Source organism: Actinophytocola algeriensis, from assembly GCF_014203735.1.
GTDB classification, from domain to species: domain Bacteria; phylum Actinomycetota; class Actinomycetes; order Mycobacteriales; family Pseudonocardiaceae; genus Actinophytocola; species Actinophytocola algeriensis.
On the sequence record NZ_JACHJQ010000001.1, the window covers coordinates 545,269 to 660,017 of the forward strand.

At 70.7% G+C, this 114,749-nt stretch carries 100 protein-coding genes and 2 pseudogenes (1 of these 102 running past the window's edge); 53 read left to right on the forward strand and 49 right to left on the reverse strand.

Annotated elements, in window-relative coordinates:
- The 4 genes and pseudogenes from FHR82_RS02565 to FHR82_RS02580 form a co-directional block, all read left to right on the forward strand.
- Window positions 1–1,318 (forward strand): annotated as a pseudogene (locus FHR82_RS02565) (hypothetical protein); the annotation flags it as partial.
- Between the two features lie 96 nt (window positions 1,319–1,414).
- Window positions 1,415–3,256 (forward strand): dynamin family protein, encoded by a 1,842-nt coding sequence (locus tag FHR82_RS02570; RefSeq protein ID WP_221463267.1) that lies wholly within the window; start codon window positions 1,415–1,417, stop codon window positions 3,254–3,256.
- Window positions 3,257–3,299: 43 nt separating this feature from the next.
- Window positions 3,300–4,733 (forward strand): P-loop NTPase family protein, encoded by a 1,434-nt coding sequence (locus FHR82_RS02575; protein ID WP_184808576.1) that lies wholly within the window; start codon window positions 3,300–3,302, stop codon window positions 4,731–4,733.
- Window positions 4,734–4,829: 96 nt separating this feature from the next.
- Window positions 4,830–5,051 (forward strand): DUF3618 domain-containing protein, encoded by a 222-nt coding sequence (locus FHR82_RS02580; protein ID WP_184808577.1) that lies wholly within the window; start codon window positions 4,830–4,832, stop codon window positions 5,049–5,051.
- A gap of 66 nt (window positions 5,052–5,117) precedes the next feature.
- On the opposite strand, the gene FHR82_RS02585 is transcribed toward FHR82_RS02580, so the two are convergent.
- Window positions 5,118–5,588 (reverse strand): hypothetical protein, encoded by a 471-nt coding sequence (locus FHR82_RS02585; RefSeq protein WP_184808578.1) that lies wholly within the window; start codon window positions 5,586–5,588, stop codon window positions 5,118–5,120.
- 91 nt (window positions 5,589–5,679) lie between these two features.
- Window positions 5,680–6,279, reverse strand: coding sequence for a TetR/AcrR family transcriptional regulator (locus FHR82_RS02590; protein ID WP_376706381.1), 600 nt, complete (start codon window positions 6,277–6,279; stop codon window positions 5,680–5,682).
- 47 nt (window positions 6,280–6,326) lie between these two features.
- Between FHR82_RS02590 and FHR82_RS02595 the strand changes: the two genes are divergently transcribed.
- The 9 genes from FHR82_RS02595 (at window position 6,327) to mbp1 (ending at window position 18,042) form a co-directional block, all read left to right on the forward strand.
- Complete coding sequence (locus FHR82_RS02595; protein ID WP_184808579.1) at window positions 6,327–7,793, forward strand: flavin-containing monooxygenase; 1,467 nt, start codon at window positions 6,327–6,329, stop codon at window positions 7,791–7,793.
- Between the two features lie 194 nt (window positions 7,794–7,987).
- Window positions 7,988–8,740 carry a transglycosylase SLT domain-containing protein gene (locus FHR82_RS02600; RefSeq protein ID WP_184808580.1) on the forward strand — a complete coding sequence of 251 codons (753 nt, stop codon included), beginning with the start codon at window positions 7,988–7,990 and terminating at the stop codon, window positions 8,738–8,740.
- A gap of 339 nt (window positions 8,741–9,079) precedes the next feature.
- A complete protein-coding gene (locus tag FHR82_RS02605; RefSeq protein ID WP_184808581.1) occupies window positions 9,080–10,330 on the forward strand; it encodes an MFS transporter in 1,251 nt (416 codons plus the stop codon).
- 373 nt (window positions 10,331–10,703) lie between these two features.
- Window positions 10,704–11,990, forward strand: coding sequence for a GGDEF domain-containing protein (locus tag FHR82_RS02610; RefSeq protein ID WP_311770835.1), 1,287 nt, complete (start codon window positions 10,704–10,706; stop codon window positions 11,988–11,990).
- A 208-nt stretch (window positions 11,991–12,198) separates the two neighbouring features.
- Window positions 12,199–14,316, forward strand: coding sequence for a phospholipase A2 (locus FHR82_RS02615; protein ID WP_184808582.1), 2,118 nt, complete (start codon window positions 12,199–12,201; stop codon window positions 14,314–14,316).
- 131 nt (window positions 14,317–14,447) lie between these two features.
- Complete coding sequence (locus FHR82_RS02620; protein WP_311770836.1) at window positions 14,448–16,217, forward strand: LCP family protein; 1,770 nt, start codon at window positions 14,448–14,450, stop codon at window positions 16,215–16,217.
- Between the two features lie 158 nt (window positions 16,218–16,375).
- Window positions 16,376–16,867 carry a helix-turn-helix domain-containing protein gene (locus tag FHR82_RS02625; protein ID WP_184808584.1) on the forward strand — a complete coding sequence of 164 codons (492 nt, stop codon included), beginning with the start codon at window positions 16,376–16,378 and terminating at the stop codon, window positions 16,865–16,867.
- 395 nt (window positions 16,868–17,262) lie between these two features.
- A complete protein-coding gene (locus tag FHR82_RS02630; protein WP_184808585.1) occupies window positions 17,263–17,745 on the forward strand; it encodes a DinB family protein in 483 nt (160 codons plus the stop codon).
- A 57-nt stretch (window positions 17,746–17,802) separates the two neighbouring features.
- The gene (gene mbp1 / locus FHR82_RS02635; RefSeq protein WP_184808586.1) at window positions 17,803–18,042 is read left to right on the forward strand and encodes a microaggregate-binding protein 1; all 240 of its coding nucleotides are present in this window, start codon (window positions 17,803–17,805) and stop codon (window positions 18,040–18,042) included.
- A 64-nt stretch (window positions 18,043–18,106) separates the two neighbouring features.
- Here mbp1 and FHR82_RS02640 read toward each other — a convergent pair whose 3' ends face one another.
- Window positions 18,107–19,321, reverse strand: coding sequence for a cysteine desulfurase-like protein (locus FHR82_RS02640; protein ID WP_184808587.1), 1,215 nt, complete (start codon window positions 19,319–19,321; stop codon window positions 18,107–18,109).
- A 51-nt stretch (window positions 19,322–19,372) separates the two neighbouring features.
- On the opposite strand from FHR82_RS02640, the gene FHR82_RS02645 reads away from it, so the two are divergent.
- The 5 genes from FHR82_RS02645 (at window position 19,373) to FHR82_RS02665 (ending at window position 24,406) form a co-directional block, all read left to right on the forward strand.
- Complete coding sequence (locus tag FHR82_RS02645; protein ID WP_184808588.1) at window positions 19,373–20,113, forward strand: IclR family transcriptional regulator; 741 nt, start codon at window positions 19,373–19,375, stop codon at window positions 20,111–20,113.
- A gap of 86 nt (window positions 20,114–20,199) precedes the next feature.
- Window positions 20,200–21,201 carry an Ldh family oxidoreductase gene (locus tag FHR82_RS02650; protein WP_184808589.1) on the forward strand — a complete coding sequence of 334 codons (1,002 nt, stop codon included), beginning with the start codon at window positions 20,200–20,202 and terminating at the stop codon, window positions 21,199–21,201.
- Window positions 21,202–21,203: 2 nt separating this feature from the next.
- Window positions 21,204–22,520: an MFS transporter gene (locus tag FHR82_RS02655; RefSeq protein ID WP_184808590.1), complete on the forward strand. Its 1,317-nt coding sequence runs from the start codon at window positions 21,204–21,206 to the stop codon at window positions 22,518–22,520.
- Entirely contained in the window at window positions 22,517–23,650 is a 1,134-nt protein-coding gene (locus tag FHR82_RS02660; protein WP_184808591.1) for a mannitol dehydrogenase family protein, read from the forward strand. Before FHR82_RS02655 ends, FHR82_RS02660 begins: the two co-directional genes overlap by 4 nt.
- On the forward strand, window positions 23,651–24,406 hold the full coding sequence (locus FHR82_RS02665) for an SDR family NAD(P)-dependent oxidoreductase (protein ID WP_184808592.1): 756 nt from the start codon (window positions 23,651–23,653) through the stop codon (window positions 24,404–24,406).
- A 160-nt stretch (window positions 24,407–24,566) separates the two neighbouring features.
- Here the strand turns inward: FHR82_RS02665 and FHR82_RS02670 are convergent, their stop codons facing one another.
- From FHR82_RS02670 to FHR82_RS02695, 6 genes are all read right to left on the reverse strand, one after another.
- Window positions 24,567–25,712: an endonuclease/exonuclease/phosphatase family protein gene (locus FHR82_RS02670; protein ID WP_184808593.1), complete on the reverse strand. Its 1,146-nt coding sequence runs from the start codon at window positions 25,710–25,712 to the stop codon at window positions 24,567–24,569.
- Window positions 25,713–25,736: 24 nt separating this feature from the next.
- Window positions 25,737–26,324, reverse strand: coding sequence for a TIGR03086 family metal-binding protein (locus FHR82_RS02675; RefSeq protein ID WP_184808594.1), 588 nt, complete (start codon window positions 26,322–26,324; stop codon window positions 25,737–25,739).
- Entirely contained in the window at window positions 26,321–27,286 is a 966-nt protein-coding gene (locus tag FHR82_RS02680; RefSeq protein WP_184808595.1) for a sigma-70 family RNA polymerase sigma factor, read from the reverse strand. Before FHR82_RS02680 ends, FHR82_RS02675 begins: the two co-directional genes overlap by 4 nt.
- Before the next feature lie 99 nt (window positions 27,287–27,385).
- The gene (locus FHR82_RS02685) at window positions 27,386–27,961 is read right to left on the reverse strand and encodes a dihydrofolate reductase family protein (protein ID WP_184808596.1); all 576 of its coding nucleotides are present in this window, start codon (window positions 27,959–27,961) and stop codon (window positions 27,386–27,388) included.
- A 13-nt stretch (window positions 27,962–27,974) separates the two neighbouring features.
- Window positions 27,975–28,334, reverse strand: a complete 360-nt coding sequence (locus tag FHR82_RS02690) for a hypothetical protein (protein ID WP_184808597.1) — start codon at window positions 28,332–28,334, stop codon at window positions 27,975–27,977.
- 81 nt (window positions 28,335–28,415) lie between these two features.
- Complete coding sequence (locus tag FHR82_RS02695; protein WP_311770837.1) at window positions 28,416–29,531, reverse strand: ROK family protein; 1,116 nt, start codon at window positions 29,529–29,531, stop codon at window positions 28,416–28,418.
- Between the two features lie 143 nt (window positions 29,532–29,674).
- Between FHR82_RS02695 and ggh the strand changes: the two genes are divergently transcribed.
- The gene (gene ggh, locus FHR82_RS02700; RefSeq protein WP_184808599.1) at window positions 29,675–31,009 is read left to right on the forward strand and encodes a glucosylglycerate hydrolase; all 1,335 of its coding nucleotides are present in this window, start codon (window positions 29,675–29,677) and stop codon (window positions 31,007–31,009) included.
- Window positions 31,006–31,893: a PHP domain-containing protein gene (locus FHR82_RS02705; protein WP_184808600.1), complete on the forward strand. Its 888-nt coding sequence runs from the start codon at window positions 31,006–31,008 to the stop codon at window positions 31,891–31,893. Before ggh ends, FHR82_RS02705 begins: the two co-directional genes overlap by 4 nt.
- Before the next feature lie 72 nt (window positions 31,894–31,965).
- On the opposite strand, the gene FHR82_RS02710 is transcribed toward FHR82_RS02705, so the two are convergent.
- The 9 genes from FHR82_RS02710 to FHR82_RS02750 form a co-directional block, all read right to left on the reverse strand.
- Window positions 31,966–32,457: a hypothetical protein gene (locus FHR82_RS02710; RefSeq protein WP_184808601.1), complete on the reverse strand. Its 492-nt coding sequence runs from the start codon at window positions 32,455–32,457 to the stop codon at window positions 31,966–31,968.
- Entirely contained in the window at window positions 32,454–33,209 is a 756-nt protein-coding gene (locus tag FHR82_RS02715) for a bestrophin-like domain (RefSeq protein ID WP_184808602.1), read from the reverse strand. Before FHR82_RS02715 ends, FHR82_RS02710 begins: the two co-directional genes overlap by 4 nt.
- Window positions 33,206–34,303 carry a flavodoxin-dependent (E)-4-hydroxy-3-methylbut-2-enyl-diphosphate synthase gene (ispG, locus tag FHR82_RS02720; protein ID WP_184808603.1) on the reverse strand — a complete coding sequence of 366 codons (1,098 nt, stop codon included), beginning with the start codon at window positions 34,301–34,303 and terminating at the stop codon, window positions 33,206–33,208. Before ispG ends, FHR82_RS02715 begins: the two co-directional genes overlap by 4 nt.
- Window positions 34,300–36,027: a 1-deoxy-D-xylulose-5-phosphate synthase gene (locus FHR82_RS02725; protein ID WP_184808604.1), complete on the reverse strand. Its 1,728-nt coding sequence runs from the start codon at window positions 36,025–36,027 to the stop codon at window positions 34,300–34,302. Before FHR82_RS02725 ends, ispG begins: the two co-directional genes overlap by 4 nt.
- Window positions 36,024–36,959, reverse strand: coding sequence for a 4-hydroxy-3-methylbut-2-enyl diphosphate reductase (gene ispH / locus FHR82_RS02730; protein WP_184808605.1), 936 nt, complete (start codon window positions 36,957–36,959; stop codon window positions 36,024–36,026). Before ispH ends, FHR82_RS02725 begins: the two co-directional genes overlap by 4 nt.
- A gap of 66 nt (window positions 36,960–37,025) precedes the next feature.
- Window positions 37,026–38,051, reverse strand: coding sequence for a family 2 encapsulin nanocompartment cargo protein polyprenyl transferase (locus FHR82_RS02735; RefSeq protein ID WP_184808606.1), 1,026 nt, complete (start codon window positions 38,049–38,051; stop codon window positions 37,026–37,028).
- Between the two features lies 1 nt (window position 38,052).
- Entirely contained in the window at window positions 38,053–39,453 is a 1,401-nt protein-coding gene (locus FHR82_RS02740; RefSeq protein ID WP_376706382.1) for a family 2B encapsulin nanocompartment shell protein, read from the reverse strand.
- A 3-nt stretch (window positions 39,454–39,456) separates the two neighbouring features.
- A complete protein-coding gene (locus FHR82_RS02745) occupies window positions 39,457–40,878 on the reverse strand; it encodes a family 2B encapsulin nanocompartment shell protein (protein ID WP_184808607.1) in 1,422 nt (473 codons plus the stop codon).
- 406 nt (window positions 40,879–41,284) lie between these two features.
- Window positions 41,285–42,268, reverse strand: a complete 984-nt coding sequence (locus tag FHR82_RS02750; protein ID WP_311770838.1) for an aldo/keto reductase — start codon at window positions 42,266–42,268, stop codon at window positions 41,285–41,287.
- A gap of 71 nt (window positions 42,269–42,339) precedes the next feature.
- Between FHR82_RS02750 and FHR82_RS02755 the strand changes: the two genes are divergently transcribed.
- The gene (locus FHR82_RS02755; protein WP_184808609.1) at window positions 42,340–43,203 is read left to right on the forward strand and encodes a LysR family transcriptional regulator; all 864 of its coding nucleotides are present in this window, start codon (window positions 42,340–42,342) and stop codon (window positions 43,201–43,203) included.
- Window positions 43,204–43,251: 48 nt separating this feature from the next.
- Here the strand turns inward: FHR82_RS02755 and FHR82_RS02760 are convergent, their stop codons facing one another.
- Window positions 43,252–43,803 carry a winged helix-turn-helix domain-containing protein gene (locus FHR82_RS02760; RefSeq protein ID WP_184808610.1) on the reverse strand — a complete coding sequence of 184 codons (552 nt, stop codon included), beginning with the start codon at window positions 43,801–43,803 and terminating at the stop codon, window positions 43,252–43,254.
- A gap of 65 nt (window positions 43,804–43,868) precedes the next feature.
- Here FHR82_RS02760 and FHR82_RS02765 point away from each other — a divergent pair, with 65 nt between their 5' ends.
- The 3 genes from FHR82_RS02765 to FHR82_RS02775 all read left to right on the forward strand — a co-directional run bounded on the left by FHR82_RS02765 (window position 43,869) and on the right by FHR82_RS02775 (window position 47,974).
- The gene (locus FHR82_RS02765; protein ID WP_184808611.1) at window positions 43,869–44,738 is read left to right on the forward strand and encodes an NAD-dependent epimerase/dehydratase family protein; all 870 of its coding nucleotides are present in this window, start codon (window positions 43,869–43,871) and stop codon (window positions 44,736–44,738) included.
- The gene (locus FHR82_RS47225; protein ID WP_311770839.1) at window positions 44,735–47,452 is read left to right on the forward strand and encodes a glycoside hydrolase family 2 TIM barrel-domain containing protein; all 2,718 of its coding nucleotides are present in this window, start codon (window positions 44,735–44,737) and stop codon (window positions 47,450–47,452) included. The genes FHR82_RS02765 and FHR82_RS47225 overlap by 4 nt, the downstream gene beginning before the upstream one ends.
- A 114-nt stretch (window positions 47,453–47,566) precedes the next feature.
- Complete coding sequence (locus FHR82_RS02775; protein ID WP_184808612.1) at window positions 47,567–47,974, forward strand: VOC family protein; 408 nt, start codon at window positions 47,567–47,569, stop codon at window positions 47,972–47,974.
- Between the two features lie 46 nt (window positions 47,975–48,020).
- On the opposite strand, the gene FHR82_RS02780 is transcribed toward FHR82_RS02775, so the two are convergent.
- From FHR82_RS02780 to FHR82_RS02790, 3 genes are all read right to left on the reverse strand, one after another.
- Window positions 48,021–49,271, reverse strand: coding sequence for an enolase C-terminal domain-like protein (locus FHR82_RS02780; protein ID WP_184809269.1), 1,251 nt, complete (start codon window positions 49,269–49,271; stop codon window positions 48,021–48,023).
- Window positions 49,272–49,362: 91 nt separating this feature from the next.
- Window positions 49,363–50,631: a glycoside hydrolase family 16 protein gene (locus FHR82_RS02785; protein ID WP_184808613.1), complete on the reverse strand. Its 1,269-nt coding sequence runs from the start codon at window positions 50,629–50,631 to the stop codon at window positions 49,363–49,365.
- A 300-nt stretch (window positions 50,632–50,931) separates the two neighbouring features.
- A complete protein-coding gene (locus FHR82_RS02790; RefSeq protein ID WP_311770840.1) occupies window positions 50,932–51,363 on the reverse strand; it encodes a winged helix-turn-helix transcriptional regulator in 432 nt (143 codons plus the stop codon).
- Between the two features lie 76 nt (window positions 51,364–51,439).
- Between FHR82_RS02790 and FHR82_RS02795 the strand changes: the two genes are divergently transcribed.
- A complete protein-coding gene (locus tag FHR82_RS02795) occupies window positions 51,440–52,609 on the forward strand; it encodes a thiolase family protein (protein WP_184808615.1) in 1,170 nt (389 codons plus the stop codon).
- A gap of 238 nt (window positions 52,610–52,847) precedes the next feature.
- Here FHR82_RS02795 and FHR82_RS02800 read toward each other — a convergent pair whose 3' ends face one another.
- The 4 genes and pseudogenes from FHR82_RS02800 to FHR82_RS02815 all read right to left on the reverse strand — a co-directional run bounded on the left by FHR82_RS02800 (window position 52,848) and on the right by FHR82_RS02815 (window position 57,491).
- Window positions 52,848–55,160: an alkaline phosphatase D family protein gene (locus tag FHR82_RS02800; protein ID WP_221463269.1), complete on the reverse strand. Its 2,313-nt coding sequence runs from the start codon at window positions 55,158–55,160 to the stop codon at window positions 52,848–52,850.
- 145 nt (window positions 55,161–55,305) lie between these two features.
- Window positions 55,306–55,788, reverse strand: a complete 483-nt coding sequence (locus FHR82_RS02805; RefSeq protein ID WP_184808617.1) for a general stress protein — start codon at window positions 55,786–55,788, stop codon at window positions 55,306–55,308.
- A gap of 314 nt (window positions 55,789–56,102) precedes the next feature.
- Window positions 56,103–56,315, reverse strand: a complete 213-nt coding sequence (locus FHR82_RS02810) for a ferredoxin (protein ID WP_184808618.1) — start codon at window positions 56,313–56,315, stop codon at window positions 56,103–56,105.
- Window positions 56,316–56,319: 4 nt separating this feature from the next.
- Window positions 56,320–57,491, reverse strand: a pseudogene (locus FHR82_RS02815) (cytochrome P450).
- 102 nt (window positions 57,492–57,593) lie between these two features.
- On the opposite strand from FHR82_RS02815, the gene FHR82_RS02820 reads away from it, so the two are divergent.
- The 4 genes from FHR82_RS02820 to FHR82_RS02835 all read left to right on the forward strand — a co-directional run bounded on the left by FHR82_RS02820 (window position 57,594) and on the right by FHR82_RS02835 (window position 61,503).
- Complete coding sequence (locus FHR82_RS02820) at window positions 57,594–58,151, forward strand: TetR/AcrR family transcriptional regulator (protein ID WP_184808619.1); 558 nt, start codon at window positions 57,594–57,596, stop codon at window positions 58,149–58,151.
- Window positions 58,152–58,381: 230 nt separating this feature from the next.
- Entirely contained in the window at window positions 58,382–60,172 is a 1,791-nt protein-coding gene (locus tag FHR82_RS02825) for a glycoside hydrolase family 2 protein (protein WP_184808620.1), read from the forward strand.
- 111 nt (window positions 60,173–60,283) lie between these two features.
- Entirely contained in the window at window positions 60,284–60,571 is a 288-nt protein-coding gene (locus FHR82_RS02830; protein ID WP_184808621.1) for a GNAT family N-acetyltransferase, read from the forward strand.
- The gene (locus FHR82_RS02835; protein WP_184808622.1) at window positions 60,568–61,503 is read left to right on the forward strand and encodes a pirin family protein; all 936 of its coding nucleotides are present in this window, start codon (window positions 60,568–60,570) and stop codon (window positions 61,501–61,503) included. Before FHR82_RS02830 ends, FHR82_RS02835 begins: the two co-directional genes overlap by 4 nt.
- An 8-nt stretch (window positions 61,504–61,511) precedes the next feature.
- Here FHR82_RS02835 and FHR82_RS02840 read toward each other — a convergent pair whose 3' ends face one another.
- From FHR82_RS02840 to FHR82_RS02860, 5 genes are all read right to left on the reverse strand, one after another.
- Window positions 61,512–61,907 carry a hypothetical protein gene (locus tag FHR82_RS02840; RefSeq protein WP_184808623.1) on the reverse strand — a complete coding sequence of 132 codons (396 nt, stop codon included), beginning with the start codon at window positions 61,905–61,907 and terminating at the stop codon, window positions 61,512–61,514.
- Complete coding sequence (locus FHR82_RS02845) at window positions 61,900–62,280, reverse strand: hypothetical protein (RefSeq protein ID WP_184808624.1); 381 nt, start codon at window positions 62,278–62,280, stop codon at window positions 61,900–61,902. The genes FHR82_RS02840 and FHR82_RS02845 overlap by 8 nt, the downstream gene beginning before the upstream one ends.
- Window positions 62,281–62,398: 118 nt before the next feature.
- Window positions 62,399–63,385: a LacI family DNA-binding transcriptional regulator gene (locus FHR82_RS02850; protein ID WP_184808625.1), complete on the reverse strand. Its 987-nt coding sequence runs from the start codon at window positions 63,383–63,385 to the stop codon at window positions 62,399–62,401.
- A 37-nt stretch (window positions 63,386–63,422) separates the two neighbouring features.
- Window positions 63,423–64,004, reverse strand: coding sequence for a DUF305 domain-containing protein (locus FHR82_RS02855; RefSeq protein WP_184808626.1), 582 nt, complete (start codon window positions 64,002–64,004; stop codon window positions 63,423–63,425).
- The gene (locus FHR82_RS02860) at window positions 64,001–64,864 is read right to left on the reverse strand and encodes a DUF1996 domain-containing protein (protein ID WP_184808627.1); all 864 of its coding nucleotides are present in this window, start codon (window positions 64,862–64,864) and stop codon (window positions 64,001–64,003) included. Before FHR82_RS02860 ends, FHR82_RS02855 begins: the two co-directional genes overlap by 4 nt.
- A 286-nt stretch (window positions 64,865–65,150) precedes the next feature.
- Here FHR82_RS02860 and FHR82_RS02865 point away from each other — a divergent pair, with 286 nt between their 5' ends.
- Window positions 65,151–66,863, forward strand: a complete 1,713-nt coding sequence (locus FHR82_RS02865) for a discoidin domain-containing protein (RefSeq protein ID WP_184808628.1) — start codon at window positions 65,151–65,153, stop codon at window positions 66,861–66,863.
- Window positions 66,864–66,995: 132 nt separating this feature from the next.
- The gene (locus FHR82_RS02870) at window positions 66,996–68,333 is read left to right on the forward strand and encodes a hypothetical protein (RefSeq protein ID WP_225943967.1); all 1,338 of its coding nucleotides are present in this window, start codon (window positions 66,996–66,998) and stop codon (window positions 68,331–68,333) included.
- Here the strand turns inward: FHR82_RS02870 and FHR82_RS02875 are convergent.
- Window positions 68,314–69,420: a PucR family transcriptional regulator gene (locus FHR82_RS02875; RefSeq protein WP_184808630.1), complete on the reverse strand. Its 1,107-nt coding sequence runs from the start codon at window positions 69,418–69,420 to the stop codon at window positions 68,314–68,316. The genes FHR82_RS02870 and FHR82_RS02875 overlap by 20 nt on opposite strands.
- Window positions 69,421–69,517: 97 nt before the next feature.
- On the opposite strand from FHR82_RS02875, the gene FHR82_RS02880 reads away from it, so the two are divergent.
- The 5 genes from FHR82_RS02880 (at window position 69,518) to FHR82_RS02900 (ending at window position 77,034) form a co-directional block, all read left to right on the forward strand.
- A complete protein-coding gene (locus FHR82_RS02880) occupies window positions 69,518–71,620 on the forward strand; it encodes a M6 family metalloprotease domain-containing protein (protein WP_376706383.1) in 2,103 nt (700 codons plus the stop codon).
- On the forward strand, window positions 71,617–73,848 hold the full coding sequence (locus FHR82_RS02885) for a M64 family metallopeptidase (protein ID WP_184808631.1): 2,232 nt from the start codon (window positions 71,617–71,619) through the stop codon (window positions 73,846–73,848). The genes FHR82_RS02880 and FHR82_RS02885 overlap by 4 nt, the downstream gene beginning before the upstream one ends.
- Window positions 73,849–74,013: 165 nt before the next feature.
- Window positions 74,014–74,976, forward strand: coding sequence for an efflux RND transporter periplasmic adaptor subunit (locus tag FHR82_RS02890; protein ID WP_311770841.1), 963 nt, complete (start codon window positions 74,014–74,016; stop codon window positions 74,974–74,976).
- A complete protein-coding gene (locus tag FHR82_RS02895) occupies window positions 74,973–75,674 on the forward strand; it encodes an ABC transporter ATP-binding protein (RefSeq protein ID WP_184808633.1) in 702 nt (233 codons plus the stop codon). Before FHR82_RS02890 ends, FHR82_RS02895 begins: the two co-directional genes overlap by 4 nt.
- A gap of 61 nt (window positions 75,675–75,735) precedes the next feature.
- Complete coding sequence (locus tag FHR82_RS02900; RefSeq protein ID WP_184808634.1) at window positions 75,736–77,034, forward strand: ABC transporter permease; 1,299 nt, start codon at window positions 75,736–75,738, stop codon at window positions 77,032–77,034.
- Here the strand turns inward: FHR82_RS02900 and FHR82_RS02905 are convergent.
- The 4 genes from FHR82_RS02905 to FHR82_RS02920 form a co-directional block, all read right to left on the reverse strand.
- Entirely contained in the window at window positions 77,021–77,368 is a 348-nt protein-coding gene (locus tag FHR82_RS02905) for an MmcQ/YjbR family DNA-binding protein (RefSeq protein WP_184808635.1), read from the reverse strand. The genes FHR82_RS02900 and FHR82_RS02905 overlap by 14 nt on opposite strands.
- Window positions 77,369–77,618: 250 nt before the next feature.
- Window positions 77,619–79,667 carry a M14 family zinc carboxypeptidase gene (locus FHR82_RS02910; protein WP_184808636.1) on the reverse strand — a complete coding sequence of 683 codons (2,049 nt, stop codon included), beginning with the start codon at window positions 79,665–79,667 and terminating at the stop codon, window positions 77,619–77,621.
- A gap of 70 nt (window positions 79,668–79,737) precedes the next feature.
- On the reverse strand, window positions 79,738–81,402 hold the full coding sequence (locus FHR82_RS02915) for an AfsR/SARP family transcriptional regulator (protein ID WP_184808637.1): 1,665 nt from the start codon (window positions 81,400–81,402) through the stop codon (window positions 79,738–79,740).
- Window positions 81,392–84,412 (reverse strand): AfsR/SARP family transcriptional regulator, encoded by a 3,021-nt coding sequence (locus FHR82_RS02920; protein ID WP_184808638.1) that lies wholly within the window; start codon window positions 84,410–84,412, stop codon window positions 81,392–81,394. Before FHR82_RS02920 ends, FHR82_RS02915 begins: the two co-directional genes overlap by 11 nt.
- A gap of 54 nt (window positions 84,413–84,466) precedes the next feature.
- Between FHR82_RS02920 and FHR82_RS02925 the strand changes: the two genes are divergently transcribed.
- Window positions 84,467–85,243, forward strand: coding sequence for a methyltransferase domain-containing protein (locus tag FHR82_RS02925; RefSeq protein WP_225943966.1), 777 nt, complete (start codon window positions 84,467–84,469; stop codon window positions 85,241–85,243).
- Between the two features lie 193 nt (window positions 85,244–85,436).
- Here the strand turns inward: FHR82_RS02925 and FHR82_RS02930 are convergent, their stop codons facing one another.
- Window positions 85,437–86,465: an aldo/keto reductase gene (locus FHR82_RS02930; protein WP_184808640.1), complete on the reverse strand. Its 1,029-nt coding sequence runs from the start codon at window positions 86,463–86,465 to the stop codon at window positions 85,437–85,439.
- A 108-nt stretch (window positions 86,466–86,573) separates the two neighbouring features.
- Here FHR82_RS02930 and FHR82_RS02935 point away from each other — a divergent pair, with 108 nt between their 5' ends.
- From FHR82_RS02935 to FHR82_RS02945, 3 genes are read left to right on the forward strand one after another with little or no spacing between them, the layout of a single operon-like run.
- Entirely contained in the window at window positions 86,574–87,431 is an 858-nt protein-coding gene (locus FHR82_RS02935; protein ID WP_184808641.1) for a helix-turn-helix domain-containing protein, read from the forward strand.
- A 39-nt stretch (window positions 87,432–87,470) separates the two neighbouring features.
- Window positions 87,471–88,730 carry a multidrug effflux MFS transporter gene (locus FHR82_RS02940; protein WP_184808642.1) on the forward strand — a complete coding sequence of 420 codons (1,260 nt, stop codon included), beginning with the start codon at window positions 87,471–87,473 and terminating at the stop codon, window positions 88,728–88,730.
- 9 nt (window positions 88,731–88,739) lie between these two features.
- Window positions 88,740–89,519, forward strand: a complete 780-nt coding sequence (locus FHR82_RS02945; RefSeq protein WP_184808643.1) for a DNA-formamidopyrimidine glycosylase family protein — start codon at window positions 88,740–88,742, stop codon at window positions 89,517–89,519.
- Here FHR82_RS02945 and FHR82_RS02950 read toward each other — a convergent pair.
- A complete protein-coding gene (locus FHR82_RS02950) occupies window positions 89,473–90,111 on the reverse strand; it encodes a class I SAM-dependent methyltransferase (protein WP_184808644.1) in 639 nt (212 codons plus the stop codon). The two genes, FHR82_RS02945 and FHR82_RS02950, sit on opposite strands and share 47 nt — an antisense overlap.
- Before the next feature lies 1 nt (window position 90,112).
- Window positions 90,113–90,790, reverse strand: a complete 678-nt coding sequence (locus tag FHR82_RS45605) for a DUF742 domain-containing protein (protein ID WP_225943965.1) — start codon at window positions 90,788–90,790, stop codon at window positions 90,113–90,115.
- A gap of 187 nt (window positions 90,791–90,977) precedes the next feature.
- Here FHR82_RS45605 and FHR82_RS02960 point away from each other — a divergent pair, with 187 nt between their 5' ends.
- Genes FHR82_RS02960 through ptsP form a run of 7 tightly spaced genes read left to right on the forward strand, consistent with a single transcriptional unit; the run spans window position 90,978 to window position 97,644 of the window.
- Window positions 90,978–91,739: a DeoR/GlpR family DNA-binding transcription regulator gene (locus FHR82_RS02960; RefSeq protein ID WP_184808645.1), complete on the forward strand. Its 762-nt coding sequence runs from the start codon at window positions 90,978–90,980 to the stop codon at window positions 91,737–91,739.
- A gap of 43 nt (window positions 91,740–91,782) precedes the next feature.
- Entirely contained in the window at window positions 91,783–92,760 is a 978-nt protein-coding gene (gene pfkB, locus FHR82_RS02965) for a 1-phosphofructokinase (protein ID WP_184808646.1), read from the forward strand.
- A complete protein-coding gene (locus FHR82_RS02970) occupies window positions 92,757–94,235 on the forward strand; it encodes a PTS mannitol transporter subunit IIBC (protein WP_184808647.1) in 1,479 nt (492 codons plus the stop codon). The genes pfkB and FHR82_RS02970 overlap by 4 nt, the downstream gene beginning before the upstream one ends.
- Window positions 94,228–94,674 (forward strand): PTS mannitol transporter subunit IIA, encoded by a 447-nt coding sequence (locus FHR82_RS45610; protein WP_184808648.1) that lies wholly within the window; start codon window positions 94,228–94,230, stop codon window positions 94,672–94,674. The genes FHR82_RS02970 and FHR82_RS45610 overlap by 8 nt, the downstream gene beginning before the upstream one ends.
- 3 nt (window positions 94,675–94,677) lie before the next feature.
- Window positions 94,678–95,733, forward strand: coding sequence for a zinc-dependent dehydrogenase (locus FHR82_RS02980; protein WP_184808649.1), 1,056 nt, complete (start codon window positions 94,678–94,680; stop codon window positions 95,731–95,733).
- Window positions 95,734–95,762: 29 nt separating this feature from the next.
- Window positions 95,763–96,029, forward strand: coding sequence for an HPr family phosphocarrier protein (locus FHR82_RS02985; RefSeq protein WP_184808650.1), 267 nt, complete (start codon window positions 95,763–95,765; stop codon window positions 96,027–96,029).
- Window positions 96,022–97,644 carry a phosphoenolpyruvate--protein phosphotransferase gene (ptsP, locus tag FHR82_RS02990; RefSeq protein ID WP_184808651.1) on the forward strand — a complete coding sequence of 541 codons (1,623 nt, stop codon included), beginning with the start codon at window positions 96,022–96,024 and terminating at the stop codon, window positions 97,642–97,644. Before FHR82_RS02985 ends, ptsP begins: the two co-directional genes overlap by 8 nt.
- Window positions 97,645–97,680: 36 nt before the next feature.
- Here ptsP and FHR82_RS02995 read toward each other — a convergent pair whose 3' ends face one another.
- On the reverse strand, window positions 97,681–98,532 hold the full coding sequence (locus FHR82_RS02995) for an LLM class flavin-dependent oxidoreductase (protein ID WP_184808652.1): 852 nt from the start codon (window positions 98,530–98,532) through the stop codon (window positions 97,681–97,683).
- 85 nt (window positions 98,533–98,617) lie between these two features.
- Between FHR82_RS02995 and FHR82_RS03000 the strand changes: the two genes are divergently transcribed.
- From FHR82_RS03000 to FHR82_RS03015, 4 genes are all read left to right on the forward strand, one after another.
- Entirely contained in the window at window positions 98,618–99,160 is a 543-nt protein-coding gene (locus FHR82_RS03000; RefSeq protein ID WP_184808653.1) for a TetR/AcrR family transcriptional regulator, read from the forward strand.
- 340 nt (window positions 99,161–99,500) lie between these two features.
- Entirely contained in the window at window positions 99,501–100,661 is a 1,161-nt protein-coding gene (locus FHR82_RS03005) for a multicopper oxidase domain-containing protein (RefSeq protein ID WP_184808654.1), read from the forward strand.
- Between the two features lie 24 nt (window positions 100,662–100,685).
- Complete coding sequence (locus tag FHR82_RS03010; protein WP_184808655.1) at window positions 100,686–104,678, forward strand: ThuA domain-containing protein; 3,993 nt, start codon at window positions 100,686–100,688, stop codon at window positions 104,676–104,678.
- Between the two features lie 66 nt (window positions 104,679–104,744).
- Window positions 104,745–106,886 carry an OmpL47-type beta-barrel domain-containing protein gene (locus FHR82_RS03015; RefSeq protein WP_184808656.1) on the forward strand — a complete coding sequence of 714 codons (2,142 nt, stop codon included), beginning with the start codon at window positions 104,745–104,747 and terminating at the stop codon, window positions 106,884–106,886.
- A gap of 78 nt (window positions 106,887–106,964) precedes the next feature.
- Here the strand turns inward: FHR82_RS03015 and FHR82_RS03020 are convergent, their stop codons facing one another.
- The 3 genes from FHR82_RS03020 to FHR82_RS03030 are packed head-to-tail and all read right to left on the reverse strand — an operon-like array spanning window position 106,965 to window position 108,760.
- The gene (locus FHR82_RS03020) at window positions 106,965–107,969 is read right to left on the reverse strand and encodes a hypothetical protein (RefSeq protein ID WP_184808657.1); all 1,005 of its coding nucleotides are present in this window, start codon (window positions 107,967–107,969) and stop codon (window positions 106,965–106,967) included.
- Window positions 107,966–108,583, reverse strand: coding sequence for an RNA polymerase sigma factor (locus tag FHR82_RS03025; RefSeq protein WP_184808658.1), 618 nt, complete (start codon window positions 108,581–108,583; stop codon window positions 107,966–107,968). Before FHR82_RS03025 ends, FHR82_RS03020 begins: the two co-directional genes overlap by 4 nt.
- Window positions 108,584–108,613: 30 nt before the next feature.
- Complete coding sequence (locus tag FHR82_RS03030; RefSeq protein WP_192772866.1) at window positions 108,614–108,760, reverse strand: hypothetical protein; 147 nt, start codon at window positions 108,758–108,760, stop codon at window positions 108,614–108,616.
- Between the two features lie 34 nt (window positions 108,761–108,794).
- Here FHR82_RS03030 and FHR82_RS03035 point away from each other — a divergent pair, with 34 nt between their 5' ends.
- Together FHR82_RS03035 and FHR82_RS03040 are read left to right on the forward strand one after the other, a co-directional pair.
- Window positions 108,795–109,646, forward strand: coding sequence for a helix-turn-helix domain-containing protein (locus FHR82_RS03035; protein WP_184808660.1), 852 nt, complete (start codon window positions 108,795–108,797; stop codon window positions 109,644–109,646).
- 26 nt (window positions 109,647–109,672) lie between these two features.
- Window positions 109,673–109,837: a DUF397 domain-containing protein gene (locus FHR82_RS03040; protein ID WP_184808661.1), complete on the forward strand. Its 165-nt coding sequence runs from the start codon at window positions 109,673–109,675 to the stop codon at window positions 109,835–109,837.
- Between the two features lie 190 nt (window positions 109,838–110,027).
- On the opposite strand, the gene FHR82_RS03045 is transcribed toward FHR82_RS03040, so the two are convergent.
- The 6 genes in view from FHR82_RS03045 to FHR82_RS03070 are tightly spaced (at most 41 nt apart) and all read right to left on the reverse strand, a layout consistent with a single transcriptional unit that may run on beyond the window.
- Entirely contained in the window at window positions 110,028–111,266 is a 1,239-nt protein-coding gene (locus tag FHR82_RS03045) for a cytochrome P450 family protein (RefSeq protein WP_184808662.1), read from the reverse strand.
- Between the two features lie 17 nt (window positions 111,267–111,283).
- Entirely contained in the window at window positions 111,284–112,489 is a 1,206-nt protein-coding gene (locus FHR82_RS03050) for a cytochrome P450 (protein WP_184808663.1), read from the reverse strand.
- Window positions 112,490–112,530: 41 nt separating this feature from the next.
- Window positions 112,531–113,157, reverse strand: a complete 627-nt coding sequence (locus tag FHR82_RS03055; protein WP_184808664.1) for a GTP-binding protein — start codon at window positions 113,155–113,157, stop codon at window positions 112,531–112,533.
- Window positions 113,138–113,482: a DUF742 domain-containing protein gene (locus FHR82_RS03060; RefSeq protein WP_184808665.1), complete on the reverse strand. Its 345-nt coding sequence runs from the start codon at window positions 113,480–113,482 to the stop codon at window positions 113,138–113,140. Before FHR82_RS03060 ends, FHR82_RS03055 begins: the two co-directional genes overlap by 20 nt.
- A 13-nt stretch (window positions 113,483–113,495) precedes the next feature.
- Window positions 113,496–113,894 carry a roadblock/LC7 domain-containing protein gene (locus FHR82_RS03065; RefSeq protein WP_225943964.1) on the reverse strand — a complete coding sequence of 133 codons (399 nt, stop codon included), beginning with the start codon at window positions 113,892–113,894 and terminating at the stop codon, window positions 113,496–113,498.
- On the reverse strand, window positions 113,891–114,749 hold the 3' portion of the coding sequence (locus FHR82_RS03070; RefSeq protein ID WP_184808666.1) for an ATP-binding protein. It continues 695 nt past the right edge of the window; only the last 859 of its 1,554 coding nucleotides appear in the window; its start codon lies off the right edge, out of view; it ends in the stop codon at window positions 113,891–113,893. Before FHR82_RS03070 ends, FHR82_RS03065 begins: the two co-directional genes overlap by 4 nt.

Sequence of the window (114,749 nt, forward strand, 5' to 3'; positions counted from 1 at the left end):
CGGTCTGCCCGCGCTGCCCGCGCTGCCGGGCCTGGGTGACGGCTCGTGTGATGACGGGTCCGACGGTGACCCGTCCGGCCTCCCGGGGCTGGGCACTCTGCCCGCGGTCGGTCTGCCCGCGCTGCCGGCGCTGCCGGGTTTGGGTGACCTGCCCGGCGCTGGTGTGCCCGAGCTGCCGGCTCTGGGTGACCTGCCCGCGGTCGGTCTGCCCGCGCTGCCCGCGCTGCCGGGCCTGGGTGACGGCTCGTGTGATGACGGGTCCGACGGTGACCCGTCCGGCCTCCCGGGGCTGGGCACCCTGCCCGCCGTTGGTCTGCCCGCGCTGCCGAGCCTCGGCGACCTGGAGACCCCGCTCGGTGACCTCACCGCGGGTGTCGACACGGCCACCACCGGCCTCGGCGTCGACCTGGACGGCGACGTGCTCGACACGGCCGCCTCCGGCTACCTGGCCAACCCGGACGACTCGGACGCCCCGACCCTTTCGAGCTACACCGACACCGCGCTGGGTGACCTCGCGGCCGGTGCGAAGCTCGACCCGCAGGAGTTCGGCGGCTCGCTCGCCGGCAGCTCCGAGCTCGCGGACGCGGGCCTCGGCCTGGTCGGCCACGCCGGTGGCGACGTCGCCGCGTGGGGTGCCCTCGACACGGTGGCAGGCGACCTGGCCGGTGGCCTGCTCGCGGGCCCCGACGGTTTCGCGGTCGCCGCGGAGTCCCCGCTGGGCTCCTTCTCGGCCAACTCGGACGGTGACTTCTCCATCGAGCCGGGCGACCCGTCCGACCTGCTGGACGTCGACCACCTCGGGGACACCGGCGACGCGGTCGCCGGGACCGTCGCGCACTACGCCACGACCGGCGCAGGCGCTCTCACCGACGGCATCGAGTCCGGCAGTGACAACCTCGAGGGCCTGCTCACCGGTCCGGCCGCGCCGGTCGCCGGTGTCCTCGACACCACGACCGACACCGTCACCGACGGCATCGAGCAGGGTGGCGACCAGGTCTCCGAGCACCTGTCGAACCTCCCGACGGTGGACGACCTGCCGCTGCCGCAGCTGCCCGAGCTCCCCCAGCTGCCGGACCTGCCGACCGTCGACTCCGCCGCGCTGCCCGCGGTGGGCGACGTCACCGGCACGGTGTCCGACACCGTCTCGGGTGTCACGGGCAACCTGCCGGTCGACACGAGCGCCGTCACCGACCTCGTGTCCACCAACCCGGTGACCGATGCCGTTCACGACAGCCCTGTGGGTGGGCTCGTTTCGGGCGTCACCGATCACCTCCCCCAGGACGCCCCGTTGCTGGGCGGCCTGGACCTGGGTCTGTAACGCGCCTTTTCAGCCCAGTGGGAAACAGGGGTTAGCCCCAACCCCTTGGAGCCGGGGTCCGTACGCAGTACGGGCCCCGGCCCCCCTTTCACCCAGATGGGGGAGCACGGCACACTCGTCCGGGTGAGGACTCAGCCCTGGCTCAGCGTTCTCGACGACACCATCGCGGCGTGCATCACGCACCACCGCACTGACCTGGCCGGAAGGCTGGAGACGCGGCGTTCGCTGCTCCTCGAGCCGAAGCTGCGGGTCCCCGTGATCGGAGAGCTGAACCAGGGCAAAAGCCAGTTGGTCAACGCCCTCGTGAACGCCAATGTGTGTGCTGTGGGCGATGATGTGACCACAATCACGCCGACGACCGTAACGCATTCGCAGAAGCCCGTCGCGGCTCTCGTCGCGGACGTTCCGACGTCCGGGAGGCGGGCGATCGGGCCGTCGAACGAGCCGACAAGGATCCCGGTCCCCGTGGACGAGGTCGCCAGGCGGGCGCTGGTCAGCACCCCCGACGTGCACGCCGAGGTCGGCCTGCCGCGGGAGCTCCTGGCCGCCGGGCTGGTGCTGATCGACACCCCGGCCCTCAACTCGACCGGTGCGCTGCGCACCGCGTCCACGTTCGCCGCGCTCGCCACCGCCGACGCGGTGCTCATGATCACCGACGCCACCGGCGAGCTGTGCGCCTCCGAGCTGGATCTGCTCAAGGAGGTCACCTCGCTCTGCCCCGTGGTGACGGTCGTGCTCACGAAGATCGACATCGTGCCGCGCTGGCGCAAGGTGGCCGAGCGCAACCGCGCCCGCCTCGCCGCGGCCGGTCTGCGCGTGAAGGTCGTGCCGGTGTCGGCGTCGGTCCGCCTCGCCGCCGCGCAGACCGGGGACAAGCAGCTCAACGAGGAGTCCGGGTTCGGGGACCTGGTCCGGACCCTGTCGCAGGACGTGCTGAAGAATGGCGACGCGATCGCCCGCGGCGCCACCGCCGTCCTCGCCGCGCAGGCGACCAAGGAGCTGATCGGCCCGCTGACCACCGCGCTGACCGAGGCCCGCACCGGGGAGCAGGGCCGCGCGCAGACGCTGTACCGCGCCGCGCAGCACCGGCTCGACGAGCTGCGCAGACGCACCACCCGCTGGCAGACCATGCTGTCCGACGAGGTCGCCGACCTGATCTCGGACGTCGAGTACGACCTGCGCGACCGCACCCGCAAGATCATCCGGTCCGCCGACGAGTTCTTCGACTCCGCCGACCCGGCCAAGACCTGGGACGACTTCGGGGAATGGCTCCGCGAGGCGCTCGCCGACACCGCGGAGGTCAACTTCGCGTGGCTCGTCGAGCGGTTCCAGTGGGTGGCCGAGAAGATCGCGCGGCAGGTGGCGCTCGAGGAGGCCATCCCGGAGGACGTCGCGGCCGAGGGCATGCTCGACCACGTCGGCGGGCTGGAACCGCCGAGGATCGAGAAGTTCACCATCGGCCAGCAGGTGTTCGTCGGCCTCCGCGGCTCCTACGGCGGCCTGCTGATGTTCGGTCTCGCGACCACGATCGCCGGCATGCCGCTGATCAACCCGATCTCGCTGTCCGCGGGTGCCGCGTTCGGCGCGAAGAGCATCTGGGACGAGCGCAGCGGCAGGCTCAAGCGGCGGCAGGCGCTCGCCAAGCAGACCGCTCAGCGCCATGTCGACGACTTCTTCCTGTCCTACGGCAAGGCCAGCAAGGACACCGCCCGCCAGGTGCAGCGGAAGCTGCGCGACCACTTCCAGGCGGTCGTGGAGCGGCTGCAGTCCGGCATCGCCGAGCAGGCGACCGTCGCCAAGCGCGCCGCGGAGGCGGAGCTGGCCGAGCGGCGGCGCCGCAGCCAGGAGATCGCCGCCGAGGTGGACCGGCTCGCCGTGCTGCACAAGCGGATCCAGGCGCTGGTCGCTCCGGCCGCGCCGCGGGAGCTGACCGCATGAGCGGAGCTCGCGGAACCGTGAGCGGAGCTCGCGAGGGGGCGTCATGACTCTCGCCGACCGCGCGCATGCCATGCTGCGCGAGGCGCTCGACCTGTACCGGGACAGTCCCCGGGCCACCAACTGGCTGCGCCACCACGTCGACCGGCTCGCCGAGCCGCTGCGGGTCGCGGTGGCCGGGCAGCCGGAGGCCGGCAAGTCGACACTCGTGAACTCGCTGGTGGGCGAGGAGATCGCGCCGCTGTCGGTGGAGGGCGGCCGCCAGATCCTCACCTGGTACCGCGGCGGGATGAACCCGAGAGCGCAGGTGTACCCGGTGCAGGCACCGCCCCGGGACGTCCCCGCGGCGCGGATGGGCGGGCGGCTGCACATCGACCTGGAGGGCTGGCGGTCCGACCAACTCGATCGGGTGATCGTCGACTGGCCCGCGCGCACGCTGCGTGGCCTCACGTTGATCGACACCCCGGGCATCGACTCGTCGGAGGTCGGCTCCCGCATCTCGCTCGACGCGGACGCCGTCCTGTACCTCATGCGCCAGCCGCACTCGACGGACGTCGGGTTCCTGCAGTCGCTGCAGGACCACCCGATCGCCCGCGAGGCCCCGGTGAACTCGATCGTCGTGCTGTCCCGTGCCGACGAGGTCGGCGGTGGTCGCATCGACGCGCTGACCTCGGCGAAACAGCTCGCGCGCCGGTACCGGACCGATGTCGGGCTGACCGGGCTGTGCCAGAACGCGATCGCGGTGTCGGGCCTGCTCGCCCACGCCGGGCGCACCCTCACCGAGGAGGAGATGGTGTCCCTCGGTGTGCTGGCGCAGGCCCCGCGGCGGCAGCTGGAGACGGCGATGGTGTCGGCGGACCGGTTCGTCGGCGACGGCGTGCCGCTGCGGCTCGACAGCCGTGTCCGGCTGGCGCTGCTGGAGCGGTTCGGGATGTTCGGCATCCGGCTCGTGACCACGTTGATCCGCCAGGGTTTCACCACCGTGGACGCGCTGTCGGCGGAGCTCGTGACCCGCAGCGGGCTGGCCGAGCTGCGGGAGTCGATCCGGCAGTGCTTCACCGACCGGCACGACGTGCTGAAGGCCAGGTCGGCGTTGCTGGCGCTGGAAGTGGTGCTGCGCATGGAACCCCGGCCCGCGGCGCGCCGGCTGGTGTCGGCGCTGGAGGCGCTGGTGGTGAGCGCGCACGACTTCCGTGAGCTGCGACTCCTGGCGGCGTTGCACGGTGGGCGGACCACGCTGCCGGACCCGCTCGCCGACGAGGCGCGGCGGCTGGTGGGCGGCGTCGGCACGGCACTGCCCGCGCGGCTGGGTTTCGAGCGCGAGGCGTCCGGGCACGAGCTGCACGACGCGGTGTCCGACGCGCTGCGGCGGTGGCAGGAGCAGGCGGAGAACCACGCGCTGGGAACGGGCCAGCGCCGTGCGGCGCGCGTGGTGGTGCGCAGCTGTGAAGGAATGGTCGCGCAACTGACGAGGATCTGAGCGGAGCTTGCGGAGCTGGGCATCGGCGGGTCGGCCGGTTGTGGGGTGCCGTGGTGCTCTAGGTTTGTTGCCTACACCGTTTCGAGGAGGAATCTCGTGGCGCGCGACCCCGACACCATCCAGCGGGAGATCGAGCAGGCGCGGGACGCGCTCGCGTCCACGCTGGACCAGCTCGGTACGAAGGCGAACCCGAAGAAGCTGGTGACCGAGGCCAAGGCGGGCGCGGCGAGCACGCTGAACTCACCGAAGGTCAAGTACCCGCTGATCGGCGTTGGCGCCCTGATCCTGCTGCTCCTGATCCGCAAACTCTTCCGCTGACCCGAGTCGGCACAGAACGACCCGCGAGTTCGACGATGACGAGCTCGCGGGTCGTTCTCGTGTGGGTCAGGTGCCGGAGTTGGCTGGGGCTTCCTGTGGATCTGCCGCCTTGGGGTCGGGCTGCGCGGCGGCGGAGCCCGCGCGCGGGGTCGGGGTCGGCTTCGGGGCCTTCTCCGGTTTCGGCGCCTCGGCCTTCTCCACCGTTTGTTGTGGAGCCTGCTGTGCGGCCCGCTCGGTCGCCTTCTCCGCTGTCCTCTCCGCGGGAGTGGGCACCTCGGCCGGCTTGTCGGGCTGGGTCTTCGCGAGGCGGGCCGTCAGGTACGCCGTCGTGAACTCGACCGCGTCGCCGCCCAGCAGGTGCACCACCGTCCGGTGGCCGGGCTCGTCCGACGTCAGCTTCTCCACCAGCTGGTCCGCGCGGTCCCGGGCGGCGATGAGTCCCGGGGCGTTGCCTGTGAGGGTCTGACCTCGTCCCTTGACCGTCACCGTCCAGTCGTCGCCGTCCGGCGTGTAATGCACTTCGATCGGGTCAGCCATCTTCTTCTCCCACCCTCCTCGGTCCTCCCCGCCCCCCGGTGAGAAAGACACGTTCCGCTGACCATAAACGATCGGCGGTGACCGTGCGTGGTTAATCCGGGCGCAGCCCGAACCACACCAGCCGCATGACGTGTTCGGCGGCTTCCCCCGCCGACACGTCACGGTGGACATACCACGTGGCCAGGCGCTCACACGCCCCGACGACGATCTCGGCGTACGCCTCCAGCTCGCTCACCGGCACGTCCGGCAGGAACGACGAGAACAGCGTGACGTTGATGGCGGTCTGCTGCTGGCGGCCCGCCTCGATCTCGTCCACCGCCTGCTGACCGGCCACTGTCGCCTCGGCCTGGATCAGCTTCCACGACCGCCGGTGCGAGTCGATGAACTCGAAGAACGCCGTGAGCCCGCGCCGCAGCGCCTCCTCGGCCGACTCCACGCCCTCGACCGACGCGATGGTCGCGGCCAGCAGCTCGGCCCGCGCCGCCCGGATGCAGGCGACGAGCAGGCCCTCCTTGGACCCGAAGTACTCGTAGATCATCGGTTTGGAGACGCCGACGCGTTCGGCGATCTCGTCCATCGACGTGTCCCGGTAACCGCGCTCGGCGAAGATCTCCTCCGCCACCGTGAGCATCTGCCGCTCACGCTCCGCGCGCGGCATCCGCTTCCTCGGCTGTTCCTTCGTGGGCGCCACGACGCTACTCTACCGGAAGTAACCTACTCCGAGTAAGGTAGGGCGGCATGGAGTTCCACACCGTGGTGATCGGCACCGGCTTCTCCGGTCTCGGCATGGCCATCCAGCTCAAGAAGGACGGCCGCGAGGACTTCGTCGTCCTCGAGAAGGCCGCCGACGTCGGCGGCACGTGGCGCGACAACACCTATCCCGGCTGCGCCTGCGACATCCAGTCGCACATGTACTCGTTCTCCTTCGAGCAGAACCCGCGCTGGTCGCGGTCGTTCTCGCCGCAGCCGGAGATCTGGCGGTACCTGCGCGACGTCACCGACCGGTACGGGCTGCGCCGCCACATCCGGTTCGGCGTCGAGGTCACCAGCGCCCGGTGGGACCCCGACGAGCACCGCTGGCACATCGGCACCAGCAGTGCAGACGGGACCGGCGACTACACCGCGAAGTTCCTGGTCTCCGGCATCGGCGGGCTGCACATCCCGAACGTCCCGAAGCTGCCCGGCGTCGAACGCTTCCGCGGCAAGGCCTTCCACTCCGCGCAGTGGGACCACGACTACGACCTCACCGGCAAGCGCGTCGCGGTCGTCGGCACTGGCGCGAGCGCGATCCAGTTCGTCCCGCGCATCCAGCCGGACGTCGAGCGGCTGACGATCTTCCAGCGCACGCCGCCGTGGATCATGCCCAAGCCCGACCACGCGATGCCGGGCTGGGTGAAGACCCTGTTCCGCCGGGTTCCCGGCGCGCAGCGGCTCTACCGCGACGTCATCTACTGGCTGCTCGAAGCCCGCGCGATCGGCTTCAACGGCAAGCCCGGCCTGATGAAGGTCGCGTCGCGGATCGCGAAGGCCCACATGCACAAGGCCGTCAAGGACCCGGACCTGCGCCGCAAGCTCACGCCCGACTACGTGATGGGCTGCAAGAGGGTGCTCATCGCCAACGACTACTACCCGGCGCTCACGCAGGACAACGTCGAGGTCAACACCGACGGCATCCGCGAGGTCACCGAGCACGGCATCATCGACGAGCGCGGCGTGGCGCACGAGGTCGACGCGATCATCTACGGCACCGGCTTCCACGTCACCGACGCGTTCGACTACCTCGACATCACCGGCCTCGGCGGCAGGGACCTGTCGAAGGACTGGCGGGACAACGGCATCCAGACCCACCTCGGCATCACCGTCGCGGGTTACCCCAACCTCTTCTTCCTGCTCGGTCCGAACACCGCCCTCGGCCACAACTCGGTCGTCTTCATGATCGAGTCGCAGATCAGGTACGTCTCGCAGGCGATGGCACTGGTCGAGCAGCGCGGTGCACAGGCGCTGGACACGCGGGAGAGCGCCCAGGCGCGGTTCCAGTCGGACATGCAGCGCAAACTGGTGAGCGGCGTGTGGACCCAGGGCGGCTGCAAGAGCTGGTACCTGGACTCGCGGGGCGTGAACCGCACCATCTGGCCGGGTTTCACCTGGCGCTACTGGCTGCGCACCCGCAAGCTCGAAACGCAGGACTTCGACGTGGTCGGCTGATGCTGTCGTCGCGCTCGGTGTTGCGAAGGACCCCTTCTTGTGCTCAGCGTGCTGAAGGGGTCCTTCATCGCCGAGCCGGCCTTCGGGTTGCTCCAGGCGTGCACCGCGCCTGCACGGTTGTGCACCGCCGGTGGCGGCGCGGCCACCGGACCGGCGACGCTTCGACCCGAACAGACACGTGAGGGGAGAAGCCCGTGGCCAAGCTGTCGCCGGCGCAGATCGCCGAGTACGCGCACGACGCCGGATTCCGCGGCCAGGACCTGACGGTGGCGGTGGCGGTCGCGCTCGCCGAGTCCGGTGGGGACCCCAAGGCGCACAACCCGGTGCCGCCGGACAACTCGTACGGGCTGTGGCAGATCAACATGATCGGCTCCCTCGGCCCGGCCCGGCGGGACCAGTTCGACCTGGACGGCAACCGCGAGCTGTTCGACCCGGAGGAGAACGCGAAGGCCGCGTGGGCGATCTCCGGGAAGGGGGACTCGTTCCAGCCGTGGACGACCTACACCAGCGGCGCGTACAAGCAGTACCTCGACGACGCGCGCCGCGGCATCCGGAACATGGACAAGAAGGACGGAAAGGACAAGAAGGGCGACCGTCCGAAGGGGAACGGCGGCGGTTCGGGCCAGGACGGCTTCCTCGTCGACCCGGACGCGCTGTCCGGCTATGCCCGCACCACCCGCGACATCGCCGACGACCTGCGTTCGCTCTCGACCCACCAGCTCAGGAACGTGCGCGGTCTCGCCGAGGACAGCTTCGGCAAAATAGGAAAGGAAACCGGTTTCGCCGCCGCACTCGACCATTTCGGCGCCGCTCTGCAGCGACAGGTCAAGGGTGTCGGCACCAGAGCGGACGACCTCGCGGGCTCCGTGTCCAAGACGGCCCGTGACTACCGCGACGAGGAGCAGGACATCGAACAGGTGCTCCTCGGTCTGCTCCGCGACCGGTAGATCTGCCGTGACCGAGAATTCGCCCGGTTCTGGGTCGATCGGCTTTGTGCGACGCCGTTCGCCGGAGGCCGCCCTCTCACCTGCGTGAACCGCAGCCAGGGCCGCCAGTCGGCGGTAAACTGGCATCTGGCAACATGGCCGGACCAACCGCCAGTGCGTACGCGCGCCATCCCTGCCGGTACTCTGAGCTACGTAGTGATGACCGGATGAGCATGATCGCGCAGACAGGATGCGCCTGATCAGGCAAGATGGTGTGTCGAGCGCACGTGAGCTGACGGATGTGGCCGCGATCCCCGCTACCGGATCGGCGTCTGTCAGCATCGACACGGGGGTTGACGTTTGAACCAGCGAGAGCCCGCTTTTTCCGCTGTTCTGGCGGTCAAGGAGTTCCGTGCGCTCTGGTTCAGCGAAGCCCAGTCCATCGGCGGTGACCAGCTCGCCAAGGTCGCACTGATGATCCTGGTGTACCGGGAGACCAACTCGGCCCTGATGGCCGCGCTCATCTACGCGCTCACGTTCCTCTCCGCGCTCGTCGGCGGCCTCGGCCTGTCCCAGCTGGCGGACCGTTTCCCCCGTCGTGACCTGATCGTCGCCTGCTCGGCCGCGCAGGCCGTCCTGGTCGGCCTGATGGCGATCCCCGGCACGTCGATCCCGGTGCTGTGCGTGCTGGTGCTCGGGGTCGGGCTGGTGCAGTCGCCCGCGCTGGCCGCGCAGAACGCGGTGACCAGGGAAATGTTCACCGATGACGCGCTCTACCTGCGAAGCCAGGACCTCCGCGGCATCACCACCAACACGTTGATGTTGCTCGGACTGGCGGGCGGCGGCGTGCTGGTCGTGGGCATCGGCCCGTCGTGGGCACTCGCACTGGACGCGTTGACCTTCGTTGTGAGCACGCTCGTCGTGTGGCGGTGGGTCCACGACCGTCCGGTCGCGGGAACGAAGAAGGACGGCTGGTTCGGCGGTGCGCGGTGGGCGTTCTCGGAACGCAAGGCCAGGGTGCTGATCACGCTGTCCTGGCTGGTCGGCCTGGTGGTCGTCCCGGAGGGGCTCGCGGCGCCCCTCGCACACGCGATAGGCGCGGGTGACGAGGGGGTCGGCCTGTTGCTCGCCGCCGATCCGCTCGGTTTCGTGTTGGGCGCGTTCGTGTTGTCCCGCTTCGTGGGAGCAGAGACGCGGGTTCGGATCATCGGCGTGCTGGCGACGGGTGCGGGGGCGGTGCTGATCCTGTTCGTGCTCCAGCCGAGCCTCGGCTTCGCCCTGGCGCTGCTCGCGCTCGCCGGAGCACTCGGCGCGTACCTGATCACCGTTACCGCGACGTTCAACACCCTGACGCCGAACGAGATCCGCGGAGGTGCCTTCGGTCTTTACCGCACCGGACTACGGGTGTCACAGGGAGTTGGCGTCGTATTGGGCGGAGCGGTGGCCCAGTGGACCGGCTCCGCGACCAACACCGTCGCTCTTGCGGGCGTCCTCGCCGTCGCGATCGCCATCCCTGCGACCGTCGCCTGGGCGCGACTACAGCGAGTAGATCGTCGTACTCCCCTAACCGAGCGGACACGCAGTTACCCGAGTGAAGCACCGAGCACGTAGTGCCCGTCACAACGTCGGGTTTTGTACGTTCTCAACAACAGGGAACTCAGGCGTCACGGTCACGGTCCGACATGTATGTCACCTCCCCGCAGGTCAAGGCCGGGCTATAGTACTTCAGCCGTCTCGCCCCCGACAGGTCGCAGAAGCGAGATAGTAGTGGGTATGTGTTCGTCACGACCGAGTGGTGCCGCGGTCACACCTGCAGTCAGGCTTGCTTATGCCCGACGGGGATGAGGTGCGTCGACCGATGCCGTTCGACACTCGTGACCAATCACGGGAGCCACCTCCTGACGAGACCGTCGTCTCGGACCGCGCGGAGCGGTCGCAGCGTCGGCGACGCTCCGAGCACGTCGCACATTCGCTACCCCATAGTGTGAACGATCAGCGCGAAGAACGGCAGGGGTACCTCCGAATTATCGTGAATCCACGCCGATGGGCTGTTTGGAAGCAGCCTTGGCGAATGACCACGTACGCCATCGCATGGGAGCTCATCGCCGCGGTGGCCGTTGTCGTCGCGGTTACGGGATCCCCGGCGCCGCACGGCCTCGACTGGTTCCGGTTCGCATCGCTGGCGATCTGCGCGACGATCCACATCCAGCTGTCCCGCCGCCAGGAGGAAAGGCGGCGAAGCCGGCAGTCCACCGTGCACATCGACCTCACCGCGATCTGGGTCTTCCCCGCGGTGCTGGTGCTGCCGGTCCAGCTGGCCCTGCTGGTGATCCTCATCGTGCGTGTGCAGCGCTGGTTCACCGCCCGTCGACCGTTGAACCGGTTCATCTTCTCCACCGCGAGCCTGTCCTGCGCCGCGCTGCTCACCCACGCCACGATCGAGGCCTTCGGCGACCTTTCGATGGCCGAGCTCACGGGGCAGGACTCCCTGCGGCAGTTCCTCGTGCTGGCGCTGGGCGGGCTCGTCTACCTCGGCACGCAGGTGGGGATCATCGGCGGGTTCTTCGCCCTGGGCAACCAGTCGCCTACCGCGCGCACGGTGCTGGGCAGCAAGGAGGACAACGAACTCGAAGCCGTGACCGTCGCGCTGGGCATGGTGACCGCGATCCTGCTGGCCAACTTCCCGGCCGCGTTGGTGATCATGGTCGTGGTCAGTGTCGTCGGCAACCGGATCGCGGAAGTCCGCCAGCTGCAAGTGGATGTGCGGACCGATCCCAAGACCGGGTTGCTCAACATGCGAGGCTGGCGCGAGGTCGCGGAGCGCGAGATGAACCGCTCCAGCCGTGACAGCCTGCCGTGCGCGTTGCTGATGGTGGACCTCGACCACTTCAAGTCGATCAACGACACGTGGGGTCACCCGGCGGGTGACGACGTGCTGGAGTACGTGTCGCACGCGTTGCGCAGCGCGACGCGGCCGAGCGACGTGGTCGGCCGGTTCGGCGGCGAGGAGTTCGTGCTCCTCCTGCCGGACGCGGACACCGCGGAGGCGGAGGCGGCCGGTGAGCGGATCAGGCAGACGATTTCGGAACTGCACGTGCCGACCACCGACAAACGCGGCGGGCCGGTGGCGATCTCCAATCGGACGACCTCGATCGGAGTCGCGGTATACCCCGTACACGCCGATGCGCTGGACGCTCTGCTGCAAGCCGCGGATGCCGCCGTATACGAAGCGAAAGAAGGCGGGAGAAACCAGGTGCGGACCGCGGGTTAATCACCAGGAGTCACGATCCCGGCAGTTCTCGCACTTTCCGAGTTGCGATTTCGCGCCGATTTCGGGAACCAGGTTTGGGCCGCGCGAAACGGGGTACCGATCACCGCCCGGAGCTGCCCGCTGCCCCAGAGTAGTACCGGGGTAGGGGGCAGAAGATCAGGGTGAATCCGGATGGGCCCGGTGATCTCGGCCAGTACCCTTCGACCCCATGGGGAAACCAGGACGGTTGCCCCGGTTCAGCGCACTGGTGGCGATCGTGCTGGCGGCGGCCGGCTTCGCGGTGATCGCCTCCCGGCCGGATCCGCCCAGGTACGAGCCGCCGACGGGGGACGTCGCCAAGGCGGAGCGGGTGATCGAGGACCAGCTCGACCCGAAGGCGGGACGGGACCCGATCGCGGAGCTGCCGGCGGACTTCAGCAGGGTCAGTGGACGCGAACCGGTGCACATGACGGCGCCCGACGGCACGACACGTGCCGTCCACCCCGGCGGGGGGTGCTCATCGCCGTGGGGGGCCACGACGTGGGACTACAGCGTGGGCTGCAAGGCCCACGACCTCGGCTACGACCTCCTGCGCTACGCGGAGGCCAAGGGCCAGCCACTCTCGCCTGACCTGAGAGAACGGCTCGACGACCGCCTCTCGCAGGACATGCACGCGCAGTGCCGCTACAACCCGCGCGGCTCGGCGGGCACGTGCGAGGTCGTCGCCTCCATCTACACCGTCGGCCTCGTCGTCAACTCCTGGCACCAGCGCTGGGGGCCGCCCCGCAACGAGCCGGTCGGCGTGTGGTCGATCGCCATGGTCGTGATCATGCTGCTGATCGCGGTGCGCGCGCCGGGCATCGCGCGCAAGGGCGCTCCCCGGGGCAGGCCGACCGCGCACCACCCGGTGCTGGACGAGACCGAGCAGGCGCAGGCGCACAGCATGAGCCTCCTGCGCGTCCTCAGCCTGACGGGCATCGTCCTCGGCGAGTCGCTGCTGGCGTTCGTCATGCGCGGCGACTCGGAACCCCCCTGGGCCTGGCCGTTCACCTGGCTGCTGCAGCTCGTGCCGCTGTTCTTCCTCGCGGGCGGCCACTCGAACCTGCTGGCCTGGCGCGCCATGGAGGGCCACTACGTCACGTACCTGGCGAGCCGGGTCGGCTGGCTGATCCGGCCGGTGCTCGCGTTCGTGATCGCCTGGCTGGTGGTCCCGCTGTCCCTCGAGATGTTGCGGGCGCCGGAGAGCGCGGTCGCCGAGTTCAGCCGCCTGATCGTCCAGCCGCTGTGGCTGCTCGGCCTGTACCTGCTGGTCGTCGCCGCCACCCCGCTCATGCACCGGCTCCACAAGACGCTCCCGGTGGTCACGCCGGTCGTGCTGCTGGCCGGGGTCGTCGGCCTCGGTTTCGTGGGCGGCTCCCTCGCCGCGCACGCGGGTGGCGTGCTCGTCGCGCTGCTGTTCGCCCAGCTGGCCTTCCACTGCGCGGACGGGACGCTGTGGCTGGTCCCGCGCCCGGTGCTGCTCGGGGTGGCCGCGGCCGCGTTCACCGGGCTGGTGCTGCTCACGGTGTTCGGCGCGCAGCCGAAGCTCCAGCTCGCCGAGCCGACCGGGTACGCCGCGTTCGCGCCGTCGCTCGCCGGGGTGCTGCTCATCGGCGTCGTGCAGACCGTGCTCGTGGCGCTGCCCCGCGAACGCGGCCTGCGGGTGCTGTCGACCAGCGCGCCCGCGAGGGTGGCGGCCGTGGTGCGGGCCGCGCCCATGACCGTCTACCTGGTGTACCTGTGCGCGATGCTCGTGCTGGAGGGCCTGATCGGGGTCGCGAGCCAGGCCACGGGCATCGGCTGGCTCACCCAGCCGCGCACGATCTTCGCGGTCGGCCTGATCGCCCTGCCGACGCTGCTCGCGTTCCTGTGGTTCGAGCGCCACCCGCCGGAGCCCGCGGAACCGGCGACCGGCCCGCCGTCGAGGCGGGGCTGGCGGGACACGCTCGCCGCGGTCCTCGGCGTCGCGTACGGCGCGCTGGGGGTCGTCGGGTTCGCGGTGGCCGGTCTGTCCGGTTGGAGCGTCACGGCCGACGTGCTGGGCATGCCCATCGACCCGATGGCGAACCTGATCCACCTGCTCGTCGGCTGGTACCTGGTGCACTGCGTCCACCTGCACACGAGCTCGCGGCCCGGTCCGTGGATCGTGACGGCGGTCGCTTGTGTGCCACCCATGCTGACGACGGTCAGCGGGTCTGGCACCGTGGTACACACCGTGACGATGGTCGGTGCGTTGGCGGTGGCGGTGGCGTGCACACCCGCGCTGACCCGCGCGAGCACGGCGCGGGCGGTGCCGGCCGGGCACTGAGGCGACACGAAATGCCGCGTCGGTGCGATCACCGTGAGCGACGTATGCCACCCTACGGGACAACCTCGCGATATCGGGGAACGTCTTACTCCATGGAGAGCGGGTATCGCGGGAGCGGGAGGGGAGCCGGGGTGAACTACCGGAGGCCTGATGGACCTGTGTCGGGGCGGGGCAGGCAGCAGCCGCCGCCGTCACGTGACGACAGGCGCACGCCCCCGCCCGCGAACTCGGGACGGGTGGTCGGCGGCCGCACCGGTGGCCGCCGGGACCGGCACGAACCCGAGACCGAGCGGGTGCCCCGCCGCGACGACCCGAAGCCCCGCCCGGCGCCGCGCACCTCGGACGCCCGCTGGCAGCCCCGGCCAGAACCCGCGCCGAGGCCGCGGCCCCGCCGGACGTCCCGCCCGGGCCTGACCGGCGCCAAGACCGTCGTCGCGTTCCTGTCGGTGCTGGTGCTGGTCGGCACCGGCTACTACTGGAACCGGATCGACTCGTTCACCGACGACCTGATCACCGCGGACGTCATCGACGCCCCGCCGGTCGAGAAGCCGGCCGACGGCGCGATCGACATCCTGATGGTCGGCATGGACAGCCGCACCGACGCGCAGGGCCACCCGCTGTCCGACGAGCAGCTCGCGATGCTGAGCGCCGGCGTGGCCGACGGCGAGCAGAACACCGACACGCTGATCATGATCCGGATCCCGAACGACGGTGGTCCGGCGGTCGGCGTGTCCATGCCGCGCGACTCCTACGTGGACATCCCCGGCTACGGCCAGCACAAGATCAACTCCGCCTACGCGCGGGCCAAGAACGACGCGCTGGCCAGGTTCCGCGAGGAGGGCGTCTCCGACGAGGCCAAGCTCCAGGTGGATTCCAACCAGGAGGGTGCGAAGAAGCTCATCGAGACCGTCCAGGAGCTGACCGGCGCGGGTATCGACCACTACGCCGAGGTCAACCTGCTCGGCTTCTACGACATCACGAACGCCATCGGCGGCATCGACGTGTGTCTCAACGCGCCCGTCGACGACGAGTACTCCGGCGCGCGCTTCCCCGCTGGGCCGCAGAACCTGGCCGGTGTGCAGGCGCTCGCGTTCGTCCGGCAGCGCCACGGGCTGCCCAACGGCGACCTGGACCGCATCGTGCGCCAGCAGGTGTTCATGTCCGGCATGGCGAAGAAGGTGTTCTCGGGGGACATGCTGACGCCGGGGTCGGAGACGCTGGACAAGCTGCAGGCGGCGATCCAGAAGTCGGTCGTGCTGGACCAGGACTGGAACATCATGCAGTTCGCCCAGCAGATGATCGGCATCACCGGCGGCAAGGTCGAGTTCAAGACGATCCCGCACGGCACCATCGACCTGCAGACCGAGAGCGACGGTTCCGCGGTCGAGATCGACCCCACCGAGGTCAAGGACTTCGTCAGCGGCCTGATCGCCAAGAAGGACGACGACAAGGGCGCCGGCGAACCGCAGCCCGGTGGCGACGACAGCTCGGTCGACAACTCGAAGACGACCGTCAACGTGCGTAACGCCACGGACCGAGGTGGCCTCGCCGGTTCCGTGGCCGACGTGCTGGGCGCCGAGGGCTTCGTCAAGGGCGAGGTCGACAACGCCGACCCGCGCGATTCGACTGTGGTCCGGCACGCGGCGGGCGAGAAGGACGCCGGCGACCGCGTTGCCGCGGCCCTGGGCGGGAACGTGCAGGTGGAGGAGGACGCGAACCTCCCGGTCGGCAGCGTCACCGTCCTACTGGGAGCCGACTACGAAGGCCCCGGCGCGTCCGGTTCGGACAGTGCGGCAGGCAGTGGTGACGGGCTGTCCGGCAAGCGCCTGGTGGACCTGTCCGGCGGCGGTCCCGCCCGGACTCAGGCCCAGCAACCCAACCAAGGCGGCTGCGTCAACTGATGTAGCGCGGAACGGCCGAACAGACCTTCTGGTTCACCCGTTCGGGTTACTCGCAAAAGCAAATTCTGAAAAGCCGCGTAATCGCACGCGGGTTGGTTGCTTCCTCATATGTCGGCACCCCGGTCGGGGATTGGAGTGCCACTGAGAGAGGGGCGATCGTGCAGCTGGACACAGCGACCTACCAGCGGGTTCTCGGTGACGAGCTGCGCCGCCTGCGCAAGCAGCGCGGGTGGACGCGGCGAGATCTGAACCGTCGGCTGCAGAGCGACATCTCCCTCCAGACCCTGGCCACCTACGAGCTCGGCACCAGGCAGTGTTCGGTCGTGCGGCTCGTCGAGATCTGCATCGCGCTCGACGAGGTGCCCCACGAGTTGATGGCGCGCGTGCACCAGCGGGTCTTCAGCGATTCCCCGGTCGGTCGCATCCGCCTGGACCTGCGCAAGATCGTCCGCGACGGGCAGCCGGAACTGCTGCCGCTGCGCCGGTGGGCCAAGGGGCGGCTCGCGGAGCTCAACGGCACGCACGGGCCGGCGGACGTGAACCTGGACATCTCCGCGCTGGAGCGCATGGCCGAGTTGTGCGGCCTGGAGACGGTGGAGCTGATCAGCAGGCTCCGCGCCATCGCCGGGACAGCCGAACCGGCCGAGTAGACCCCGCCGTTTGTCGGCGAGCGCGGCTAGTGCTGTGTCCACCGACGTTTGCCGGGTCCTGCGGCGGGTCCCGGCCAAAGCTGACGCTGATCGTCGTACCGGGGTGGGGCTGGCATGGTCAACGCCGTGAAAGCGCCTTTCACGGCACAACGGACGTCGTGAGGGCGCCGGGGGCGCAAGCCCCAGACCGACCCTCGCCAAGCCACCGAAGATGCCAACCCAGGGAGGCCATCCCGGAGACCTGCCCCTCCGGCGAGGAGCCGCCGGAGGCAAAGCCCGTCCGGAGGCAACCCGTCCGGAGGCAAACCCCGTCCGGCGACGACGCGCGTCCGGCGAGGACAAACCACGAACCCACCCCGGCCAACGTAAGTGGACACAGCGCTAGCCTCTTCTCCATGCCCGAACCAGAAGAGGCGGTGGCGACCGCGGCCGAACGCCCGATGCTGGAGGTGTGGCTGGACACCTTCCGCGACACCGTCGTCGACAAGATCACCGGACTGTCCGAAGTAGACATCCGACGCAGGCTGGTGCCGTCGCTCACCACGGTCGGCGGCGTGGTGAAACACCTGCGGTGGGTGGAGACCGGCTGGTTCGAGTACTTACTGGGCGCGCGTTCCGGCGACACCCGGCGCGCACACCCTCGGGACTGGGAGTTCACCGTCCAGCCCGATGACACCGCCGCCTCGCTGGTCGCGGAGTACCGGGCCGCGTGTGCCCGCTCGCGCGAGGTGGCGAAGGACTTCGCACTCGACGACGTCGTGCCGCACCACGAGTTCGGTTCCGTTTCCGTGCGGTGGATCCACGTGCACCTCATCGAGGAGACCGCCCGTCACGCAGGGCACCTCGACATCCTGCGCGAGCAGATCGAGGTTTTGTAGCCCCCTGGTCGGGTATTCGAAGCGGGTACCAGAACTCCAGTCGGGAGGTGCTTAAGGATGCCGGACAGGAGTGGCCCGTCCGAGGGCGTCAAGGGCGTCGTCGAAGACATCAAGGGCAGGTTCAAGGAAGCGGCCGGCGCGATCACGGGGGACGACTCCAAGGTCCGTGAAGGCCAGGCCCAGCAGGACAAGGCCGGGGCGCAGCGCGAAGTGGCGGACAAGGAAGCCGCCGCCGAACGAGCAAGGGCCGAAGCGGATGTGCATGAGGCGCGCGAAAGGTCCCACCAGGACAAGTAGCGCACCATGCCCGCGGCGCCGGAGACGACAGTCCCGGCGCCGCGGATTATGTCCCCACCCCTCGTCACCGGCGGGTCGCGGCGACCGCCTCGAGTAGACGGTCCACATCGGACTTGTTGGTGTACGGCGCGATTCCGGCGCGGACCGCGCCGTGGTCCTCGATGCCGAGGACCTTCGCGCACTCGTAGGCGTAGAACGTGCCCGCGGGTGCGTTCACGCCGCGGTCGGCCAGGGCGCGGTACACCTCGGCCGGTGCCACGCCGGTCACCGTGAACAGGGTCGTCGGGGTGCGGCGGCGGTCGGGGTCGCCGTAGCACTCGACGCCGGTCAGTTCCGCCAGTCCGCTGTCCAGTTGGGACAGGAGGACCTGCTCGTGCTGTTCGAGCGCCTCCAGTGACGTGGCCAGGCGGTCGCGCCGGGAGCCGGTGCCGGGGACGAGGTCGGCCAGGAAGTCGATCGCGGCCGTCGTGCCAGCCAGCGACTCGTACGGCAACGTGCCGAACTCGAAGCGCTCCGGGACGATGTCGGACGAGGGCAGCAGCTTGTCCGGGCGCAACTCCTCCAGCAACGCGGGCGCGGCCGCCAGCATGCCGAGGTGCGGGCCGAGGAACTTGTACGGCGAGCACGCGTAGAAGTCCGTGCCCAGCGCCGTGACGTCCACGAACGCGTGCGGGGTGTAGTGCACGCCGTCGACGTAGACCAGCGCGCCCAGCTCGTGTGCGGCCGCGGCGATCGCCGGGACGTCCGGGCGGCTGCCCAGGAGGTTGGACGCGGCCGTCAGCGCCACCAGCCTGGTGCGGGCGGACAGCACCTTCGCGACGTCGTCCACCGTCAGCACGCCGGTCGCCGGGTCGAACTCCGCCCAGCGGATGGTCGCGCCCGCGGCCGCGGCGGCCTGGACCCACGGGCGGACGTTCGCGTCGTGGTCGAGGCGGGTCACCACCACCTCATCGCCGGGGCCCCAGGTCTTCGCGAGCGTGCGGGCGAAGTCGTAGGTCAGCTGGGTCATGCTGCGGCCGAACACGATGCCTGCCGGGTCGCCGCCGACGAGGTCGGCACCCGCGGTCCGGGCGGCGTCGACGATCTCGGTGGCCCTGCGCTCTGCCGCGGTCACCGTGCCCTTGTTCGCCACCGCCGACCGCAGTACGCCTGCCACCGCGTCGGCGACCTGGACCGGGGACTGGGAGCCGCCAGGGCCGTCGAAGTGCGCCGACCCCGGCTCGTCAGCGGTGCCCAGTGCGGGGAAGTGTCTCCGCACCGCGGTCACGTCGTAGGACATGCAGGACCTCCGGCCAGCCGTCGAAGTGGTACCCCACCTACATTAGGCAGCATGGCGGGTGAGCGATCAGCGGCGGACAAGACCCTGGAGGTCCTGGAGGCACTGGCTGACCACTCGCGCGTCGCGGACATCGCGAAGGGCACCGGGCTGCCGAAGCCGACCGTGCACCGCATCCTGCAGACGCTCGTCCGGCATGGCTTCGCGCGCTCCGACGGGCAGGGCGAGTACGTCGGCGGGCCGCGCATCCTCGGTCTCGCCGGCCGGTTCCTGCAGCGGCTCGACATCGCGGAGCAGGTCCGGCCGATCCTGCGTGACCTGCAGGAACGCAGCGGGTGGACGGTGCACCTCGCACTGCTGTCCGGTGACGAGGCGGTGTACGCGGCGAAGCTGGAGGGCGCGAAGCCGTACACGCTGGCGTCGCGGGTGGGCATGAGCCTGCGGCTGCACTGCACGTCGATCGGCAAGGCCATCCTCGCGACGATGCCCGACGCGGAGGTGCGCGCGCTGCTGGCCCGCACCGGCATGCCGGCGCGCACCGAGCACACCCTCGTCGACGAGGAGTCGCTGCTGGCCGACCTCGCCGAGGTGCGCCGCCGCGGCTACGCGGAGGACCACGAGGAGAACGAGGCGGGTGTGCGTGCGGTCGGCGCGGCCGTCTTCGACCACACGGGCGCGGTCTTCGGCGCGGTCTCGGCCGCCGCCCTGATCTACCAGGACGACCCCCTCTCCGAACGCGGTGACCTGGTGATATCGGCCGCGAAGAAGGTCTCCCAGGCGCTGGGCGCCCACTGAAGAACGCGTGACCTGCTTCACATCGTGGGGCAGGTGTGCCACGATGGGCTCGTCAATCTGGAACGACGTTTCGTCAGGTGGAACGCATGCGGATGGTGTCGGGGGACGAGCTGCTCGGGGTGGCGGTCGCCGCGCTCCGGGCGGTCGGGGTGCCGGAGGCGTCGGCGACCGCGGTGGCCGGGTCGCTCGTGCGGTCTAACCTGGTCGGGCACGACTCGCACGGGGTGCGGCGGCTGGTCCAGTACGCCGGGGACGTGCGCGGCGGGAAGGTCGATCCCCTGGCGGTGCCCGAGGCCGAGCGGACCCGGCCGGGGACCGTCGTCGTGCACGGCCGGCGGGCGTTCGGGCAGCTGGCCGCCGGGCGGGCCGTCACGGAACTGCTCGACGCGCGGCACGGCAGCGGGGTCGCCGTCATCCGGGACTGCAACCACGTCGGGCGCCTCGGCGAGTACGTCGCCGAGCTGGCCGGGCACGACCTCGTCGCCATGGCGTTCGGCAACGCGGACCCCACCGTCGCGCCGTTCGGTGGCCGCGAACGCAGGCTCGGCACCAACCCGCTCGCCTGGGCCGTGCCGCGCGCGAAGGGCAAACCGCCCGTCGTCATGGACTGGGCGACCTCCGTCGTCGCGGAGGGGAAGCTCGCCGTCGCGCGGGACCGGCGCGAACCCGTGGCGGAAGGGCTCGTGCTCGACGCCGACGGCCGCGCGACCACCGACCCCGGCGACTTCTACCGGGGTGGCGTGCTGCTGCCGTTCGGCGGGCACAAGGGGTACGGCCTGTCCGTGTTGATCGAGATCGTCGGCGGTCTCCTGACCGGCACCGGGATCGGCAGCATGCCCGGGTACACGGGCGACTTCGGCACGGTGCTCGTCGCGTTCGCGATCGACGCGTTCCAGCCGGCCGACGAGTTCCGGGCGCACACCGAGGAGTTCTGCCGCGCCCTCAACGAAACCCCGCCCGCACAGGGCCACCACGAGGTGCTGGTGCCGGGCGAACCAGAGGAGCGCACCCGCGTCCAGCGCGAGCGCGACGGCATCCCCATCCCCGACTCCACCTGGCAGGAGCTGCACGCCTTACACGAGGAGTAGCCATGTCCCAGCAGGCCGTCAACGCCGACGGCACCACCACCAACGAACTGCGCAGGGTCGTCGCCGCGTCGGTGGTCGGCACCGCGCTCGAGTGGTACGACTTCTTCATCTACGGCTTCGCCGTCACGCTCGTGTTCAACGAGCTGTTCTTCGTCACCGGCGACCCCGCGACCGGCGCGATCGTCGGGTTCGCGACGTTCGGCGTCGGGTTCGCGGTCCGCCCGCTCGGCGGGTTCCTCTTCGGGCACCTCGGCGACCGCATCGGCAGGCGCACCACCCTGGTCCTCACGACGCTGGTCATGGGTGTCTCGACCGGACTCATCGGGCTCCTGCCGACCTACGAGTCGATCGGCATCGCCGCGCCGATCCTGTTGACGCTGCTGCGGATGTGCCAGGGGCTCGGCGCCGGCGCGGAGTTCGGCGGCGCGTCCACGCTGCTCGCCGAGCACAGCCCGCCGAAGCGGCGCGGGTTCTTCACCTCGTTCGCGCAGACCGGTGTCCAGATCGGACTGTTGTCGGGCACCGTGGTGTTCCTGCTCGTCGAGTCGCTCGGCGAGGACACCGTGCTGGCGTGGGCGTGGCGGATCCCGTTCTGGTTCAGCTTCCTGCTCATCGCGGTCGCGCTGTACGTGCGGCTGCGGGTCGCCGAGTCGCCGGTGTTCACCCGCATGGCGGCCACGCGGGAGACCGTGCGGCTGCCGGTGTTCGACGCGCTGCGCCGCTACCCGCGCAACTTCCTGATCGGCATCGGCGCGCACATCTGCGACACGGCCGTCATCTACATCTACGCCACCTACAGCCTCACCTACATCACGAAGACCCTCGACCTGGACCGGTGGGTCGGGCTCACCGGCGTGATCCTGTTCTCGGTCGTCGTGATCGCGCTGCAGCCGGTGTACGGCGCGCTGTCCGACCGCATCGGCCGCCGCCCGCTCAACCTGTTCAGCGTCGTGTTCACCGCGGTGTGGGCGTTCCCGTTCTTCCTGCTGCTCGACACGCGTGAGCCGGTACTCATCTGGGTCGCGCTGATCGTCGCCACGTCGATCGGGTTCGCGCCGATGATCGCCGTGCAGCCGTCGTTCTACGCGGAGCTGTTCGGCGCCCGCGTCCGCTACACCGGGTTCGCCGCGTCCCGCGAGATCGGCGCGGCGCTCGGCGGGTTCTCGCCGCTGATCGCGGCCGCGCTGGTCGCGCAGGCGGACGGCGAGGGCTGGCTCGTCGCCGTGTGGATGATCTTCACGGCGGTAGTGTCGTTCGTGGCGTTCTACCTGTCGAAGGAGGGCAAGGACTCGAGCATGGAAGCCGACGTCGGCGCGTGAGGCGGCTCGACCGGACCACGGCACCCGGCCCGCTGCCGGACGGCGACCTCCGCATCGTCCACCTCGGACTCGGTGCGTTCCACCGCGCGCACCAGGCGGTGCTGACCCAGCGGGCGGGGGACGGCTGGGCGATCTGCGCGGTGGCGCAGCGCAGCACGGCGGTCCGGGACGCGCTGCGCGGCCAGGACAACGTGTTCACGGTCGCGGAAGGCGACCGGCTGACGGTCGTCGGCAGCATCCGCGAGGTGCTGCACGCGGGTGAGCGACCAGAGCTGGTGACGGCGCGGTTGTCCGAAGTGGACGTGGTGACGGTGACCGCCACCGAGGCCGGGTACCGGCCGGACGGGCCGGTGGTGGCGCAGCTGGTCCGCGGGCTGCGGGCCCGGGACCGGGGCCTCACCGTGATCTCCTGCGACAACCTGCCCCACAACGGGCGCGTCCTCGAACGGCTGGTGCTCGACGCGTGTGAGCCGGGGCTGCGGGAGTGGGTGGCCGAGCACGTCGCGTTCCCGTCCAGCGTGGTCGACCAGATCGTGCCCGCGGTGACGGAGGAGGACCTGCGTGCGGTGTCGGCGCGGCTCGGGCTGACCGACCGCGCGGCGGTGGTCGCCGAGCCGTACCGGAGCTGGGTGATCGAGGACCGGTTCGCGGGACCTCGACCGAGGTGGGACGCCGTGTTCACCGACGACATCGGCCCGCACCAGAAGGCGAAGCTGCGGCTGGTGAACGGCACGCACTCCGCACTCGCGTACCTGGGACTGCTCGCGGGCCACGAGACGACGGCCCAGGTCGCGGCGGTGCCGGAGTTCGCGGAGTACGTGCGGCGGCTGGTGGCGGAGACCGGCCGAGGGCTCGACCCCGATGCGGACGCGCTGCTGGCCCGGTTCGCGAACCCGGCGATCACGCACCGGCTCGCGCAGATCGCCATGGACGGCGACCACAAGCTGCCGCAACGACTCGTGGCCCCCGCGATGGAACTCCTCGCGAACGACGAGGAACCGAGGATGATCTGCCTGGCACTGGCCGCGTACGACGGCGACGTCGTCCCGGCCGAACTGAAGCCGTTGGTCGCGGCCGCGGCGAGAAGACTCGACCGGGACGGCGTGACGGCGACACTGCGGAGGCTGTAGATGGACCTGAAGGACACCGTTGCCGTGGTCACCGGCGGTGGCACGGGCATCGGGCGGGCCACCGCGCTCGCCCTGGCCGAGGAGGGGGCCGCCGGGATCGTCGTGACCTACTCCCGCTCCTCGGCCGAGGCCGCCGCAGTCGCGGCGGAACTGCCCTGCCGCGCCGTCGCCGTGCGGGCCGACGTGGCTGACGACGGTCAGGTGCGGGACCTGGCCGACCGCGTGCGGGAGGAGTTCGGCCGCGTCGACGTCCTCGTCAACAACGCCGCGACCACCTACCGGGTGCCCCACCACGACCTCGACGGGCTCACCGACGACGCCTTCCACCAGGTGCTCGACGTGAACGTCCTCGGCCCCTACCGCATGGCGCGGGCGTTCGCTCCCGCACTGCGGGAGTCACACGGCGCGGTGGTCAACATCGCGTCCATCTCCGGGTACCGGGCAGGCGGGTCCTCGATCGCCTACGGGGTCAGCAAAGCGGCTCTGTTGCAGCTGACCAGGAACCTCGCCGTCGCGCTCGCGCCGGAGGTGCGGGTCAACGCGGTCGCGCCAGGGACCGTCGCGACCCGGTGGCAGACCGCCCTGCACGGCGAGGAGGCCTTCGCCCGCAAGGCCGCCGCCGAGCGGGAGTCCGTGCCGCTGAAGCAGACCGCCGGTCCCGAGCACGTGGCCCAGGCCGTCCTGGGACTGTTGCGCATGGACCTCGTCACCGGCGAGGCCGTGATCCTCGACGGCGGCAAACACGTCACGTACTAGTGTCCCGCGCCGGAAATGCGGTGATTAAGTCGGTGGATCCAGGTTTCTGCTGGCAAGGCGCCGGTTCGTCCTCGTACTATGTCGTACTTGGGCCGACCGGCAACGCCGCCAGCAGGAAGCTGGGCCGCCGAATCAGTTGCCTGATTTCCGGCGCGGGACACTAGAGGTCCAGCTCGACGACCACCGCCGCGTGGTCGGACGCCTGCTGGTTCCGGTTGGTCATCTCCGGGTACGTCTCCCAGTCGGTCGGGCGCGTGGTCCTCGTGCCCCACAAGCCTTTCCGGAACACGTGCCCCGCCGTGAACCGCCGCTGCAGCGACGAGGACACGAGCACGTAGTCGAGCCGGTTGCGGATGCCGCACGAGTCGAACGTGCCGGGGCGCTTGCCCGTGTCGAAGCCCTTCAGGTCGTAACAGGACCGCAGCGGTCCGTCGAACAGGTCCTTCAGGTTCCTCGCCGGCGTGGTGAGCGACGGCTGGCCCTCGTTCAGGTCGCCGAGCACGATCACGTTCTTGCGTGCCGCGACCAGCTCACCCGCGATCCGGCGAACCTCCCGCGCCTGCCGCAGGCGTTTCTTCCCGCCGCCGCCCGACTGCGACTTGAAGTGGTTCACCAGCACGTGCAGCACCTTGCCCGTCGGCGTCCTGATCTCGTACTGCGCGCAGTCCCTCGAGAACACCGGGTCGTCGCCGTCCTTGATGTCCACGTTGGACCTGATGGACTCGATCGAGAAGCCCTTCTTGGTCATGATGCCCACGTCGATGCCGCGGTCGTCGTTGCCGTCCACCAGCATCACGTGCTCGTACCGGCCACCGAGCAGCTCCTTGTTGAGCCGCACCAGTGACGGCCGGTCCTCCACCTCGACCAGCGCGAGGACGTCCGCGTCCACCTCGGTGATCACGCGGGCCGTGGTGCGGGTGCCGACCTCGTCGACCGACTCCTTGGCGAGCTCCACCCAGCCGATCCAGTCACCCCGGCCGCCCGCGATGATCTCGACGCTCTTGCCGGTGTCCTTCGGCTCGCGGTCGAACGTGCCCCGGTTCTTGCGCAGCCACGCCCACCTCGGGTCGCGGGCCTGGTTGCGGCGCACGACGCCGTCCTTCTCCGTGTACACCTCGAGCGCCACCAGCAGCGCACGCATCCTGGCGCGGATGGCGGGCGTGTACACCTCGGCCGCGGCCAGCGCGTTGAACTCGTGGTAGGCGGCCAGTATCGGCTCGCCCGCCGACCGGTCGGACGTGTCGAACGCCTTCGGCCGCGCGAACAGGTTCTCGACGTTGAAGGACGCCACCACAACTCTCGCCATACCCGAAAGGTCGCGGCGCGGGTCCTACCGATACGTCCACTCGGGATGCCTGCCCAGAAATGCGACCAACCGGTCGCCTGGCACTGCCCCGAAAGGCGGCTCGACGGGCGCCGCGAACCGTGCCGGCCGGTCCTCCGCCGCCACCAGCAGCGGCACGATCTCCAGCATGTCGTCCGCGAGTCCGGCCGGGATGGTCCGGTCCGCACCGCACGCCCGCGCGACGTCCCACCCGTGCACCGCCACCTCCAGCGCACCGGTCGTGGTGACGATCGCGGTCGTGAGCGCCAGCTCACCGAACGCGACCTCCCTGCGCGGCTCCGGCGGTGTCCACGCGCCGACGAGCCGGGTCGCCCGGTCCCGCAGCACCGCGACCGGGTCGACGGCGGGACCCGCCGCGTAGTCGCCGACGTCGGGGTACACCTGGCCGAGCGCGGCGGCCTCGTGCAGCGCGAGCAGCGAGTCGTTGAGGTGGTCGAGCAGCGTCCGCAGGTCCCAGTCCTCGCACGGCGTCGGCACGCCGAGGTCGGCGGCGGACACCTCGTCGAGGCTGCCGAGCGCGTAGTCGACGGCACGCGCCAGCAGGCCGACCCCGTCGAGGAGGGGGGCCGTCACAGCGTTTCCGGCAGGCCGAACGTGTCGAACAGGCGGTGGTCGAAGAACGACACGACGTGCGAGTACCGCTCGCCGCGCACGGTGAACGCCTGCAGCGCGAACGGCCGGAACACGCCGTCCCCGGCACGCAGGTACATGCCGAGCGCAGGCTCGCCGTTGGCCTCGGTGGTGGCGAACCGGAAGTCGCCGGGGCCGCCGGGACACTGACCGGTCAGGTGCCGCGCGACCTGCTCGGGGCCCTGGAACCAGGTCGTGAACGGCGGCATCTCCCACACCGCGTCCTCGGCCAGCAGCGCCACGATCGCGTCGACGTCCTTGCGCTCGAACGCGGCCACGTACCGCGCGAGCAGCCGCTGCTTGTCCTCCGTGGTCGGCTCGACCACGTCGTCCTGCTTCGGCGCGACCTCGTCGAGCTGCGCACGGGCGCGCTGCAGCGCGGAGTTCACGGCCGCGGTCGTGGTGCCGAGCAGCTCGGCCACCTCGGCGGCGCGCCACGCGAGCACGTCACGCAGGATCAGCACGGCCCGCTGCTTGGCGGGCAGGTGCTGCAGCGCGGCCACGAACGCCAGGCGCATGCTCTCCCGGGACGCGACGATCGTCGCCGGGTCCTCGGTGTCACTGTCGGAGTCGCCCGGCATCGGCTCGAGCCACGGTACCTCGTCCCGCTTCTCGAGTGGCAGGCCACCCGTGTCGCTCGGTCCGCCGAGGCCGGTGGGCAGCGGGCGGCGGCCTCGGCTCTCCAGTGCGGTCAGGCACTGGGTGGTGGCGATCCGGTACAGCCAGGTCCGCAGGCTGGAGCGGCCCTCGAACCTGTCGTAGCCGCGCCACGCGCGCAGCATCGTCTCCTGCACCAGGTCCTCGGCGTCGTGCACCGACCCGAGCATGCGGTAGCAGTGGGCGAGCAGCTCCCTGCGGTACGGGTCGGCCTGGCTCAGGAAGTCCGGATCCGCGTCGACGGCCATGTCCGAGTCCTCTCTCTGTGCCAGTGGAGACCCCGATGGGCGGGAAAACTCATCGGTGTTCCGCCGCTGAGTTTTCCACGCACCCGGCCGCACCCGCCGTCAGCGCACCACCCGGAACCGCAGGTGGGTCGCCGTCGGGGAGGTGATGGTGCGGGTCTGCTCCAGCTTGATGGCCGAGGGCAGCGTGTCGAACAGCCGGGTGCCGCCGCCGACCAGCAGCGGGACGACGTGGACGTGGATCTCGTCGACGAGCCCGAGCGGGAGGCCCTGCTGCATCACGGTCGCGCCGTGCAGGCCGACGTGCTTGTCCCCGGCCGCCTCCTTGGCCTGCTCGATGGCGGACTCCACGCCGTCGGTGACGAACCGGTACACGGGCGGGTACTTCTTGGTCGGCGCGTTGTGGGTGACGACGAAGACCGGGATGTCACCCACCGGGCCCCCGTCACCCCAGCCGCCGTCGCCCTCGTTCTTGTCGAAGGACGTGCGGCCCATCACGACGGCGCCGCAGCTGTCGAGCGCCTCCTGCATGAGGGCCTTCTCGTCGTCGGTCGGGTCCTTCCACAGCCAGTCGTGCAGCGAGTCCGCGCCGTCGCCGAACGGGTTCTCGCGGCTGTCGTTGGGGCCGGTGACGTAACCGTCGAGGGACATGGACATGTCGCAGACTACGAGCGCCATTGGTTTTCCTCTTCTAGGCGGCGGTGCGGGTGCGTGCGGTGACGGATGCGGTGAGGCTCGCCTCGCAGGCGGCGACCAGCTGGGCGTCGGCCCTGGTCCGGGCGCCGCGGCCGCACGTGGGGCAGTGCAGCGCGATGGTGCGGGCGACCTCGTCCACCGCGACCTCCAGCGCGCGTCCGCAGGGGCGGCACCAGCGGTGCCCGCTCACGCGGCTGACGTGCAGATCGCTGTGGCAGCACTGGTGGAGCCAGCGCCGGTGCGCCGGGCAGGTCATGCGGTCGAGGGCGTCGAGCCAGCCGTTGTCCTCGGCGTTGTCCTCGGCCAGCAGCGCGTCGGCCAGTGCGGTCCGGGTCATCAGGGTGATGGTTGCCATGACACTGTCCTCCTGCTCCGGTGTGCTGACACCAACGCGTCGGACAGGGTGACCGGCTTTCGACAACCTCCCCGAAGTTTTTCAGGCGCGTGCCGCGAGGCGGTCGATGGCGTCCGGCGCGAACACCGCCTCGGCGGCCAGCCCGGCCATGCCGACCAGCGGCGCCTGCTCGCCGAGCACGGCAGGGCCCACGTCAAGGCCGGTGGCGGCTACCTCGTGGGCCTGCTGGGTGAGTGTCTCGGCGAGGCCGGTGCGGAACGGCGCCAGCCCGCCGATCTCACCGCCCACCCGGACGACGTGCGGGTTGAGGATCGTCACGACCGTCGCCAGCACGGTGCCGACGAGCCTGCCCGCGTCCGTCGCGAGCGCGACCGCGTGCGGGTCGCCGGACTCGACGCGCCGGATCACGTCCGGCAGGGACCGGACGCCGTCGCCGCGCAGCTGCCGGATCAGCGCCTTGCCGCTGGCGAGCGCCGCCACGCAGCCGCGGCGGCCGCAGGTGCACCGCTCGTCGTGGTCCTCGATGCGGATGTGCCCGATCTCGCCCGCGCAGCCGGTCGCGCCGCGGTGCGGCCGGCCGCCGATCACCACACCCGCGCCGATGCCCGTGCCGACGGCCACCCCGAGCACGGTCGACCGCCTGCTGCCCGCCGCGAGGTACTCGCCGTACGCGAGCGCGTTCGCGTCGTTCTCCAGCAGCACGTCGACACCGAGGCCGTCGGCGAGCCCGTCGCGCAGCGGGTGGTCCCGCCACGCGGTCATGGTCGGCGGCGTGATCGAGATGCCGGTCTCCTGGTCGATCTGGCCCGGCACCGCGAGGCCGACGGCGGCCAGGTCACCGCCCCGGCCGGTCCCGGTCAGCTGCCCGCGGGCCGTGTCGACCAGCCACGGCACCACGTCGGCTGGCGTGTGGCCGAGCGGCAGCCGTTCGGTGTGCACGGTCAGCACCGTGCCCGCGAGGTCGGCGACGCCGACGGAGACGTGGCTCGCACCCAGCCACGCGACGACCGCGACCCGGCTGGTCCGGTCCGCCTCCAGCAGGGCCGCCCGCCTGCCGCCGCTGGACGCGTCGTGGCCTGCGGTCCGGACCATGCGCAGCCGGGTGAGCGTGTCCAGCCGCTCCACCAGAGTCGCACGTGAGAGCCCCAGGAACGCCTGGAGCCGCTGGCGGGTGAGCGGGCCGTTCTCCCGTAACACGGCGACAACATTGCCTGGTGATGCCGTCCCGCTCGCAGGGATCGCCCGGTTGACGTCGCCCATGGCTGCCGCCTAAATTTGTAGCCGTTACTTATGTCTAAATATTAGACATAAGTCGTTCGGAGGTACGTGGTGGAGGTCAGGTGAGACCCAACCTGGGGGCCGTGCGGTTGGCCGCGAGCGCGGCATGGACCCTGTCCGGCAACGACATCGGCACCATGATCACCGCCGCGCCCCGGCTCTACCCGCACATGTGGAGCTGGGACACCGCGTTCATCTCGATCGGGCTCGCCCACCTCAACGTCGCGCGGGCGGCCCGCGAGCTGGAGACCCTGCTCGGCGCGCAGTGGCGCAACGGCATGATCCCCCACATCGTCTTCTCCGAGGGCACGGGCTACTTCCCCGGCCCGGAGCGCTGGGGCGCCGCCGAACTGAACACCGACGCGCCCAACGCCCCCCGCACGTCCGGCATCTGCCAGCCCCCGGTGCACGCGATCGCGCTGCGGCGCATCGTGGACATCGCCCGCTCGCAGGGGCAGCGGGACGTGGCGTTCAAGCTGCTGAAGACGGCGTGGCCCAAGCTGTACCGCTGGCACGAGTGGCTGGTCCGCCACCGCGACCCGCTCGGCACCGGCATGCTCGCGATCGTGCACGGCTGGGAGTCCGGCATGGACAACTCGCCGCGCTGGGACCTGCCCTACGCGGAGGTGGTACCTGGCCCGGACCTGCCGCCGTACGTGCGGCTGGACCGCGGCCTCGTCGCCGCCGACGCGGAACGCCCGAGCGACGCCGAGTACGACCGGTACCTGTGGCTGATCGAGGAGATGCGCAAGGTCCGCTACGACGCGGACGCGGTGGTGCGCACGTCGAGCTTCCTCGTCGGCGACGTGTTCGTGACCGCGTTGTTCGCGCTGGCCAGTGAGGTCCTCGCGACGCTCGGTGAGGAGAGCGAGCAGCCGCCGTGGCGGATCCGGCAGCTGCGTGGCTGGGCCCGCCGCTCCCGCGCGGCGGTCGCGGCGGCGTACGACCCCCGCACCGGCCTGGCGCGCGACCGGGACCTGCGCGGCGACCGCTGGCTGTCGACCAGCACCATCGCCGGGTTCGCACCGCTGCTGTGCGGCGGCCTGCCGGTCGACGCCGAGAAGTCGATGCTCGCGACCCTCACCGGCCCGGAATGGGCCGGGCACCCGGCGCTGTTCGCGCGGATCCCACCGTCGGTGTCGCCGAACGACGTCGGGTTCCGGCCGAAGGAGTACTGGCGCGGTCCGATGTGGCCGGTCATCGCGTGGCTGTTCGGGTGGGCGTTCGCGCAGCGCGGCTGGCAGGAGGAGTCGGACCACCTGCGGTCGGAGTGCCTGCGACTGGCCGCGGACGGCTCGTTCGCCGAGTACTACCACCCGGTCACGGGCGAGCCGCTCGGCTCGCGACAGCAGTCGTGGACGGCCACGGTCGTGCTCGACTGGCTGCACACGTCATGATCGCGTTCACCCGGCCCGGCCGGTTCTGGCGGGGCAACCTGCACACGCACACGACGAACTCCGACGGCGCGCTGTCCCCCTCGGCCGCGGCCGCGGTGTACCGGTCGGCAGGCTACGACTTCGTGGCGCTGACCGACCACTTCCGCGCGGAACACGGCTACCCGGTCACCGACACCCGTCCGCTCAGGACGGAGAAGTTCACCACGCTCGTCGGCGCCGAACTGCACGGGCCGCGCACGAGGTTCTCGTCGTCGTGGCACATCCTGGCGGTGGGCCTGCCGCCGGACTTCGGTCCGGTGCCGGGGGAGACGGGCCAGGAGATCGCGCGCCGGGCGCGGCGGGCGGGTGCGTTCATCGGGATGGCACACCCGTCGGCGTCGCTGCTCACGCTCGACGACGCGGAAAGCCTGGACGCCGCGCACGCGGTCGAGGTGTACAACGCGGTCGCGGCGGCGGAGGACCGCGCGGACAGCTGGCACCTGTGCGACGTGCTGCTCGCCCGCGGCCACCGGCTGACCGCGTACGCGGCGGACGACGAGCACTTCCAGCCCCAGGACCCGCCCGGCCGCACGGCGTGGGTGCTGGTGCGGGCGGCGGCGCTGGACCCGGACCTGCTGCTGGCCGCGCTGAAGGACGGCGCGTACTACTCGAGCACCGGCCCGGAGATCCATGACGTGTCCATACAGGACGGCCGGGTGACCGTCGAGTGCTCGCCCGCGAGCCGCGTGGTGGCTTCCGGCGGGTTGCCTGGCAAGGAGGTCGTGGTCGGTGACGGGCTCACCGGGGCCACGCTGCCGCTCGACATGTTCCGCCGGTACTTCCGGATCACCGTGGTCGGTGCCTCTGGTGGGCGCGCGTGGACGAACCCGTTCTGGCTCGATTAGTGGTGTGGCTTCGCTCGTTGGCTGGTCGGGTTCGGTTCTGCACCCACCCGGCCGACGAAAGTGGACACAGCGCTAGCGGTGCCTCGCGGCTCTTGCCGCTGCCGCGCCTGCGGCCATCACGACGATCAGCACTGTCAGGCCCCAGCGGCGTTTCTCCTCCGTCGCCTCCTGCATGGACGGTACGGGGGCTGCCTCGGGATTGTCCTGGATGTACAACGGTTTTCGGGTAGTCGGGGTGACCGACGAGACCGGGGGGATCGGTGGCGGTGGGACGACCGCGACGGTCGTGGTCGTCGTGGGGGCCGGGGTGGCCCGTGGCAGGGGCGGCACGGTGGTCGGGGGCGGTTGTGCCGTCGCGGTGTCCGTGGGCGCCGGGGGTGGTGGCGCGGTCGCGGTTCCCGTGGTCGGTGGGGCTGGTGGGACGGTGGCGGTGTTGGTGCCCGTGACCGTCGGCGGTGGGGCCGGTGGGTGCCACGGCGGTGGGGGTGGCGGCCGGCCGGGTAACAGGCACACGGTGACGGTGATCAGCAGCGAGACGTGGACCTTGATCAGGCAGTTCGTCATCTCAGTCGCTCCAGGGCCGACTCGAACGCCGCCGGGCCCACCTGTGCGCCACCGCCGTACGGGTTCTGCAGCTGCTGTGTCGCGAACAGCAGCAGCGTCATGGTGCCGGCCAGGATCGACACGATGAGGATGTGCGTCGCCGGTTTGGGGCCGCCGAACAGCAGTGGCAGCGCCACGGCCATGATCGCGCCGGCCACCAGTGCGAACCACACCACCGAGTTCACCCCGCCGCCGGTGGCCGCGTTGAGCCGTTCCTGTCGCTGCTGGTAGACGCTCCACAGCTGGTCGGAGGCCTCGTTCTTCTGGTCGACGGTCCACTCGTCGGTCGCGGGCGCGGCGGCCACCTCGGCACGCAGCCGCTCCAGCGTCGACCAGCCCGCGTCGTCGATGTCCCCGCCCTCGCTCATCCTCGGCCACTCGCGTTCGATCACCTCCCGCACGTACGTCCGTGCCTCGGTGGTCACGCCCTCGCTGTCCGGCAGCTCCCGCGCCGCCCACACGGCCGCGACGAGGCTGTCCGCCTCCTTGTACGAGCCGTCCTCCGCGGCGGTCGTGCCGTCGAACAGCGAGATCAGCACGAACGCCAGCAGCACCGCCTGCAGCCCGCCGACCAGCGTGAACACCTGGCCGGCGGCCTCGTTGTTGTCGACGACGCCCTGTGTCTCACCGATCCGCCGCACGAGGTAGGCGAGCCCGCCCGCGACGAGCCCGACCCCCAGTACCCATAACAGCCCGACCACATAAATGCTCACGACCAGTCCCTCTTCATCGCCTCGTCGAGCAGCGCTTCGACGATCTGGCTCTCCGGGACTGTCCGGACCACCTCGCCTCGCACGAAGATCTGCCCCTTGCCGTTCCCCGACGACACCCCGAGGTCCGCCTCCCGCGCCTCACCCGGCCCGTTCACGACGCACCCCATCACCGCCACCCGCAGCGGTGCCTCGAACCCGTCGAACGCGGCGGTCACCTGCTCCGCCAGGCGGTACACGTCCACCTGCGCCCGCCCGCACGACGGGCACGACACGATCTCGAGCCGCCTCGGCCGCAGGCCCAGCGACTCCAGAATGGACAGTCCGACCTTCACCTCTTCCACCGGTGGCGCGGAAAGTGACACCCGGATGGTGTCGCCGATGCCCTCGGCGAGCAGCACCCCGAACGCCACCGCCGACTTCACCGTGCCCTGGAACCGCGGTCCCGCCTCGGTGACGCCGAGGTGCAGCGGGTAGTCGCAGCGCGCGGCGAGCCGCCGGTACGCGGCGATCACGGTCACCGGGTCGTGGTGCTTCACCGACAGCTTGAGGTCGGTGAACCCGTGTTCCTCGAACAGCGAGCACTCCCACAGCGCCGACTCCACCAGCGCTTCCGGGGTCGCCCTGCCGTACTTGGACAGCAGCCGCGCGTCGAGCGAGCCGGCGTTCACCCCGATGCGGATCGAGACCCCCGCAGCGCTTGCCGCGCGGGCGATCTCGGCGACCCGGTCGTCGAACTTCCTGATGTTGCCCGGGTTCACGCGCACGGCCGCGCAGCCCGCGTCGATCGCGGCGAACACGTACCTCGGCTGGAAGTGGATGTCCGCGATGACCGGGATCGGCGACTTCTTCGCGATGGCGGCGAGCGCGTCCGCGTCGTCCTGCGACGGCACCGCGACCCGCACGATCTGGCAGCCCGCCGCGGTCAGCTCCGCGATCTGCCGCAGCGTCGCGTCGACGTCCGCGGTCAGCGTGGTCGTCATCGACTGCACCGACACCGGCGCGTCGCCACCCACGGGCACGTCGCCGACCATGAGCCGCCGGGACCGCCGCCGCCTGCTGCCGACCGTCGGCACGCCCAGGTCCACCGCGGTCACTCCACCACCGCCTTCAGCCGTGCGAGCCGCTTGAGCACGGTCCCGGCGATGCCGTTCCCGTCGAGGCCGTGCGCGCGCAGGATCTCCTCGCGCGACGCGTGGGGCAGGAAGCCGGCGGGCAGCGCGAACGTCGCCACGCAGGTGCGTTCCCCGGTCGCGGCGAGTGCCTGCGCGAGCCGCGCACCCAGTGCGCCGGTGGCCGTGGTGTCCTCGACCGCGAGCACCAGCGGGTACCCGGCCGCGAGCCGCAGCAGCGCCGGGTGCAGTGGCATCGTCCACTGTGGATCGACCACGGTCACGGGCACGTCGTGGCGCGCCAGCTCGTCGGCCGCCGCGAGGCACGCGCCCGCCAGCGGGCCGACCGCGACCAGCAGCACGGCCGCACCGGGCTCTTCTCGCAGCACGTCGTAGCCGTCCGCCCGGCGCACCGCGGGGATGTCCGGTCCGGCACTCGCCTTCGGGTAGCGCAGGACGGTGGGCGCGTCCTGGACGGACACCGCTTCGCGCAGGAGCTCCCGCAGCGACGCCGGGTCGCGGGGTGCGGCGAGGCGCAGGCCGGGGACGACCGGCAGCACCGACGCGTCCCACATGCCGTGGTGGCTCGCGCCGTCCGGTCCGGTCACACCCGCGCGGTCGAGCACGAACGTGACGCCGAGCCGGTGCAGCGCCACGTCCATCAGCACCTGGTCGAACGCGCGGGACAGGAACGTGGCGTAGATGGCGACGACCGGGTGCAGCCCGCCCATCGCGAGCCCGGCCGCGGAGGTGACCGCGTGCTGCTCGGCGATGCCGACGTCGAACGTCCGCGCCGGGAACCGCGCGGCGAACCCGCCGAGCCCGGCGGGCAGCGCCATCGCCGCGGTCAGGCACACCACGTCCGGCCGTTCCTCGCCGATCGCGACGATGCTGTCGGCGAACACCGAGGTCCAGGACCGCCCGCCCGCCGAGGTCGCCGGGCCCACCGCGTGCATGCGGTCCGCCTCGTCCTCCTCGGCGGGTGGGTAGCCCTTCCCCTTCTCGGTGCGGCAGTGCACGACCACCGGCCGCCCCAGCGCGGCCGCGGACCGGAACGCCTGCTCCAGCGCGACGACGTCGTGCCCGTCGACCGGGCCGACGTAGGAGAAACCCAGTGCGGTGAACAGGTTCGCGCCGCTCGACCCGGACCGCAGCGCCGCGAGGTGCTCGGCGAGACCGCCGACGGTCGGCGCGTAGGAGCGGCCGTTGTCGTTGAGCACCACCACGACCGGCCGCGACGGGGCGGCGCCGAGGTTGTTTAGCGCCTCCCACGCCATGCCACCGGTGAGCGCGCCGTCGCCGATGACCGCGACCACGCGCCGGTCGTAGGAGCCCGTGACGGCGAACGACTTCGCGAGTCCGTCCGCATAGGACAGCGCGGTGGAGGCGTGCGAGTTCTCGATCACGTCGTGCGGTGACTCGGTGCGCGACGGGTAGCCCGATGTGCCGCCCGCCTGGCGCAGGTCGTCGAGCCCGCGGCCGGTCAGCAGCTTGTGGACGTAGGCCTGGTGGCCGGTGTCGAACAGGAGCACGTCGGCCGGTGAGCGGAACACGCGGTGCAGCGCGATGGTCAGCTCCACCGCGCCGAGGTTCGGCCCGAGGTGCCCGCCCGCGTGGCGGACCTTGTCGACGAGCTCGGCACGCAGTTCGGCGGCGAGCACCAGCAGGTCCGGGGTGGACATCCGGCGGAGCGTGGCGAGGTCGGTCATGACGGTCGCACCGAGGACGGCAGCGTGAACGTGATGTCCTCGGTGGCCGTGCGGTGCTCCAGCACGCAAACCGGGCCGAGCGCGGCGACGACCTCGTCGACCAGCCCCGGTGGCGCGGAGGCACCCGCGGTGACCCCGACCGTGCGGACGTCGTCGAGCCATTCCGGTCTGATGTCGCCCGCGTCGTCGATGAGGTACGCCGTCGTGCCCGCGCGCTGTGCCAGCTCCACGAGCCGCACCGAGTTCGACGAGTTCGCCGAGCCGACCACCAGCACCAGGTCGGCCCGCTCGGCCACCGTGGACAGTGCCTGCTGGCGGTTGGTGGTGGCGTAGCAGATGTCGTCGGACGCGGGGCCCTTGAGGAACGGGAAGCGGGACCGCAGTACGCCGAGGATCTCCGTGGTCTCGTCGACGGCGAGGGTGGTCTGGGTCAGGTAGGAGACGCGTTCCGGGTCGGGCACGGTGACCGTCCATGCCTGCGCGACGTCCTCGACGAGGATCGTGTCGTCGGGTGCCTCGCCGAGGGTGCCCTCGACCTCCTCGTGGCCCGCGTGCCCGATGAGCAGGATGGTGTCACCGCGGGCGGCGAACCGGCGGGCCTCGGCGTGGACCTTGGTGACCAGCGGGCACGTCGCGTCGAGGACGCGCAGGTGCCGCCGCCCCGCCTCGGTGCGCACGGCAGGGGACACGCCGTGCGCGGAGAACACGACCGTCGCGCCGGGCGGCACCTGCGCGAGCTCGTCGACGAACACCGCGCCCCGCCTCTCGAGATCGGCCACCACGTGCACGTTGTGGACGATCTGCTTGCGCACGTACACGGGCTGCCCGCGCTGTGTGAGCGCGTGCTCGACGATCTCGATGGCCCGCTCGACGCCCGCGCAGAACGACCGCGGCGCGGCGAGCAGAACCGTGTGGGGAGCCGGGGCGGTCATGCGATCTCCTGTTCGTGCTGACAGCGGCGGGGAAACGCGGCGGGGACCGGCCTGTTGGCAGGTGGGTCAGTGGGTCCGGTGGGTCAGCAGGTGGGCCAGGTCGGTCAGTTCCGCCGTCGCCGGGGCCGGTGGCAGGTGTTCCAGCCGGGCCAGTGCCTGCGCCATCAGCCCGTCGGCCTGTGCCTGGCCCCACGCGCGGCCACCGGCACGATCGATCAGCTCCGCCGCCGTGCGCAGCTCCCGGTCGGTCAGCGACTCCGTGCCCGCGTACAGGGCCGCCAGCTCACCGCCCTCCGGGGTGCCCGACGCCAGCGTGTACACCACCGGGAGCGACTTCTTGCGGTTGCGCAGGTCGGAGAACGCCGGCTTGCCCGTGGTCCGCTCGTCGCCCCAGATGCCGAGCAGGTCGTCCACGTGCTGGAACGCCAGCCCGAGCTGCTCACCGAACACCCGCAGGTGGCGGACCTGCTCCGCCGACCCGCCACCGAACGACGCGCCCAGCGCACACGCGGCACCCATCAGCGCCGCCGTCTTGCCACTGGCCATGCGCTCGCACTCCGCGATGTCCACAGTGGAGCGTCGCTCGAACTCCACGTCCGCGCACTGCCCGGCCACCAGCTCCTGCACGGCCGCGCTCAGCGTCCGCATCCCCGGGCCTGCCGCCGGGTGACCGCTCGCCGCCAGCACGTCCAGCGCCAGCGTCAGCAACGCGTCCCCGGCCAGGATGGCCGCGCCGATGCCGAACACGCTCCACACCGTCGGCCGGTGCCGCCTGGTCAGGTCGCCGTCCATCACGTCGTCGTGCAGCAGCGAGAAGTTGTGCACCAGCTCGACCGCCACCCCGGCAGGCACCGCCTCCCTCGGCGACCCGCCGACCAGCGCCGCGGACAGCAGTGTCAGCGTCGGCCGCACCGCCTTGCCGCCCGCTGAGGTCCGCACGCCGTGCTGGTCCCACCACCCGAGGTGGTAACCGGCGATGCGGTGCATCGACGCCGGTAACGTCTCGACCGCCGCCCGCAGCGCCGGGTCGACCAGTTCCCGGCTCCACGCAAGCGTTTGCTCCGTGCTGTGCACACGCTCCGGTGCGACCATGTCAGCGCCCCAGCTCGACGTTCTCCAGCACCCCGAGCGCGTCGGGCACCAGCACCGCCGCCGAGAAGTACACGCTGACCAGGTACGACAGGATCGCCTTGTCGTCGATGCCCATGAACCGCACGTTCATGCTCGGGGCCACCTCGTCGTCGATGTTCACGGTGTGCAGCCCGATGACGCCCTGGTCCTCGACCCCGGTGCGCATCACGATGATCGACGTCACGTCGCCCTCGGTGATCGGGATCTTGTCGCACGGCAGGATCGGCACCCCACGCCACGTCTGCACGGTCGACCCCTCGAACTCCACGTTCGCCGGGTAGATCCCGCGTTTCGTGCACTCGCGGCGGAACGCGGCGATCGCACGCGGGTGCGCGAGGAAGAACTTCGACTTCCTGCGCCGCGAGAGCAGCTCGTCGAGGTCGTCCGGGGTCGGCGGGCCGGACCGGGTGAAGATCCGCTGCGACAGGTCCGCGTTGTGCAGCAGCCCGTACGACGGGTTGTTGACGAGCTCGTGTTCCTGCCGCTCACGCAGCGCCTCGGTGGTCAGCCGCAGCTGCTCCTCGGTCTGGTTCATCGGGTCGTTGTAGAGGTCGGCGACCCTGGTGTGGACCCGCAGCAGCGTCTGCGCGACGTCCAGTTCGTACTCGCGGGGCGTCTGCTCGTAGTCGGCGAACGTGCCGGGCAGCTCGGCCTCGCCGCTGTGCCCGGAGGACAGCTCGATCGCCGCCTCACCGGCCCGGTTCTGCGCCTTCGACGGCCGGGCCAGCGCGGCGCGGATGTGCTCGCGCAGCGCGTCGGACTGGCCGTTCATCTGCTGGAACGACTGCCCAGCCAGGACCAGCACGGTGACCGGGGTGATGGCCTTGACGCTGAACGCCCACTCCCCGCGTTCGCCGCTCAGCAGCTCGCTGCCGAAGTGGTCACCGTCGGCGAGGACGTCCAGCACCTGGTCCTCGTCGTACCTGCCAGGTGTCAGCTTGTTCGCTTTGCCGTGTGCCAGAAGGAAGATCTCGTCACGCGGCTGACCGGCCCGGACGATCAGGTCGCCCGGCCCGTACTCCCGCTGCTCGAACCGGTTCGCGAGCGCGCCGAGCGCCTGCTCGTCGGTGAAGTCACGCAGCAGCGGCAGTTCCCGCAGCTCGGCGGGCACGACGCGGATCGCGGTGCCCTCGCTGACGAACGAGAGCCGCCCGTCGCCGATCGCGTAGGACAGCCTGCGGTTCACGCGGTAGGTGCCGCCCGCGATGTCCACCCACGGCAGCATCTTCAGCAGCCACCGGCTGGTGATGCCGCGCATCTGCGGCTTGGTCTTGGTCGTGGTGGTGAGGTTGCGCGCCGCCTCGGTCGACAGGCTGCGCCGCACCGTGGCCTCGATCCGGACGTCGGTCTCCACTGTGGACACGGCTCAGCCTTCCCGTCCCAGCTCGACGTTCTCGAGGATGCCGAGCGCGTCCGGCACCAGCACCGCGCACGAGTAGTACGCGCTGACCAGGTAGGACATGATCGCCTGCTCGTTGATGTTCATGAACCGCACCGAGAGGCTCGGCTGGTACTCGTCGGGGATGCCGGTCTGGTGCAGGCCGACGACACCCTGCCGTTCCTCGCCGGTGCGCATGAGGAGGACCGAGCTGGTCCGGTGTTCGGAGACGCCGATCTTGTTGCACGGGAAGATCGGCACACCGCGCCATGCCGGCACCCGGTTGCCGTTGACGTCGATCGCGTCCGGGTAGAGGCCGCGGCGGCTGCACTCGCGCCCGAACGCGGCGATCGTGCGCGGGTGTGCGAGGAAGAAGGCGGGGTTCTTCCACACGGTCGCGAGCAGCTCGTCGAAGTCGTCCGGCGTCGGCGGGCCGGACCGGGTGTGGATGCGCTGCGACAGGTCCGCGTTGTGCAGCAGCCCGAAGTCCGGGTTGTTGATCATCTCGTGTTCCTGGCGCTCGCGCAGCGCCTCGATGGTCAGCCGCAGCTGCTGCTCGACCTGGTCCATCGGCTCGTTGTAGAGGTCGGACACGCGGGTGTGGACCCGCAGCACGGTCTGCGCGACCGACAGCTCGTACTCCCTCGGGGCCAGCTCGTAGTCCACGAACGTGCCGGGCAGCGCGGCCTCGCCGACGTGGCCGGACGCCAGCTCGATCGCCGCCTCGCCGTGCGGGTTCTGCGCGGCGGCCTTGCCGCTCTGGAACGCCGCGATCTGCTCCCGCAACGCCGCCGAGCGGCCGAGCAGTTCGTCGAACGCGCGCTGCGGCAGCATCAGCACCGTGCACGAGGTGGCTGCTTTGACGCTGTACTCCCACATGCTCTGCGGGTCCACCAGCGACTCGTCGCCGAAGTGGTCGCCGTTCGCGAGCGTGTCGAGCACCGTTTCGTCGCCGTACCGGCCCGGCCCGACCTTGGTGACCTTGCCGTGCGCGATGAGGAACGCCTCGTTCGACTCGTGCCCGAATTCCACGATGGTGTCGCCCGCGGCGAATTCCCGTTGCTCGAACCCGTTGGCCAGCGCGGCGAGCACGTCGGGGTCGGTGAACCCGCGGAACAACGGCAGCTCGCCGAGTTCGGCCGGGATCACCCGGATTTCCGGTCCGTCGCTCGTGAACGTGACGCGGCCGTCACCGACCGCGTAGGACAGGCGCCGGTTCACCCGGTAGGTGCCGCCGGACACCTGTGTCCACGGCAGCATTCTCAGCAGCCACCGCGACGAGACACCCTGCATCTGGGGGACGGACTTCTTGGTCGTGGCCAGGTTCCGAGCCGCGGCGGTCGCCAGGCTCTGCTGCGGCCGCTCACCGTCCGCGCCGACACCAGGTGCCACCGGTTCCGTCACCGTCACAACGCACACCACCAATCACAGGAATTATTTTGGGCAAGGCAGATCCGGTTGACCGAAATTACGTGAAACAATCTCGACGAATCGAAGCTAGCACCAGTGCCAAAACCAGCACAGTCGCCCAAGTGAGTGAGCCACGGTGGGTCGGGGAAATCGTCGGATAATCACTCTTGTCAGCGGTAACGCCCGGTGGACTTGTTCGCTGAGTAATCCCCGCTGGGCCGAACGGGTTGTGACTCCGGCGAACGTGTCGGAGGTGGACCCGGGGCACCCCCAAGATGCGAGTGTCGCCGCCACCGCAATGGCCTAGTCCAGTGAACCTGCCCTCTACCGTGGGGTTCTTTCCGGACACAGTGAACGGCACGGCCGACGGAACCTGCCGTCAGCCGTGCCGCTTTGTTCCCCCGTGTTATCCGTCGAGGAGCGTCAGGTGTTCGTCGGAGAGCTTGATGTCCAGCGCGCCGAGTGCCGTGTCCAGTTGCTCCGGTGTACGTGGACCGACCAGCGTGATCGGGGTGGGGTCGGTCTGGTGGAGCAGCCACGCCAGCACGAGCTGGTTCGGCGTGACGGCCAGGTCGGCGGCCAGTGCGGTCAGCCGGGCGAGCCGGGCGTCGGCGTCGGGGCCCGCGTAGTCCACCATCGACGGGTGCCCGTCGCGCTTGGCGGGGTCGTCGTAGATCCCCTTGAGGATCGGCGAGTAGGCGACCAGTGAGATGCGGGGGTTCGCCCTGAGGTGGTCGAGCTGCTCGTCGTCCACAATGGACAGGGAGTTGGCGCCGGCGGTGGGCCGCAGGTAGGAGTGCTGCTGCTGCAACGCGACCGGTGCGGGCCAGCCGTGGCGGTCGCACAACCCGAGGATGCGTTCCAGCCGCCAGGTCCGGACGTTCGACCAGCCGATGTGGCGGATCTTGCCTGCCTTGACGAACCCGGCCAGTGCGTCGAGGGTCTCCTCCAGCGGGGTGGCGGTGTCGTCGACGTGCACGTAGTAGAGGTCGATGTGGTCGGTGCCGAGCCGGCGGAGGCTGCCGTCGAGCGCCGCTCGCAGCGTGTCCGCCGCGGCCCCGGCGTACTTCGGCCGCGCGGGCTTCCCCCGGTAGCGGTCCGGCTCGTCCACCCAGGCGCTGCCCTTGGTGGAGAAGAACACCCGGTCGCGGTTGCCCCGGGCGGCGAACCACCGGCCGAGCACGGTCTCACTCTCCCCGCCCGTGTTGCCGGCCGCGGGCCACCATGCGTAGCAGTCCGCGGTGTCCACAAAGGAACCGCCGGTGTCGAGGTAGCGGTCGAGCATGCCGAAGGAGGTCTGTTCGTCGGTGCGGGTGCCCATCAGCATGGCACCGAGCGAGAGCTTGCTGACCTGCTCGCCGGTGCGTCCCAGTTCTGTCGTCGTCTGCACGGTTCCGACAGTAGGTTCGGCCATCGGATACGTCCAATGCAAATGTCTTTGGTTTCTGATACGTGTAACGCATGGAGCTGCGGCAGGTGCGAGCGTTCGTGACGATCGTCGACGAGGGGCACGTCGGCCGGGCGGCGGAGCGGCTGCACGTCACGCAGCCGACGCTGTCGCGGCAGGTGGCGGCACTGGAGCGGGCGGTGGGGGTGCCGCTGTTCGACCGCAGGGGACGGGCGTTGACCCTGACCCCGGCGGGTGCGGTGTTCGAGCCCGGCGCCCGCGACCTGGTCCGGCGGTCGGACGACCTGGTCGTGTCGGCGCGCCGGGCGCACCGCGGTGAGCTGGGCGTGCTGCGGATCGGCTTCGTCCAGTCGGCGACGTTCGCGGCGTTGCCGTCGATGCTCAGGGCTTTCCGGGAGGCGTGGCCGTCGGTGCGGGTGGAGGTGACGGCCATGACGACGTTGCGGCAGGTTTCGGCGCTGGCGGACGACGCGCTGGACGTGGGGTTGCTGCGGCCGCCGGTGCGGGATGATCTGTCGCTGCGGACGTTGTCGCGTGACCCGCTGGTGGTCGCGTTGCCCGGTGGTCACCGGTTGTCCCGCCGGCGGCGGGTGTCGTTGGCTGAGCTGGCTGACGAGCCGTTCGTGCTCTACGGACGGGAGTCGGGGCCTGCTGTGCACGACACGATCGTCGGGTTCTGCCGGGACGCCGGGTTCAGCCCGCGGATCGTGCAGGAGGCGGTCGACGTGCAGACGATCGTCGCGTTGGTGGCGGCGAACCTGGGGGTCTCGTTGCTGATCGCGCCGACGCCGCAGACGGACTCGTCGGTGGTGTTCCGGCCGGTGGCGGAGGACCTGCCGCCGTGGGAGATGGCGCTGGCCTGGTCCCGGGGGAACCAGTCGCCGGTCCTGGCGCGGCTGCTGGAGACGGTGGGGTGAGCAGTCGGGCCGTCCGGCGTCCGCGCGGGTGAGCGGAGACCGGCAGCGTCACTCCTGCTCTTTCGGGTACACCGCGATCGCCAGGGTGAACTGGTCGCCCTCCGCCCCGCCGTACTTCGCGAACAGGTCCTGCAGCGTGCTCCGCAGTTCGTCGAAGAACTCCTTGCGGTGGGCCGGGGGCAGGGCGATGCGACCCGACACGCCCAGCGTGGGCAGCTCGGGACGAGTCCTGTCGATCTTCGCCAGGTCTTGCTGGACGTCCTCGACCAGCTCGATCAGGTAGCCAAGGCTCAGCTCGTCCCGCGCGCGGCGGCCACCGATCGTGCCGATCAGCTGGGGGGACAGCCAGTACGACTTCGCCGTCGCCTGGTAGATGCCCTCCACGATCCCGCGGACCCGGCGCTCCGACACCTGCGTCACCAGGCCCGCGTCCACCAGGCGTTTCACGTGGTAGTACACGCGCTGGGGAGTCTGGTCCAGCCGCACGCCGACCTCTGTGCAGGAGCTGGGCTCGGCCAGGTGCCGCAGCACCTCGACGCGCTGGGGCTTGAGCAGTGCCTCCGCCTGCTCGAAGCCCTCTACGTACAACAAGTCTTTCATAGTGCTTCTGAGTGTTTACATAAAAGAAGTGTTTGTCAATAGGGGTGAACCTATGCTTGGCCCCGATGAGTCACGTACCGAGCCGGGTCCTGGTCACCGGGGCGGCCGGCCGGCTCGGCAGCGCGGTGCTACGCGATCTCGCGGCACACGGCGCTTCCGTCGTCGGCCTCGACCGCGCCGACCCGGGCACCGTTGACACCTTCTTCACCGGCAGTGCCGGGGACGTCGACCTGGTCGCCAAGGCCATGGCCGGCGTCGACGCCGTCATCCACCTCGCCGCCATCCCGGCACCCGACCGGGGCACGCCGGAGGAGGTCTTCGTCGGCAACGCGGCCGCGACGTTCGTCGTGCTCGACCAGGCCGCGCGGGCCGGGGTCACGCGGGCGGTGATCGCGAGCAGCCTGTCGATCACCGGCCTGCCGTTCGCGCCGCACCCCGCCGCGCCGGACTACGTGCCGATCGACGAGGCCATGCCCCTGCAGGCCGCCGACCCGTACGCACTGTCCAAACAGGCCGACGAGGCCACCGCCGCCATGGTCGCGCGCCGGGACGGGATGGGCGTCGTCGCGCTGCGGTTCCCGAAGCTCGGCACGCCGGAGTTCCTCGCCGAGTACGTGGACGAGTACCGCGCCGAGCCCGGCGCGGGTGCGCACGAGGTGTGGAGCTACCTCGACCTGCGGGACGCCGCGATCGCGTGCCGCCTCGGGCTCACCGCGCAGGTCACCGGCGCCCACCCGCTGTACCTGGCCGCGCCGGAGACCCTCTCGCCGTACCCGACCGAGGACCTCCTCGCCCGCTACCTGCCCGGCGTGCCGCGCCGTGCGCCGCTGCCCGGCCGCGCCGTGCCGATCGACACCTCGGCCGCCACCACACTGCTCGGCTTCACGCCGCGGCACCTCATCGCCATCGCGCCCGCCGAATTGGGAGCTTCGTGAGTTACCACAACGACTTCGTCCCGCACCACGGCATCCGCGCACCCCGTGCGTACCTCCACACCGACGCGCCGCGGCTCGCGCTCGACGGTGACTGGCGGTTCCGGCTGTCGCCGGTCGCGGACACGCCGGACGACTTCGCCGCGCCGGACTTCGACGACAGCGGCTGGGACACGCTCGCCGTCCCGTGCCACTGGCCACTGCGCGGGTACGGGAATCCCTGGTACACCAACGTGGTCTACCCGTTCCCGGTCGACCCGCCGCACCCGCCGGAGGAGAACCCGACCGGTGACCACCGCGTCGCGTTCGACGTGCCGGAGGACTGGGCCGGGCGGCGGGTCGTGCTGCGGTTCGAGGGTGTCGAGTCGTGCGCGAAGGTGTGGCTGAACGGCGCGGAGCTGGGGTTCTTCACCGGCTCGCGCCTGCCGGCCGAGTTCGACGTCACGCCGCGGCCGGGGCGCAACGTGCTGGCCGTGCGCGTGCACCAGTGGTCGGCCGCGAGCTACCTCGAGGACCAGGACCAGTGGTGGCTGCCCGGCATCTTCCGCTCCGTGACGCTGGAAGCACGCGGCGACCTGGACGACGTCTTCGTCCACGCCTCCTACCGGGACGGTCAGGGCACGCTGCTGGTCGACGCGCCGGTGCCCGCGACCGTGTCGGTGCCCGCGCTGGGTATCTCGGTCGCGGCAGGCGAGGAGGTCACGGTTCCGGTGGAGCCGTGGAGCGCCGAGCTGCCTCGGCTCTACGACGCGACGGTGGCCACGGACAGCGAGACCGTCCGGCTGCGCATCGGGTTCCGCACGGTGTCCATCGAGGACGGTGTGCTGCTGGTCAACGGGGAGCCGCTGCCGCTGCGTGGCGTGAACCGGCACGAGTTCCACCCCGACCACGGCCGCGCGGTGCCCTACGAGACGATGCGCGAGGACGTGCTGCTCATGAAGCGGCACAACATCAACGCCGTGCGCACCAGCCACTACCCGCCGCACCCCGCGTTCCTCGACCTGTGCGACGAGCTCGGCCTGTGGGTGATCGACGAGTGCGACCTCGAGACGCACGGGTTCGTCTTCACCGGCTGGGAGCGCAACCCGTCCGACGTGCCGGAGTGGCGTGAGTCCTATGTGGACCGCATGCGCCGCACGCTCGAGCGCGACAAGAACCACCCGAGCATCGTGCTGTGGTCGCTGGGCAACGAGAGCCACACCGGCGCGAACCTCGCCGCGATGGCCGACTGGGTGCGGGAGCGCGACCCGTCCCGGCCGGTGCACTACGAGGGTGACGCCGACTGTGCCTATGTGGACGTGTACAGCCGCATGTACGCCACACACGCCGAGGTCGACAAGATCGGGCAGGAGCCCGGGATGCCGTTCCTGCAGTGCGAGTACGCGCACGCGATGGGCAACGGGCCGGGTGGGCTCGCCGAGTACGTGGCGCTGTTCGACAGGTACCCGCGCATCGCGGGCGGGTTCGTGTGGGAGTGGATCGACCACGGCCTGCGGCACCCGGCGCTGGAGTACGCGTACGGCGGCGACTACGGCGAGCCGCTGCACGACGGCAACTTCGTGATCGACGGGCTGCTCCTCCCCGACCGCACACCGTCGCCGGGACTGCTCGACGTCAAGAAGGTCTACGAGCCGATCCGGATTTCCTTCGTGGACGGCCGGGTCACGGTCGAGGAGCTGCGTCCGGTGCCGCCGCTGCGGTTCGAGTGGTCGGCGGGCGCGGAGTCGGGGGAGCTGGACCTGTCGTCGGGTTCGGCGCCGCTGCCGCCGGTCGACGGGCTGCTGACCGTGCGTGCCGTGCTGGCGTCCGACCAGCCCTGGGCCGACGCTGGGCATGAGATCACGTGGGCGCAACACCAGGCGGCGCCGCCGGATCCCTCGGTGGTAACCGGGTCCGACCGTCCACAACGGACCGCTGACGGGTTCTCCTTTGGTGCCGGCGAGTTCGACCGGTTCGGACGGCTGCGTGCGTTCGGCGGCCTTGCTGTCGGTGCGCCGCACCTGGCGCTGTGGCGCGCCCCGACCGACAACGACCGCGGTGAGAACGCGCACCTCGACCAGACCTGGCACGCGCTCGGCCTGCACCGGCTCACGCACCGGCTCGACGGCGTGTCGGCGGGTGAGACGCTGGTCGTGCGGGAACGGACCGCGCCCGCGGCACTGGCGCGTGGCGCTGGTGTGACGTACGAATGGGCGTCTGCCGGGGACGGCCTCGCACTGACGGTGTCGGTCGAGCCGGACGGTGAATGGCCGGAGCCCATCGGCAAGCTGGCGATCACGATGCCGCTGCCCGCGTCGATCGAGCGGGTGACGTGGTTCGGGCGCGGCCCTGGCGAGGCGTACCCGGACACCGGCCACGCCACCCGCACCGGCCGCTGGGAGTCCACAGTGGACGATCTGCAGACGCCCTACATCCGGCCGCAGGAGAACGGCAGGCGCGCGGACGTGCGGTGGGCGGAGCTGACGTCGGCGGACGGCCGGGGCCTGCGCGTCGCGGGTGACTTCGCGTTCACCGCACGCCGCTGGACCGACGCCGACCTGGCCGCCGCGAAACACCGCAACGAACTCACCGCGGGCGACAGCGTGTGGTTGACGATCGACGTCGGCCAGCAGGGGATCGGGACCGCGTCGTGCGGCCCTGGCGCGCTGCCGGAGTACGTGCTCACACTGCGGAAGACGACCTTCACGGTCGTGCTGAGCCCCGTGGTGGACGCGTAACCCCGAACGTCCGCGGTGAACCGGACGAACATTCGGGTGGCACTGTGGCGCCGACGGGTCACCCGCTGCCGTTTCCGTTGTCGGTGTCCCGGGGTTCTGCGAGGATGTGCGGTTATGGCATCGAGACTGAATCCCTACATCAGCTTTGGCGGCAACGCCAAGCAGGCCATGGAGTTCTACGAGCAGGTGTTCGGCGGCACGCTCACGCTGAACACGTACAGTGACGTCGACACCTCCGGTCAGGCGCCGGAGGGCATCATGCACGGCATGCTCGAGTCGACGAGCGGTTACACGATCATGGGGGCCGACACCCCGCCCGGTCAGCCGCACAATCCGGGCAACAACATCGCCATGAGCCTGAGTGGCGACGACGCGGACGAGCTGCGCGGTTACTGGGACAAGCTGTCCGAGGGCGGCAGCATCGCCGTGCCGCTGGAGAAGCAGATGTGGGGCGACGAGTTCGGCATGTGCGTCGACCGCTTCGGCATCGCGTGGATGGTCAACATCGGGACGACGGCGTAGCTTCGCGCCTGCCGTGCACGCACGTCGTGGGTGGCCCCTCGGTCCCCTACGGCGATTCCAGGCCGCCGTCCGGGCGGCGGACCCGTGCTGCCCACCGTTCGTGCAGACCCGTCTCCGGTTCGTACTTCGCCGCCTGGGTCTCGTCCAGGTCCACGCCCCAGCCCGGTTCGTCCGACGGGTACAGGTAGCCGTTCACCGCGACCGGGGTGCCGGGGAAGACCTCCCGGGTCGCGTCGTTGTAGACGTGGCCTTCCTGGATGCCGAACGCGGACGTGGTCACGTCCAGCGCGATGTTCGCCGCCACGCCGACCGGGGACACGTCGCCCGGGCCGTGCCAGGCGGTGCGGACGCCGGTGAACTCGCACAGTGCCACCAGCTTCCGGCACGCGGACAGGCCGCCGACCGTCGACACGTGCACGCGCAGCAGGTCCACCGCGTGGGTCTGCACGAAACGGGCCGCGTCGGTCACCGACGACAGTTGCTCGCCCACCGCGATCGGGACCGGGGACTGTTCGCGGATCGACGGCAGCCGGTCGTAGTGCTCCGGGGCGACCACGTCCTCCAGGAAGAACAGCCGGTACGGCTCCAGTGCCCGAGCCAGCACCACCGCCTGCTTCGGGGTCAGCCGGGAGTGCACGTCGTGCAGCAGCTCCACCTCGTCGCCCAGCACCTCGCGCGCCCGCTCGAACAGCCGGGGAGTGGTCGCCAGGTAGCGGTGCACGTCCCACCCGTCCGGGTACGGCGCGGTCGGGTACCCGCCGGCGGTGCCCGGCGCGCCGTACGTGCCGAGGCCAGGCCCGCCGGTCTGCAGCCGCACGTGCCGCAGACCCGTCGCCAGCAGTCGTTGCGCGTCGTCGAGTGTCTCCGAGACGGTGGCGCCCGCGGCGTGGAGGTACGTGTCGGCGGCCGCGCGCACCCGGCCGCCGAGCAGTTCGTACACCGGCATCCCGGCCCGTTTGCCCGCGATGTCCCACAGCGCCTGGTCCACACCGGACAGTGCGTTGTTCAGCACGGGTCCGTTGCGCCAGTACGAGGACAGGTGGACCAGCCGGTTGATGTCCTCGATGTCCGCGGGGTGCCGCCCGATCAGCATGGGTGCGACGTGCCGGTCCACCGTCGCCGCCACGGCGTGGAAGCGCTGGGTGAACGTGGCGCACCCGAGCCCGTACAGACCCGGCTCCGTCGTGTCGACCCGCACCACGACCAGCGGGATGCCTTCCGGTGCGGTCACGATCGCGCGCACCGACGTGATCGCCAGCTCGTCCCGCCCCGGCCACGGCGCCTGCGTCTGCTCCATCACGACCCGCAGCCTACGGAGATCCGGCGCATGGGACCGGCGAGGGCGCCGCCATTGCCGGAGCGACGCCCTCGCCGGGGTTCGGGGAAGGTCAGCCGACCGTCCACTTCTGGTTGGACCGGCCGGAGCAGGTCCAGATCTGCAGCCGCGTGCCGTTGGCCGAGGAGTTGCCCTCCGCGTCGAGGCACTTGTTCGCGGCGATGTTCACGATGTCGTTCGCACCCGAGACGGTCCAGCGTTGCGCTCCGGTGCCGTTGCAGTCCCAGAGCTGGACCTTCGCACCGTCCGCTGTGGACCCACCCGACACGTCCAGGCACTTGCCCAGCGCGCGGATCGAGCCGTCCGAGTTCACCGTCCACCGCTGTGCCGCCGTGCCGTTGCAGTCGTACAGCTGCACCGGGGTGCCGTTCGCGGTGTTCGCGCCTGCCACGTCGACGCACTTGCCGCCGATGCCGGTGATCTGCCCGCCGGTGCCGCCGCCGCCCGAGTCGTTGGTGACGCGCACGTAGTCGACGACGAGCGTGTTCGGGAACGGCGTGCTGCTGTTCGGGTCACCCGGCCAGTAGCCGCCGACCGCCAGGTTCAGGATCAGGAAGAACGGGTGGTCGAACACCCAGCGGTTGCCGTTCAGGTCCGCGGGCGTGCGGGTCTGGTAGACGTTCCCGTCCACCGACCACACGATGCGGTTCGGTGACCAGTCGACGGCGAAGGTGTGGAAACCGTCGGCGAACGGGCTGCCGATCGAGTACCCGGCGCCGATGCCGCCCGAACCCGAGTAACCGGGGCCGTGGAGCGTGCCGTGCACGGTGTTCGGCTCGAACCCGACGTTCTCCATGATGTCGATCTCGCCCGCGTCGGGCCAGCCGCCGCCGGTGCCGAGCATCCAGAACGCGGGCCACATGCCCTGCCCGCGCGACATCTTCAGCCGCGTCTCGAAGTGGCCGTAGGTCTGGGTGAACTTGCCGGAGGTGTTGAGCCGGGCGGAGGTGTACTCGCACCGCCCGTACCAGCACTGGTAGTTGCCGGGGTTCTCCCGCCGCGCGGTGATGACCAGGTTGCCCTGGCCGTCGTGCACGGCGTTGCTGGTGCTGTTGGTGTAGTACTGCCGCTCGTGGTTGTTGACGTTGTCGCCGGTCTCCATGTTCCACTTGGAACCGTCCACCGGCGTGCCTGCCGGCGCGTTGAACTCGTCGGCGAACGTCGTCGCGGCTATCCCGACGTCGCCTTGTGGTGCAGCCGCGGATGCTGCTTGGTTGGCCGCTGCCGGGCTCGCCACGGCTGCCATCGTGGAGAGCGCGGCCGCGACAACGGTCACGAGGACCGTGCCGAAACGGGGTCGTCGAGAGGGTCGCGTGGACATCTTTGTCACCGCCGACGGTCGTTTGTTTGTTGTCCCTAGCAACAAAGCGTGCCATGGTCCAGACCAGTCCGACAAGAGGTCGGAGGAATTTTCTGTAACCGGTTCCGGGCTGCTCAGCGGCATGGCTGGTCAGACCGGTCGAGCGATCGCGTGCCGTGAAAGGCGCTTTCACGGCGTTGGTCACAACACCGGCGACGTCCTGAACGCGCCTTTCACGGCAAACCAGCCCACCCCGGTACGACGATCACCGTCGGCTTGGCCGGACCCGCCGCAGGACCCGGCACGTCGGTGGACACAGCACTAGCTGATGCCGCCCATGCGGATGGTCTGCAGGTTGGTCTCGTCGGCCGTGGTGCCGCAGGAGGCGCAGACCATCTCCGGGTGGAACTCGGCGCCGCACTCGTGTGCCCACGCGGTCGGCGGCTCACCATCGGTGGCGTAGTTGTCGCCCCACTCCATCAGTGCCATCAGCACCGGGCGCAGGGCACGGCCCGACTCGGTGAGGACGTACTCGTACCGCGGCGGACGGTCGGTGTACTGCTCGCGTCGTAGTACCCCTGCTGCCACCAGTGTCCTGAGGCGCGCGGCGAGGATGTCGCGGCTCGCGCCGGTGTTCTGGGCGAACTGGTCGAAGCGGCGGAAGCCCAGCAGTGCCTCGCGGAGCACCAGCAGGCTCCAGCGTTCCCCGATGATCGCCAGCGCGTTGGCGATCGAGCAGTCGCGACCTGTCACGGTCGTCACGATACTCCGTCTGGAAATCCAACTCACTTGGTGAGAGAGTTGGGTAATCCAACCGAGGAGGTCAGTGATGCGAGACGCGGTCATCGTCGATGCGGTCCGGACGCCCATCGGCAAGGGGAAGCCAGGCGGCGCGCTCCACGGCACACACCCGGTCGAGCTGCTCGCGCACACACTCCGTGCGCTGGTCGACCGCACCGGCGTCGACCCCGCCGCCATCGATGACGTCATCGGCGGTGCCGTCGACCAGGTCGGCGAGCAGGCCATGAACACCACGCGCTGGGCGGCGCTGTCGGCCGGTGTGCCCGAGTCGGTACCCGCGACCACGGTGGACCGGCAGTGCGGGAGCAGCCAGCAGGCCGCGCACTTCGCCGCGCAGGGTGTCATCGCGGGTGCGTACGACCTGGTCATCGCCTGCGGGGTCGAGTCGATGAGCCGCGTGCCGATGTGGTCGAACGTCCCGGCCGGGGCCGACCCGTTCGGTCCGGGGATCGCCGCGCGCTACCCCGATGGCCTGGTGCCACAGGGCATCAGCGCGGAACTGATCGCCGCGAAGTGGGGCATCAGCCGTGGTGCCATGGACGAGTTCGCGGCCGCGTCCCACCGGAAGGCCGCCGCGGCACACGCCGACGGCCGGTTCGCCGGAGTCCTCGTCCCGGTGAACGACGTGACCGTGGACGAGTCGGTCCGGCCGGACACCACGACGGAGGTCCTGGCGGGGCTGCGTCCCGCGTTCGAGGATCCGGGGATGGCGGCGAGGTTCCCGCAGATCGACTGGTCGGTGACCGCGGGCAACTCGAGCCCGATCAACGACGGCGCGTCGGCGGTGATGATCACGTCGAGCGAGACGGCGGCCAGGCTGGGCCTGCGGCCGAAGGCGCGTCTGCACAGCTTCGCGGTGACGGGCGCGGACCCGCTGCTCATGCTGACGGCGATCATCCCGGCGACGGAACGGGTGCTGCGGCGGGCGGGTCTGACGCTGGCGGATATCGACCTGTTCGAGGTGAACGAGGCGTTCGCGAGTGTGGTGCTCGCGTGGCAGCAGGAAACGGGCGCGGACCTGACGAAGGTCAACGTCAACGGCGGCGCGATCGCTCTTGGCCATCCGCTGGGGGCGAGCGGCACCCGTCTGATGGGCACCCTGGTGGAAGCCCTCGCGGACCGCGGCGCCAGGTTCGGCCTGCAGACGATGTGTGAAGCGGGCGGCCAGGCGAACGCGACCATTCTGGAACGCCTCTGACGGGTCTCCTGGTGTGGAACCCCGGTGGCCTCCGGCCCCCGGATTCCACGCTACCGGCGGCCACCGACGGCGAACGTCCGTGGCGTGGTGGGCTGTGGACAACCCGCCTGCCTGTGGACAACTGCCGTCGCGTGGCGGGGGATTGTCGGTGGCGTGCCGTAGCGTGGTTCGAGGGGGCCGGAGGCCACTCTCGTAGGGCACAGGCGTAGGTCACGGGCGTGCTGTGGTCGTGTTGTGGCTAACCGGTCGTTCTCGGTTCCAGGGCTGCCAATGGTGTCCACGGGTCGGCTGTCGTGGTGGGCAGTGCCGCGATTCGGCGGGTCAGTGTCCAGTCGCCGCCCGTTGGGATGGTCACCTCGTGCTGGCTCTGGATCCAGTTGCCGTTGCCGTACGCGGTGAAACCCGTGTGCTCGTAGACCAGCCCGTACGTCTGCGCGTCGCTGCCGGTCGTGCCGATCCACCTGCCCGTCGGCAGGTAGGCGGCCGGGCTGCCGTACGGCGTCGCGATCGTGCCGTGGCCTGCCACGCCACTGCGTTGCCCTGGGCCGTCGTAGTCGATCGCGTCACCCAGCCACCAGGTCCCGGTCGCGCCGTTGTTGGTGAACACGCTTGTCGCGGTGATCCAGGGTTCGCCCGCGGCCACCGTGTACGTCGTCACCACGTCCAGGCCGTTGCCTGCCGCGCGCACCGCCACCGACGTCCCGTCGACGTCCACCGCGGACGCCACGACCAGACCTCGTTGCCACGCCTCGGTTCCCGTCGGCCGCGTCGGTGACACGTACGGCAGGTGCAGCCAGTCCAGCTGGTCCAGCCTGCCGACGGCCGCCAGGTCCACCGGTTTGCCGCGCGTCGCACCCGGCAGCTGGGGGTCCTCGAAACCGTTCGCCACCGCCATCGCGATCAGCTCGTTGCCCAGCACCACGTCCGCCGCGCCCGCCTCCGCGTACGGGCCCGGTACCCGGCGGCCCGTCCCCGCGTACGGTGCCGCGACCCTGCTCAGCACCACGTCCTGCTGCTCGCCGGCCGTGACCTGTCGGCGCACCGACTCGTAGCCGGTCGCGTGCACGTCCAGCGTGTACGTGCCCGGTGGCACGAACGCCAGGTAGGCGCCGGTCGGGTCCGTCCACACGCGAGTGTCGCCGACCACCACCTCCGCGCTGGCCAGCGGACCGTCCGTTGTGGACACGCGGCCGGAGATGCCGTCACCGCCCGCGACCTGCCGGGCGCCCGCGACGCCGTCGCGCACCTCGAACACGGCGAGCGTGCGCACGTCCTGGCCGACCACCACGCGCAGCGTCGACTGCCACCGATCCCTTGTCAGGTCGCACACGACGTACCCGCGGTAGGAACCGTTGTACAGCTTGACGTGCGGGTTGGCAGGCAGGCCCTGGCGCACGGCCGCGTCCCAGCCGATGCCGGACGAGATCGACGTGCCCGCGAACTCCGACGCGATCACCGGCGAGCCGGGGTCGTCGAAGTTCGCGAGGATGTCGTTGACCCAGTGCGAATGCCAGTCGCCTGCCAGGACCACCGGGTTGCGCGGGCGGTAGCGGACGATCGCGTCCAGGATCCGCTGGCGTGCCGCGGGATAGCCGTCCCACTGGTCGAGGTTGTAGGACCGGCCGGGGCCGAGGTCGTAGTCGAAACGGGCGAGGATCGTCTGCTGGGCCAGGACGTTCCACCGCGTCCTGGACCGGCGGAGCCCTTCCAGCAGCCAGGTTTCCTGCTCCGGTCCGGTCATCGTGCGGGCCGGGTCGAACACGTCGTCGCACGGCGGACTGGTCATGCCGTCGCCGCAGGCCTGCGCGTCGCGATACTGACGCGTGTCAAGTACGGAGAACTCGGCGAGTCTGCCCCACCGGAAGCGGCGGAAGATCGGCCAGTCACCGCCGACGGGTGCTGTGCGCATGGGCAGGTGTTCGTAGTACGCCTGGAAGGCGTTGGCCCGGCGCTCGGCGAACGGGCGGCCGTCGGGACTGGGTTTGTGGTCGGCGGCCCAGTTGTTGAGGACCTCGTGGTCGTCCCAGGTGGTGAAGAACGGGAAGCGGGCGTGGGCGTCGCGGAGGTCGGCGGAGGACTTGTAGAGCGCGTGGAGGCGGCGGAACTCGGCGAGCGAACCGTCGGCGGTCTCGTAGATGTAGTCGCCGAGGTGGACAACGAAGTCGAGGTCCTGCCGCGCCATGTCGCGGTACGCGGGGTAGGGCCCGCCCGCCCAGGCCTGGCAGGACGCGAACGCGAACCGCAGGTGCCGTGTGTCGGCGCCGGGCGCGGGCAGCGTGCGGGTGCGGCCGACGCGGCTGGTGACGCCGCCGGTGCTGAAACGGTAGTAGTACCAACGATCCGGTGCGAGCCGGTCGACGGTGACGTGCACCGCGCTGCGGTTCGACGCGACCTCGCCGCGCCGCACGACGCGGTGGAAGGATTCGTCGTGCGCGACTTCCCAGCGCACGGTCGCCGGGCCGGGCACGTGCGTCCAGAGGACGACGCTGTCGTGCGCCGGATCGCCGGAGGCGACGCCGAGGGGGAAGGGATCGGGATCGGCGGAGGCCACACCACTCATTGTGGCGGCTGTCACGCCGGAAAGTACGAGAAAGTGCCGTCGGTCCAGCAAATTCATGCGCGCCGCCTCGCTCGGGATATCCCGAGCGAAGCAGCGCGTCGTGACCGGTCAGCGCACGGAGCGTGAACTCCGGCTGTCAGGTTTGTGGAATGCTCATCAGCAGGGTGCGGCCGAGCTCCGCGTTGCGGGGCTTGGAAAGCACGTCGTAGCGGCGGGCCACCAGTTGGCTCTGCGAGACGAAGTCACGCTGTCCCTTGGTGGCGCCGTACCGGACCGCGGCCGAGGCCAGCCCGAACGCGATGCCGGACACCATGCCGATGAGGATCGGCGCGAGCCCGCCGGTCGTCGTGAAGAGGCTCAGCAACAGGCCGACGAACAGACCGAGCCACGCGCCGGACGCCGCGCCGGCAGACAGGACCCGTCCCCACGTCAGCCGTGCCGAAACACGCTCCACGAGCATCGGCTCGACGCCGACGATCGTGACGTCCTGGACGGGGAACTCGTTGTCTGCCAGGAAATCGACGGCCCGCTGGGCTTTCTTGTAGGTGTCGTACGAGCCGATCGGCCAACCTTCCGGCATGGTCGGCAGACTGTTGGTCGGTGCGAACGCTGCCGTCATGGGGGTCACCTCCAGTGGGTGTGTCTCTCACTGGGGTCAACGTGGTGGCTGGGTGTTCTGTGCCCGGTTGGTCCGAGTTCACAGGGGGTTCTCAGACTGTTCGGCCTCCGGCCCCCGGTCACCACGCTACCGGCGGCCACCGACAGTCCGCGCTGCTCGGCGGTTCGACTGTGGACAACCGGGCGGGCTGTGGACAACCGGGGATCGCGGACCGTGCGTTGTCGGTGGTCGTCGTTACGCTGGATTCCGGGGCCGGAGGCTGCCGCCCTGTGAGCGACCCGGGGCTGCCGGGCACCCCTCCGATCGTTCGTCCCTCAGGGGCGGGGACCGATTTCCTTTCCGTTCTCCAGCACGGTGATGGCCAGGGCCGGGCACTGGTCCGCCGCGTCCAACGCCACCTCGTCCGGTTCGATGGCCGGGTGCACGGCCCGCGCGAAGTCGTCCAGTTCGAAGAGGTCCGGGGCCAGCGCCGCGCACATGCCCGACCCCAGGCACACGGCACGGTCCACGTTCACCTGCCACTCCATCGCGTCACCACCCCACCGGCATCGTCACCGGGCCGCGGACCAGCATCTCCGTCTTCCACTGGATGTCGCCCGCCACGTGGAGGTCCGGCAGCTCCACCAGCAGTGCCCGCAGCGCCTCCTGCAGCTCCATGCGGGCCAGGGCCGCGCCAAGGCAGTGGTGCACCCCGTGCCCGAAACCGAGGTGCTGCGCCGGCGGGCGGTCCACCCGCAACTCGTCGGCGTCGTCGAAGCGGATGGCGTCGCGGTTCGCGGCGCCGATCGCCACCACCACCGGTTCACCCGCGCGCACCAGCACGTCGCCCACCCGCACGTCCTCCACCGCGTAGCGAGGGAAGCCGGCGCCGGCGCCCAGCGGCACGAAACGCATCAGTTCCTCCACCGCGCCCGGGATCAGCGACGGGTCCGATCGCAGCCTGGCCAGCGCCGCCGGGTGGTCGAACAGCGTCACCATGAAGTTCGGGATCTGGCTCGCCGTTGTCTCGTGGCCCGCCACCAGGATGCCCACGCACAGGTCGACCAGCTCCAGCTCCGTCAGCCGGTCCGCCTGGTCGCGGGCCTCGATCAGTGCCGTCATCAGGTCGTCGGCCGGGTCGGCCCGGTGGGCGGCGATCAGACCGCGCATGTAGTCGCGCATCGCCTCGCGGCTCGCCATGAACTCGTCCGACGTCAGCCTGCTCGTCGACAGTGCGTCGTCGCTCCACACGCGGAAGAGCGGGCGGTCGGTCGCCGGTACCCCGAGCAGCTCGCAGATCACCGCCACCGGTAGCGGCAGCGCGAACCCGTCGACCAGGTCCGCGGGGGGCCCGCCGCCTTCATGTCCTCGACCAGGCTCGTCGCGATCGCCCGCGCGCTGGGGCGCAGTTCCTCCACCCGCCGCACCGTGAACGCCTTCGCCACCAGCGTGCGCAGGCGGGTGTGCTCCGGTGGGTCCATCGACAGGATGCCGCCCGTCGCCCGGCCCTCGCGCATCCTCGGTTCGTCGTGGGCGGCGGCCTCGGCCCGGCTGAAGCGCTGGTCGCCCAGTACCAGCCGCGCGTCCGCGTACCGCGTCGCCAGCCATGCGGGTTCGCCGTGCGGCAGCCGCACCCGGAGCATCCCCTCGGCCTTCTGCGCCTTCCGGTACGTGTCGTGCAGGTCCAGGTTGCCGGTCTCGTTGAACGGGTAGGCGACCGTCATCTCCACGCATCTCCCCACTATGTAAGCATCTGCTTACACGCTACGCAGCGTGTCAAGGCGGTTACGCACCTTGACGGCTAGTCTGTCCGCTTTGGAGGTTCCGTGAGCGAAGAGACACGGCGGCGGGATTCGGTCGCCACCCGGCAGGCCCTGCTCGACGCCGCGACCGCCCTGTTCGCCGAGCGCGGGTACGACCGGACGACCGTGCGTGACATCGCCACCCGGGCGGGGGCCAACCAGGCGTTGCTCTTCCGGTACTTCGGTTCCAAGGAGGCGCTGTTCGCGGAGGTCGCGGCCGGGCACCGGCGGGAGGAGACCGAACCGGGCCTGCTCGTCGCGGAGATGCTCGACAACCTGCTCGATCCATCGTCGTCCGCGCGGCGGGACCAGGTGCTGACCGCCCTGTTGCGCACCCTGGGCACCGACGACGAGGCCGCCGCCATCCGGGAGAGGCTGAACGCGAGCTACGCGGAGACGCTCGGCACCCTCACCGACCAGCCCGACGCGGCGCTGCGGGCCGACCTCGTGCTCGCGTGGCTGTTCGGGATCAGCCTCATGCGCGGCGTGGCCGCGACGCAGCCGCTCGCCGATGCCGACCCCGCCGCCGTGCGTGACCTCGTGCTGCCCGCGGCGCGCACGCTGCTGGAGAAGATGTCGTAGCCCGAGGATGGGTCGTACACCGCTCGACGTGTCAGCGATCCTCGTCTGCTCAACGGGAATCGACGACCTGACGGGCGTCCACGGTACGAACACCGCCATCGGCACGGTTGTCCAGGTACTGGGTGTCGCGTCCGCGTTCGCCAGCGGAACCCTTGCCACCACACGGAACTACGGCGCGCGGGTCACCGCCTGCCGCTCGTCAGGCCGGCGTTGCCGGTAGCGTGTCGGGCATGCACCCGCGACCACAGCTGACCCGACCGGAATGGCAGGACCTGTGCGGCGAGTGGGAGTTCGCCCACGACGACGAGAACGCCGGTGTACAGGCGAAGTGGTGGCGTGGCGACCGTTCGTTAGGTCAGACGATCACCGTCCCGTTCCCGCCCGAGTCGGCGGCGAGCGGGGTGCACGACCCGGCGCCGCACCCGGTCGTCTGGTACCGCAGGACGTTCGACGCCCCGGCCGGTGACCGGCTGCTGCTCCACTTCGGCGCCGTCGACTACCGGGCCAGGGTGTGGGTGAACGGCACCGAGGTGTGCTCGCACGTCGGCGGGCACGCGCCGTTCCATGTGGACATCACGCACGCGCTCGTGGCTGACGGCCGTCAGGTTGTGGTCGTGCGGGCCGAGGACAGCGTCGACGACATGACGCAGCCCCGCGGCAAGCAGTACTGGGAGCCGGAACCCGCCGCGATCTGGTACCACCGCACCACCGGCATCTGGCAGCCCGTGTGGCTGGAGGCCGTGCCGTCGGCGTACGTGGCGGGTCTGGAGTGGACGCCGTCGTTCGCGGACCGGTCCGTGCGGGTCCGGGTGTCGGCGGTCGACGCGGCCGGGCTGTCGGTCCGCGTGCGGCTGTCGCTGGGAGAGCGCGTGCTCGCCGACGACCGGTACCTCGTCGACGGTGACGTCGAACGCACGATCTCCCTGCCACGCGGCGACTTCCGGTGGAGCCCCGCCAGTCCGACCCTCATCGACGCGACCGTGTCGCTGCTGCGGGACGACGAGGTGGTCGACACCGTCGAGAGCTACTTCGGGCTGCGGGACGCCGAGGTGCGCGACGGCCGGTTCGTGCTCAACGGCGAACGGCTGTTCCTGCGGATGGTGCTGGCGCAGGGCTACTGGCCGACGTCGCACCTGGCGGCACCGTCGGAGGACGCGCTGCGGCGCGAGGTCGAGCTGATCAAGGAGCTGGGGTTCAACGGGGTCCGCGTGCACCAGAAGGTCGAGGACCCGCGGTTCCTGTACTGGTGCGACCGGCTCGGGCTCGTCGTGTGGGGCGAGATGGCGAACGCGTACGAGTACTCCGTCGACGGCGTCGCCCGGTTCACCGCCGAGTGGCTCGAGGTGGTGCGCCGCGACGTCAGCCACCCGTGCGTCGTCACGTGGGTGCCGGTGAACGAGAGCTGGGGCACGCCCGCGCTGCCGTCCGACCCGCGCCAGCGGCACTTCCTCGAGTCGCTGTACCACCTGACCCACGCCGTCGACGGCACCCGCCCGGTGATCTCCAACGACGGCTGGGAACACACGACGAGCGACATCTGGACCGTGCACGACTACAGCCCGTCCGCCGACGGGCTGACCTCCCGGTACGGCACACCGGAAGCAGCGGGCAGGGCGTTCGGCCGCGACTGGCCGGGCCCGCGCCGCATCATGCTCGGCGACCAGGAGCGGGACGGGCAGCCGCTGATGGTCACCGAGTTCGGCGGCCTCAGCTACACCCCGAACGCGGGCGAACGCTGGTTCGGTTACCGCACGGTCGGGGACGCCGACGCCCTCCTCACCGCCTACGAACGCCTGGTCACCGCGCTGGTCGGGAGCGAGCAGGTGGCCGGCTACTGCTACACGCAGCTGACCGACACCGAGCAGGAGGTGAACGGCCTGCTCACCGAGACCCGCGAGCACAAGGTGGACCCGGCCGCGATCCGGCGGATCAACGCGCTGCCCGCGGCGAGCGTGCCGACGGAGGAACTGCACCAGCTGATCGAGGCCGCGCACCGGGCGTCCCTCGGCGAACCGGAGTAGCGCCGGAGAACCTGACGCCTGGTAGCCGGCCGCTGTGCGGCACATGTTGGAATTGGCGGCAGAGCCCGCTCGTTGAGCTTAGGGTCATGGATGACACACGAAAGGCGGGCCATGGCGGACACCAAGGTCGTGCACAACCGCGAGCAGCTGCGGTACGAGGTGTACTCGGACGACAAGTTCGCAGGTTTCACGCAGTACTACCGGACGGGTGACCGGGTCGTGTTCACGCACACGGAGATCGACAAGGCCTTCGGTGGACAGGGCCTCGGCAAGGTCCTCGCCGCCGAGGCACTCGACGACGTCGTCGCGAACGGCAAGGTGATCGTGCCGATGTGCGAGTTCATCGCCGGGTACCTGAAGAAGACCGACAAGTACGACGGGCACATCCAGGCGCCGTGAGCAACCTGGAAGCTCGCCCGGACGTGACGATCTGCCACACCGAGGCCGACGACCACGCCGTGGCGGAACTGTTCACGCCCAGAGCAGTACCGCTCGGTGGTCTGCGGGCGATGCAGGTCGACCGCGTGATGCCACAGCGCGGTCTGCCGACCGTGGGCGCGTGGTGCTTCCTGGACTCGTTCGGTCCACATGAGGCGGACATGCTTGTCCTGCCGCACCCGCACACCGGGCTGCAGACGGTGACCTGGCCGATGGCGGGGGAGATCCACCACCGCGACAGCCTCGGCTCGGACGTGCTCGTGCGGCCGGGCCAGCTGAACCTGATGACCGCGGGCCGCGGGGTGTCGCACTCGGAGATCTCGGCGTCGTCCGGTGTGCTGCACGGGCTGCAGCTGTGGGTCGCGCTGCCCGCCGACCGGGCGACGATGGCACCGGAGTTCGAGCAGCACGTCGCGTTGCCGGAGTACACCGGGCCGGGCGTGACCGCGACGGTCGTGATGGGTTCGCTTGGCGAGGTCACGTCACCCGCGACCGCCCACACGCCGATCGTGGGCGCCGACCTGCTGCTCCGGGGCGCCGCGGTGCTGCCACTGCGTGCCGATCACGAACACGCCGTGCTGGCGATCGACCCCGTGACGGTCGCGGGTGTCGACGTGCCGCGTGCGCACCTGCTGTACCTGGGCACCGGGCGGACGGAGTTGCCGCTCGCGGGCGAGGGCCGCGCGTTCCTGCTCGGCGGGGAGCCGTTCCCGGACGAGCTGGTCATGTGGTGGAACTTCGTGGGCCGCGGTCACGAGGAGATCGTGACCGCGCGCGAGGAGTGGCAGGCCGGGGACGCCCGCTTCGGCGAGGTCGACGGTCACGACGGCGCCCGCATCCCGGCGCCGGACCTACCGGGTGTCAGGTTGGCGCCCCGCAAACGCCGCCGCTGACACCTCGGTCACCGCGTCGAGCGCAGCCACCACAGGCCCAGCAGCGGCAGCACGGCGGGGATGTACCCGTAGCCCTGCCCGTAGTCCGACCACACCGTCGCGTCCGGGAAGACGTGCGGCACCACCAGGCTCAGCGTGCCCACCACGAGCACCCCGGCCAGCTCGACCAGGATCGAGATCGTCGCGATCCGGCGGGAGGTCCGGTTGCCGCGCGTGAGGCAGACGGTCGCGACGACGTACACGGCCGCGGCGAAAGCTGACAGCAGGTAGGCGAGCGGTGCCCGCGAGAAGTGCGTGCCGAGTTGGACGGCCGACCGCGCGGTCGCGGACAGCGCGAAGATCGCGTACACGGCGATCAGCAACCGCCCAGGGCCGGACCGGGTGCGTGCGGCGAGGTCAGACATGCGCGTCCCAGACCTGCCCGAGCCGGAGGATCAGGACCGGCACCGTCAGGCAGCCGACCACCATCACCGCGGGACCCCAGCGGCTCCGTTCGGCCAGTGCCCAGAACCCGGCGAGCGGCGGTATCAGCAGCGCGGTGATCAGGTAGCCGAGGTAGGCGAGGCTGTCGACCTGCCGGTCGGCGGTCGCGAGGCGCACGATCCCGGCGACCAGCTGCACCAGCAGACCCACCTCGAGCAGCAGCACCACGCCGTACAGCCAGAGCCCGTGCCACTCCCGCAGCTGGATCGGCTTGCCGACCACGACCAGCACGGCCGCCCACACCGCCGCCGCCAGTGCGACGTACGTGAGCACCGCCGCGAGGATCTCGATCACCGCGCTCCCATCGAAAGTGGACGACCACCGGCCCGGCCGTCTCGCCGCCGGACCGCCGGCACCGCGCGCTCCGGCTCGCCGGGGCTGCTGACCATGGGCTGATCGTAGTTGCCGACGATCAGGTGGAATGGCGGACCACCAGCGTCGGCTGGAAGATCACCGCCGCGACGGGCGTCTCCGGGTGTTCGATCTGCCGCACCAGCAACCGCGCCATCTCCGCGGCCATCTCCTCCGTCGGCTGGCGGACGGTCGTCAGCGGCGGGTCGCAGTCCAGGGCGGCACGGGAGTCGTCGAAGCCGACGATCGCCACGTCCTCCGGGACGCGGCGGCCAGCGCGCCGCAGCACCGGCAGCGCGCCGCGGGCCATCAGGTCCGACGCCACGAACACGCCGTCCACGTCCGGGTGCTCGGCCAGCAACCGCGACATGGCGGCCGCACCGCTCGGCAACGTGAAGTCGCCCTCCACCCACGGGACGTCGTCGCCGACGGCGTCCCGGAAACCACGCAGCCGGTCCTGTCCCGCAGGCGAGTCCTGCGGCCCCGCGATCGTGGCCAAGCGGGACCGGCCCGCGTAACGAAGGTGTCGCGCGGCAAGGGAAGCGCCCGCGGTCTGGTGCACGTCGACGTACGTGATCGGCAGCGGCACCGAGGGCCTGGCCGACAGCACCACCGGGAAGTGACCGTCCAGCAACCGGCCGGGCAGCGGGTCCGCCGGGGACGTGTGGATCAGGATCACGCCGTCGAGCCGGCCGCGTTTGAGGTCCGACAGCACCTGGTCGCCCGTGCCGACGCCGGTCGTCGTGAGCACCAGGTGCAGGCCGGCGGGTGCGGTCACCGTCATCACCCCGCGCACGACCCGCCCGAAGAACGGGTCACCGAGCACGCGATCCTCGTCCGGCAGCACCAGTGCCACCGCGTCCGCGCGCCGCGTGACCAGTGACCTGGCCGCCAGGTTGGGCAGGTAGCCGGTGTTCGAGATGGCCTCTTCGACCGCCTGCCGGATGTTCTCGTCCACGCTGGTCACCCCGTTGACGACCCTCGACACCGTCGCGCGGGACACCCCCGCGGCCCTGGCGACCTCCTCGAGGGTGACGCGTCGTGTCATCGGGTGGCGCGGCACGACCTCTTTATAGCTGACCACGTCAGCCGAGTGCGTCGAGTGATCGCAACGCGCTGGACCGCTCCCGCACCATCGCCTCCGCGACCGCTTTCGCCTCCCCGTGCGTGATCGAAGAAGCCCCGGACTTCGCCACCGTCGCCGACTCGGTCAGGTGTGCCCGCGCCAGCCGCGTGAACTCGGCGTCGAAGTCCGGTGCCGACGACAGCGCGAGCAACTCCGCTTCCGTCGGCATGCCCGGCATGTCGTGGCCCGCGTGGTTGTCGACGTACGGGATCGCCGCGGTGTCGAGGATTCCGCGCAGTTCCGACAGTTCCGCGCGCCGCGTGGCCGCCAGCTCACCGGCCAGCGCCCGCAGGCCCGGCGACGTCGCGTGCGCCACGCCAAGGTCGAGCAGCTTCACGGCCTGGTGGTCGGTCGCGATGACCAGTTCGACGAACGCCCTGGCGGTCGCGTCGAGGTCTCCGTCGGCGTCTCCGCCTGCGGCTCTGTTCGACGCGACCGCCTGGGCTCCCGGCGGCGGTGCAGGGTTCGGCGCCGGGGCGGGGCCCTGCAGGCCGCACGCGCTGAGCGCGGCGACCAGCAGGACCACCAGGACTAGCTTCACAGCGGCCTGCCGTCGTGGCCGCACTTGATCACCGGGTTGATGCAGTCCCGCACGCGGCGCTCCATCTCCGCCGCTGGCCAGACGTTGAAGAAGTCGCCGTGCATGGTGCGCCCGTCACCGGACGACAGCCGCAGGCCCGACGGGTCGCCGTTGACCGGGTACCGCAACACCATCCGCAGCTTCGGCACCGGCACCGGGTGTGACGACGGGCAGCCGCCCGCGACCGGGTACGCCATGTGGGACTTGTGGTCCGACGAGTCGAGCGTGGTGCCGTTCCAGCACTGCGGGAAGTCCAGGTAGGTCTCCAGCTGCGTGCCGGACGGGCAGTTCACGAAGTTCTTCGACGGGTTCACGTGGCCGGCGTGCAGGCACGACCAGCGGGCGATCGAGTCGGCGTCGCCGGTGGCCTTGGAGTTGCCCGCGACGATCTTCAACCCGACCGGCGTCGGCCGGATCGCGCCCGGGTTGTTCACGCCTTCGCCCAGGTAGTAGAAGGTGATGCCGGTCGGCACCACCGGCTGGTTGTTCTTGTAGAGGGTCGGCACCCAGTACGACGAGATGTCCACGGCCGGGTTGCAGTTGCCGGTGGCTCCCGCGAGTTGCTGGTGGGTCGTGGTGTTCGCGGTGGTCGCGTGGTTGCCGAAGAAGTCGTGCGAGTGGGACGCGCCGGGCAGGTTCGGCAGCACGATGGGGTCGTCGGGCAGCCGGTGGCTGAGCGCGCAGTCGGCCGGGAACTCCGCGACACGGATGACGGCCTGGGCTTTCTCGGGACTGCCGGTGATGCCGCCGCTCACCACGACGCCCGCCGCCGCGACGGCCGCGAGGGCGAGCGTGAGCCATCTGATTCGGTTCTTCGTCATTGAAGATCAAACTCCCTCGACGTTTCCTGCAGGGGAACGAGAGAGCGCTCTCACGATTGAGGATGACGTGGGTCACACCTACCGGTCAACGGTTTTGTTCTGCACAGGAACAAATGACCCCGTTCGGTCTAGCGGCGCGGACCGAACGGTCGTCAGCCTTGACAGGATCTGTCCGGATCGCCACGCTCTGTCCCGGAGAGAGCGCTCTCACGCCTCCAAGTCCCCTTCCTGTTCCACGCCGACGGTTCGCGACCGGACGCGGCCGGGCGCGTGCGAAGGAGCACGCATGAGATCTCGCCGGTTCCTCTCGTTGGGTGTGGCCGCGACCCTCGCGGTCACCTTGTTCCAAGTCAGCAGTTCGCCCGCCGCGGCGGCGGGCGCCCTCATCTCGCAGGGCAAGCCGGTCACGGCGTCGTCGACCGAGAACGCGGCGGCGTTCCCCGTGACCGCCGCGGTCGACGGCAACACCGGCACCCGCTGGTCGAGCCAGTTCAGCGACCCGCAGTGGCTCCAGGTCGACCTCGGCGCCACCTACGACGTCGACGAGGTCCGCGTCAACTGGGAGGCCGCGTACGCGCGCGGCTTCTCGGTGCAGATCTCGGCGAACGCCTCCTCGTGGTCCACTGTGTACACAACGGCCACGGGAACCGGTGGTGCGCAGGTGCTCCCGGTCACCGGCACCGGCCGGTACGTCCGGCTCAACCTCACCGCGCGCGCCACCCAGTGGGGCTACTCGCTGTGGGAGTTCCAGGTCTTCGGCACGCCGGACGGCGGCAGCGGTCCGGTCGACGGCGGCCTGCTGTCGTACAACAAGCCCGCGACAGCGTCGACGTTCCAGGACGACGGCGCGTGCTCGGGCTGCGTCCCCGCCCGCGTGACCGACTTCGACCCGGCCACCCGCTGGGCGACCAGCTCGACGAACGGCTGGGTCGACCCCGGCTGGATCACGATCGACCTCGGCGCCACCGCGACGATCTCCAAGGTCGTCCTCCAGTGGGACCCGGCCTACGCGACCGCGTACCAGATCCAGGTGTCGAGCAACAACACCTCGTGGACGACGATCTACCAGACGAACGCGGGCCGCGGGTTCAAGGAGACCCTGACCGTCAACGGTTCCGGCCGGTACGTGCGGATGTACGGCACCGCGCGGTCGAACGGCTACGGGTACTCGTTGTGGGAGTTCCAGGTGTACGGGACCGGTGGCAACCCGACGCCGCCGCCTTCGCTGCCCACGCCGGACTTCACGCGGCTCGCGTGGAGTGACGAGTTCAACGGCGCCAACGGTGCCACGCCTGATCCTGCCAAGTGGACGGCGGAGACCGGGCCCGGCGTGAACAACGAGTTGCAGTACTACACGAACAACAACAACGCGCGGATGGACGGCGCGGGCAACCTGGTCATCCAGGCGCGGCGTGAGGTGACCCCCGGGTCGTCGTGCCCGCCGGATCCGTTGTCGGGCGGTTCGACGACGTGCCAGTACACCTCGGGGCGGCTCAACACGGCCGGGAAGTTCGACTTCACCTACGGGCGTGTGGAGGCGCGGATCCGGGTGTCCAGCGGACAGGGGCTGTGGCCCGCGTTCTGGATGCTGGGCAGCAACTTCTTCCAGGGGCGGCCGTGGCCCGCGAGCGGCGAGATCGACATCCTGGAGCACGTCGGCAAGGAGCCGAACAACGTGTACTCGACGTTGCACGCGCCCGCCTACTTCGGTGCGGGCGGGTACGGGTCGCCGTTGAACCTCGGCCAGGCGGCCAACGCCGCGTTCCACGTGTTCGCCGTGGAGTGGGGCCCGACGCAGATGCGGTTCTTCGTGGACGGCAACAACTTCTTCACCGCCAGCAAGGACACCGTCGAGTCGACGCGCGGGCCGTGGGTGTACGACCACCCGTTCTTCCTCATCATGAACAACGCGGTGGGCGGGGACTGGCCAGGGCCGCCCAACGCGAGCACGTCGTTCCCGCAGAACATGATGATCGACTATGTGCGGGTCTATCGGTGAGTGTTCGGGGGCCGTCCGTTCCGCGCGGACGGCCCCCTCATCGTTGATTCTTGGCCTGGAACCGCGTTAAGTGGGTGCCTGGCAACTAGGAGGACGATGATGTCTCTCGACAGGCGCACTGTGTTACGTGGCATGGCTGTGGCTGGGTTGGCGGGGGTGGCACTGCCGGGTGTGGCGGCCGCATCCTCGCTGGAGTTCCACATCCGCCACCAGTTCCGGCCCTTCGACCTGATCGCACCGGGGTTCGTGCAGTACGACGTGCCTGCCCGGCCCGGCCGGGTGGTGACCGGGGAACGGCCCGTGGCGCCGTTCTGCGCGGTGGTGACGCGGGCGCGTGGCGCGGTCGCGGCGGGGCTGGCAGGCGGCGGCACCTCGGTGCTCGGGCGGTACGCGGACGGCACCGCCACCATCGAGGTGACGGTCGGTGGTGCGACGACCGTCGTGGAGTCGGTGGCCGCCGACCTGCCCGGGGAGTTCGGGTTCGCGGTCGTGGTCAACGAGAACGCGGTCACCGTGCTCGCCGACACCGGCGCGGGCTGGCAGCCGCTGCTCACCAACCGGGACGGTGTGCGTGCGCTGATCGACCTGCGGGACCCGAACGTGCTGCGGCGCCTGAGCTACGGGTACGAGGGCGCTGTCGGGCGGGTGCGGGCCGGGTACTTCGGGCAGGCCGGGGTGCGTGACCCGCACGTCGTGCAGCACGCGGACGGCAGGCCGTTCATCCGCGACGGCAAGCTGTACCTCACCCTCACCAACGCCGGTCTCGGGTTCTTCCAGCAGGCGCACTGGGGCGTGTGGACGCTCGACCTGGCCAACCCCACGCGGTTGACGCAGGTCGCGCAGCTGTTCTTCGCCCGCGACGGGGTGGTGCTCGGCGACCACGCCGGCCAGATCGTCGTCGACGGGGACGAGTTCGTGGTGGCCATGTCGTCGTGGGGGGACTTCAACTTCGCCGGGGTGCACATCCGGTACGTCCGGACGCGCGCGAACGTGCTGTCCGGTGTGCACGTCCTGCCCACCAGGAAGATGCCGCTGCCGACGACCGTCAGCTCGTGGGACCCCGCCATGACCAAGATCAACGGTCAGTGGCACGTCGCGTTCGTGGAGAGCCCGGCGCAGTCGCCCGCGTTCGTGTTCCACCCGGCGCTGGCTCGTGGGCGGTCGCTGGAGAGCCTGTCGCTCGTCGGGGCTGACCTCAGCCTCGACCAGACCGAGGGCACGATCATCCAGCGCCTGCAGGGTAAGTGGTACGTGCTCACCAGCGACGGCGATGCGCGCGTCTACCGCAAGTACGACCTGTCCATGCGTCCGCAGGGGACCCTCGACGCCCCCTACGGCACCAACATCCCGCACCCCATGGTGTTCCAGTACCGGAACAAGTACTGGATGGTGACGTTCGACGGCACCCAGTACGCCGAGCCCGTCCTCGGGTACGGCGGCCACGGCGACTTCATCGTGATGACGGAGTGACGAACCGGCCGTGGAGGCGGGCCAGTTTCAGGCTCAGGTGGAGCATCAGCCGGTCGTTGCCGTTCTTCAGGTTGGTGCCCGTCAACGACTCCACGCGCTGCAACCGGTAGTAGAGCGACGTGCGGTGGAGGCGTAACGCGTTCGACGTCTCCACCGCGCTGCCCGCCGAGTCCAGGTACGTCTCCAGTGTCTCCAGCAGCGGCGCGTACTCCGTCGACGCCAGCAACGCCGTCACCCCCGGGTGGATGGCGTGGGCGCCCATCCCGGCCAGCATCCGGTACACGCCAAGGGATGCCCACGTCGCCACCGGAGCGAAGGCCGGGACCCGCGACGCCACCACCGACGCGTGCAGCGCCTCCGCGTAGGACGCCGCCGCCTGGGACAACGACGGGCGGCCATCGCCAGCGCCCACCACCACCGGGGACGGGAACAGGGCAGGCACCTCCGCCAGGGGCACGCGGCCCGCGCACAGCAACACCCCGTGGTCGAGGCGCATCAGGTGGCGGGACGGGAACTTCGCGCGCGCCGCAAGCAGGCCCTGCTCCAGCGCCTCGCGGGACAGCGAACCACGCACCACCAGCACGGTCACCGGCAGCGCGGGGAAACCGCCCTCGTCGACCAGCACCCGCGCACCCGTCGGGTCGTCGCCGAGCAGCACACCCGACACCGCCTCCAGTTCGCGTTGGGCGGTCAGGCCCGCGGCCAGCGCATCGCGCAGCAGGGTCAGCGCCAGCTGGGACGCCGACTCCGTCGCCAGTGTCACCGCCGACTGGAGCAACGGCGGTTCGTCCATCAGCCACAGGAAACCCAGCAACCGCTCGCGGTGTCGCACCGGGACGCACACGCGAGCCAGCACCGGGCCGGACGCCGGGATGCGCAGCGGGCCGCGGGACTCGAAGATGCCCGCCGCGCGGAAGTGGTGGCGCACGTTGTCCGCCGTGTGGCGGCGGAGGATCGAGTCGCGGCGCACGTCGTCCATGGCGCCGTCCTGGGTGCTGTAGGCCAGGACGCTCTGCGCGTGGTCCTCGAGGAGCACCGGGCGGCCGATGCGCAGGGCAAGATCGTCGACGGCTGGTTGCAGGTGCATGCCACCTCCCGTTTTCGACGTTTGTCGGAGCGTGCCCTGGACGTTCCCTACATCGGATCGATGATGTGGGTCAAGAGCCGGGCTAGCGTCCCGGTGTGTGAATCGTCGCCCTGCCCTCGTGGTGACCGCCCTGTTCTCCGCCGCCGCACTCACCGCCGGGATGACCGCCGGGCCCGCGCTCGCCGCGCCGCCCGTGACGCCAGAGCACCCCTGGCAGTTCGACCACTGGCCGCAGCAGCAGCCGTGGCAGCAGACCCAGGCCGGCGGCGCACGTGTCGCCGCCGCCCACGCGGGGTTCCCGGACCCCATCGACCCGCAGAACTGGGTCAACCCCGACCACATGACCTGGGAGAAGGACTACAAGAAGGTGCCCGGCACCAACTGGGCCGACCCGTCGGTCCAGGGGTCCGAGCGGACCTTCAAGGGCGCGCTCGTCCTCCTGGACTACCCGAACCAGCCGTTCGTCGTGACACAGCCGCAGGGTTCGACCGTGTTCGCGAACCCCAGCAGCGAGGCGCACGACGTCCCCGAGGACCAGGTGGCGCAGTTCTACCAGGACTTCCTCAACAAGCCGAACGAACTCAACCGCGGCCACACCATCCACGAGTACTGGATGGAGGACTCCGGCGGCCGCTACGGCGTCGACCTCACCGCGTTCGGCCCGTACACCATGCCGGGCAAGGACCACGAGTACGCCATGGAGTTCCAGGAGGGCGCCGCCTGCCCGGCCGGGGACAGCTGCAACCGCAACATCCGCACCGACGGGCGGGCGGCGTGGGTCGCGGACCAGGGCGCCGAGGTGCCCGCGGGCTTCGACTTCGTGTTCTTCCTCTCCGCGGGCCAGGACGAGTCCTCGACCTGGCAGGAGTTCGGCATGATGAAGTTCGCGACGCCGGACGAGGTGACCGACGAGTTCGGGCCGCCGGACGACGCGCTGCCCAACTGGTCGCCGACCCGGTACGTGGACTGGACCTCATGGGCGTCAGGTTCGACCATCTGGCCCAACGCGGGCGGTGGTTCGTCGACCCAGGCCGAGAGCTCCGGCATGGGCGTGTACGCACACGAGTTCAGCCACATCCTCGGCATCGGCGACAACTACAACAACCCGTACGGCAACCCGCCGCGCCGCGCCTACACCGGCATCTGGGAGATGCTGTCCCGCGGCTCGTTCAACGGCCCCGGCGGCCCGCACAGCCGGTGGCTGATCCCGCCGACCGGCGGTGGCTCGATGGGCGCGCAGCACATGCTGCGGAACAAGATCAAGCTCGAGATGGTCGACGAGCAGAACGTGCTGCGGCTGTCCCGTGACGCGCTCGGCGACTCCGGCATGGTGATCGCGAAGATCACCGCGCGGACCGTCCAACCAGGACCGCAGGGGCTGTCCGGCGTGAACGTCCAGATGGAGGGCGGTGACCTCGCGCCACCGTGCGACACCAGCACCGACCCGTTCTGCGACGGCCGCGGCTACCAGAACTACACGGTCGAGGTCGTGGACCGGATGGGTGCCGACTCGTTCACGCCGGACGCGGGTGTGCTGCTCGCCAAGACGAAGAACGAGGACCGGGCGCCGTTCGAGTGGGTCATCGACGCCAACCCGCAGGACATCGGCATGACCGACTACGTCCTGCCGGACGGCACCGAGGTGCCCATCACGATCGGCGACTACCGGCAGCTGTCCGACGCGTTGTTCCACGCCGGCACGAACTCGGGCAGCGAGTACGAGTACGTCGACGAGGCCAACCGGCTGCACTTCTACGTGCTGGACGTCAAGCGCGACGAGCAGGGTCTGCTGTCCTACACGGTCGCGATCCGCTCGCTCGACGGCGCGGGACCGCAGAAGCGCGGCGTGCGGGTGCTGCCCACGTTCGGGCTCCCGGACCGTGCTGGCCTGGCCACCTGCGAGTTCCCCGTGTTCAACACCGGCAGGGCGGCCGCTCCCTCGGGGACGCACCCGGAGGACGTGTCCAAGTACGCCGGCGGTGACGTCTACCGTGTTTCGGCCACTGTGGACGGTCGCGGGTGGACGGTGTCGGTGCCGAACGCGCTCGCCACGGCGAACTTCGGCGAGTACGTCCAGGTGCCGGTGCACGCGAAGAAGAGCGGCAACGGCCCGGTCGTCACGCAGGTGAAGCTCACGGCGACGTCCGAGAGCAACCCGGCGAAGAAGGCGACGGCGAGCTGCACGGTGATCGGACGATGAGGGCGCGGGCGGCGCTGGCCGCACTTGTGGTGGCAGCCGCGGTCGTGGCCGCTCCGCCCGCCTCCGCGGCTGTGCCCGCTTCGGGGGACGCGACGGTCGTGCCGATCCAGGTGACCGGAGACCCGGCGAAGCGGTTCAACCTCGTCGTGATGGGTGACGGGTACACGGCGGCCGAGCTGCCGGAGTTCCGCGAGCACCTCGACAAGCACCTGAACGTGCTGTGGACCATCGAGCCGTTCAAGTCCTACCGCAGCTACGTCAACGTGTACGCGGTGGAGATCACCTCCGCCGAGTCCGGTGTGGACTGTGACCCGGGGCTGGCCTCCGGGACCGTGGACACGCCGCTGGGCATGGGTTTCTGGGGTGGCTGCAACCCGGGCAGCGTGCAGCGGCTGCTGACCGTCGACGGGACGGCCGCCAACCGGTACGCCGACCTGGTGGCGGGCGCGACCCGCGCCAACCGGCAGCTGCTGGCGCTGGGCAACAGCGACACGTACGGCGGCGCCGGTGGCGCGAACGCCACGGCGTCCGGCGGCAACGCCTTGTCCGCGCTGATCACCCCGCACGAGCTGGGCCACTCGCTCGGCGGACTGCAGGACGAGTACGACTACTACGCGCGCGGTGAGCGCGGCGAGCCGTACGAGGGCGGTGAGCCGTCGTCGTCGCACCACACTTTGCTGACCCCGCAGGACATGCTCGCCCAGCAGCGGAAGTGGTGGCGCTGGCTCGGTGCGGAGAGCGAGTCCGGCGGGCCGATCGGCCGGTACGAGGGCGGGCTGTACTCGGGCACGGGGGTGTGGCGACCTGCCGCGCACTCGATGATGAAGACGCTCGGCTACTACTTCGACCAGATCAGCCGCGAGCAGATGACGCAACGGATCTCGGCGAAGACCAACATCCTCGCGGACGGTGTGCCCACGTCGGCGCCGGTCGGTGCGGACCGCGTGCTGTGGGTCGAGACGATGTACCCGGTCTCGCACCGGCTCGACGTGACGTGGACCGTGGACGGCGCGCCGGTGGCCTCCGGTGCGCGTTCCCTCGACCTGGCCGGTGTGGGTCTGGCGCCAGGCGTGCACACGGTGCGGGTGACGGTCACCGACCCGACCGAGTTCGTGCGGGACCCGGCGATCCGGTCGTCGGCGGCGTTGACGCAGAGTCGCACGTGGACGGTCGACACCGCGCTGACCACCCCGGACGTGCCCGTGCCGGTCGAGTTCACGCAGTCGACGCCGACAACACACCCGGTCGGTGGCACCGATGTCGTGTACGCGGAGACCACGCACCCGACGTCGTCCGTGCCGGAGGTGGTGTGGCGCCTGGACGGTCGGGTGCTCGACACTCGCGACAAGTCGGTCGACCTCGAGCCGCTGGGGCTGGCCGGCACGCACACGCTGACCGCGACGGTCGGCTCCGATGTCCTCTCGTGGACGGTTGACGCGGTGGCGCCGGCTGCGTCCTACACGCTGTCGGAACCGTTGCTGTCCGGCGGTTCCGCGTATGTCTACAACGGACCGTTCACGATGGGTCTCGACGGTGCCGACGACACCCCGGGCTACGTCGTCCGCGAGTTCCGCACCGACGGCGACGGCTGGTTCAACTACTTCGGGTGGCCGACCGACCCGGACGCGCCGTTCCTGTTCACCCCGCAGGGCACGGAGATCGACGACCTGGTGTACGGAAAGCTGGGCACGCCGCGACTTTCCCCGTGGGACCAGGTGCCGACCAGCTATGGGACGCACACCATCGAGTACCGCGCCATCGACCCGAGCGGCAACATCGGCGGCGCGTCGTCCTTCGACGTGACGCTGCTGCCCGAGCCGCCCGCGTGCACGCGGACGATCACGGGACGGCACAACGGCCCGCTCGTGGTCCGCGACGGCGTGACGTGCCTCGACGGTGCGACGGTGGCCGGCCCCGTGACGGTGACGGGCGGCGCCCTGGTGGCGCGGTCCGCGACGGTCAACGGTCCGGTGACCGCGACGCGCGCGACGGCGGTCGCGCTGTTCCGCGGCACGGTGGGCGGGCCACTGACGATCACCGGCGCGACGGGCGTGGTCCAGGTGCTCGGCGGCGCGGTACGTGGTCCGGTGACGTTGACGGGGAACGGTGCGCCCGCTTTCGCCGGGGTGACGGTGTCGGGACCGCTGACCTGCACGGAGAACGCCACCGCACCGGACGACCTGCGCATTCCCAGCACGGTCCGCGGCCCGTCGACCGGCCAGTGCTGAACGACTGCTCTGCTGTCACCAAAACTGGTCCGCGTTCACGCCGCGTTCGTGCGGTAGCGTGCGGCCACCGCCGGGCAACCTTCCCGTTCTTCGGGGCGTCTTAGCGGTCAAGGTCGTTTGATCAGTTTGGGGGCCGCGTTGAAGTCTGTCCATGCTGGGTTACTGGTGGCCGTGCTCGCGGTGTCCGCGTGCAGCACCACGGAAGCGGCCGAGCCGCCGCCCGGGCTTGCCGAGCGGGGGACCGTCATGACGACGGTGTCGCCGACCAGGCAGGACCTCACCAACGCGGTCAGCCTCGGCGGCACCGTCACCATGAATCCCGTCTTCGGGATCGTCGCGCCGGTCGCCGGGCAGATGCGGTACCTCGACCTCGAGCAGCCCAAGACCACGCCGACCAAGCCGACGCGGATCGGGTCCGTCTGGGTGGACGGCGAGCCGCACCGGGTCGAGGTGCCTGCCGGGTCCGTGTTCGCCGGCCGGCTCGTCGACGACCGCGCCTCGGTCACCGTCGGGATGCCCGTCGCGTCCGCGAAGCTCGCCGGGTACGGGATCGTCGCCGAGATCAGCAGTGACAAGGCCTACCAGATCGCCGACGGGCTGACCGGGGTGCAGGCGCAGATCAAGAATGGACCCGGCCCGTTCCCCTGCGCTGTGCTCGGGACCATCGCCGCCCTGCCCGCCGGGACCGTGCCCGCGCCGGAGCCGCCACCCGCGCCGGAACCACCCGCCGAAGGGGAGAGCGCCCCGCCGCCCGCACCCGAGGCGCCGCAGGAGCAAGAAGAACTGCCGTCCGGGTCCGAGGCCTCCGGGTTGCGGCTCGTGTGCACCGCGCCGCCGGACACCAAGCTGATCAACGGTGCGGCCGTGACGTTGAAGATCGTCACGCAGACCGCGGCCAACGCGCTCGTCGTACCGGTCGAGGCCGTCGCGGGCGGGCAGGGCAAGGGACAGGTCGAGGTCGTGAACGGCGACGGGTCCACCAAGGTCGTCGAGATCGTGCTCGGGCTCACCGACGGAAAGGTCGTCGAGGTCAAGTCCGGGTTGACCGGGGAGGAGAAGCTCTCCGTGCCGGGCCCGAACCTGCCGCCCGCGCCGGAGGGTGACAACGGGATGCCGGGTGGCAAGTGAATGAGCCGCTGATCCGGGTCACCGGGCTGACGAAGACGTTGAAGGGGCAGGACGAGCCGCGCACGATCCTCGCCGGTGTCGACCTCACCCTCCACAGTGGAGAGAGCATCGCGGTGCTCGGGCGTTCGGGGTCCGGGAAGAGCACGCTGCTCTCGCTCATCGGGTTGTTCGACCGGCCCGACGGTGGGCAGTACCTGCTGGGAGAACGGGACATCACGCGCATCGCCGAGCGCAAGGCCGCGGCGCTGCGCAGCTCCGAGTTCGGGTTCGTGTTCCAGCGGTTCTTCCTGCTCAAGCATCTGACCGCCGCGCAGAACGTCGCGATGGCGCTCGTCAACGGGCAGGGGTGGCTGCCGCGCCGCAAGCGCAGGGCCAGGGCGATGGACGCGTTGGACCTGATGGGCATCGCGCACCTCGCGAAGCACAAGCCGCCACGGCTGTCCGGTGGTGAGCAGCAGCGGGTCGCGATCGCCCGCGCGCTCGTCCGGGAACCGAAGATCCTGCTCGCCGACGAACCGACCGGTGCGCTCGACACCGACACCGGCAACATCGTGGTGGAGGCGCTCCGCTCGGCGACCGACCGGGGCTGCGGGCTCATCCTCGTCACCCACGACCACGACCACGCCGCGAAGATGCAGCGGATGCTGCACCTCGACCACGGTGTGCTCGCGCCCGCGCCCACGGCGGTGCGGGCATGAACGGAGCTTGCGGAGTGAATCGTCGGGCACCGTGGTTGCTCGGAGCCTGCGAGGAGCAACCATGATGCGACTCTCCGGTCGGTTCCGGGCCGCGCTCATCATCGGCGGGCAGGGGATCCGGGCCCGCAAGCTGCGCACGTTCCTGTCGATGATCAGCCTGTTCCTCGGTGTGCTCGGCGTCGTCGCCGCGCAGGCGGGCCAGGTGATCGCGCACCGCGCGCTGGTCGCGTCGACCGAGCTGCAGATGGGGGTCGACGGCACGCAGCAGATCTACGTGCAGTCGGCCGAGAGCACCGGCTCGATCGTGATGGACACCGTCGCCGGGCGGGACGACGCGGTGGCGCTGCTGTCGACCAACGCGATCATCGGCGAACCTGACGTGCGTCCGGTCAACGAGGGCGGCGCGCCCCTGGACGGCAGCGGTGGCGGGTGGGGGCCCACCATGAACTGCGACCCGCAGGGCAACTGCGTGGATCCCAACGAGGGCAAGCCGTCCGGGCAGGCGATCGAGCTGCGGGTCGTGGCGCTGACCGGTGACGTGCGGCAGTTCCGGCCGTTGCGGCTCGAGTCCGGGCAGTGGCTCGACTTCGGTGGTGCGCCGTCGATGGCGCCGCGGCTCGTGCTGAACGAGGCCGCCGCCAAGGGTTTCGCGATGTACAACGTGCCCGCGGAGATGCGGTTCCAGGGCGCGACGGCCAACTCCACGCCCCGGTTCACCGGCGTGGTCGACGACGGTAACAGCAACCCGCAGGCCTACGTCCGGTCCGACGAGCTGCTGAACTGGATGCCGATCGACGTGCTCACCAACCCGATGTTCGGCACCCCCGAGCTGCTGGCGGCCCCGACCGCGACCGACTTCGTCGAGACGTTGCGCAAGAAGGTCGAGGCCCTCGGCGACGAGAACACGTTGTACATCAACACGATCAGCGCCGAGGACATGATGCCGGGCGAGATCCAGATGATGCGCTGGGTGTTCCTCGGGGTGTCGATCCTGGTGCTGCTGATCGGCGCCGCGGGCATCCTCAACGTGGGGCTGGCGACGGTCGGTGAGCGGATCGAGGAGTTCGCGCTGCGCAGAGCCGTCGGCACCCCGAGATTGCTGCTGGCGGGCATCGTGCTGGCGGAGACCCTGCTGACCGGACTGTTGACCGCGATGGCGGCGATCGGCGCCGGGATCGCCGGGCTCGCGGCCGCGGGCAAGCTGTTCGGCGACCGGCAACCGATGCTGCAGAACGTGACGTTCCCGTGGGAGGCGGGTGTCGCCGGGGTGGCGGCCGGTCTGATCGCGGGGGTGCTGGGCGGTCTGGTCCCGGCGGCGCGTGCGGCCCGGATCCCGATCGCGACCGTCATGCGTGCCTGAGGTCGTACTCCTGCCTGACCTTCTTCGGCACGCACATGCGCCACGCGTCGGTGACCAGCTCCCGCAGCTCCTCGTGGTCGAGCACGGCGAGGTCCACGTGGATCCAGTTGTAGCGCTGGTCGCCGACGCCCGGCAGGGAGAACTTGTCCGGCTCGGCGGCGATCGCGGCGTCCCGCTCCTCCTTGGGGAAACCGCAGCCCATGGTCAGCTCGTCCCGTGACAGCGCCACGTACACGATCTGCCCGACGTTGAACTTCACCCGGTCCCGCACGAGCCGCTCGACGGTCCTCGGCAGCTCCAGCGCGATCGCACGCACGTCGTCCGCGGTCACCATGCCGACCATCATCCACCATGCGATGGCACGACGCGGTCGTCCTGCCCGCCGCACCCGCCGCCCCTTCTGCCGCCAACGCGCCTTTCACAGCAATCACGCACAACCCGGCCCCCGCCAAAGCGGGGGTCAAGCCGCGCGGGCAAAGCGGAAGAGGGCAAAGCCCAAGCACTCAAACGGCGGGGAGAGCCACCACAAGGAGGCCCGGGGAACGCGACGTTCCCCGGGCCACCAGTCCGCAATGGACTCTCTGTCAGCCCTGTTCGTAGTCCCGCGCGACGCGCAGCAGCTCGACCAGGCCCTCGGCGTACTCCTGCGACTCGGCGTGGGCCTCGGCGTACGGCGGCTGGAAGCCGACGCCCTCCCACTGGCCCGTCGAGGCGTTCCAGCGGTCGTTGCCGACTTCGAAGTCCCACGCGAAGATGCCCAGCTCGTAGTACAGCTGGTCGGCCGAGTTGCCCGCGGCCGAGTACAGGACGTCCGCGACCGGACCCGTGCGGGACGGCCAGGTCACCGTGCCGCGGTGCGCCGCGATGGCGCCCACGATCCGCTTCGCCGACGTCTGGAACATCGCCGCTTCCTCCGCGGACGGCCGCGGCAGCGTCACGCGGCCCGGCATGGCGTAGGCACCCGGCGGCCACATGAAGTACCCGCCGTAGCTGTGCACGTTCATCGCGAACCGGATGTTGTCGTGCGCCTTCGCCAGCTCGACGACGTTCGCGGCCTCCGCCTCGGACAGCTCGGCCGTGCCCGCGTACGTCCCGGAGAGACAGTTCGTCGCGGACGCGCCGACGTACCCGTCGAACACGGACCCGACCGTGTAGTTGCGGTTGACGTCGACGCCCCACGAGTCGGCGTTCCTCGGGTCACGCTGTGTTCCGGTGCAGTGGTTGACCATGTTCTTGCGCTGGAAGTTGGCGTCGTTGAACGCGTAGTTCGCGCCGTCCGGGTTGACCACCGGGATCACGAACACCTCGACGTCCGAGAGCAGTTGCCGGGTGGCCGCGTCGGTCGCGTAGTTGGCGAGCAGCCGCTCCGCGAACTCGAGCGTCACCAGCGGCGTCGCCCACTCCCGCGCGTGCTCCTGCGAGTAGGCCAGCACACCGATCCGCGAACCGTCGCGGTGCACGCCGATCCGCAGTGCCTGCACGGTCCACGGCTTGTGCGACACCGAACCGTCGAGCCCGTCGTCCATGGTCGCCGGCCCGGCCACAGGCATGACCTTGCCTGCCGAGCCGTCCTCGACGAACGCGCTGAACCGCTGCGGGAAGCGGGCCGTGATCAGCGCCGCGATCTGGTCGGTCGTGGAGATGACGGCGCCGGTCGCGTCGGTCGCGAGCGACACGGTCAGCACCCGGTCGCGCCACGTGGCCTGCGCTGGCCGGTTCGGCTTGCCGGGGTGCACCGACTTGACCTGCCAGCCGTTCGGGCCCTGGTCGCCGAACTGCCTGGACTCCACGACGACCGCGGCGGTGGCCGGGTCACCCAGGTAGGCGGTGGCGGTGCGCCGGTAGCCCTGCGTCTTGTTCGGCAGGTCCACCACCTCGACGAGGTCCGGGTACTGCCGCCCGAGGCGCGCGATCCTCGCCTTGATGTCGGTCGGCGTCATGTAGGCGTCGATGAAGTCCTTCTGGTACCCGCTCGGCAGCTCCGGCGGGGTCGCGCCCGGCCAGGCGGTCGGCGTGATCGCCCTGGACACCCCGCCGAGGCTGGACGTCGCGGTCACCTTCACCGGTTTCGCGGGCAGCACCCGCGGTTCGGCGACGTGGTACTGGTACTCGCCGGCGTCCTCGAAGCGCTGCAACGGGAACGTGCCCGTGGCACCGTTCTCCGCGGTCCACGCGACGGTGATCTCGACGTCCGGGTCGGCGATCGCCGTGGTCGCGACGAGCGTCTGCAGGAACGTGGTGCCCTCGGAGGTCCACCAGTTGGCGGACAGGACGTGCAGGGTGTCGGCCGCGACGCGCTGACCGGCCCGCTGCGACTGGCTGTAGCGCGCGGTGCCGTCGCCCTCGCGCTGGATCACCTGCACCGTACGGACCCCGCGGGCGGTCAGCTCGTCGAGCTGTCTGCCCGTGAGCACGAGGTCTGCCACCAGCTTGTCCGGCCTGGCCGCGACGTCGACGCCGCTCGCGACCAGTTCGTCGAACATCGACTCGGCCGGCAACTGCACCCGGACGAGCGCCAGGTCGTCGGCGGACACCGGCGCGGGCGCGGCGGTGGCGGTGTTCGAGATCCCTGCGGTGACTGTGGAAACCAAGAGCACGGCGGCGGTCGCAAGACCCCATCCGCGTTTGGACATGACGCCTCCCAGACAGGTGGAGTGACTGCGTGAATCATTCACCACGGTGTCGGCGAGTCAAGGGATCAGATCAAAAATACAAACCTGTCACCGTGTTGGCGTATGCCCGGACGAGCGGCGGGACGGTGTACCGGTCCGCGCCGCTCGGCGTCACGAGGTGCCGGGTGACCAGCTGGTCCAGGCCTGGGCTCGGCGCGAGGATCTCCCGCTGCGCCAACAACACCAGCGTCTCGCGTGGCAGGTCGGCGCACGACAGGTCCAGCGCGGCGCGCAGCCCGACCGTCGGATCGCCCGCGACCGACAGCTCCGCGAGCACGTCGCCGGCGCGCAGCGCGTCCACGAGGTCGCCGACGGTCTGCTGCGGTCGCGCGGACAGGTTCGCCGCCGCGATCCGCAGCGCGAGCGGCAGGTGGTCGCACAGCACGGCCAGCTCGGCGAACCCCACGTCCGGCGGGCCGAGCACGGCCGACAGCAGCTCGGTGGCGTCGTCGGGGCGCAGCGGGCCGAGCGTCACCCGGTGCACGCCGTGGGTCGCGACGAGCCCGCGCATGTCGTCGCGGCTCGTGACCAGCACCTCGGCCGGTGACGGGCCGGGCAGCAGCGGCCGCACGTGGTCGGGGTCGCGCGCGTTGTCCAGCACCACCAGCATCTCGCGGTCCGCGAGCGTGGTCCGGTAGACCGCGGCGCGCTCGTCCTCGCCGTCGGGCACCGGCACGCCGAGCGCCTGCAGGAACCGGGCGAGCACGTCCGCGGGCGCGAGCGCCGGCCGCCGGTCGAACCCGCGGAGGTCGGCGTAGAGCTGGCCGTCGGGGAAGCGGTCCGCGGCGAGCGCGCCCCAGTGCAGCGCCAGCGCGGTCTTGCCGACCCCGGCGCCGCCGACCACCGCCGTGGTCCCGCCACCGAGCTGCGACAGCTCCACCGCCCGGCCGACGAACCCGGGCGCGACCGGCAGCTGCCGCGGCACGATCCGCTCCGCGGGCGCGAGGATCTGCTGGTGCAGGCGGCGCAGCTCGGCGCTCGGCTCCTCACCCAGCTCGGTCACCCACGTCTGCCGCACCCGCTGGAACGTCGCGAGCGCCTCGGCCTGCCTGCCGGTGCGGTGCAGCGCGGTCATCAGCTGCCGCCACGGCCGTTCCCGCAACGGGTGCACCTCGACCTGCTGGATCAGCTCGGCCACCACCGTCTCGTGCCGCCCGCACGCCAGCTCGGCGTCGACCGCGGTCTCCCACGTGTCGAGCCACCGTTCGGTGAGCCGCGCCGCGGCCGCCGCGACCAGCTCGGTCGCCGGCACGTCGGACAGCGGGTTGCCGCGCCACAGGCCGAGCCCGCGCCGCAGCAGGTCGGCCGCCGACTCCGGGTCGCCGCCCCGCAGGGCGGCCAGCCCGCGCCGGGTCAGGTCCTCGAACTTGCCGACGTCGAGCTGGTCCTCGGTGACGTCGAGGCGGTAGCCGTGCCCGTCGGTGACGAGGACCAGCCCCTGCTCGTCCCCCATGGCGCGGCGCAGCCACATGACGTTCTGGTGCACCTGCGTGGTCGCGCTGTCCGGTGGCCGGGTGCCCCACAGCTCGTGCACGAGCTGGTCGACCCGCACGGTCTCCCCTGCGCGGACCAGCAGCGCGGCGAGCAGCGCACGGCGTTTCGTGGAACCGATCGTGGTCCAGTCGGACTCGGCGCTGTCGGTGGAGACGGCCAGTTCGAGCGGCCCGAGCAGGCGGAAGCGGAGCTCAGCCCGCATGGCTCGGCACGGTGGTCAGTGAGTCCATGATGGACAGTGCCTGTGCGGCACCGGGGTGGTGGCCGGCCCGTTCGCACGCGGCGAGCGCCGCCGCGGCGAACCGGGCCGCGTCGGGGCGTCTGCCGAGGGCGGCCGCGGCGGACGCGAGCACGGTCAGCGCCCTGCCTTCCCACAGCAGCAGGCCGCTCGCGCGGGCGGCGGCCACCGCGGTGCGCGCCCACACCTCGGCGGTCCCCGGCTCGCCGCTGCGGACGTGCAGCTCGGCCAGGCCCAGCAGCGCGTCCATGCGCCCGGTCAGGTACCCGGACGTGCTGGCCGAGCCCAGTGCCTCGGTGTAGCAGCGGCGGGCGGCCGCGTGCTGGCCGAGGCCAACGTTGGCGTCGCCGAGGACGGTGAGCGCGTCCACCCGCAGCTGGTGCTCGCCACCGGCGCGGACCAGGGCCAGCGCGCGCTCGGCGTAGTCGCGGGCGGTGGTGTGCCTGCCCGCGTCGCGGTGGTGCGCCGCGATCCTGCGCAGCACGCCGGACTGCGCCGCCTCCCAGCCGATGCCGGCCCCCAGTGCCAGCGCGGACGTGTGTTCCTTCAGCGCCGACGGCTGCCCGATCAGCTGCCTCGCCCACGCCAGCGCGTCGGCCACCAGGCACTGCGCGCGCAGGTCACCGACCTCGACGCACAGCGCCAGCGCCCGCTCCTGGTGCTCGATCGACTCCGCGAGCAGGCCCTGGTTCTGCATGGCCAGCCCGATGTCGTGCAGTTCCCGGGCCTCGCCTGCGCGGAACCCGACGGCCCGGTCGATCCCGAGGGCCTCGGTCAGCACCTCGCGTCCCGCGTCCGGCCTGCCCATGCCGATCTCGGCGCGGCCGACCCCGTTCAGGCCCGTCGACTCGCCCTCGTGCCAGCCTGCCTGGTGCGCCAGGGTCCGCGCGTGGGAGTAGCGGGTCTTCGCGTCGCCGTACCGGCCCTCGCTCCACGCGAGCCTGCCGAGCGAGATCTCCATGGCCGCCTCGCCGACCAGCGACCGCTCGGCGACCGCGGCCGCGAGCCCGGCCCGCGCCGCGGCGGCCCAGTCGGTCCTGGGGGAGCGCATCGCCAGGTAGGCGCGCAGCGCGTCGACGATCCGCCACCCGCCGACCGCGACGAGGTTCGCGCGTTCCGCGTCCAGCCACAGCAGTGCCGCGGCGTGGTCGGCGAACGGCACCACCGGCGCCGTGACCGGCGCGGTCGGGGCCAGGGCCATGCCAGGGCTGACCAGAGTCGCCGCGTGCCGTGCGGTCGCGAGGTAGTGGTCGGCCAGCCTGCGCGTCGCCGCCGGGTCGTCGGGTGCCAGCTCGAGCGCGTACCTGCGCAGCAGGTCGTGGCAGGTGAACCGGCCGCCGCCGGCGGGCTCGACCATGTGCGCGGCGGCGAGGCGGTCCAGCACGGCCGCGGCCGAGGACACCGGCAGGTCGCCGAGCGCGGCGACCGCGTGGGCGCTGAACTCGTGGCCCGGGGTGAGGCCGAGCAGCCGGAACACGTGCCGCGCCACCTCGGGCAGTGCCCGGTAGGAGGCGTCGAACGCGGCGCGGACCGCGGCCCGCCGGTGGGCGAACCCGTCGAGGTCGCCGGACCGCAGCGCCGCCACCAGAGCGGAGACCGGGGTGCGCGCGGCGAGCTTGCGTGCCGCGATCCGCAACGCGAGCGGCAGGTGCCCGCACAACGCGGCCAGCTCCGCCACGTCCGCCAGCGGGCCGCCGAGCAGCGCGACCGCGGCGGCAGGCTCGAGGACGGGAAGGCGCAGCAGGTGCGCGCCATGGGTCGCGGTGAGGCCGCGCAGGTCGTCCCTGCTGGTCACGACCACCATGCACCGCGAAGGGCCGGGCAGCAGCGGCCGGACCTGGTCGGCGTCGCGGGCGTTGTCGAGCACGATCAGCACCCGCGCGCCGGAGAGCCGCGACCGGTAGAGCGCGGCCCGCGAGTCCTCGTCGGCGGGCACCGCGTCCGCGGGCACACCCAGTGCCTGCAGGAACGTCGCGAGCACGGCGGCGGGGGCGGCGGGTTCGCCGGACCCGTAGCCCTCGAGGTCGGCGTAGAGCCGCCCGTCCGGGTACCGGTCCTTGGCCTTGCCCGCCCAGTGCCGCACGAACGCGGTCTTGCCGATGCCGGCGGGCCCGGTGACGGCGGTGACGACCGGCCCGTCGGCCTCGGCGAGCGTGTCCAGGGCGGCCAGCTCGGCGGCGCGCCCGACCAGCTTGGGGGCGTTCGGGACCAGGTGGGGGCGTGGTCTTCGCAGGTCGTCGTACAGCCTGCGCACCTCGAGACCGGGTTCGATGCCGCTGTGGTCGACCAGCAGCGAGCGCAGGCGCTGGTAGGCGGAGACGGCGTCGTCGCGGCGGCCGGCGCGGTCGAGGGCGAGCATCAGCTGGCGCCACGGCCGCTCCCGCAGGGGGTGCGCCTCGACGTGGCGGGCGATCTCCTCGATGAGGCCCGCGTGCCTGCCGAGTGCCAGGTCGGCCTCCACCCGGGACTCCCACGTGAGGTGCCAATCCTCGGACAGCCGCCTGCGAAGCCCACTGACCAGCGGAGACGCGGGCACGTCCGCCAGCACCGGGCCCTGCCACAGTGCGAGCGCACCACCGAGCAGCTCGGCCGCGTGCTCGGCGTCGCCGTCCCGCAGCGCCTCCCGGCCCTCGGCGGACAGGCGCGCGAACACCCGGGTGTCGAGCTCCTCGTCCTCGACGACCAGCCGGTAACCGGGGCCGGTCGTGAGCAGCGACCGCGCGCGGACCTCCCCGAGCACCCGGCGGATCCGCAGGATGTACCCGTGGATCTGGGTGGGTGCGCTCCTCGGTGGACGGTCGCCCCACAGCTCGAACAGCAGCTGGTCGACGGTGAGCACGTCGCCGGCGCGGATCAGCAGCGCGGCGAGCAGGGCACGGGGCTTGGGGGCCGCGATGGCCTGCCAGTGGACACCGTCGTGCGCGGCGACGTTGCCCAGCATCCGGTAGCGCACTGGCAGACCTCCGTCCCTCACCTTGATGACACCTGAGAGCTCCGTTTGGTTGCCATGGTCCATAAGGTTCTTTCCATGACTGGGAGCGTCGGGCAGTTCACCAAGGTCGACGACACGGCGGACGCGTCGTGGTTCATCAGGTTCATGGACGTCGCGAACGCCGTCCCCGAGTATGGCTCGATTCGTTCTTCGCTGGTCAGGGCTTTAGGTCCCTTGACCGGCCGGTCCGTGTTGGACGTCGGGTGCGGTACCGGGGACGACGCGCGGGAGCTGGCGTCGCTCGGGGCCGAGGTCGTGGCCACCGACATCAGCGACGCGATGCTGGCGGAGGCCCGCCGCCGGGGTGGCGCCGTGTCGTTCAGGTCCGCCGACGTGCATGCCCTGCCGTTCCCCGCCGCCTCGTTCGACGGGGTGCGGGTGAAGCTGGTCCGGCAGCACAGCCCGGCTGTGGACGCCGCTGACGACGAACTGGTGCGGGTGCTGCGGCCTGGCGGGCGGCTCGCGGTGTTCGACTACGACTTCGAGACGTTGGCCCTTGATCATCCGGACCGGGGTGCCACCCGGGCGGTCGTCCGGCACTGGGTGGACAACCACCGCGAGGGGTGGAGCGGCCGTCAGCTCCGGCGGCGGTTCGCCCAGCGGGGGCTGACGGACATCTCGATCACGCCGCACACGGTGCAGATGCCGTTCGGGTTCTTCCGCAGCTCGATGGAGGGGACGCTGGCCGCGGCCGCTGCCTCGGGCGCGGTTGACGTCGACCCGGTCGAGTGGTGGCGGCCGTTGGAAGAAGCCGAGGCTGACGGGCATTTCTTCGCCGGGTTGACGGGATACGTCCTGGGCGCCACCCGCTGAGTTGTCCACAGGACCGGCTTCGCGGGGCCGCACGGCGTGCGTGCGCGGACACCCGGTGCGATGAAGGGGTCCTTCGTCGCGCTCAACGTGATGAAGGACCCCTTCATCGTGCCCGGCGTGATGAAGGACCCCTTCGTTGTGCTCACCGTGATGAAGGGGCCCTTCATGACATCCGGCCACGTCCCGCCCCGGATCAGCGACGTCGAAGCGACGCGTCCGCCAGCGACGGCGGCGTGTAGTAGCTGTCCGCCCGGTTGAGGTCCGTGCCCGGCGGCACGATCTCGTCGATCCGGTCCAGCACGTCCGCCGGCAGCACCGTCTCCGCGCCGGACAGGAGCGACTCCAGCTGGTCCATGGTCCGCGGCCCGATGATCACCGACGTCACCGCCGGGTGCGCCAGCACGAAGCCCACCGCCAGGTGGGGCAGCGTCAGGCCGGCGTCCGCGGCCAGCTTCGACAGCTCCCCGACCGCTGCCAGCTTCGCCGCGTTGGCGGCCAGGGCCGGGTCGAACTTGTGGGCCTCCGTCTCCACGCGGCCACCGTCACGCGAAGTGACGTCCGACGCCGAGGAGTACCGGCCCGACAGCCAGCCCGCCGACAGCGGGCCCCACGTCAGTACGCCCATGCCGTAGCGCTGAGCGGTGGGCAGCACCGCCGCCTCCACGCTGCGCGCCAGCATCGAGTACGGCGGCTGCTCGGTCCTGAACCGGACGTGCCCGCGCTTCTCCGACACCCACTGCGCCTCGACGATCTGTTCCGCCGGGAACGTGGAGCTGCCGACCGCCCGCACCTTGCCGGAGCGGACCAGGTCGGACAGCACCGCCAGGGTCTCGTCGATGTCGGTCGACGGGTCCGGGCGGTGGATCTGGTACAGGTCGATGTGGTCTGTCCTGAGCCGCCGGAGGCTGTTCTCCACCTCGCGGGTGATCCAGCGGCGGGAGTTGCCGCCGTGGTTGGCGTCGTCGCCCATCGAGCCGTGCGTCTTCGTGGCCAGGACCACGTCGTCGCGGCGGCCCTGCAGAGCCTTGCCGACGATCTCCTCCGACTCACCCGCCGAGTAGATGTCCGCCGTGTCGACGAAGTTGATGCCCGCGTCCAGGGCGCGGTGGATGATCCGCACGCTGTCGTCGTGATCGGGATTGCCGATCTTGCCGAACATCATCGCGCCGAGGGCGTACTCGCTCACCGAGATACCCGTGCCCCCGAGAGTCCTGCGCTTCATGAAACCTCCTGTGGTCCAACGACATCCACTCTGCTGTGCGCCCGGCCCGGCCGCCAGGCACCCGTCAACCTGGGCCTGTCAGAACCACCTTGCGGGATACTGGACGTCATGGGACAGGTTGAGGACCAGATCACGCCCTTCCTCAAGGCACGCCGCGCCGCGCTCGACCCCGCCGCCCTCGGGCTGCCGAACGGGGTCGCGCGCAGGCGGGTCCTCGGCCTGCGGCGTGAGGAGGTCGCGCAGCTCGCGGGCATCTCCGTGGACTACTACACGCGCATCGAGCAGGGCAGGGCGCCCGCGATCTCCGACTCCGTCCTCGACGCCATCGCCAGAGCGCTGCGGCTGAGCCCTTCCGAGCACACCTACCTGCGCAACATCACGCTGCCCGGCCACCGCAACGGGGGTGGTGCGTGTGCGCGGGCCGACCGGCCGGTGGTGCGGCCGCAGATCCTGGAGCTGCTCCAGGCCATGGACGACAGCGTGCCCGCGATGGTCTACGGCCCCGGCATGGACATCCTCGCCTGGAACCGGCTCGCCAACCGGCTGGCGTTCGACTACGACGCGTTGCCCGAGGTCGACCTGAACGCGGGCAGGCTGGTGTTCCTGCGGCCGGAGGCCCGCGAGCTGTACCCGGACTGGACGCGGATCGCCGAGGAGACGGTGTCCGCGCTGCGGGCCGAGATCGGCCACTTCCCCGGTCACGGCAGGCCGCATCAGGTGATGTGTGAGCTGCGGGACACCAGCGCGGACTTCCGCCGGTTCTGGGACGCGCAGGACGTGCTCGACCGCGACCACGGCAGCAAAAGGATCATGAACCCGGAGGTCGGTGAGCTGGTCGTCACATTCGAGGCGTTCACGATCCCCAATACCCCGGACCAGCGGCTGTGCACCTACACGGCGCGGAAGGATTCGGAAACGGAACACAAACTTCGTGAGCTGGCAACGAAAGTAGCCGTTCTCGCCTGACGGGGAACAAAGTCGGCGAACGCGGAGTTGCAGCAGACCATGGAACAGGCCACTCTGCACAGTCCATCCAACGTGGACCGTTCGGGGCAGTCGGCAGAGTCGCCAACTGGAGCCGCGAGACTGAAGATCATCCTTGTTCTCGGCGCGCTCATCGCTCTCGGTCCCCTGACCATCGACATGTACCTCCCCGCGCTGCCCGCACTCGGCGCGGACCTCATGGCCTCCGAGTCGGCGGTGCAGCTCACGCTCACCGGCACGCTCGTCGGCCTCGGGCTGGGCCAGCTCGTGATCGGCCCGCTCTCCGACGCGGTCGGCAGGCGCAGGCCGCTCATCGCGGGCACGGCGGTCCACATCGTCGCGTCACTGCTCGTGCTGGTCGCGCCGAACGTGCTGATCCTCGGCCTGCTGCGGACGCTCCAGGGTGTGGGCGCCGCGGCCGCCATGGTGGTCGCCATGGCCGTGGTCCGCGACCTGTTCACCGGGCGCGCGGCGGCGACCATCCTGTCCCGCCTGATGCTGGTGATGGGTGCGGCCCCGATCCTCGCGCCGTCGATCGGCGCCGGGATCCTCCTGTCCGGCTCGTGGCGCGGGGTGTTCGCGGTGCTGGCGGCGCTCGGGGTGGCGCTGCTGCTCGTCGCGATCTTCCTGCTGAAGGAGACGCTGCCGCCGGAGCGCAGGCGCACCGGCGCGGTCCGGCCCGTGCTCGCCACCTACCGGATGCTGGTCACCGACAAGCAGTTCGTGGTGCTCGCGCTGGTCGCGGCGCTCGGCATGTCCGCGCTGTTCTCCTACGTGTCCGGTTCGTCCTTCGTGCTGCAGGACACCTTCGGGCTGTCCCAGCAGGAGTTCGGGCTCGTGTTCGCGATCGGCGCGGTGGCGCTGATCGGGGCGTCACAGCTGAACGTGGTCATGCTGAACCGCTTCACAGCACAGCAGATCGTGTTCGGGGCGCTGGCGGCAGCGGTCGGTTTCGGCGCGGTGCTGGTGGTGTTCGCGGCGTCCGGTTTCGGCGGTCTGCCCGGCTTCATGGTGCCGCTGCTGCTCCTGCTCGGTGCGGTCGGTTTCGTGCTCCCGAACGCACCCGCGCTGGCGCTGTCCCGCCACGGTGAGGCGGCGGGCACCGCGGCCGCACTGCTCGGCGCCGCCCAGTTCGGGCTGGGTGCGCTGATCGCCCCGGTCGTCGGCGTGCTGGGCAACGACGGCCCGGCGATGGCGCTGACCATGACCGGCGGCGTGCTGGTCGCCTGGGTCGCGCTGGCCGCGACGATGGTCCGGCAGCGGGTGCTCGTCACCGCATAAGCTGGGTGTATGCCCGAGGGTGACACCGTCCACGCCACAGCCCACCGGCTGACCGAGGCGCTGGGCGGTGTCACCCTCGTGCGCGCCGACCTGCGCCACCCCCGGTTGTCCACTGTGGACCTGACGGGCCGGGTGTTCGACCGGGCCGTGTCCGTCGGCAAGCACCTCTTCCTGCGCTTCGGCGGCGAGTTGAGCCTGCACTGCCACCTCGGCATGGACGGCTCCTGGCGGGTGTACTCCGGCCGCGCGCCGATCACCCACCAGACCCGTGCGGTGCTCGGCGTCCCCGGCAGGACCGCCGTCGGCAACCTGTTGCTGGAGATGGCGCTGCTGTCCACTCCGGACGAACACCGGCTCGTCGACCACCTCGGCCCGGACCTGCTCGCACCCGGCTGGTCCGACGAGCACCAGGCCGAGGCCGTCCGCCGCCTGACCGCCGACCCGGCCCGCGAGCTGGGCGCGGCGCTGCTGGACCAGCGGGTGATGGCCGGGGTCGGCAACGTCTACAAGGTCGAGCTGTGCTTCCTGCTCCGGGTCACACCGTGGACCCCGGTGTCCGAAGTGGACGCGGAGAAGGTCGTCCGGTGGGCGCGGAAGCTGTTGCTGCGCAACGCCTTGAACCCCATCCGCAACACGACCGGCGACCCGCGCCGCGGCCGGTCGCTGTGGGTGTACGGTCGCAGGCGGCAGGGCTGCCTGCGCTGCGGCGGCCCGGTGGTCTACACCCCCAACGGCGACCGCGTCAGCTACCACTGCCCCCGCTGCCAGCAGGGTCCCGGTCCGTCCTAGCGCGGAACAGCACGGCGCCGCCGTCGCCTTCCGGCACGAACTCCTCGTGCTCCACGGTGAACCCGGCCTCGGTCAGCCATGCCCGGTTGGTGTCGGCGTCCGCGTGGCTCCACCACATGGCCGCGCCGCCGCCGAGCCAGTTCTCGTCGACGCCGGTCCACGCGCCGTGCCCCATGGTGCAGAGGAACCAGCCGCCGGGCCGCAGCCACCGCGCGATCCGCGCCAGCAGTGGCGGCTGCTCGGCGAGCGGCAGGTGGATGAGCAGGTAGAACGACGTCACCGCGTCGACCGACCCGGCCGGGAAGTCGACCTCGGACACGTCCGCGCACACGAACTCCGCGCCCGGGACCAGCTCGCGCGCCCGCCGGACCTGCACCTCGCTGAAGTCCACCCCGGTGACGCGGTGACCGGCGTCCGCGAAGGAGGACGCCACCGGCAGGCCGCACCCGCTGCCGAGGTCCACGACCCTGCTGCCCGGCGTGAGCCCGCCGAGGAGGCCGGTGAGCCACGGCCGGTACTTCGTGCCGGTCGGGTAGGCCTGTTCGTAGGCGTGGGACAGCACGTCGTAGCCGCGGCGGACGACATCCTTCATGTCAGAGATTCTTCAGACCCGCCGCGACCCGGTAAAGGAGGTCCAGGGTCGGCTTGTCCTCGGCCGTCTCGTGGACGTGCAGCAGGCCGAGGTCCACGACGTCCGCGATCAGGACGCGGGCCGCGCCCAACGGCAGCCCCAGGTGGGCCGACACCTCGGCGGTCGAGTGCGGGGTCCGGCACAGGTCGTAGATGGCCCGCAGGTCGTCGCGCAGGCCTGCGCGGTCGCGGCCGCGGGACAGGGCCGTCGACAGCAGTGTCTCCAGTTCGAGGCGGTAGTTCACGTGCGTGCGCCCGCCGGTGCGCGTGTACGGCCGGACCAGCTGCTTCGGGCTGCTCGCCTCCATAGACAGCGCCTCCGCCGACAGTGGTGCCGGCTCTTTCGGCTCCGGCCACGGGCCCGCGTCGGCCAGCGGCGACACGAGGTCGGGTGCGGGGGTCGGCGGCGGGGCCAGGGGGAGGAGCTTCTTCGCCTTCTTGTCGCGGCGGCCCAGCGACTTGCGGCCCGCCGGGACCACGGAGCGTGGGCCGATCGGCAGGATCGCCGGAGTGGGCGGGGGCAACGTGCCGCTCACGGCGCCGTCCGGTTCCGGGGCGGGTGGCGGCGTCTCGTCGGGTGGTCTCGGACGGAAGTCGTTCGCTTCCCACTCCTGGTAGTTGCCCCAGCCGCCGTAGTACAAGCCTGCTCACCACCACTGGTCGGCCTAGGTGGGCGGATATTACGTCGATTTCACATCGCCCGGCAAGGGTCTTCCAGCCCGGAGGGGAGGGGTGGCGGAGAGGTGCCCGCGGTAAATCAGGTGTTGACTTGGGGTAGTCAAACCAGGTAAACACAACGATACAAAGATGAAACGGTGGTAAATCCACATGTACGCAGAAGAGCGGCAGCAGCACATCGTGGACCGGGCCCGGCGCGAGGGGCGGGTCGACGTCGCCGACCTCGCGTCCGAACTGGCCGTGACCGGCGAGACGATCCGGCGTGACCTGTCCGTCCTCGAGCGTCATGGCCTGCTCCGCCGCGTACATGGTGGCGCGATCCCCGTCGAACGGCTCGGCTTCGAGCCGGCGCTGGCCGCCCGCGACGCGGTGCTGGGCGCGGAGAAGGACCGGATCGCGAAGGCCGCCCTGGCCGAGGTCCCCGAGGAGGGCTCGATCCTCCTCGACGCGGGCACCACCACCGCCAGGCTCGCCGAGATCCTGCCCGTGGACCGGCAGCTCACGGTCCTCACCAACGCGCTGCCCATCGCGCTCTCGCTCGCGGGCCGCGCGAACTTCAACGTCCTGTTCATCGGTGGCCGCGTCCGCTCGCGCACGCTCGCCTGCGTCGACCCGTGGGCCATGGAGGCACTCGCGCAGTCCTATGTGGACGTCGCGTTCCTCGCGACCAACGGGATGTCCGTCCAACGTGGTCTCACCACGCCTGACCAGGCGGAAGCCGCCGTGAAGAAGGCCATGGTGGCCGCCGCGCGCCGGACGGTCCTGCTCGCGGACCACACCAAGCTGTCCTCCGACCACCTCGCGCGCTTCGCCGAGCTGTCGGACATCGACATGTTCATCACCGACAGCGGCCTCGACCCGCAGACCGCGGCCGAGATCGAGGGGCAGGGACCGAGGGTGATCCGCACATGAACCTTTTCGCCGAGCACGAGCGTGGTCGGAGAGTGACCAGCGCATGATCCTGACGCTCACCTTGAACCCCAGCCTGGACCGCACCATCGAGGTCCCGGAGCTGGTTCGCGGTGCGATGGTCCGGGCGAGCGGCACCCGCCTCGACCCGGGTGGCAAGGGCGTCAACGTCGCCCGTGCCCTCGCCGCGCACAAGCTGCCGACCTGCGCGGTCGTCCCCCGTGGCGGGCCGGAAGGCAGGCAGCTCTGTGAACTCCTCGAAGAAGAGGGCATCGACGTGTGTGCGGTGCCGGTCACCGGGCACACGCGGTCCAACGTGAGCCTGGTCGAGCCGGACGGCGAGGTCACCAAGATCAACGAGCCCGGCGGCGAGCTGGTGCGCGACGACATGGAGCGCATCGTGAAGGCGGTGCTGGACACCGCGGTGGCCGCCGACTGGGTGGTCGCGAGCGGCAGCCTCCCGCCCGGCGTCCCGGACACGTTCTACCGCGACCTCGGCGCCCGGCTGACCGAGCGCGGCATCCGGTTCGTCGTCGACACGTCCGGGCCCGCGCTCACCGCGGCGCTCGCGGCGCGGCCGACGCTCGTGAAGCCGAACCGGGAGGAGCTGGCCGAGTCGGTCGGGTTCGGGATCGACACGCTCGCCGATGTGGTCCGGGCCGCGGAAGTGTTGCGTGGCAAGGGGGCGGAGACGGTGCTCGCCAGCCTCGGCGCCGACGGGGCGGTGCTGGTGGACGGGCAAGGGGTGCGTTACGGCGAGTCGCCGGTCGACCGCGGCCGCAGTGCGGTCGGTGCGGGCGACGCGATGCTCGCCGGGTATCTGGCCGGTGGGGTGACCGGCGGGGATGCCCTCGTCGAGGCGTTGTCGTGGGGTGCGGCCGCGGTCCGGTTGCCGGGCAGCCGGATGCCGGGCCCCGGCGACGTGGACCGCGACTCCGTCCGGGTCCACGCCTCGGCTGACCTCTCACGTGCCCTCGACGGAGGGCAGCACACTGCGCAGCAGAAACTGGAGCGGATTCAATGACGACTGACGTCTCCCAGCTGAAACACTTACAGGGCAACGGGGTCCGCGCCCGGATCCAACGTTTCGGCGGCAACCTGGCCGGCATGATCATGCCCAACATCGGCGCGTTCATCGCGTGGGGCCTGATCACCGCGCTGTTCATCCCGACCGGCTGGCTCCCGAACGCGACGCTCGCCGAACTGGTCGACCCGACGATCAAGTTCCTGCTGCCGATCCTCATCGGCTACACCGGCGGCCGCATGGTCCACGGCCAGCGCGGCGCGGTGGTCGGCGCGATCGCCACCATGGGTGTGATCGTCGGCGCGGACGTGCCGATGTTCCTCGGCGCCATGATCATCGGCCCGCTCGCGGCACTGCTGATGAAGTGGTTCGACCGCGCGCTGGAAGGCAAGATCAAGTCCGGCTTCGAGATGCTGGTCAACAACTTCTCGGCGGGCATCCTCGGTGGTGCGATGGCACTGCTCGGCCTGGTCGGCATCGGCCCGATCGTCGAGGCGCTCACCAACGGGGCCAGCAACGTCGTCGACTTCCTCGTCGACAACAGCCTGCTGCCGCTCGTGTCGATCGTCGTCGAGCCCGCGAAGGCGTTGTTCCTCAACAACGCCATCAACCACGGCGTGTTCGGCCCGCTGGGCCTGGAGCAGGCGCGGGAGACCGGCCAGTCGATCCTGTACATGATCGAGACCAACCCCGGCCCCGGACTCGGCATCCTGGTCGCGTTCTGGCTGTTCGGACCGCGCAAGACCCGGCCGACCGCCCCCGGCGCGATCATCATCCACTTCTTCGGCGGCATCCACGAGATCTACTTCCCGTACCTGCTGATGAAGCCGAAGCTGATCCTGGCCGCGATCGCCGGCGGCATGGCCGGTGTCGGCACCGCGCTGGTGACCAACTCCGGTCTCGTCGCACCGCCCGCGCCGGGCAGCATCTTCGCCTACATGGCGGTCACGCCGCGCGGTGGTCACCTGAGCGTCCTGCTCAGCATCGCCGTCGCCACGGCCGTCTCGTTCATCGTCGCGGCGGTGCTGATGAAGTTCGGCCGCGGCGCAGACGCCGACGACACGTCGGCCCCGGATCCGTCGGCGGCCGCCGCCCCGGCCGCCGACGCCCCACCCCCGCTGGACGACGCCCCGGCTTCGGCACAGGGCAACGGAGCCACCACGACCCGGCCCGTCATCTCGGGCAGCGATGTCAAGAGCATCGTGGTCGCCTGCGACGCGGGCATGGGGTCCAGCGTGATGCTGGCGTCCCAGATGCGGACCCGGCTCAAGCCGTACGGCGTGACCGTGGAACACGTCGCGGTCAACGACATCCCGGCCGGGGCGCGGCTCGTGCTCACGCACGCCGACCTCGCCGACCGGGCCCGCTCGACCGTGCCGCACGCGGTGGTCGTGGAGTTCCGGATGTTCCTGGGCGACCCGGCGTTCGACCGGCTGGAGAACGCGATCAAGGAAGGCGGCGAGATCCGTGGCTGAGTCGACGGTCCTCCCGAAGGAGGGCATCCGCCTCGGCCTGGCGGCCGCCGACAAGTGGGACGCGATCCGCCAGTGCGGCGCCGTGCTCGTCGAGCTCGGCGCGGTCGAGGACGGCTACCCGGACACCATGCTGGAACGCGAGAAGTCCGTGTCGACGTTCATCGGCGAGGGCGTCGCGATCCCGCACGGCACCGACGAGAGCCGCGCACTGGTGCGCCGCACCACGCTCGGGGTGCTGCAGTTCCCCGGAGGGGTGGACTGGGACGGCCAGACCGTCACGATCTGCGTCGCGATCGCCGCGAAGGGCGACGAGCACGTGACCGTGCTGTCGGCCCTCGCGCAGATCCTCATGGATCCCGCGCAGGCCGAGCAGCTGCGCGGCTCGGCGAGTGTCGACGCGGTCCACGACCTGCTCGCATCAATAGGGAAGGACCTGTAACCCATGAAGGTGGCGCGTTTCTACGCCCCCGGTGACATCCGCCTCGAGGAGGCGCCCGAGCCGGACCCGGGCCCGGACGAGGTGAAGATCGCGGTGAAGCAGTGCTCGACCTGCGGCACCGACGTCAAGATCTTCAACCACGGCCACCACCACCTGGTGCCACCGCGCGTGATCGGCCACGAGATCGCCGGTGAGGTCGTCGAGGTCGGGTCGGACATTCCCGAATCGAACGCAGGCGGCTGGGCCGCGGGCGACCGGGTACAGGTCATCGCGGCCGTCCCGTGCGGCCAGTGCGCCGAGTGCCGGGACGGCCGGATGCAGGTCTGTCCCAACCAGACCTCGGTCGGCTACCACTACGACGGCGGGTTCGCCGAGTACCTGATCGTGCCGAGGCAGGTGCTCGCGGTCGACGGGCTCAACCGGATCCCCGATGGCGTGGACTTCGCGGAGGCCTCGGTCGCCGAGCCGCTCGCGTGCGTGCTGAACGGGCAGGAGCTGGCGAAGGTCGGCCCCGGCGACGACGTGGTCGTGGTCGGCGCCGGGCCCATCGGCTGCCTGCACGTGCGGCTCGCGCGGGCCCGCGGCGCCAACCGGGTGTTCCTGGTGGAGCTGAACCGCGCGCGCCTGGACATGTCCGCGGCGAAGGTCAGGCCGGACGCGACGATCTGCTCGGCCGAGGTCGACGCGATCGACGAGGTGAAGAAGCTGACCGACGGGCGCGGTGTGGACGTCGTCATCACCGCGGCCGCCGCCGGTGCCGCGCAGGAGGACGCGCAGCACATGGCCGCCCGCAGCGGCCGGATCAGCTTCTTCGGCGGCCTGCCGAAGGACAAGCCGACGATCACGCTGGACTCCAACCTGGTGCACTACCGCGAGCTGACCATCGTGGGCGCCAACGGTTCCAGCCCCGCGCACAACAAGAAGGCGCTCGAGCTGATCGCGTCCGGCCAGGTGCCGGTCGCCGACCTGATCACGCACCGGCTCCGGTTGTCCGAGCTGCACGACGCCATCAAGCTGGTGTCGTCGGGTTCGGCGATCAAGGTGACCATCCAGCCGTAAGTTCGGCAGGGCCCCGTCGAGGAGGACGCATGCCCACGAGGGACGTTGTTGTCGGGTCACGGATCGGCCTGCACGGCAGGCCGGCGGCGACCGTCGTGAAGACCGCACAGGCCCAGTCGGTGACCGTGCGCATCGGCACCGGGGAGAAGCCACCGGTCGACGCGAGGAGCATCATCGCCGTGCTCTCGCTGGGCGCGCACGGCGGTGACACGGTCACCATCTCCGCGGACGGCGACGGTGCCGACGCCGCCCTCGCGGCGATGGCCGAGGTGCTGGAGAAGGATCTCGATGCCTGAGCTGCACGGGTTGGGCGTCAGCCCGGGACGCACGGCGGGCCCCGTCCACGCGATGGGTGCCCCGCCGGTCCTGCCTGCCGAGGTACCGGCCCCCGGCCCGGACGAGACGGAGCGGGCGGCGAAGGCACTCCAGTTCGTGGCCACGTCACTCGACGAACTGGCCGCGCGGGTCACCGGTCCCGCCGCGGAAGTCCTCGCCACACAAGCGATGATGGCCGCGGACATGACCCTGGCCGAGGCGGTCACCGCGAAGGTGGCCTACGGCAGGCCCGCGGCGTGGGCGATCACGGACGCCATCGCCGACCAGCAGCAACAGTTCGCTTCGCTGGGCGGGTACTTCGCCGAGCGGGCGGCGGACCTCGCCGACCTGCGGGACCGCGCGGTGGCATGGCTGCTCGACGTGCCGATGCCGGGCCTGCCGCGCCCAGGCGTCCCGTACGTCCTGGTGGCCGACGACCTGTCCCCGGCGGACACCGCACTGCTGGACGACTCGGTCCTGGCGATCGTCACCCGTCGCGGCGGCCCGACGAGCCACACGGCGATCCTGGCGCGTGCCCGTGGCCTGCCCGCGGTGGTGGGCTGCGCCGGAATCCTCGACGTGCCGGACGGCACGCCGGTGTCGGTGGACGGCGTCACCGGCGCGGTGGCCGAGGTTTCCCCGGCACAGGCCGAGGAGATCGCCGCGGCCGGGCAGGAAGAACGCGAACGGAACGCGTCCCTGACCGGGCCGGGCCAGACCGCCGACGGTGTCGCGGTCCCGCTGCTGCAGAACGTGGGCGGCGCGAAGGACCTGACGCCCGACGGTGCGGGTGTTGGCCTGTTCCGCACGGAGTTCCTGTTCCTGGGACGGACTTCCGCGCCTCCGGTCGCCGAGCAGGAGACGGCGTACCGGGAGCTGTTCGAGGTGGCGGGGGACCGCAAGGTGGTGCTGCGGACCCTGGACGCGGGTGCGGACAAACCGCTGCCGTTCCTCGGGCTGGCGGCGGAGGACAACCCGGCCCTCGGGGTGCGCGGGCTGCGCACGTCGCGCGTGGACCCGTCGGTGCTGGCCGAGCAGCTGGAGGCGGTGGCCCGCGCGGCCACCGCCACGTCGGCCGACGTGTGGGTGATGGCCCCCATGGTCGCCACGGCCGAGGAGGCCGCGGAGTTCGCCGCACTGGTGTACAAGGCGGGGCTGCGGACGGCCGGCGTGATGATCGAGGTGCCGGCCGCGGCGCTGAAGGCCCGGCAGATCCTGGCCGAAGTGGACTTCGTGTCCCTGGGCACCAACGACCTGAGCCAGTACACGATGGCGGCGGACCGGATGAACGGCGAGCTGGCGGACCTGCTGGACCCGTGGCAGCCAGCGGTGCTGGAGCTGGTGGCGCTGGTCGCGTCGGCCGGGCAGGAACTGAGCAAGCCGGTGGGCGTGTGCGGCGAGTCGGCCGGGGATCCGTTGCTGGCGTGCGTGTACGCGGGCATGGGGATCACGACGCTGTCGATGTCGGCGCCGTCCGTGGCCGCTGTCCGGGCGTCGCTGGCTTCGCGGACGTCGGCTGAGTGCCGCCGGCTGGCGGAGCTGGCGCTGGCGGCCCCGACCGCGGAGTCGGCCAGGAAGGCAGTAGCGGAGGCCTGATGCCATGAGGGCGCCGCGCGCGAGGCTCCGTCAGCACTAGACCGACGGACGGATCAGTTCCTCCGCGACCCACTTCGCCACGCCTGCCGGGTACGGCGCCGGCAAGCTCAGCACGATGTGGCGGAACCCGGCCTCAGCCGCCACCGCGATGGCCGACCGTGTCACCTCTGGCGAGTCGTACGACACCGGTACGGGGATCGAGCGGGTGATCGAAGCCGGGTCGCGGCCGATCTCCGCGCAGTAGCGGTCCAGCAGCGCGCTGCGCTCGACCATGTCGTCCCCGCCGGGGAAGTTCCACAGGTCCGCGTGCTCGGCGACCACGCGCAGCGTCGCCGACGAGCGGCCGCCGATCAGGATCGGCGGGTGCGGGCGCTGGACGGGCTTGGGGTTGCCGAACGCGCCGGTGAGGCGGACGTGGGTGCCGGAGAAGTCGAACGGCTCCCCGGCGGTCCACAGGCGCCGGATCACCGTGCACGCCTCGGCGAGGGCGGCCACCGCGTCCCCGGCGTCGTGGTACGGCAGACCGTGGGCGTCGTACTCGCGTCGTGCGAGTGGATGGCTGGGCCGGGAACCCGCGCCGATGCCGAAGTCGAGGCGACCACCGGACACGATGTCCACGGTCGTCGAGATCTTGGCCAGGACAGCGGGCGGGCGGAAGCGGTTGCTCGTCACCAGCACGCCGAGTCGCAGCCGCCGGGTCCGCGCGGCCAGGGCCGACAGCAGCGTCCACCCTTCGAAGGCAGGCCCGGCGGGGTCCCCGCCGATCGGCATCAGGTGGTCGAACAGCCACGCGTGCTCGATCTCGGCGACCTCGTCCGCCTCACGCCAGACCCGGACGACGTCGTCGTAGGTGACCTGCATGGGCGCTGTCATGATCCCGAAACGCATGAGAGGGTCCTCCGTGACACCACGATAACCGGAACGCTGCTCCGCAACGATACGGAGCAACGTTCCGGTTCGCAAGGGAGGGTGCATGCGGGCGGATGCGCGGCGCAACGAGAAGGCGCTGCTCGACGCGGCGGCCTCGGTGTTCGTCGCCTCGGGGGTCGACGCGCCGGTGCGGGCGATCGCGGCCGAGGCCGGCGTCGGCATGGGCACGATCTACCGCCACTTCCCGACCAGGGCGGACCTGGTCGTCGCGGTCTACCGGCACCAGGTCGAGGCCTGCGCCGAGGCCGGGCCCGCCCTGCTGGCCGAGAGCCCGTCCCCGCACGTCGCGCTCGGGAGGTGGATCGACCTGTTCGCCGACTTCCTCGTCACCAAGCACGGGCTGGCCGCCGCCCTGCGGTCCGACGAGGCCGGCTTCGAGACGCTCCACGCCTACTTCCTGGACCGCCTCGTGCCCGTGTGTGCCGACCTGCTCGCGGCCGCGGCCGAGGCGGGTGACATCCGTGCGGGTCTTGACGCCTACGAGTTGATGCGAGGTGTCGGCAACCTCTGCATCGGAGCCGACCACGACGACCGGTACGACGCGCGCAAGCTGGTCGGGTTCCTCGTCGCGGGGCTGCGGCCCTAGTCGGACACGACGGTCAAAATTCGGTCACCGGGTGTACTAACACCGGGGATCACCGTCCCCGTTCATGATCAACTGTCAAATACTGTCCGGCTCGTTACGCCATTTGGGCCTTAACTTTCGTCGACGATCGACATAAGTTCGAGTCGTTTAGTCGGAAGCGGCTATGTCCACGCCACCAGAGGGACGCCCGGAAAGCCACCCCGGGTCGAAAGGCGAGGCAGCGTGACAACGGACGTCACCCACGTGCCATCTGTGTGTCGCGCCGCGTCTCCACATCCCAGCAGCAACGCGAGCGGTCCGCGCGACCGCTCCTTCCCGTGCCCATGAACGGAGTTCCACAATGGACAGAGACGGCCGACCGGCGCTCTCGCGCCGATCGATGCTCGCCGGCGCCGCGGCAGCGGGTGTACTCGCCCCCGCCGTAGCGGCCAGCGGCGTCGCCGCGTTCTCCGCGGCGGCCGGGGCCGAGTCCGCGTCCGCGACCGCGGCAGCGGCAGGCCAGACCCGCCAGATCACCCTCTACGCCGAGCTGTTGCCCGGCACCAACCTGGTCGGCTACGCCCTTGAACCCGGCAAGCCGACGGTCCCCGGCCCCCTGCTGGAGATCTACGAGGGCGACACGCTGGAGATCGAGCTCGTCAACAACACCGACGAGCGGCTGTCGATCCACCCGCACGGCGTGAACTACGACACCAACTCGGACGGCGCGCCGTTCAACGGCTCGTTCAACAACCCCCGCGAGACCCGCGTCTACACCTGGCGCACCCGCACCACCTACCAGCGTGACGGTGTGTACATGCCGGGCAGTGCGGGCTTCTGGCACTACCACGACCACGCGATGCGAGGCGACCACGGGACCATCGGGCTCATGCGCGGCCTGTACGGCGGGCTGATCGTCCGCAAGCGCGGCGACCTGCTGCCCGACCGGCAGTACACGGTCGTGTTCAACGAACAGACCATCAACAACAAGATCGCCCCGGACACCCCGATGTTCGAGGCGAACCAGGGTGAGCGCGTCGAGTGGATCTGCATCGGGCACGGGAACCTGCTGCACACCTTCCACCTGCACGCACACCGCTGGGCGGACACCCGCACCGGCATGCTGGCGAGCGCGAACGACAACACGCCGGTCCTCGACAACAAGGACCTCAACCCCGGCGGCTCGTTCGGATTCCAGGTCATCGCCGGTGAGGGGGTGGGCCCGGGCGCGTGGATGTACCACTGCCACGTCCAGGGCCACTCCGACTCCGGCATGTCGGGTGTCTTCCTGGTCCGCAACCCGGACGGCAGCATGCCGCCCGGCGCGCAGGAGGCGATCGACCGCTTCCACGGCCACGCGCACACCTCGATGTCCGCGACGGAGATGAAGGCCATGGGCGCCGAACCCGTGCCCACGGGCCCGCACGACGGCATCGCGCCGATCGCGCCGGACAACCCGTCCGCCAAGAAGGCCAAGAAGAACCAGCCATCCACCAAGCCAACGCACGGCGGCCACAAGTAAGTGCAGAGAAAGGACAGCCCGACCATGGGGCGAAGAAGCTCTATCGGCTGGTCGCGAAGGCGACGAGCCCGCGGATACACAGCGCTCGGTGCAGCGCTGGCTCTCGGTGCGTCGTTGATCAGCACAGTCGCGGCAGTACCGGCACCTGCCGCGGCGGCAGCACCGGCGGCCACCGCACCGATCAACATCCTCGTGTTCCGCGGCGCCGCCGCGGCGCAGAAGGACCCGGTCGTCCGGGCCACGGACGCGATCACCAGCCTGGCGTCCGCGAGTGGCATCGGCGTGACCGCGTCGTCCGACCCCGCGGTGTTCAGCGCCGCGAACCTGGCCAAGTACCGCGGCGTCGTATACCTGTCGGCACAGGGCGTCGAGCTGAACAGCGGGCAGGAAGCCGCGCTGCAGCGCTACATGAAGGCAGGCGGCGGCTTCCTGGGCATCTCCGACGCGGCCCGCGCGCAGGAGAACTCCACCTGGTTCACCGGCCTCATCGGCGCTCGTCCGGCCGGCTCCCGGCTCGTCTCCGAGGTCACGGCCAGCGGTGAGAACGCGCCGAACGAGGGCAAGGACAAGCTGATCGACGGGGACCCGGCCACCAAGTGGCTGGCGTTCAGCCGCACGGCCTGGATCGCCTACAAGCTGGCCGCGCCCTTCGCGGTGTCGAGCTACTCGCTGACCTCGGCGAACGACTTCGACAACCGCGACCCGAAGAACTGGACGCTGCAGGGCTCCAACGACGGTACGACGTGGGTCGATCTGGACACCCGCACCGACCAGGACTTCCCGCAGCGGTTCCAGAAGCGTGAGTTCACGTTCACCAACACCACGGCGTACGCGCACTACCGGCTGAACATCACCGCGAACGCCGGTGAGACCGCCACGCAGCTCGCGGACTGGGACCTGGTCGCGGACGACTCGGAGCTCCCGCCGCCGCCGGAGCCCGCGGTGCAGGAGGCGACGATCGACGTCACCGACCGGCACCACCCGGCCAACGAGGGCCTCGGCATGACCTGGAACCGCACGGACCGCTTCCTCAACTGGGAGCAGAACCCGGTCGGCCAGGTGCACACGATCGCCCAGGTGCGGGAGAACACCTACACCCCGGGCACCGGCGCGAACGGCGCGTTCCACCCGATCTCGTGGTGCCGTGACTACGAGGGTGGCCGCTCCTTCTACACCGGCATGGGCCGCACCGAGGCGAGCTACGGCGAGGAGGCGTTCCGCAGCCACATCCTCGGCGCGCTGAAGTGGACCACCGGCATGGTGCGCGGTGACTGCAAGGCGACCATCGCGTCCAACTACAAGGTCGAGAAGCTGAACGCGAACAACGCGGCAGGCCAGCTCGACCAGATCGGCGAGCCGCACGGCCTGACGATCGCGCCGGACGGCAAGGTCTTCTACATCGGCCGTGGCGCGTGCGCCGACAACGTGGTGCCCCAGCCGAACGACTGGACCAACCCGGACATCGGCAAGGGCTGCGGCACGATCCACGTGTGGGACCCGGCGACGAAGAAGGCGAAGCTCGCCACCACCCTCGTCGTGATGGGCAACCGCGGCAGCGGTGGCGAACTGGTCAAGAACGAGGAGGGACTGGTCGGCATCACGCTCGACCCGGCCTTCTCGGACAACGGCTGGGTCTACGCCTACTGGATGCCGCACGAGTCGATCGACCGCGACGCCCGGATCGGCAAGCGCACCGTCTCGCGCTTCACGTTCAACAAGACCACGTTGACGATCGACCAGGCGACCCGCAAGGACCTGCTGTCGTGGGACACGCAGATCCACAGCTGCTGCCACGTCGGTGGCGGCATGGCGTTCGACAAGGACGGCAACCTGTTCGTCTCCACCGGTGACAGCAACTCGTCGCAGGGCTCGAACGGGTACTCCGGCAACAACTGGACGCAGGAGTACAAGGGTGTGTCCTTCCAGGACGCTCGCCGCACCTCGGGTAACACCAACGACCTGAACGGCAAGATCCTGCGGATCCACCCGGAGGCCGACGGCACCGCGTCGATCCCCGAGGGGAACCTGTTCCCCGAGGCGAACGACACCGCCAACAAGACGCGGCCCGAGATCTACGTGATGGGTGTCCGCAACCCGGCACGCCTGCAGGTCGACCCGGAGCACAACTGGGTGACCACCGCGTGGGTCGGTCCGGACGCGTCGTCGCCGAGCCCCGAGCTCGGCCCGGCGAAGTACGAGACCGCGACGATCATCACCGAGCCAGGCAACCACGGCTGGCCGTACTGCATGGGCAACAAGCAGCCGTACCGCGACCGCAGCAGCAGTGACGCGGCCGTCCTCACGGGCTGGTACGACTGCGACAACCCGATCAACACCTCGCCGCGCAACACGGGTCTGATCAACCTGCCGCCGGTGAAGAAGAACATGATCTGGTACTCGCCGGACGGTGGGGGCCCCATCTTCCCGAACCGCCCGAACAGCAACATCCCGACCTACGTCGCCGCGGACGCGACCTACACCCAGCCCTACCTGCGTGGTGGCGGCCAGGCGGTCATGTCCGGTCCGACGTACCACTACGACCGCGTCAACACCAACAGCGGTGTCGCGTGGCCGGAGTACTGGGATGACAAGTGGTTCATCGGGGACCAGTCCAACGCGCAGAACCGGATCGCCGTGACGGTGGACCCGGCCGGTGTGCCGACGGCGCAGCCGCCGGTGTTCGCGGAGACGCTGCGGCAGATCATCCCGCCGGGTGGCGGTGACAACAAGCTGCAGAGCTGGATGGACGCCAAGTTCGGTCCGGACGGCGCGCTGTACATGATGGATTACGGCAGCGGCTTCTTCACCATCGCCGCGAACCAGAAGCTGATCAAGATCAGCTACATCGGTGGTGCCGCGACCCCGACGCCGGCGGCGTCGAACGTCGCGGTGCAGAACAAGCCGCTGACCTACTCGTTCAACGGCTCGAAGTCCGGCGGCGTCTCCTGGAAGTGGGAGTTCGGCGACGGCACCATCTCCACGGAGGCCAACCCGAAGCACACCTACACCCGCACGGGCCCGTACACCGCCAAGCTGACCACGACCTACGCCGACGGCGAAGTGGTGGTCTCGCGGACCGCGGTGAACGTGGGCTGCTCGGTGTCGGACCCGACCACCACGGTCAAGTTCGGCCCCGGTGAGGATGCCGTCGACACCACGGTGAACAACAAGAACACCGGTGGCGGCTGCAAGATCGACGACCTGATCGACGACGAGAGCACGTGGCCGTCACACGCCGGCTTCGTGAACCACGTCCAGACAGTCGCGAAGAACCTCAAGCAGCTCGGCATCATCAACGCCGGCCAGCAGACCAAGCTGAACGACGCGGCCAAGGCCTCCGTCATCGGCAACCCGGGTCAGTACGGCTACGACGCGTTGTTCGACGGCACGGAGTCCTCGTTCGCCAACTGGTCGATGGCGCCGTCGGGTGACTTCTCGATCCAGCCGGACGGGTCCCTGCGGCCCAGCGGTGGTCTCGGGATGCTGTGGTACAGCAAGAACTCCTTCAAGGACTTCTCGCTGAAGCTGCAGTTCAAGGACATCGCACCGGAGGGCTTCCGGGCCAACACCGGCGTGTTCGTCCGCTTCCCGGATCTGCGCACGCCGTTGGAGCAGCGCCCGCCGGGCAGCTGTGGCACGGTCGGCGCCGCGCGGACCTCGCAGGCGTGGGTCGCGATCTACTGTGGACACGAGATCCAGATCTACGACGGCGAGACCGGTGAACCGCAGAAGACCGGGTCGGTCTACAACTTCGACCCGAACTCCCTCGCAGGAGCCGGTGCCACGCCGAAGAACCAGTGGAACGACTACGAGATCAAGGTTGTCGGCCAGCACTACACGATCATCCGCAACGGCGTGGTGATCAACGAGTTCGAGAACGCACCGGGGCAGGAGTCCTCCCGCGCCGGTGACCCGAACACGACGCTGCGCCAGTTCGCGGAGGGCTTCATCGGCCTCCAGAACCACGGCAACAACGACCTCGCCGAGTTCCGCAACGTCCGGGTGCGGCCCCTGTAGCCGGATCGGCCGGGCGGCGCGCGCACGTGGCGCCGCCCGGCCGCCCCTCTTGGAGGACTTTCTGACATGTCCCGACGCTTCATCGCCGCGTTAGGCGCGGCGGTGGCCGTTCTCGGGCTGGTGGCGCTCCCCGCGTCCGCCTCCCGGGCAGCGGAACCACCGCCCGTCACCGCGGCCGCAGCAGCACAGACACTCACGTGGACCGCGGACGAGAACCAGAACGCGTACACGTCCGCACCGACCACCGCGGTCGCCGGCGAGACCACGATCATCTTCGAGAACAGCGAGGCGACCGGCAACGAGGTCGGCATGTCGCACACGCTGACGTTCGATACGTCCACGCCGGGCTACAACCACGACGTGTCGCTGAACATCACGGCCAACCCGTTCGACGCCAACAACGGCCGCCACGAGGCGACCGTGACGCTGGCGCCGGGCAAGTACCGCTACTTCTGCACAGTCCCCGGCCACAGCACGATGGCCGGTGAGTTCACCGTGGAGGGCGGCGGCGGGGACACCACCGCGCCGACGGTGACCGCCACGATCACCGGTACGCAGGACACGAACGGCAACTACGTCGACCAGGCGACCATCAACCTGGCCGCCACCGACAACACCGGCGGTTCCGGTGTCGCGTCCACCGAGTACAAGCTGGACAGTGGCGCGTGGACCCCCTACACCGCACCCGTTGCGGTGTCGGCGGTCGGCGCCCACACCGTCGCCTACCGCGCCACCGACGTGGCGGGCAACGTGTCCACGGAGGGCTCGAAGACCTTCACCGTCGTCGAAGGTGGCGGCGGTGAGGACACCACGCCGCCGACCGTCGACGCGACGGTCACCGGCAACCAGGACGGCGACGGCAACTTCGTCGAGTCCGCCACGGTGACGGTCACCGCCACCGACAACGAGGGCGGCTCCGGCGTGGCGACCACCGAGTACAAGCTGGACGACGCCGCGTGGGCGCCGTACACCCAGCCTGTGCTGGTCTCCGTGCTGGGCGCGCACACCGTGGCCTACCGGGCGACGGACGAGGCGGGCAACGCCTCCACGGAGGGCTCGAAGCAGTTCACCGTGGTGGCCGACTCGTCCGACACCACGGCGCCGACGGTCGACGCCGAGGTCTCCGGCACGCAGGACGACGAGGGCAACTACGTCGACGTCGCCACCGTGACCGTCTCCGCACAGGACGCCGAGTCCGGTGTCGCGTCGGTGGAGTACAAGGTGGACGATGGCGCGTGGACCGCGTACTCGACGCCGGTCGCGGTGAACACGCCCGGCATGCACATGGTGGGCTACCGCGCCACCGACGTGGCGGGCAACGTCTCCGAGGAGGGCATGGCCCACTTCACGGTGGTCACGCAGGACACGACCGCGCCGGAAGTGACCGGGCAGGTAGTCGGTCAGCAGGACGAGAACGGCGCCTACATCGGCTCCGCCATGGTGACGGTCTCCGCGACCGACAACGAGGGCGGTTCGGGTGTCGCGTCGGTCGAGTACAAGCTGGACGACGCCGAGTGGGCGCCGTACACCGAGGCCGTGCAGGTCTCGGCGGCCGGCGAGCACACGGTCCTGTTCCGCGCGACGGACGGGGCGGGCAACGTGTCGACGGAAGGCTCGGAGACGTTCACCGTGGTGGCAGGCGAGGTCGACGAGACCCCGCCGTCGGTGTCCGCGGTGGTGAGCGGCACCCAGAACTCGAGCTGGCAGTTCCTCGACGCGGCGAACATCGGCATCTCCGCGCTGGACACCGGTTCGGGGGTCGGCTCCGTCGAGTACAAACTGGACGGTGGGGCCTGGACCGAGTACTCGGAGCCGGTGGTCGTGAACACGGCGGGCACGCACAACTTCGCCTACCGCGCGACGGACCTGGCCGGCAACACGTCGGCCGAGCTGACGGGTTCGTTCACGATCGTCGAGTCCGGCCCCGCGCCGGGCCCGGACGTGTGCCCGGACTCGGATGTCCGCGACACCGTCATCATCGGTGACATCGACAGCCAGGTGGCGAACATCGACACCGGCAACGGCTGCACGATCAACGACGTCATCGACGAAGACGGTCAGTGGAACACCCACAACCAGTTCGTCCGGCACGTCAAGGCAGTGACGAGGGAACTGGTGCAGAACGGCGTCATCACCGGCGCCCTGCGCGATCGAATCGTGACCGCGGCCGTCAACTCGACCGTGGGCACCCCGACGTCGCGAGTCTGACTCGCGCGTCGGCAGGAGAGCCTCCCCGGGCGGTCACCGCCTGCCCGGGGAGGCTCTTTGTATTGGTGGGCCGGGGAGTCAGGCGGTGTGCACGCCTTCGGCCACCTCGACCACCTGCTGCTGCGTGAAGCCGCCGGACGCCTGGAGCAGGAACGCGCGGCCATCCGGCAGCAGGGCCTGGAGCATCCACGTGCCGTCGGTCAGTGCGAGCAGTTCGCCGCGGCCGCCGTTGATCGTGACCGGCACGCTCCGCTCGACGAGCACCATCGTGCCCTCGGCGAAGTCCTCGACCAGGCCGTCCCGGAGGCTGACGGTCAGCTCCCGGTCCGGGGACGCGGGGTCGAGGACGGTCGTCACGCCCGGCTTGAAGGCGGCCAGTTCCCAGCCCGCCGGTGCGACACCGATCGACAGCTCGAGTTCGTCGGTGGTGGCCACGAGCGTGTCGGCCAGAGCGCGCACGGCCTTCTCGGAGGCGAACCGTCCGCTGCCCGACAGGATCGTCCACGCGCCCGGCGCGCTCTCCCACGACAGCCGCACCGTACGGTAGATCTTCGACGGGTCCGCGCCGTCGAACGCCTCGAGTTCCGCCACGAACGCCTTCTTCCCGTCGTAGGTCGTCTCGCGGTGGTCCTCGTCGATGTTCTGCGGGTTGTGTCCGCGCCAGGAGACCAGGACGCCGATCCGGTCGTGAGCGCGGGGATCGGGAGGGCTGTAGAAACGACCGATCCACCCCGGCTCGCCCGTGAGGCCACCAGCGTCGAGACCGTCCGGGACCGGATTCAGCTCGGGCGGGAGGGGCGGGGTGCGGAACTCCACGAGGCGGACCGGTCCGCTGTTCTCCGCCCGCGGGACCTCGGTGGTGTCGCCGCCGAACTGGCCGACGGCGACGACGGTGCCGATGACGAGCGCGGCGGCGACGGCCGCCGCGATGCGCAGGCTGAACCTGGTCTTGCGCGGCTTCGCCGTGGGTGGTGACAGCTCTGCCATCAGGTCGGCGCGGGCGCTCGCCAGCACGGCCTCCGACGGCGGCGACGCGGACGGGCCGTAGTCGCGGAGCACGGTGAACTCGTTCAGGTCGGTCATGCGGACTCCTCGCTCGTCAGCCAACGCGGGCCGAGGTGGGTGCGGACCACGCCGCGGGCACGGTGCAGCCGGGAGCGCACGGTGCCGACCGGCACGTCGAGCGCGGCGGCGATCTCGCTGTACGGCAGCTGCAGGTACGCCCACAGCAGCAGCACGTCGCGATCCGGTTGCGCGAGACCGGCCAGCACGTCGGCCAGGTCGGCACGCAGCGCCTGCGCGTCGACCCGGCTGTCGGTGCTGGTGCCGAACTCGTTCGCGGTCGGGTCGAGCGCCGCCGCGGCTCTGCCGAGCGCCCGGTAGCGGCGCTCCTCGTCGCGGGCGTGGCGGCGCACCAGGTTCGTGGCGATGCCGAACAGCCAGGCACGCACGGGCCCGCGCGCCGGGTCGTAGCCTTCCCGGCCCCGGAACGCCTGCAGGAACGTCTCGCTCAGCAGGTCGTCGGCCAGCGCCCCCACCCGGCGCGACAGGTAGCCGTGCACCACCGGCGCGTACCGGTCGAACAGCCCGGAGAACCGCTCCGGCTCGTGCAGGGAGTCGGCGAGCAGCCGCTCGTCCGCCGGGGGCGAGCCGGGTGGCGCGGCACCGGAGCCGACTGGCGATCGTGTCGTGGTCATGCCCCCTGTTGCCCGCAACGACGATTCGGTTCACTCGATCGCGTCGAATTGTTCCAGTGCGCCGGTGACCTGCTCGGCCAGAGCCGACAATGCTTGGCGTTGTACCACGATCTCGACGGCGCCGTACGGAGACCGGCCGCAGACGATCTGCGTGCGGTCGGTGCGTTCCTCGGCCATGGCCATCACATCAGGTTGACGACGGAGGTGTTCGATGGGGCGTGGCCCGCTCCCGCCGCTGGTCCACAAGATCATGTGTGGGCAGCGGCTGGAGGCGCTGCGTGAGCGTGCGCTGCTGTCACAGCTGGAGGTGGCCAAGCGGTTCGAGTGGTCGCAGTCCAAGGTCGCCAACATCGAGACGGCCGTGAGCGCGGTCAGCCGGCGGGACCTGGAGCTGCTGCTCGAGCTGTACGAGGTCGCCGAGCGGGACGAGTTGTTCGAGATGGCGGCGGCCGCGCGGAAACAGCTGCCGCGCTGGAAAGGCGTGCTGCGCAACAGGTTCGAGGGCACCATGCGGCAGGTCGTCGACATGGAGTTCAGCGCGGAGACCACCTGGCGCCACAACAGCATGGTCGTCCCCGGGCTGCTGCAGACCGAGGACTGCATGCGCTACCTGTTCCGCGCCTACCGCCCGTCGTGGCCCGCCGACGAGGTCGAGAGCGGTGTGGAGCGACGGCTCGGCCGCCAGGCCGCGCTGGACAACACGGACCAGCGGTTCTGGTTCGTCATCCACGAGGCGGCGTTGCGCTCGCTGGAGAACGTCGGCGGCGGCGACTCGGTGCTGCGTGAGCAGGCGCGCGTGCTGATGGCGGCCATCGACCGGCCGAACGTGGAGGTGCGGGTCTCGCCCTTCCGCAACGGCTACTACCCGGGCCAGGAGGAGACCTACACGATCTTCGGTTTCGACACCGTCCACGTGACGTACGTTGAGAAGTACGACGGCGGCGACATCCTGCACGACGAGAAGAACCTCACGAGGTTCACCACGTTCTGGGAGCAGCAGCGGGTGCACGCTCTCGGGCCGGAGCAGACCCGCCCGTTCCTGTGGGAGCTGTCACGGCCGTAGCCGCGCGCACCAGAAAGGAACTGCCGATGAACTGGCGGAAGTCGAGCTCCAGTCAGGGCAACACCAACTCCGACTGCGTGGAGATCGCCAGGACGCCCGAGCTGACCGCCGTTCGCGACTCCAAGAACCCCGACGGCGGCCTGCTGACGCTTCCCGAGCCGGCGTGGCAGGCGCTCCGCGCCTCCCTCTAGTGCTGTGTCCACTTCGTTGGCCGGGTTGGGTTGTCCTCGTCAAGGGGTTCTGCCTTGTTGGGGTTTGTCCTCGCCGGAGGGGCAGGGCTCCGGGATGGCAGGCAGCCTCGGGGGTGGTGTGGGGCTTGCGCCCCCGCCCCCGAGGCTGCGCCCTTCGCGCCTTCGCGCCTTTGTGGTTCTCTGAAAGGTTTCAGCTCAGGCGAACGGGCAGCGCGGCCGCCGAGTTGGAGAAGAACGACGGCACCGGTACCAGTTCCTCCGGCTTCGCCGCCAGCGACAGCTCCGGGTACCGCGCGAACAACGCGGGCAGTGCCACGTTGGCCTCCAGCCGCGCGAGGTGGGCGCCGAGGCAGACGTGCGGTCCGCCGCCGAAGGCGAGGTGTCTGGTCGGCGGCCGGGTGATGTCGAACTCGTCCGCCGTCTGGCCGTGGTGTGCCGAGTCCCGCCCGACACCGCTGTACGGCGCGAGGATCGCCTCGCCTCTGGGGATGGGCACACCCGCGATCTCGATGTCCTCCAACGGGTACCGGGCCGGGAAGTTGCCGATCGGTGCGTCCCAGCGCAGGGTTTCCTCGACGACCGCGTGCCAGGTGGCCGCGTCGCCGTTCATCGCCAGCTCCAGCTGCGACGGGTGTGTCAGCAGCGCCCGCACGCCGTTGACGATCAGGCTCAGCGTGGTCTCGTGGCCCGCCGTGAGGAACAGCCAGATCGTGTCGATCAGCTCTTCCTTCGTCAGCGTCTCCTCGCCCTGCTCACCGAGTTCGATGAGGGCGGAGGTGAGGTCGTTGCCGCGTTCCTCGCGGCGCAGGTCCACGAGCCGGTTGAGCAGGTCGTGCCGTTCGCGCTGGGTGGCGACGACCTCTTCTGGTGTCACGTTCGTGAGGAAGATGCTCTCCACGAGCTCCCGCAGGCGCTGCCGCCACTCGACGGGCACCGCGAACAGCTCGCAGATCATGTTCATCGGCACCGGGTACGCGAAGTGCTGCCGCAGATCGACGACACCGTCCGGGGAAGCGTGCGACGGCAGTGCGTCCAGCAGCCCGTTCACGTTCTCCTCCAGGCGCGGGCGGAGGTCTTCCACCCGGCCGCGGGTGAACGTGCGGGTCACGGGACGGCGGAGCCGCTGGTGCGTGTCGCCGTCCGAGGTCACCATGTTCGTGACCTTGATCATCCCGACGAGTGGCCACTCGTCGGTGATCTCGCCGCTCTGGATCCTGCTCCAGTTGCGCCAGTCCTTGCTGACCAACGGGTTCGTGACGAGCTGCGCGAGCAGTTCGTGGGTGGTGACGGCCCACACCGCCACGTCGCCGGGAAGGATGACTCGTACGACCGGACCGAGCTCCCGCATCCGCGCCGCTTCCCCGTGGTGGTCGGTACCCATGGGGTCGAGGTGGATGGTCGGGACGTCGGCGGTGACCGAGTCGGTCATCAGAATGCCTCCTGCGCCTAGGAGTTTCGTGTTGGCGGAGTGAAGCGAACCGGCAGGCTGGCGGGGCAGCGTGTCCAGGGTGAGGGCAGCAACATGACCTCGTCGGCCGGAATCGCCAACGAAACATCATGTAGCCGGTGCAGAGCGGTGTCGACCGCTATCCGTGTGATCATTCTCCCCGGCCGCTGCGCGGGACAGGCGTGCGGACCGGCGCTCCACGCGAGGTGCGAGCGGTTGCCGACCTCCAGCCACGAGTCGTCGGTGTGCACGCGCGGGTCGTTGTTCGCCGCCGAGAGGCCCAGGATCAGCGCGTCGCCGCGCTGGATGTGCGCACCGGCCAGCTCGCAGTCCACGAGCGCGTACCTGGCGGGCATGTTCGACATCGGCGGGTCGCGCCACAGCACCTCGTCGAGCGCGTCGTCGATGCCGAGGCGACCACCGCGCATCCGGCCCGCGAACCGGGGGTCGGTGAGCATCAGCCGCAGCGTCTGCGCGATCCACGACGTCGTGGTCTCGTAGCCGGCGGAGATCATCAGCACGATCGACTGCTGGATCTCGAAGTCGTTGTGCAGGTTGGGGTGCCGCAGGAACGCGGTGGTCAGGTCGTCGGTGGGGACGTTGCGGCGGGCGTTCATCGTGCCCGACAGGATCCGCTCCAGGTTGTGCGCCGCGGGCTGCGAGTCCTCCGCGGAGGAGAACAGCGCGATGAGCGCGGCCCGCAGCTCGTGGCCCTGCTCGCGGCCGATGCCGAAGAACCCGGCAACGGTCAGCATCGGCACCACGGCGGCGTAGTCGGACACGAGGTCCGCCTTGCCCTGCAGCTCGAACTCTCTGATCAGGTCGGTGCAGGTGGCGCGGATGAACCGGGCCATGCGGTGCTCGTCGAGGCTCTCCAGGCCGTCGTCGAGCGGGCCGCGCAGCCGCCGGTGCTTCTCGCCGTCGGCGAAGTAGGCGTTGTCGCGCGGGAACATCATCGGGCCGAGACCCGAGTCCGGCGCCACCACCCCGTCGGTGAACAGCCGCCAGTTGTTGGGGTCGCGGGAGAACAGCTGCTCGTTGCGCACCACCTGGCAGATCTCGTGGTGCCCCATGACGAGCCACGCCGGGATGCCCGGCTCCAGCTCGACCGGCGCCACCGCGCCCCAGCGTTCCTGCAGCTCCCGGTACGCGACCTGCGGATCGGGCGCCGCCGTCGTCTCGATGAGCGGAGTCAGGCCGGCCATGTCCGACAGCCGCCGCCGGTGCCGTGAACTTGCTGATGTCGTCACGTGAGTGCCTTCTGCGATGCTGGGTGGTGGAGAGCGTGTTCGACGAGGGTGATCAGCGCGTGCGCGGACGACTCCTTGTTCCGGGCGTCGCACAGGACGATCGGGGTGTCCGGCAGGAGATCGAGCGCCTCGCGCAGTTGCTCGGTGGTGTACTTCGGTGCGTCCGGGAACTCGTTGACCGCCACCGCGAACGGCATCCCGGTGCGGGTCTCGAGCTGGTCGAACACCTCGAAGCTGTCCTCGACGCGCCGGGTGTCGACGATGACCAGCGCGCCGACCGCGCCCTCCGCGAGGCCTTCCCACAGGTCCCAGAACCGGCGCTGGCCCGGCGTGCCGAACAGGTACAGCACGACCTCGGAGCTCACGGTGATGCGGCCGAAGTCCATGGCGACCGTGGTGGTCGACTTCTCGTCGAGCCCGGCGAGCGAGTCGACGCCGACGCTCGCGGACGTCATGGTCTCCTCGGTGCGCAGCGGCGCGATCTCGGAGACCGAGCCGATCAGCGTCGTCTTGCCGACCCCGAACGCGCCGACGACGAGGATCTTCACCGACTGTGCGACGGTCGGCGCGACATAACGCGTGTCGGAGCGTCCGTCCGGCCAGTCAGAGTTTGCGGAGACCATCTAGCACCTTCTCCAGGAGTTCAGCGGAGGGCAGGGAGTGGCGCAGCGCGGAGCGGATCGACAGGTGTCCCGTGTCGACGAGGTCCGACGCGATCACGACCACGAGGCTCACCGGCAGCCGCAGGTGCGCGGCCGCCTCGGCGAGGGAGAGCACGCCGCTGCACATGTCGAGCAGCGCTCTCTGCTCTCTGGAGGCCGACACGGGCCGCGGCGCGTCCGGGTCGACCACCAGCAACGTCTCGGGTCTGATCGTGTTGCGGGACGGGTGCGCCCGGCCGGACGTGAGGACGTAGGGCCGGATCGGGCTGTCGCGGTAGTCGTCCATGGTCGTCCCGGGCTCAGCCGCCGCTGCGGGTCGGGGTCGAGAGCGTCCGCTCACCGATCACGAGTACCTGTGCCTGCATCTGTTGTGCCACCAGTGCCGGGTTGATGACCGGTTCGGTCACCACCGCGAGCCGCGACCCGTCGCCCGCGCCGCGGACGAACAGGAAGCCGCCGTCGAACTCCACCATCACCTGCCGGGGCCCGGCACCGGTGCCGAACTCCTTGCTGATGCCCTGACCCAGCGCGGTGAGCCCGGCGCACGCGGCGGCGAGCTTGTCGGCCACGTCCGCCGGCGTGTGGTCGGTGCGGACCTTCAGCAGTCCGTCGGAGGTCAGCACGACGACATGGCGTACGCCCCGCACCGTCCTGATCAACTCCAGCATCCAGCTGTTGTCGACGGGCTGGGTCGTCATCGAAGGTCCTCCGAGTTTTCTGCGCCGTGTGGTTGGTCGTCGTGCTTGTCCGACTGGTAGAGCTGTTCCGTGCCGTCGAGGTCCAGTTCACCGTTCGCCGCCGCGGCACCGGACAGGAAGGCGTTCATCCACTGCCCCGCCTGCTCGGGCGCCTCCTCGACGTCCCGCTCGGCCGGCCAGTCGACCTGCGGCTGCTGCGGCACCGCGTGCCCGCGCCGGGAACGGCGGCGGGGCAGGACGGGCAGTTCGCCCTCCTCGCTGGCAGGCACCAGCGGTGGTAACGGATCCGGTTCCGTCGGCAGCTCCACCTCGCCGCTCTGGCGTTCCAGCTCCCAGACCGGCTCCGGCTCCGGCTCCCGGGGTGCGGGCGCGATGGCGTGCCGCTCCTGGCGCCGGGCGAGCGCGTGCGTCCCGGCGGCGACCATGCCGGACGGCGCGACGGCCTCGGTCAGGTCGGTCGGCACCAGCACGATCGCACGCAGACCGCCGTAGACGGACTCGGTGACGTCGACGCGGAACCCGTGGCGCCGCACGTAGGCGCCGACCACCGGCAACCCGGTCTGCGGGATCTCGCCGAGGTCGGCGAGCCCGACGGGCCTGCGCCCGGACGCGATCTCCCTGGCCTGCTCCAGCCGCTTGTCGTCGAGGCCGACACCGCCGTCGTCGATCTCGATCACCGCACCGCGCTGCACCTGCCGCAGCGTCACGAGGACCTGCGTGGTGGGCGGGGAGGACTGGGTCGCGTTGGCCAGCAGCTCGGCCACCACGTGGATCAGCGGTTCGACGACCCGCGCCGACACCGCGACCGCGGGGTCGCCGGAGACCTCGACGCGCTGGTAGGCGGTGATGCGCCCG

Excerpts from the sequence above, each read along its gene's own strand:
- FHR82_RS02570 (WP_221463267.1), top strand. The coding sequence starts at position 1,415 with ATGGGGGAGCACGGCACACTCGTCCGGGTGAGGACTCAGCCCTGGCTC.
- FHR82_RS02575 (WP_184808576.1), top strand. The coding sequence starts at position 3,300 with ATGACTCTCGCCGACCGCGCGCATGCCATGCTGCGCGAGGCGCTCGAC.
- FHR82_RS02585 (WP_184808578.1), bottom strand. The coding sequence starts at position 5,588 with ATGGCTGACCCGATCGAAGTGCATTACACGCCGGACGGCGACGACTGG.
- FHR82_RS02595 (WP_184808579.1), top strand. The coding sequence starts at position 6,327 with ATGGAGTTCCACACCGTGGTGATCGGCACCGGCTTCTCCGGTCTCGGC.
- FHR82_RS02615 (WP_184808582.1), top strand. The coding sequence starts at position 12,199 with ATGGGGAAACCAGGACGGTTGCCCCGGTTCAGCGCACTGGTGGCGATC.
- FHR82_RS02630 (WP_184808585.1), top strand. The coding sequence starts at position 17,263 with ATGCCCGAACCAGAAGAGGCGGTGGCGACCGCGGCCGAACGCCCGATG.
- mbp1 (WP_184808586.1), top strand. The coding sequence starts at position 17,803 with ATGCCGGACAGGAGTGGCCCGTCCGAGGGCGTCAAGGGCGTCGTCGAA.
- FHR82_RS02640 (WP_184808587.1), bottom strand. The coding sequence starts at position 19,321 with ATGTCCTACGACGTGACCGCGGTGCGGAGACACTTCCCCGCACTGGGC.
- FHR82_RS02645 (WP_184808588.1), top strand. The coding sequence starts at position 19,373 with ATGGCGGGTGAGCGATCAGCGGCGGACAAGACCCTGGAGGTCCTGGAG.
- FHR82_RS02650 (WP_184808589.1), top strand. The coding sequence starts at position 20,200 with ATGCGGATGGTGTCGGGGGACGAGCTGCTCGGGGTGGCGGTCGCCGCG.
- FHR82_RS02655 (WP_184808590.1), top strand. The coding sequence starts at position 21,204 with ATGTCCCAGCAGGCCGTCAACGCCGACGGCACCACCACCAACGAACTG.
- FHR82_RS02665 (WP_184808592.1), top strand. The coding sequence starts at position 23,651 with ATGGACCTGAAGGACACCGTTGCCGTGGTCACCGGCGGTGGCACGGGC.
- FHR82_RS02670 (WP_184808593.1), bottom strand. The coding sequence starts at position 25,712 with ATGGCGAGAGTTGTGGTGGCGTCCTTCAACGTCGAGAACCTGTTCGCG.
- FHR82_RS02680 (WP_184808595.1), bottom strand. The coding sequence starts at position 27,286 with ATGGCCGTCGACGCGGATCCGGACTTCCTGAGCCAGGCCGACCCGTAC.
- FHR82_RS02685 (WP_184808596.1), bottom strand. The coding sequence starts at position 27,961 with ATGGCGCTCGTAGTCTGCGACATGTCCATGTCCCTCGACGGTTACGTC.
- FHR82_RS02690 (WP_184808597.1), bottom strand. The coding sequence starts at position 28,334 with ATGGCAACCATCACCCTGATGACCCGGACCGCACTGGCCGACGCGCTG.
- FHR82_RS02705 (WP_184808600.1), top strand. The coding sequence starts at position 31,006 with ATGATCGCGTTCACCCGGCCCGGCCGGTTCTGGCGGGGCAACCTGCAC.
- FHR82_RS02710 (WP_184808601.1), bottom strand. The coding sequence starts at position 32,457 with ATGACGAACTGCCTGATCAAGGTCCACGTCTCGCTGCTGATCACCGTC.
- FHR82_RS02725 (WP_184808604.1), bottom strand. The coding sequence starts at position 36,027 with ATGACCGACCTCGCCACGCTCCGCCGGATGTCCACCCCGGACCTGCTG.
- ispH (WP_184808605.1), bottom strand. The coding sequence starts at position 36,959 with ATGACCGCCCCGGCTCCCCACACGGTTCTGCTCGCCGCGCCGCGGTCG.
- FHR82_RS02735 (WP_184808606.1), bottom strand. The coding sequence starts at position 38,051 with ATGGTCGCACCGGAGCGTGTGCACAGCACGGAGCAAACGCTTGCGTGG.
- FHR82_RS02755 (WP_184808609.1), top strand. The coding sequence starts at position 42,340 with ATGGAGCTGCGGCAGGTGCGAGCGTTCGTGACGATCGTCGACGAGGGG.
- FHR82_RS02760 (WP_184808610.1), bottom strand. The coding sequence starts at position 43,803 with ATGAAAGACTTGTTGTACGTAGAGGGCTTCGAGCAGGCGGAGGCACTG.
- FHR82_RS02765 (WP_184808611.1), top strand. The coding sequence starts at position 43,869 with ATGAGTCACGTACCGAGCCGGGTCCTGGTCACCGGGGCGGCCGGCCGG.
- FHR82_RS02775 (WP_184808612.1), top strand. The coding sequence starts at position 47,567 with ATGGCATCGAGACTGAATCCCTACATCAGCTTTGGCGGCAACGCCAAG.
- FHR82_RS02780 (WP_184809269.1), bottom strand. The coding sequence starts at position 49,271 with ATGGAGCAGACGCAGGCGCCGTGGCCGGGGCGGGACGAGCTGGCGATC.
- FHR82_RS02785 (WP_184808613.1), bottom strand. The coding sequence starts at position 50,631 with ATGTCCACGCGACCCTCTCGACGACCCCGTTTCGGCACGGTCCTCGTG.
- FHR82_RS02795 (WP_184808615.1), top strand. The coding sequence starts at position 51,440 with ATGCGAGACGCGGTCATCGTCGATGCGGTCCGGACGCCCATCGGCAAG.
- FHR82_RS02805 (WP_184808617.1), bottom strand. The coding sequence starts at position 55,788 with ATGACGGCAGCGTTCGCACCGACCAACAGTCTGCCGACCATGCCGGAA.
- FHR82_RS02810 (WP_184808618.1), bottom strand. The coding sequence starts at position 56,315 with ATGGAGTGGCAGGTGAACGTGGACCGTGCCGTGTGCCTGGGGTCGGGC.
- FHR82_RS02825 (WP_184808620.1), top strand. The coding sequence starts at position 58,382 with ATGCACCCGCGACCACAGCTGACCCGACCGGAATGGCAGGACCTGTGC.
- FHR82_RS02830 (WP_184808621.1), top strand. The coding sequence starts at position 60,284 with ATGGCGGACACCAAGGTCGTGCACAACCGCGAGCAGCTGCGGTACGAG.
- FHR82_RS02840 (WP_184808623.1), bottom strand. The coding sequence starts at position 61,907 with ATGTCTGACCTCGCCGCACGCACCCGGTCCGGCCCTGGGCGGTTGCTG.
- FHR82_RS02850 (WP_184808625.1), bottom strand. The coding sequence starts at position 63,385 with ATGACACGACGCGTCACCCTCGAGGAGGTCGCCAGGGCCGCGGGGGTG.
- FHR82_RS02860 (WP_184808627.1), bottom strand. The coding sequence starts at position 64,864 with ATGACGAAGAACCGAATCAGATGGCTCACGCTCGCCCTCGCGGCCGTC.
- FHR82_RS02865 (WP_184808628.1), top strand. The coding sequence starts at position 65,151 with ATGAGATCTCGCCGGTTCCTCTCGTTGGGTGTGGCCGCGACCCTCGCG.
- FHR82_RS02870 (WP_225943967.1), top strand. The coding sequence starts at position 66,996 with ATGGCTGTGGCTGGGTTGGCGGGGGTGGCACTGCCGGGTGTGGCGGCC.
- FHR82_RS02875 (WP_184808630.1), bottom strand. The coding sequence starts at position 69,420 with ATGCACCTGCAACCAGCCGTCGACGATCTTGCCCTGCGCATCGGCCGC.
- FHR82_RS02885 (WP_184808631.1), top strand. The coding sequence starts at position 71,617 with ATGAGGGCGCGGGCGGCGCTGGCCGCACTTGTGGTGGCAGCCGCGGTC.
- FHR82_RS02900 (WP_184808634.1), top strand. The coding sequence starts at position 75,736 with ATGATGCGACTCTCCGGTCGGTTCCGGGCCGCGCTCATCATCGGCGGG.
- FHR82_RS02905 (WP_184808635.1), bottom strand. The coding sequence starts at position 77,368 with ATGGTGACCGCGGACGACGTGCGTGCGATCGCGCTGGAGCTGCCGAGG.
- FHR82_RS02910 (WP_184808636.1), bottom strand. The coding sequence starts at position 79,667 with ATGTCCAAACGCGGATGGGGTCTTGCGACCGCCGCCGTGCTCTTGGTT.
- FHR82_RS02915 (WP_184808637.1), bottom strand. The coding sequence starts at position 81,402 with ATGCGGGCTGAGCTCCGCTTCCGCCTGCTCGGGCCGCTCGAACTGGCC.
- FHR82_RS02925 (WP_225943966.1), top strand. The coding sequence starts at position 84,467 with ATGACTGGGAGCGTCGGGCAGTTCACCAAGGTCGACGACACGGCGGAC.
- FHR82_RS02930 (WP_184808640.1), bottom strand. The coding sequence starts at position 86,465 with ATGAAGCGCAGGACTCTCGGGGGCACGGGTATCTCGGTGAGCGAGTAC.
- FHR82_RS02935 (WP_184808641.1), top strand. The coding sequence starts at position 86,574 with ATGGGACAGGTTGAGGACCAGATCACGCCCTTCCTCAAGGCACGCCGC.
- FHR82_RS02940 (WP_184808642.1), top strand. The coding sequence starts at position 87,471 with ATGGAACAGGCCACTCTGCACAGTCCATCCAACGTGGACCGTTCGGGG.
- FHR82_RS02945 (WP_184808643.1), top strand. The coding sequence starts at position 88,740 with ATGCCCGAGGGTGACACCGTCCACGCCACAGCCCACCGGCTGACCGAG.
- FHR82_RS02950 (WP_184808644.1), bottom strand. The coding sequence starts at position 90,111 with ATGAAGGATGTCGTCCGCCGCGGCTACGACGTGCTGTCCCACGCCTAC.
- FHR82_RS02960 (WP_184808645.1), top strand. The coding sequence starts at position 90,978 with ATGTACGCAGAAGAGCGGCAGCAGCACATCGTGGACCGGGCCCGGCGC.
- pfkB (WP_184808646.1), top strand. The coding sequence starts at position 91,783 with ATGATCCTGACGCTCACCTTGAACCCCAGCCTGGACCGCACCATCGAG.
- FHR82_RS02970 (WP_184808647.1), top strand. The coding sequence starts at position 92,757 with ATGACGACTGACGTCTCCCAGCTGAAACACTTACAGGGCAACGGGGTC.
- FHR82_RS02980 (WP_184808649.1), top strand. The coding sequence starts at position 94,678 with ATGAAGGTGGCGCGTTTCTACGCCCCCGGTGACATCCGCCTCGAGGAG.
- FHR82_RS02985 (WP_184808650.1), top strand. The coding sequence starts at position 95,763 with ATGCCCACGAGGGACGTTGTTGTCGGGTCACGGATCGGCCTGCACGGC.
- ptsP (WP_184808651.1), top strand. The coding sequence starts at position 96,022 with ATGCCTGAGCTGCACGGGTTGGGCGTCAGCCCGGGACGCACGGCGGGC.
- FHR82_RS02995 (WP_184808652.1), bottom strand. The coding sequence starts at position 98,532 with ATGCGTTTCGGGATCATGACAGCGCCCATGCAGGTCACCTACGACGAC.
- FHR82_RS03000 (WP_184808653.1), top strand. The coding sequence starts at position 98,618 with ATGCGGGCGGATGCGCGGCGCAACGAGAAGGCGCTGCTCGACGCGGCG.
- FHR82_RS03005 (WP_184808654.1), top strand. The coding sequence starts at position 99,501 with ATGGACAGAGACGGCCGACCGGCGCTCTCGCGCCGATCGATGCTCGCC.
- FHR82_RS03010 (WP_184808655.1), top strand. The coding sequence starts at position 100,686 with ATGGGGCGAAGAAGCTCTATCGGCTGGTCGCGAAGGCGACGAGCCCGC.
- FHR82_RS03015 (WP_184808656.1), top strand. The coding sequence starts at position 104,745 with ATGTCCCGACGCTTCATCGCCGCGTTAGGCGCGGCGGTGGCCGTTCTC.
- FHR82_RS03020 (WP_184808657.1), bottom strand. The coding sequence starts at position 107,969 with ATGACCGACCTGAACGAGTTCACCGTGCTCCGCGACTACGGCCCGTCC.
- FHR82_RS03025 (WP_184808658.1), bottom strand. The coding sequence starts at position 108,583 with ATGACCACGACACGATCGCCAGTCGGCTCCGGTGCCGCGCCACCCGGC.
- FHR82_RS03030 (WP_192772866.1), bottom strand. The coding sequence starts at position 108,760 with ATGGCCGAGGAACGCACCGACCGCACGCAGATCGTCTGCGGCCGGTCT.
- FHR82_RS03035 (WP_184808660.1), top strand. The coding sequence starts at position 108,795 with ATGGGGCGTGGCCCGCTCCCGCCGCTGGTCCACAAGATCATGTGTGGG.
- FHR82_RS03040 (WP_184808661.1), top strand. The coding sequence starts at position 109,673 with ATGAACTGGCGGAAGTCGAGCTCCAGTCAGGGCAACACCAACTCCGAC.
- FHR82_RS03045 (WP_184808662.1), bottom strand. The coding sequence starts at position 111,266 with ATGACCGACTCGGTCACCGCCGACGTCCCGACCATCCACCTCGACCCC.
- FHR82_RS03050 (WP_184808663.1), bottom strand. The coding sequence starts at position 112,489 with ATGGCCGGCCTGACTCCGCTCATCGAGACGACGGCGGCGCCCGATCCG.
- FHR82_RS03055 (WP_184808664.1), bottom strand. The coding sequence starts at position 113,157 with ATGGTCTCCGCAAACTCTGACTGGCCGGACGGACGCTCCGACACGCGT.
- FHR82_RS03060 (WP_184808665.1), bottom strand. The coding sequence starts at position 113,482 with ATGGACGACTACCGCGACAGCCCGATCCGGCCCTACGTCCTCACGTCC.
- FHR82_RS03065 (WP_225943964.1), bottom strand. The coding sequence starts at position 113,894 with ATGACGACCCAGCCCGTCGACAACAGCTGGATGCTGGAGTTGATCAGG.